107 protein-coding genes, 1 other RNA gene, 2 pseudogenes and 1 other annotated feature (1 of these 111 running past the window's edge) are annotated in these 115,343 nt (G+C 53.2%); of the genes and pseudogenes, 56 read left to right on the forward strand and 54 right to left on the reverse strand.

Annotated elements, in window-relative coordinates; genetic code table 11:
* Positions 1 to 186 precede the first annotated feature (186 nt).
* The 5 genes from ppiB to mnmH all read left to right on the forward strand — a co-directional run bounded on the left by ppiB (position 187) and on the right by mnmH (position 4,279).
* A complete protein-coding gene (gene ppiB, locus CJP72_RS00100) occupies positions 187 to 681 on the forward strand; it encodes a peptidylprolyl isomerase B (protein ID WP_162378880.1) in 495 nt (164 codons plus the stop codon).
* A 2-nt stretch (positions 682 to 683) separates the two neighbouring features.
* Positions 684 to 1,406, forward strand: a complete 723-nt coding sequence (gene lpxH, locus CJP72_RS00105; RefSeq protein WP_162378881.1) for a UDP-2,3-diacylglucosamine diphosphatase — start codon at positions 684 to 686, stop codon at positions 1,404 to 1,406.
* A gap of 118 nt (positions 1,407 to 1,524) precedes the next feature.
* The gene (purE, locus tag CJP72_RS00110; protein WP_162378882.1) at positions 1,525 to 2,034 is read left to right on the forward strand and encodes a 5-(carboxyamino)imidazole ribonucleotide mutase; all 510 of its coding nucleotides are present in this window, start codon (positions 1,525 to 1,527) and stop codon (positions 2,032 to 2,034) included.
* Positions 2,031 to 3,098 (forward strand): 5-(carboxyamino)imidazole ribonucleotide synthase, encoded by a 1,068-nt coding sequence (gene purK, locus CJP72_RS00115; RefSeq protein ID WP_162378883.1) that lies wholly within the window; start codon positions 2,031 to 2,033, stop codon positions 3,096 to 3,098. Before purE ends, purK begins: the two co-directional genes overlap by 4 nt.
* A 98-nt stretch (positions 3,099 to 3,196) precedes the next feature.
* Entirely contained in the window at positions 3,197 to 4,279 is a 1,083-nt protein-coding gene (mnmH, locus tag CJP72_RS00120) for a tRNA 2-selenouridine(34) synthase MnmH (protein WP_162378884.1), read from the forward strand.
* A gap of 96 nt (positions 4,280 to 4,375) precedes the next feature.
* Here mnmH and CJP72_RS00125 read toward each other — a convergent pair whose 3' ends face one another.
* The 3 genes from CJP72_RS00125 to ybbA all read right to left on the reverse strand — a co-directional run bounded on the left by CJP72_RS00125 (position 4,376) and on the right by ybbA (position 8,859).
* Positions 4,376 to 5,509, reverse strand: a complete 1,134-nt coding sequence (locus CJP72_RS00125; protein WP_162378885.1) for a porin — start codon at positions 5,507 to 5,509, stop codon at positions 4,376 to 4,378.
* 252 nt (positions 5,510 to 5,761) lie between these two features.
* Positions 5,762 to 8,176 carry a putative ABC transporter permease subunit YbbP gene (gene ybbP, locus CJP72_RS00130; RefSeq protein WP_162378886.1) on the reverse strand — a complete coding sequence of 805 codons (2,415 nt, stop codon included), beginning with the start codon at positions 8,174 to 8,176 and terminating at the stop codon, positions 5,762 to 5,764.
* A complete protein-coding gene (ybbA, locus tag CJP72_RS00135) occupies positions 8,173 to 8,859 on the reverse strand; it encodes a putative ABC transporter ATP-binding protein YbbA (RefSeq protein WP_162378887.1) in 687 nt (228 codons plus the stop codon). The genes ybbP and ybbA overlap by 4 nt, the downstream gene beginning before the upstream one ends.
* Here ybbA and tesA point away from each other — a divergent pair.
* Genes tesA through CJP72_RS00150 form a run of 3 tightly spaced genes read left to right on the forward strand, consistent with a single transcriptional unit; the run spans position 8,827 to position 11,167 of the window.
* Complete coding sequence (gene tesA / locus CJP72_RS00140) at positions 8,827 to 9,423, forward strand: multifunctional acyl-CoA thioesterase I/protease I/lysophospholipase L1 (protein ID WP_202882565.1); 597 nt, start codon at positions 8,827 to 8,829, stop codon at positions 9,421 to 9,423. The two genes, ybbA and tesA, sit on opposite strands and share 33 nt — an antisense overlap.
* A 58-nt stretch (positions 9,424 to 9,481) precedes the next feature.
* Positions 9,482 to 10,252 (forward strand): SDR family oxidoreductase, encoded by a 771-nt coding sequence (locus CJP72_RS00145; RefSeq protein ID WP_162378888.1) that lies wholly within the window; start codon positions 9,482 to 9,484, stop codon positions 10,250 to 10,252.
* A 60-nt stretch (positions 10,253 to 10,312) separates the two neighbouring features.
* Positions 10,313 to 11,167 (forward strand): co-chaperone YbbN, encoded by an 855-nt coding sequence (locus CJP72_RS00150; RefSeq protein ID WP_162378889.1) that lies wholly within the window; start codon positions 10,313 to 10,315, stop codon positions 11,165 to 11,167.
* Between the two features lie 75 nt (positions 11,168 to 11,242).
* On the opposite strand, the gene fetB is transcribed toward CJP72_RS00150, so the two are convergent.
* Together fetB and fetA are read right to left on the reverse strand one after the other, a co-directional pair.
* Positions 11,243 to 12,022 (reverse strand): iron efflux ABC transporter permease subunit FetB, encoded by a 780-nt coding sequence (fetB, locus tag CJP72_RS00155; RefSeq protein ID WP_162378890.1) that lies wholly within the window; start codon positions 12,020 to 12,022, stop codon positions 11,243 to 11,245.
* Positions 12,009 to 12,686, reverse strand: coding sequence for an iron efflux ABC transporter ATP-binding subunit FetA (gene fetA, locus CJP72_RS00160; protein ID WP_162378891.1), 678 nt, complete (start codon positions 12,684 to 12,686; stop codon positions 12,009 to 12,011). Before fetA ends, fetB begins: the two co-directional genes overlap by 14 nt.
* A 149-nt stretch (positions 12,687 to 12,835) precedes the next feature.
* Here fetA and CJP72_RS00165 point away from each other — a divergent pair, with 149 nt between their 5' ends.
* The 4 genes from CJP72_RS00165 to CJP72_RS00180 are packed head-to-tail and all read left to right on the forward strand — an operon-like array spanning position 12,836 to position 17,072.
* Positions 12,836 to 13,753 carry an SPFH domain-containing protein gene (locus CJP72_RS00165; protein ID WP_162378892.1) on the forward strand — a complete coding sequence of 306 codons (918 nt, stop codon included), beginning with the start codon at positions 12,836 to 12,838 and terminating at the stop codon, positions 13,751 to 13,753.
* A complete protein-coding gene (locus CJP72_RS00170; protein WP_162378893.1) occupies positions 13,750 to 14,214 on the forward strand; it encodes an NfeD family protein in 465 nt (154 codons plus the stop codon). The genes CJP72_RS00165 and CJP72_RS00170 overlap by 4 nt, the downstream gene beginning before the upstream one ends.
* A gap of 18 nt (positions 14,215 to 14,232) precedes the next feature.
* Positions 14,233 to 16,386: a hypothetical protein gene (locus CJP72_RS00175; RefSeq protein ID WP_162378894.1), complete on the forward strand. Its 2,154-nt coding sequence runs from the start codon at positions 14,233 to 14,235 to the stop codon at positions 16,384 to 16,386.
* The gene (locus CJP72_RS00180; RefSeq protein WP_162378895.1) at positions 16,356 to 17,072 is read left to right on the forward strand and encodes a DUF3142 domain-containing protein; all 717 of its coding nucleotides are present in this window, start codon (positions 16,356 to 16,358) and stop codon (positions 17,070 to 17,072) included. The genes CJP72_RS00175 and CJP72_RS00180 overlap by 31 nt, the downstream gene beginning before the upstream one ends.
* Before the next feature lie 409 nt (positions 17,073 to 17,481).
* Here the strand turns inward: CJP72_RS00180 and cueR are convergent, their stop codons facing one another.
* The gene (cueR, locus tag CJP72_RS00185; protein WP_162378896.1) at positions 17,482 to 17,892 is read right to left on the reverse strand and encodes a Cu(I)-responsive transcriptional regulator; all 411 of its coding nucleotides are present in this window, start codon (positions 17,890 to 17,892) and stop codon (positions 17,482 to 17,484) included.
* A gap of 107 nt (positions 17,893 to 17,999) precedes the next feature.
* Here cueR and copA point away from each other — a divergent pair, with 107 nt between their 5' ends.
* The 3 genes from copA (at position 18,000) to ybaK (ending at position 22,100) form a co-directional block, all read left to right on the forward strand.
* Entirely contained in the window at positions 18,000 to 20,501 is a 2,502-nt protein-coding gene (gene copA, locus CJP72_RS00190; RefSeq protein WP_162378897.1) for a copper-exporting P-type ATPase CopA, read from the forward strand.
* A 125-nt stretch (positions 20,502 to 20,626) separates the two neighbouring features.
* Positions 20,627 to 21,421 (forward strand): TraB/GumN family protein, encoded by a 795-nt coding sequence (locus CJP72_RS00195; protein WP_162378898.1) that lies wholly within the window; start codon positions 20,627 to 20,629, stop codon positions 21,419 to 21,421.
* Between the two features lie 199 nt (positions 21,422 to 21,620).
* Positions 21,621 to 22,100, forward strand: coding sequence for a Cys-tRNA(Pro)/Cys-tRNA(Cys) deacylase YbaK (ybaK, locus tag CJP72_RS00200; protein WP_162378899.1), 480 nt, complete (start codon positions 21,621 to 21,623; stop codon positions 22,098 to 22,100).
* A 263-nt stretch (positions 22,101 to 22,363) separates the two neighbouring features.
* Here ybaK and CJP72_RS00205 read toward each other — a convergent pair whose 3' ends face one another.
* Together CJP72_RS00205 and ushA are read right to left on the reverse strand one after the other, a co-directional pair.
* Positions 22,364 to 22,531, reverse strand: a complete 168-nt coding sequence (locus CJP72_RS00205) for a hypothetical protein (protein ID WP_162378900.1) — start codon at positions 22,529 to 22,531, stop codon at positions 22,364 to 22,366.
* A gap of 220 nt (positions 22,532 to 22,751) precedes the next feature.
* Positions 22,752 to 24,404: a bifunctional UDP-sugar hydrolase/5'-nucleotidase UshA gene (gene ushA / locus CJP72_RS00210; RefSeq protein WP_162378901.1), complete on the reverse strand. Its 1,653-nt coding sequence runs from the start codon at positions 24,402 to 24,404 to the stop codon at positions 22,752 to 22,754.
* 177 nt (positions 24,405 to 24,581) lie between these two features.
* Between ushA and CJP72_RS00215 the strand changes: the two genes are divergently transcribed.
* Positions 24,582 to 25,802 (forward strand): MFS transporter, encoded by a 1,221-nt coding sequence (locus tag CJP72_RS00215; RefSeq protein WP_162378902.1) that lies wholly within the window; start codon positions 24,582 to 24,584, stop codon positions 25,800 to 25,802.
* 235 nt (positions 25,803 to 26,037) lie between these two features.
* Positions 26,038 to 27,714 carry a YbaL family putative K(+) efflux transporter gene (gene ybaL / locus CJP72_RS00220; protein WP_162378903.1) on the forward strand — a complete coding sequence of 559 codons (1,677 nt, stop codon included), beginning with the start codon at positions 26,038 to 26,040 and terminating at the stop codon, positions 27,712 to 27,714.
* A gap of 137 nt (positions 27,715 to 27,851) precedes the next feature.
* Here the strand turns inward: ybaL and CJP72_RS25310 are convergent.
* Positions 27,852 to 27,980: pseudogene (locus CJP72_RS25310) on the reverse strand (inosine/guanosine kinase); the annotation flags it as partial.
* Here CJP72_RS25310 and CJP72_RS26235 point away from each other — a divergent pair.
* Positions 27,978 to 28,124: pseudogene (locus tag CJP72_RS26235) on the forward strand (hypothetical protein); the annotation flags it as partial. The pseudogenes CJP72_RS25310 and CJP72_RS26235 sit on opposite strands and share 3 nt — an antisense overlap.
* A 130-nt stretch (positions 28,125 to 28,254) precedes the next feature.
* Here CJP72_RS26235 and CJP72_RS00230 read toward each other — a convergent pair.
* Positions 28,255 to 29,559, reverse strand: a complete 1,305-nt coding sequence (locus CJP72_RS00230; protein WP_162378984.1) for an inosine/guanosine kinase — start codon at positions 29,557 to 29,559, stop codon at positions 28,255 to 28,257.
* A gap of 152 nt (positions 29,560 to 29,711) precedes the next feature.
* Between CJP72_RS00230 and aes the strand changes: the two genes are divergently transcribed.
* The gene (gene aes / locus CJP72_RS00235) at positions 29,712 to 30,686 is read left to right on the forward strand and encodes an acetyl esterase (protein ID WP_162378904.1); all 975 of its coding nucleotides are present in this window, start codon (positions 29,712 to 29,714) and stop codon (positions 30,684 to 30,686) included.
* On the opposite strand, the gene hemH is transcribed toward aes, so the two are convergent.
* From hemH to CJP72_RS00255, 4 genes are all read right to left on the reverse strand, one after another.
* Positions 30,677 to 31,639, reverse strand: coding sequence for a ferrochelatase (gene hemH / locus CJP72_RS00240; protein WP_162378905.1), 963 nt, complete (start codon positions 31,637 to 31,639; stop codon positions 30,677 to 30,679). The genes aes and hemH overlap by 10 nt on opposite strands.
* A 179-nt stretch (positions 31,640 to 31,818) precedes the next feature.
* Positions 31,819 to 32,463: an adenylate kinase gene (gene adk / locus CJP72_RS00245; protein ID WP_162378906.1), complete on the reverse strand. Its 645-nt coding sequence runs from the start codon at positions 32,461 to 32,463 to the stop codon at positions 31,819 to 31,821.
* A 360-nt stretch (positions 32,464 to 32,823) separates the two neighbouring features.
* Positions 32,824 to 33,729, reverse strand: a complete 906-nt coding sequence (locus CJP72_RS00250; protein ID WP_162378907.1) for a glycyl-radical enzyme activating protein — start codon at positions 33,727 to 33,729, stop codon at positions 32,824 to 32,826.
* Positions 33,730 to 33,737: 8 nt separating this feature from the next.
* On the reverse strand, positions 33,738 to 36,029 hold the full coding sequence (locus tag CJP72_RS00255; RefSeq protein WP_162378908.1) for a pyruvate formate lyase family protein: 2,292 nt from the start codon (positions 36,027 to 36,029) through the stop codon (positions 33,738 to 33,740).
* A 241-nt stretch (positions 36,030 to 36,270) separates the two neighbouring features.
* Here CJP72_RS00255 and CJP72_RS00260 point away from each other — a divergent pair, with 241 nt between their 5' ends.
* Both CJP72_RS00260 and CJP72_RS00265 read left to right on the forward strand, forming a co-directional pair.
* Positions 36,271 to 38,184 (forward strand): fructose-specific PTS transporter subunit EIIC, encoded by a 1,914-nt coding sequence (locus CJP72_RS00260; RefSeq protein ID WP_162378909.1) that lies wholly within the window; start codon positions 36,271 to 36,273, stop codon positions 38,182 to 38,184.
* A gap of 32 nt (positions 38,185 to 38,216) precedes the next feature.
* Positions 38,217 to 38,912, forward strand: a complete 696-nt coding sequence (locus tag CJP72_RS00265; protein WP_238339977.1) for a GntR family transcriptional regulator — start codon at positions 38,217 to 38,219, stop codon at positions 38,910 to 38,912.
* Positions 38,913 to 38,972: 60 nt separating this feature from the next.
* Here the strand turns inward: CJP72_RS00265 and htpG are convergent, their stop codons facing one another.
* From htpG to CJP72_RS00295, 6 genes are all read right to left on the reverse strand, one after another.
* Positions 38,973 to 40,847, reverse strand: a complete 1,875-nt coding sequence (gene htpG / locus CJP72_RS00270; RefSeq protein WP_162378910.1) for a molecular chaperone HtpG — start codon at positions 40,845 to 40,847, stop codon at positions 38,973 to 38,975.
* A 237-nt stretch (positions 40,848 to 41,084) separates the two neighbouring features.
* A complete protein-coding gene (recR, locus tag CJP72_RS00275; RefSeq protein WP_162378911.1) occupies positions 41,085 to 41,690 on the reverse strand; it encodes a recombination mediator RecR in 606 nt (201 codons plus the stop codon).
* On the reverse strand, positions 41,690 to 42,019 hold the full coding sequence (locus tag CJP72_RS00280; protein ID WP_003021764.1) for a YbaB/EbfC family nucleoid-associated protein: 330 nt from the start codon (positions 42,017 to 42,019) through the stop codon (positions 41,690 to 41,692). The genes recR and CJP72_RS00280 overlap by 1 nt, the downstream gene beginning before the upstream one ends.
* A 53-nt stretch (positions 42,020 to 42,072) precedes the next feature.
* Positions 42,073 to 44,007: a DNA polymerase III subunit gamma/tau gene (gene dnaX / locus CJP72_RS00285; protein WP_162378912.1), complete on the reverse strand. Its 1,935-nt coding sequence runs from the start codon at positions 44,005 to 44,007 to the stop codon at positions 42,073 to 42,075.
* Positions 42,676 to 42,740 (reverse strand) — a sequence feature (DnaX frameshifting element). Its footprint overlaps the gene before it by 65 nt.
* Positions 44,008 to 44,121: 114 nt before the next feature.
* Entirely contained in the window at positions 44,122 to 44,673 is a 552-nt protein-coding gene (gene apt / locus CJP72_RS00290) for an adenine phosphoribosyltransferase (protein ID WP_162378913.1), read from the reverse strand.
* 152 nt (positions 44,674 to 44,825) lie between these two features.
* Positions 44,826 to 45,203, reverse strand: coding sequence for a DUF454 family protein (locus CJP72_RS00295; protein ID WP_162378914.1), 378 nt, complete (start codon positions 45,201 to 45,203; stop codon positions 44,826 to 44,828).
* Between the two features lie 69 nt (positions 45,204 to 45,272).
* On the opposite strand from CJP72_RS00295, the gene priC reads away from it, so the two are divergent.
* Together priC and rsmS are read left to right on the forward strand one after the other, a co-directional pair.
* A complete protein-coding gene (gene priC, locus CJP72_RS00300) occupies positions 45,273 to 45,800 on the forward strand; it encodes a primosomal replication protein N'' (RefSeq protein WP_193568535.1) in 528 nt (175 codons plus the stop codon).
* A 14-nt stretch (positions 45,801 to 45,814) separates the two neighbouring features.
* On the forward strand, positions 45,815 to 45,985 hold the full coding sequence (gene rsmS, locus CJP72_RS00305; RefSeq protein ID WP_162378916.1) for a pleiotropic regulatory protein RsmS: 171 nt from the start codon (positions 45,815 to 45,817) through the stop codon (positions 45,983 to 45,985).
* 15 nt (positions 45,986 to 46,000) lie between these two features.
* Here the strand turns inward: rsmS and mscK are convergent, their stop codons facing one another.
* Both mscK and acrR read right to left on the reverse strand, forming a co-directional pair.
* Positions 46,001 to 49,363, reverse strand: coding sequence for a mechanosensitive channel MscK (mscK, locus tag CJP72_RS00310; protein ID WP_162378917.1), 3,363 nt, complete (start codon positions 49,361 to 49,363; stop codon positions 46,001 to 46,003).
* A gap of 120 nt (positions 49,364 to 49,483) precedes the next feature.
* On the reverse strand, positions 49,484 to 50,137 hold the full coding sequence (gene acrR / locus CJP72_RS00315; protein ID WP_162378918.1) for a multidrug efflux transporter transcriptional repressor AcrR: 654 nt from the start codon (positions 50,135 to 50,137) through the stop codon (positions 49,484 to 49,486).
* A 139-nt stretch (positions 50,138 to 50,276) separates the two neighbouring features.
* Between acrR and acrA the strand changes: the two genes are divergently transcribed.
* From acrA to CJP72_RS00345, 6 genes are all read left to right on the forward strand, one after another.
* Positions 50,277 to 51,470: a multidrug efflux RND transporter periplasmic adaptor subunit AcrA gene (acrA, locus tag CJP72_RS00320; protein WP_162378919.1), complete on the forward strand. Its 1,194-nt coding sequence runs from the start codon at positions 50,277 to 50,279 to the stop codon at positions 51,468 to 51,470.
* A 22-nt stretch (positions 51,471 to 51,492) separates the two neighbouring features.
* Positions 51,493 to 54,642, forward strand: a complete 3,150-nt coding sequence (gene acrB / locus CJP72_RS00325; protein ID WP_162378920.1) for a multidrug efflux RND transporter permease subunit AcrB — start codon at positions 51,493 to 51,495, stop codon at positions 54,640 to 54,642.
* Positions 54,643 to 55,144: 502 nt separating this feature from the next.
* Complete coding sequence (gene tomB, locus CJP72_RS00330; RefSeq protein WP_012133514.1) at positions 55,145 to 55,519, forward strand: Hha toxicity modulator TomB; 375 nt, start codon at positions 55,145 to 55,147, stop codon at positions 55,517 to 55,519.
* A 26-nt stretch (positions 55,520 to 55,545) separates the two neighbouring features.
* Positions 55,546 to 55,764, forward strand: a complete 219-nt coding sequence (locus CJP72_RS00335) for an HHA domain-containing protein (protein ID WP_002892050.1) — start codon at positions 55,546 to 55,548, stop codon at positions 55,762 to 55,764.
* 183 nt (positions 55,765 to 55,947) lie between these two features.
* Complete coding sequence (gene maa, locus CJP72_RS00340) at positions 55,948 to 56,511, forward strand: maltose O-acetyltransferase (RefSeq protein WP_162378986.1); 564 nt, start codon at positions 55,948 to 55,950, stop codon at positions 56,509 to 56,511.
* A 102-nt stretch (positions 56,512 to 56,613) separates the two neighbouring features.
* A complete protein-coding gene (locus CJP72_RS00345) occupies positions 56,614 to 57,084 on the forward strand; it encodes a YlaC family protein (RefSeq protein ID WP_162378921.1) in 471 nt (156 codons plus the stop codon).
* 71 nt (positions 57,085 to 57,155) lie between these two features.
* On the opposite strand, the gene ykgO is transcribed toward CJP72_RS00345, so the two are convergent.
* Both ykgO and CJP72_RS00355 read right to left on the reverse strand, forming a co-directional pair.
* On the reverse strand, positions 57,156 to 57,296 hold the full coding sequence (gene ykgO, locus CJP72_RS00350; RefSeq protein WP_162378922.1) for a type B 50S ribosomal protein L36: 141 nt from the start codon (positions 57,294 to 57,296) through the stop codon (positions 57,156 to 57,158).
* 1 nt (position 57,297) lies between these two features.
* Positions 57,298 to 57,558, reverse strand: coding sequence for a type B 50S ribosomal protein L31 (locus CJP72_RS00355; RefSeq protein WP_162378923.1), 261 nt, complete (start codon positions 57,556 to 57,558; stop codon positions 57,298 to 57,300).
* A gap of 213 nt (positions 57,559 to 57,771) precedes the next feature.
* Here CJP72_RS00355 and CJP72_RS00360 point away from each other — a divergent pair, with 213 nt between their 5' ends.
* Positions 57,772 to 59,322: an EAL domain-containing protein gene (locus CJP72_RS00360; RefSeq protein WP_162378924.1), complete on the forward strand. Its 1,551-nt coding sequence runs from the start codon at positions 57,772 to 57,774 to the stop codon at positions 59,320 to 59,322.
* A 39-nt stretch (positions 59,323 to 59,361) separates the two neighbouring features.
* On the opposite strand, the gene CJP72_RS00365 is transcribed toward CJP72_RS00360, so the two are convergent.
* Positions 59,362 to 59,715 (reverse strand): DUF1428 domain-containing protein, encoded by a 354-nt coding sequence (locus CJP72_RS00365; RefSeq protein ID WP_162378925.1) that lies wholly within the window; start codon positions 59,713 to 59,715, stop codon positions 59,362 to 59,364.
* Positions 59,716 to 59,779: 64 nt separating this feature from the next.
* Positions 59,780 to 60,409 (reverse strand): membrane protein YczE, encoded by a 630-nt coding sequence (gene yczE / locus CJP72_RS00370; protein ID WP_162378926.1) that lies wholly within the window; start codon positions 60,407 to 60,409, stop codon positions 59,780 to 59,782.
* A gap of 84 nt (positions 60,410 to 60,493) precedes the next feature.
* On the opposite strand from yczE, the gene yczR reads away from it, so the two are divergent.
* Positions 60,494 to 61,921, forward strand: coding sequence for a MocR-like transcription factor YczR (gene yczR, locus CJP72_RS00375; RefSeq protein ID WP_162378927.1), 1,428 nt, complete (start codon positions 60,494 to 60,496; stop codon positions 61,919 to 61,921).
* A 28-nt stretch (positions 61,922 to 61,949) separates the two neighbouring features.
* Here the strand turns inward: yczR and ffs are convergent.
* Positions 61,950 to 62,046, reverse strand: an RNA gene (gene ffs, locus CJP72_RS00380) — signal recognition particle sRNA small type.
* A 123-nt stretch (positions 62,047 to 62,169) separates the two neighbouring features.
* Here ffs and CJP72_RS00385 point away from each other — a divergent pair.
* Entirely contained in the window at positions 62,170 to 62,520 is a 351-nt protein-coding gene (locus CJP72_RS00385) for an MGMT family protein (protein WP_342212271.1), read from the forward strand.
* Between the two features lie 32 nt (positions 62,521 to 62,552).
* Here the strand turns inward: CJP72_RS00385 and CJP72_RS00390 are convergent, their stop codons facing one another.
* The gene (locus CJP72_RS00390) at positions 62,553 to 63,074 is read right to left on the reverse strand and encodes a YbaY family lipoprotein (RefSeq protein WP_162378929.1); all 522 of its coding nucleotides are present in this window, start codon (positions 63,072 to 63,074) and stop codon (positions 62,553 to 62,555) included.
* 211 nt (positions 63,075 to 63,285) lie between these two features.
* On the opposite strand from CJP72_RS00390, the gene tesB reads away from it, so the two are divergent.
* Positions 63,286 to 64,146 (forward strand): acyl-CoA thioesterase II, encoded by an 861-nt coding sequence (gene tesB, locus CJP72_RS00395; protein ID WP_162378930.1) that lies wholly within the window; start codon positions 63,286 to 63,288, stop codon positions 64,144 to 64,146.
* A 76-nt stretch (positions 64,147 to 64,222) separates the two neighbouring features.
* Here the strand turns inward: tesB and amtB are convergent, their stop codons facing one another.
* The 5 genes from amtB to decR all read right to left on the reverse strand — a co-directional run bounded on the left by amtB (position 64,223) and on the right by decR (position 70,172).
* Complete coding sequence (amtB, locus tag CJP72_RS00400) at positions 64,223 to 65,509, reverse strand: ammonium transporter AmtB (protein ID WP_162378931.1); 1,287 nt, start codon at positions 65,507 to 65,509, stop codon at positions 64,223 to 64,225.
* Between the two features lie 33 nt (positions 65,510 to 65,542).
* Positions 65,543 to 65,881 carry a P-II family nitrogen regulator gene (glnK, locus tag CJP72_RS00405; RefSeq protein WP_162378932.1) on the reverse strand — a complete coding sequence of 113 codons (339 nt, stop codon included), beginning with the start codon at positions 65,879 to 65,881 and terminating at the stop codon, positions 65,543 to 65,545.
* Positions 65,882 to 66,125: 244 nt separating this feature from the next.
* Positions 66,126 to 67,904 (reverse strand): SmdB family multidrug efflux ABC transporter permease/ATP-binding protein, encoded by a 1,779-nt coding sequence (locus tag CJP72_RS00410; RefSeq protein ID WP_162378933.1) that lies wholly within the window; start codon positions 67,902 to 67,904, stop codon positions 66,126 to 66,128.
* Positions 67,897 to 69,669, reverse strand: coding sequence for a SmdA family multidrug ABC transporter permease/ATP-binding protein (locus tag CJP72_RS00415; RefSeq protein ID WP_162378934.1), 1,773 nt, complete (start codon positions 69,667 to 69,669; stop codon positions 67,897 to 67,899). Before CJP72_RS00415 ends, CJP72_RS00410 begins: the two co-directional genes overlap by 8 nt.
* 44 nt (positions 69,670 to 69,713) lie before the next feature.
* Positions 69,714 to 70,172, reverse strand: a complete 459-nt coding sequence (gene decR / locus CJP72_RS00420; RefSeq protein WP_192611392.1) for a DNA-binding transcriptional regulator DecR — start codon at positions 70,170 to 70,172, stop codon at positions 69,714 to 69,716.
* A gap of 112 nt (positions 70,173 to 70,284) precedes the next feature.
* On the opposite strand from decR, the gene CJP72_RS00425 reads away from it, so the two are divergent.
* Positions 70,285 to 71,340: a PLP-dependent cysteine synthase family protein gene (locus tag CJP72_RS00425; protein ID WP_162378987.1), complete on the forward strand. Its 1,056-nt coding sequence runs from the start codon at positions 70,285 to 70,287 to the stop codon at positions 71,338 to 71,340.
* Positions 71,341 to 71,399: 59 nt separating this feature from the next.
* On the opposite strand, the gene cof is transcribed toward CJP72_RS00425, so the two are convergent.
* Complete coding sequence (gene cof / locus CJP72_RS00430; protein ID WP_162378936.1) at positions 71,400 to 72,218, reverse strand: HMP-PP phosphatase; 819 nt, start codon at positions 72,216 to 72,218, stop codon at positions 71,400 to 71,402.
* A 98-nt stretch (positions 72,219 to 72,316) separates the two neighbouring features.
* On the opposite strand from cof, the gene CJP72_RS00435 reads away from it, so the two are divergent.
* Positions 72,317 to 74,053: an SgrR family transcriptional regulator gene (locus CJP72_RS00435; RefSeq protein WP_162378937.1), complete on the forward strand. Its 1,737-nt coding sequence runs from the start codon at positions 72,317 to 72,319 to the stop codon at positions 74,051 to 74,053.
* Positions 74,054 to 74,079: 26 nt separating this feature from the next.
* Entirely contained in the window at positions 74,080 to 74,775 is a 696-nt protein-coding gene (gene queC, locus CJP72_RS00440; RefSeq protein WP_162378938.1) for a 7-cyano-7-deazaguanine synthase QueC, read from the forward strand.
* Between the two features lie 108 nt (positions 74,776 to 74,883).
* Here queC and CJP72_RS00445 read toward each other — a convergent pair whose 3' ends face one another.
* The 9 genes from CJP72_RS00445 to bolA form a co-directional block, all read right to left on the reverse strand.
* A complete protein-coding gene (locus CJP72_RS00445; RefSeq protein WP_162378939.1) occupies positions 74,884 to 75,282 on the reverse strand; it encodes a YbgC/FadM family acyl-CoA thioesterase in 399 nt (132 codons plus the stop codon).
* Between the two features lie 103 nt (positions 75,283 to 75,385).
* Positions 75,386 to 75,760, reverse strand: coding sequence for a helix-hairpin-helix domain-containing protein (locus CJP72_RS00450; RefSeq protein WP_162378940.1), 375 nt, complete (start codon positions 75,758 to 75,760; stop codon positions 75,386 to 75,388).
* A gap of 145 nt (positions 75,761 to 75,905) precedes the next feature.
* Positions 75,906 to 77,780 carry a peptidylprolyl isomerase gene (gene ppiD, locus CJP72_RS00455; protein WP_162378941.1) on the reverse strand — a complete coding sequence of 625 codons (1,875 nt, stop codon included), beginning with the start codon at positions 77,778 to 77,780 and terminating at the stop codon, positions 75,906 to 75,908.
* A 202-nt stretch (positions 77,781 to 77,982) separates the two neighbouring features.
* On the reverse strand, positions 77,983 to 78,273 hold the full coding sequence (gene hupB, locus CJP72_RS00460; protein ID WP_219352570.1) for a nucleoid-associated protein HU-beta: 291 nt from the start codon (positions 78,271 to 78,273) through the stop codon (positions 77,983 to 77,985).
* Positions 78,274 to 78,463: 190 nt separating this feature from the next.
* Entirely contained in the window at positions 78,464 to 80,818 is a 2,355-nt protein-coding gene (lon, locus tag CJP72_RS00465; protein WP_162378942.1) for an endopeptidase La, read from the reverse strand.
* A 184-nt stretch (positions 80,819 to 81,002) separates the two neighbouring features.
* Entirely contained in the window at positions 81,003 to 82,277 is a 1,275-nt protein-coding gene (gene clpX, locus CJP72_RS00470) for an ATP-dependent protease ATP-binding subunit ClpX (protein WP_162378943.1), read from the reverse strand.
* A 126-nt stretch (positions 82,278 to 82,403) separates the two neighbouring features.
* Positions 82,404 to 83,027: an ATP-dependent Clp endopeptidase proteolytic subunit ClpP gene (clpP, locus tag CJP72_RS00475; protein WP_162378944.1), complete on the reverse strand. Its 624-nt coding sequence runs from the start codon at positions 83,025 to 83,027 to the stop codon at positions 82,404 to 82,406.
* A gap of 247 nt (positions 83,028 to 83,274) precedes the next feature.
* A complete protein-coding gene (gene tig, locus CJP72_RS00480) occupies positions 83,275 to 84,573 on the reverse strand; it encodes a trigger factor (RefSeq protein WP_162378945.1) in 1,299 nt (432 codons plus the stop codon).
* 347 nt (positions 84,574 to 84,920) lie between these two features.
* Entirely contained in the window at positions 84,921 to 85,238 is a 318-nt protein-coding gene (bolA, locus tag CJP72_RS00485; RefSeq protein ID WP_162378946.1) for a transcriptional regulator BolA, read from the reverse strand.
* Positions 85,239 to 85,543: 305 nt separating this feature from the next.
* On the opposite strand from bolA, the gene CJP72_RS00490 reads away from it, so the two are divergent.
* The 8 genes from CJP72_RS00490 (at position 85,544) to CJP72_RS00525 (ending at position 94,406) form a co-directional block, all read left to right on the forward strand.
* Positions 85,544 to 86,122: a lipoprotein gene (locus CJP72_RS00490; RefSeq protein WP_162378947.1), complete on the forward strand. Its 579-nt coding sequence runs from the start codon at positions 85,544 to 85,546 to the stop codon at positions 86,120 to 86,122.
* Between the two features lie 43 nt (positions 86,123 to 86,165).
* Positions 86,166 to 87,641: a muropeptide MFS transporter AmpG gene (gene ampG / locus CJP72_RS00495; RefSeq protein ID WP_162378948.1), complete on the forward strand. Its 1,476-nt coding sequence runs from the start codon at positions 86,166 to 86,168 to the stop codon at positions 87,639 to 87,641.
* A 457-nt stretch (positions 87,642 to 88,098) separates the two neighbouring features.
* A complete protein-coding gene (gene cyoA / locus CJP72_RS00500; RefSeq protein ID WP_162378949.1) occupies positions 88,099 to 89,055 on the forward strand; it encodes a cytochrome o ubiquinol oxidase subunit II in 957 nt (318 codons plus the stop codon).
* Between the two features lie 11 nt (positions 89,056 to 89,066).
* Positions 89,067 to 91,058 (forward strand): cytochrome o ubiquinol oxidase subunit I, encoded by a 1,992-nt coding sequence (gene cyoB / locus CJP72_RS00505; protein WP_162378950.1) that lies wholly within the window; start codon positions 89,067 to 89,069, stop codon positions 91,056 to 91,058.
* Complete coding sequence (locus tag CJP72_RS00510) at positions 91,048 to 91,662, forward strand: cytochrome o ubiquinol oxidase subunit III (RefSeq protein WP_162378951.1); 615 nt, start codon at positions 91,048 to 91,050, stop codon at positions 91,660 to 91,662. Before cyoB ends, CJP72_RS00510 begins: the two co-directional genes overlap by 11 nt.
* Complete coding sequence (locus CJP72_RS00515) at positions 91,662 to 91,991, forward strand: cytochrome o ubiquinol oxidase subunit IV (protein WP_162378952.1); 330 nt, start codon at positions 91,662 to 91,664, stop codon at positions 91,989 to 91,991. Before CJP72_RS00510 ends, CJP72_RS00515 begins: the two co-directional genes overlap by 1 nt.
* A gap of 11 nt (positions 91,992 to 92,002) precedes the next feature.
* On the forward strand, positions 92,003 to 92,893 hold the full coding sequence (cyoE, locus tag CJP72_RS00520) for a heme o synthase (protein WP_162378953.1): 891 nt from the start codon (positions 92,003 to 92,005) through the stop codon (positions 92,891 to 92,893).
* A gap of 148 nt (positions 92,894 to 93,041) precedes the next feature.
* Positions 93,042 to 94,406 (forward strand): MFS transporter, encoded by a 1,365-nt coding sequence (locus CJP72_RS00525; RefSeq protein ID WP_162378954.1) that lies wholly within the window; start codon positions 93,042 to 93,044, stop codon positions 94,404 to 94,406.
* Positions 94,407 to 94,513: 107 nt separating this feature from the next.
* Here CJP72_RS00525 and CJP72_RS00530 read toward each other — a convergent pair whose 3' ends face one another.
* On the reverse strand, positions 94,514 to 95,005 hold the full coding sequence (locus CJP72_RS00530; RefSeq protein ID WP_162378955.1) for a YajQ family cyclic di-GMP-binding protein: 492 nt from the start codon (positions 95,003 to 95,005) through the stop codon (positions 94,514 to 94,516).
* Between the two features lie 113 nt (positions 95,006 to 95,118).
* Between CJP72_RS00530 and panE the strand changes: the two genes are divergently transcribed.
* Genes panE through CJP72_RS00545 form a run of 3 tightly spaced genes read left to right on the forward strand, consistent with a single transcriptional unit; the run spans position 95,119 to position 97,713 of the window.
* A complete protein-coding gene (gene panE / locus CJP72_RS00535; protein WP_162378956.1) occupies positions 95,119 to 96,030 on the forward strand; it encodes a 2-dehydropantoate 2-reductase in 912 nt (303 codons plus the stop codon).
* Complete coding sequence (gene yajL / locus CJP72_RS00540) at positions 95,993 to 96,583, forward strand: protein deglycase YajL (RefSeq protein ID WP_162378957.1); 591 nt, start codon at positions 95,993 to 95,995, stop codon at positions 96,581 to 96,583. The genes panE and yajL overlap by 38 nt, the downstream gene beginning before the upstream one ends.
* A gap of 50 nt (positions 96,584 to 96,633) precedes the next feature.
* The gene (locus CJP72_RS00545; RefSeq protein ID WP_162378958.1) at positions 96,634 to 97,713 is read left to right on the forward strand and encodes a DUF4163 domain-containing protein; all 1,080 of its coding nucleotides are present in this window, start codon (positions 96,634 to 96,636) and stop codon (positions 97,711 to 97,713) included.
* A 94-nt stretch (positions 97,714 to 97,807) separates the two neighbouring features.
* Here the strand turns inward: CJP72_RS00545 and thiI are convergent, their stop codons facing one another.
* Positions 97,808 to 99,256: a tRNA uracil 4-sulfurtransferase ThiI gene (gene thiI, locus CJP72_RS00550; RefSeq protein ID WP_162378959.1), complete on the reverse strand. Its 1,449-nt coding sequence runs from the start codon at positions 99,254 to 99,256 to the stop codon at positions 97,808 to 97,810.
* Positions 99,257 to 99,449: 193 nt separating this feature from the next.
* On the opposite strand from thiI, the gene xseB reads away from it, so the two are divergent.
* The 4 genes from xseB to yajO all read left to right on the forward strand — a co-directional run bounded on the left by xseB (position 99,450) and on the right by yajO (position 103,559).
* Positions 99,450 to 99,692 (forward strand): exodeoxyribonuclease VII small subunit, encoded by a 243-nt coding sequence (xseB, locus tag CJP72_RS00555; protein ID WP_162378960.1) that lies wholly within the window; start codon positions 99,450 to 99,452, stop codon positions 99,690 to 99,692.
* Between the two features lie 4 nt (positions 99,693 to 99,696).
* Positions 99,697 to 100,596 carry a (2E,6E)-farnesyl diphosphate synthase gene (gene ispA, locus CJP72_RS00560; RefSeq protein ID WP_162378961.1) on the forward strand — a complete coding sequence of 300 codons (900 nt, stop codon included), beginning with the start codon at positions 99,697 to 99,699 and terminating at the stop codon, positions 100,594 to 100,596.
* 68 nt (positions 100,597 to 100,664) lie between these two features.
* On the forward strand, positions 100,665 to 102,527 hold the full coding sequence (gene dxs, locus CJP72_RS00565) for a 1-deoxy-D-xylulose-5-phosphate synthase (RefSeq protein ID WP_162378962.1): 1,863 nt from the start codon (positions 100,665 to 100,667) through the stop codon (positions 102,525 to 102,527).
* 57 nt (positions 102,528 to 102,584) lie between these two features.
* Complete coding sequence (gene yajO, locus CJP72_RS00570; protein WP_162378963.1) at positions 102,585 to 103,559, forward strand: 1-deoxyxylulose-5-phosphate synthase YajO; 975 nt, start codon at positions 102,585 to 102,587, stop codon at positions 103,557 to 103,559.
* 1,006 nt (positions 103,560 to 104,565) lie between these two features.
* Here the strand turns inward: yajO and pgpA are convergent.
* The 6 genes from pgpA to nrdR form a co-directional block, all read right to left on the reverse strand.
* Positions 104,566 to 105,081, reverse strand: coding sequence for a phosphatidylglycerophosphatase A (pgpA, locus tag CJP72_RS00575; protein WP_162378964.1), 516 nt, complete (start codon positions 105,079 to 105,081; stop codon positions 104,566 to 104,568).
* Entirely contained in the window at positions 105,059 to 106,036 is a 978-nt protein-coding gene (thiL, locus tag CJP72_RS00580; protein WP_162378965.1) for a thiamine-phosphate kinase, read from the reverse strand. Before thiL ends, pgpA begins: the two co-directional genes overlap by 23 nt.
* A 76-nt stretch (positions 106,037 to 106,112) precedes the next feature.
* Positions 106,113 to 106,532 (reverse strand): transcription antitermination factor NusB, encoded by a 420-nt coding sequence (gene nusB / locus CJP72_RS00585; RefSeq protein ID WP_162378966.1) that lies wholly within the window; start codon positions 106,530 to 106,532, stop codon positions 106,113 to 106,115.
* Between the two features lie 19 nt (positions 106,533 to 106,551).
* Positions 106,552 to 107,022, reverse strand: coding sequence for a 6,7-dimethyl-8-ribityllumazine synthase (gene ribH, locus CJP72_RS00590; protein WP_046476205.1), 471 nt, complete (start codon positions 107,020 to 107,022; stop codon positions 106,552 to 106,554).
* Positions 107,023 to 107,110: 88 nt separating this feature from the next.
* A complete protein-coding gene (gene ribD, locus CJP72_RS00595) occupies positions 107,111 to 108,214 on the reverse strand; it encodes a bifunctional diaminohydroxyphosphoribosylaminopyrimidine deaminase/5-amino-6-(5-phosphoribosylamino)uracil reductase RibD (protein WP_162378967.1) in 1,104 nt (367 codons plus the stop codon).
* 3 nt (positions 108,215 to 108,217) lie between these two features.
* Positions 108,218 to 108,667 carry a transcriptional regulator NrdR gene (nrdR, locus tag CJP72_RS00600; protein WP_162378968.1) on the reverse strand — a complete coding sequence of 150 codons (450 nt, stop codon included), beginning with the start codon at positions 108,665 to 108,667 and terminating at the stop codon, positions 108,218 to 108,220.
* Positions 108,668 to 108,820: 153 nt separating this feature from the next.
* On the opposite strand from nrdR, the gene CJP72_RS00605 reads away from it, so the two are divergent.
* Positions 108,821 to 109,360, forward strand: coding sequence for a DUF3251 domain-containing protein (locus tag CJP72_RS00605; RefSeq protein ID WP_162378969.1), 540 nt, complete (start codon positions 108,821 to 108,823; stop codon positions 109,358 to 109,360).
* A 300-nt stretch (positions 109,361 to 109,660) separates the two neighbouring features.
* Complete coding sequence (tsx, locus tag CJP72_RS00610) at positions 109,661 to 110,545, forward strand: nucleoside-specific channel-forming protein Tsx (protein WP_162378970.1); 885 nt, start codon at positions 109,661 to 109,663, stop codon at positions 110,543 to 110,545.
* A gap of 119 nt (positions 110,546 to 110,664) precedes the next feature.
* Here tsx and yajD read toward each other — a convergent pair whose 3' ends face one another.
* The 3 genes from yajD to CJP72_RS00625 all read right to left on the reverse strand — a co-directional run bounded on the left by yajD (position 110,665) and on the right by CJP72_RS00625 (position 112,180).
* Complete coding sequence (gene yajD, locus CJP72_RS00615; RefSeq protein ID WP_162378971.1) at positions 110,665 to 111,012, reverse strand: HNH nuclease YajD; 348 nt, start codon at positions 111,010 to 111,012, stop codon at positions 110,665 to 110,667.
* Between the two features lie 85 nt (positions 111,013 to 111,097).
* Positions 111,098 to 111,790, reverse strand: coding sequence for a helix-turn-helix transcriptional regulator (locus tag CJP72_RS00620; protein WP_162378972.1), 693 nt, complete (start codon positions 111,788 to 111,790; stop codon positions 111,098 to 111,100).
* A 24-nt stretch (positions 111,791 to 111,814) separates the two neighbouring features.
* On the reverse strand, positions 111,815 to 112,180 hold the full coding sequence (locus CJP72_RS00625; protein WP_162378973.1) for a VOC family protein: 366 nt from the start codon (positions 112,178 to 112,180) through the stop codon (positions 111,815 to 111,817).
* Between the two features lie 314 nt (positions 112,181 to 112,494).
* On the opposite strand from CJP72_RS00625, the gene CJP72_RS00630 reads away from it, so the two are divergent.
* The 3 genes in view from CJP72_RS00630 to CJP72_RS00640 are tightly spaced (at most 10 nt apart) and all read left to right on the forward strand, a layout consistent with a single transcriptional unit that may run on beyond the window.
* On the forward strand, positions 112,495 to 113,532 hold the full coding sequence (locus tag CJP72_RS00630; RefSeq protein ID WP_162378974.1) for an extracellular solute-binding protein: 1,038 nt from the start codon (positions 112,495 to 112,497) through the stop codon (positions 113,530 to 113,532).
* Positions 113,516 to 115,204: an ABC transporter permease gene (locus tag CJP72_RS00635; protein WP_162378975.1), complete on the forward strand. Its 1,689-nt coding sequence runs from the start codon at positions 113,516 to 113,518 to the stop codon at positions 115,202 to 115,204. The genes CJP72_RS00630 and CJP72_RS00635 overlap by 17 nt, the downstream gene beginning before the upstream one ends.
* Positions 115,205 to 115,214: 10 nt before the next feature.
* On the forward strand, positions 115,215 to 115,343 hold the start of the coding sequence (locus CJP72_RS00640) for an ABC transporter ATP-binding protein (protein WP_162378976.1). Its footprint extends 555 nt past the window's final position; the window shows 129 of its 684 coding nt (coding positions 1-129); its start codon is at positions 115,215 to 115,217; its stop codon lies off the right edge, out of view.

Here is a 115,343-nt window from a genome sequence, read left to right on the forward strand (position 1 = left end):
AGCCACTGGAGCACCTCAAAAACACCATCATACACTAAATCAGTAAGTTGGCAGCATCACCCATAATTCAGACTGGAATCAGCACACATTGCAAGATGATCCCGTCTTACGGTTATGCTATAACACCCCACTATCTGTGACCCAGCGTTGGGTCGAAGCACCACTATCTCGGAACAGGATGCAAAAATGGTTACTTTCCACACTAATCACGGCGATATCGTAATCAAAACCTTTGATGACAAAGCGCCTGAAACAGTTAAAAACTTCCTGGACTACTGCCGCGAAGGTTTTTACAACAACACCATTTTCCACCGTGTCATTAACGGTTTTATGATTCAGGGCGGCGGTTTTGAACCGGGCATGAAACAAAAAGACACTAAAGAAGCTATCAAAAACGAAGCCAACAACGGTCTGAAAAACACCCGTGGTACGCTGGCAATGGCGCGTACTCAGGCTCCGCATTCCGCGACTGCCCAGTTCTTCATCAACGTTGTCGACAACGACTTCCTGAACTTCTCTGCTGAAAGCATGCAGGGCTGGGGCTACTGTGTATTCGCTGAAGTCGTTGAAGGCATGGACGTTGTAGACAAAATCAAAGCGGTCTCCACCGGTCGCAGCGGTATGCATCAGGACGTACCAAAAGAAGACGTCATCATCGAAAACGTGACCGTCAGCGAGTAATCGTGGCGACACTGTTTATTGCAGATCTTCATCTCTGCACAGAAGAACCGGCGATCACCGCCGGTTTTCTGCGTTTTTTAGCCGGTGAAGCGCGTCAGGCCGACGCTCTGTACATTTTGGGCGATCTTTTCGAAGCCTGGATAGGCGACGACGATCCCAACCCCCTTCACCGCGAGATAGCCGCGGCCATTAACGCGGTGGTTGATTCCGGCGTGCCCTGTTTTTTCATTCACGGCAACCGCGACTTTCTGCTCGGTCACCGTTTTGCCCGTGAAAGCGGCATGACCCTGCTACCGCAGGAAAAGGTCCTTGATCTGTATGGCCGACGCGTGTTGATCATGCATGGCGACACCTTGTGTACCGACGATGCCGGTTACCAGGCGTTTCGCGCCAAAGTGCATAAACCCTGGCTGCAAACACTGTTCCTTGCCCTGCCGCTGTTTGTGCGTAAACGCATTGCCGCCAAAATGCGGGCGGGCAGTAAATCCGCCAACAGCAGTAAATCGCTGGACATTATGGATGTTAACCCCCAGGCAGTGATCGCTGAAATGGAGAAACAGCCTGTGCAATGGCTGATTCACGGCCATACCCATCGTCCGGCAGTACATGAACTCACCATCAACGGACACCCCGCTTTTCGTGTTGTTTTAGGCGCCTGGCACCATGAAGGCTCAATGGTAAAAGTCACGCCGGACAACGTTGAACTGATCGCCTTCCCGTTTTAAATTCTCACCGCCATTCGCCGCAACTTTAACCGCGCAACCGTTTTCCTTGCCGGATTATCATGCTATTCTCTGTGGCCTCAAAAGCAGTGTGTCCCGCACCACAGGAGTTTTCAGACGCATGTCTTCCCGCAATAATCCGGCGCGTGTCGCCATCGTGATGGGGTCCAAAAGCGACTGGGCTACCATGCAGTTTGCCGCCGAAATTTTTGAAATCCTGAACGTTCCACACCATGTTGAAGTGATTTCCGCTCACCGCACCCCCGACAAATTGTTCAGCTTCGCCGAGTGCGCCGAAGAGAACGGTTATCAGGTGATTATTGCCGGTGCTGGCGGTGCCGCACATTTGCCGGGCATGATTGCCGCGAAGACGCTGGTGCCTGTACTGGGCGTTCCGGTACAGAGCGCGGCGCTGAGCGGCGTTGACAGCCTCTACTCTATCGTTCAGATGCCACGCGGCATTCCGGTCGGTACGCTGGCCATTGGTAAAGCGGGCGCGGCGAACGCCGCACTGCTGGCGGCACAAATTCTGGCGACCCATGACAACGCACTGCATCAGCGTCTGAGTGACTGGCGTAAAGCACAAACGGATGACGTGCTGGAGAATCCAGATCCGCGGGGTGCGGCATGAAGCAGGTCTGCGTGCTGGGCAATGGTCAATTAGGACGAATGCTGCGCCAGGCCGGTGAACCATTAGGCATCGCCGTCTGGCCAGTGGGACTGGACGCCGAACCTGCCGCCGTTCCTTTTCAGCAAAGCGTGATTACCGCAGAAATTGAGCGCTGGCCAGAAACCGCGCTGACCCGCGAACTGGCGCGCCATCCGGCCTTTGTCAACCGAGATGTGTTCCCCATCATCGCCGACCGCCTCACACAAAAGCAGCTTTTTGACAAACTCGCTCTTGCCACCGCGCCGTGGCAATTGCTGTCCGGGAGCCACGAATGGCCGCTCGTTTTTGACCGTCTGGGCGAGCTGGCGATAGTCAAACGCCGCGTCGGCGGTTATGACGGTCGCGGGCAATGGCGCTTACGCAATGGTGAAACCGACCAACTGCCGGATGACTGCTACGGCGAGTGTATTGTCGAACAGGGCATTAGCTTCTCCGGGGAAGTCTCATTAGTGGGCGCACGCGGGCACGACGGCAGCACCGTGTTTTATCCGCTGACGCACAACCTGCATCAGGACGGAATTCTGCGCACCAGCGTGGCGTTCCCGCAGGCCAACCCCCGACTGCAAGAACAAGCGGAAGCCATGCTTTGCGCCATCATGCAGGAATTGGGTTATGTCGGCGTGATGGCGATGGAGTGTTTTATCACCTCAGAAGGACTGCTGATCAACGAGCTGGCCCCACGCGTGCATAACAGCGGGCACTGGACGCAAAACGGCGCCAGCATCAGTCAGTTCGAGCTGCACCTGCGCGCGATTACGGGCCTGCCATTACCCACGCCGGTGGTAAACAGCCCATCGGTAATGGTGAATTTGATTGGCACTGCGCTGAATTATAACTGGCTGAAACTGCCATTAGTGCATCTGCACTGGTATGACAAAGAGGTGCGGCCAGGACGTAAGTTGGGGCACCTGAACCTGACCGACAGCGACACCGCGCGCCTTAACGCCACGCTGGAGGCCCTGGTACCCTTACTGCCACCAGACTACGCCAGCGGCATCATTTGGGCGCAAAGTAAGCTTAAATAACCCAGAAAAATGCCGGGAAATAGAACTTCTCCTTTCCCGGCCCCTCTCTCAGCGCGTAAAATCCTGCCCATTGCTGTTTTGTGTTATCAGGATCTCTCATGAACGATGGAACGGATTATCGCGCGATCCTCACCGCCGATACGCCTTTAATCGATGTACGCGCACCAATAGAATTCACGCAGGGCGCCATGCCCGCCGCCATTAACCTGCCTTTGATGAATGATGAAGAGCGCGCCGTCGTAGGCACCTGCTACAAACGTCAGGGACCCGAGGCCGCACTCAAACTGGGTCATCAACTGGTTTCCGGCGAGCTTCGCCAACAGCGGCTGGAAGGCTGGCGAGAAGCGTGTCAACAGCGGCCTACAGGCTATCTCTGCTGCGCGCGCGGCGGTCAACGCTCGCACATTGTCCAGCAGTGGCTGCGCGAGTCAGGCATTGACTATCCGCTGGTCAGCGGTGGCTATAAAGCGTTACGCCAGTCAGCAATCCGCTTCACTGAAGAACTGGTGCAAAAACCGATCATTTTAATTGGCGGCTGTACCGGCAGCGGTAAAACGCAACTGGTCCAACAACAGCCCAACGGTATCGATTTAGAGGGGCTGGCGCACCATCGCGGCTCCTCGTTTGGCCGCACGCTGCAACCGCAACTCAGCCAGGCCAGCTTTGAAAACCTGCTGGCTTGCGAGTTACTCAAGGTCGATGCGCGCCAGACGCCGCGTTTATGGGTGCTGGAGGATGAGGGCCGGATGATTGGCTCGAACCATTTGCCGGAATGTTTACGCGAGCGGATGGCGCAGGCCACTATTGCGGTCGTGGATGACCCGTTTGAGTTACGCCTTGAGCGCCTGCGTGAAGAGTATTTCGTTCGTATGCACCATGACTTTACTCACGCGTACGGCGAAGAGCGCGGCTGGCAGGAGTACAGCGAATACCTGCACCACGGACTGTCAGCCATTCAGCGTCGGCTGGGACTGCAACGATTTAAAGAACTGACTGCAACGCTCGATAGCGCTCTGGCTGAACAGCAGAGCAACGGCAGCACCGAGGCGCATTTCAGTTGGCTTGTTCCGCTACTGGAAGAGTATTACGACCCGATGTATCGCTATCAGCTCGAAAAGAAAGCAGAGAAAATCGTGTATCGCGGCACGTTTGATGACGTTGCCCGGTGGCTGAGCCGCTAAAAAATACCGGATGGCGGCAGTTGCCCTATCCGGCACACGGTTCACATCAGCGTTGTAGGCCCGGTAAGCGTAGCGCCACCGGGCACAATATCAGACTTAGAAGTCGTAACGCAGACGTACCAGGTTCATGTCACCCAGGTCGTCGGTGCTGGAAGTGAAGACGTGTTCGTAATCAACACGGAAACCATAATCCAGTTGAAAGCTTACCCCCACGCCGTTGTCGGTACGCAGATAATCACGCCCATTCACGTATTCAATACGATCGCCCATAAAGTAAGGCTGGATGGATTTCACCGCATACTGACCAATTGGGAATTTATACCCCGCAAAGTATTCCAGACCCCACGCATCACCAGCAAAGTAATCATTCACAGACACTTTTTTAGTGGTCATAAAGTTCTGATACCAGCCGCCGCCCATGGAAAACGTCCAGTTGTCAGGCGTCCAGCTTAATGCCGTACCGACGATGTTCTGGTCGTAGGTTTTGCTGCCATCGCCACGCATTTCCGCGCGGGTGTAGTTCCACGCCGTACCCCAGGTCAGATCGTCAGTGATGTGATAATCCGCCCCCAGAGAGCCACCGCCTTTACGTTTGTATTTCAGGCCATTGTTCGGGTTGTAGTCGTCGCTGAACAGATAAGAGGCGTAGAGATCAACATCCCCCACCGCTTTCTTATATTTCAGAGATTTACGGGTACGGTACGAACCATCGTAGTCGCCGTTAATCCCGTTACCCGGCGCCTGACCTATCATGTCGTAGTCCCAGATATCGGTTTTCGCCCCGACCACATCATAGTAAATACTGTTCTGTTGACCGAAGGTCAGCGTACCCCAGGTATCACTTTTCAGACCGGTGTACAGCATACGGCGGGTCGTGTCGTGGGCGCCCTCCGCATAGTGGTTGTCCCAGTTGAACATCGCCGGGAAGTTCACGCCCAGCTCGTAGTAGCTGACCCAGCTAATGTCATCAAACAGGTAGTAATCGGCCGCAAAACGAAAACGGGTACCGCCATCAAACCCATTACGTTTATACCCATTCGCACCGTCATCGCCAGCCATATTCTGGAACTGCGGACGAATACTCCCGCCGACGGTGAAGTTGAGACGGCTCAGAGGATTACCCGCCTGAGGATCCTGTTTCAGAACCGTGATTTCCGCCTGCGAGGCGAAAGACGTCAATGCCACTGCTGCGCCGATCGATGCCGCCAGCGCTGTTGTTTTTATAATCATTATTTTTCCTTGATAGATTTCCCCTGCAAAATTCACGCGACGGACAGACGCACACGCGTCGCCAGCCGACATGAGTTCTGACGGAGATAGCCTGCTAATTATTCAGTATGCAAATATTAACTTTTATTGATACTGCTGTGTTGGCGGGTTTTTAATGATTTGTGCTACTAAATATCAAGGGGTTATCAATTCGTGCCACATAATGAGTACGCGCCAGTATAAAACCCGGCGCGTAATCATTACTAATATGAATTAATTACTGAACTGACGGAACAGCGCTTTACCTTTTAAAAGACGCACGCCTAGCCATCCGCCGCAAACGGAGAGTAACAGTGCGCCACAAAATGGCAGCACAATCCACAGTCGCCAGTCAGGCTCCCACGGGAAGTCAAAAACGCGGGTTTGCAACACGGCCAGCGCCGTTTCCGCGCCAATGGCCGCGACCAGCCCGGAAACCAATCCCAGCATGGCAAACTCGCACCACAACGTGGTACGCAGCAGTTTTTTCCCCGCGCCCAGCGTTCGCCAGACGACCAGCTCCTGATGACGCTGGCGCATACCCACCTGCACCTGCGCCAGTAACAACAGCATGCCGCAGGCGGTCACCAGCACCACCATCACCTCCAGCGCCCGACTGACCTGATCCAGTACCTGAGCCACCTGTTTCAGGATCGCGCCAATATCCAGCAGGCTGATGGTGGGAAACTCGCGGTTCAGCTGCGTCAGCATGCCATTGCCGTTCTCCCAGCGAAAACTGGTGAGCCAGCTTTGTGGTTGCCCATCCAGCGCGCCAGAGGGGAAAATAAAGAAGAAATTGGGGCGCAGACTTTCCCAGTCCACCTGGCGAAGACTGGTGACCTTCGCGCTGAATTCCTGGGTGTCGCCCATAAAGGTTACGGAATCCCCCAGCCTGATATTCAGGCGTTTCGCCAGCCCCTCTTCGATCGACACTTCTCCAACCCTTGGCGGCCAGTTTCCGGCAACAATCGGATTATGGTTTGGCCGGATATCCTGCCAGGTCAGATTCAGTTCCCGGTTAAGCGCTTCATCCTGATTCCCCTCCGTGGGCTTTTCGTTAATGGCCGTCAGTCGCGCCCGCACGATGGGGTAGAACGCTTCAGGGATCACCTGATGCTCCGAGAGGAACGCTTTCAGCGGCGTTACCTGTTCCGTCGCAATGTTGATGAGAAAGTAATTCGGACTTTCCGGCGGCATTTGTTGCTGCCAGCGATCAAGTAAATCGCCGCGTAGCACCAGCAATAGCGCCAGTAGCATAAAGGAGAGCGAAAACGCGGAAAGCTGGCTCAGCGTAGACCAGGGCTGACGCAGCAGTCGACTCACCGCTAACCGTAACGGCAGCGAGGTTAATGTCAGGCCACGCAGGACATTCAGCAGCATCCAGCCTAATACGCCGCACAACAGCGCCAACACCACCGCGCCCGCCAGAACCGCCCACAGCAGCATACTGCCGCCCATTAACCCGGCAAGCAGAGCGACGACGACCAGGCTCACAACCGGAAGATAGACCTTCAACGGCCAGACATTCGCCACAACGTCACGGCGTAACACCCGCAGCGGCTGTGTCGCTAATAACAGTCGGTACGGACGCAGCCCGACCAGCAGAGAAATCACCGTCATCGTCCCCAGCGCCCACAGCCACGGCCAGGGGCTGGCGGGAGGCAACTGGGCAGGCAAAACCGGTTTGAGCAACACCATCAGCACACTTTCAAACAGCAGCCCCACACCGCCGCCCGTGATGGCAGAAAGCGCCAGTACCATTAACCACTGGCCGATGATCAGCTTACGTAATTGCGCGTGACCGGCCCCCAGCGTTTTGAGGATGGCAACCAGATCGTAGCGGCTACGGCAGTAATGGTTCATCGCGACGGCAACCGCGGCCACCGCCAGCAACAGCGTTAACAGCGCCGAAAGCAGGAGAAATTGTTGCGAACGCTCCAGCGATTTGCCCAGCGCCCCTTCGTCCTGCTCCAGTCCGTACCACCGATGCTCGGGTTTAAGTTGTGGCAACAGCCATTTTTCATAGCTGTTGAGCTGTTGCGCCGTGCCGCCAAATTTATAGCGCCATGTGACGCGGCTCCCCGGCTGTACCGCCGCCGTTTTTTCAACATCGGCGATATTCATCATCAGGCGCGGCGCCATCTGGAAAGGGTTAAAACCAGAGTCCGGCTCCTGAACCACCTCCCCGGCAATGCGCAGCGTTGCGTCGCCAACCTCAAGGGTATCGCCGATTTTCAGATTGAGTAGCGCCATCAGACGCGGAGCCAGCAGCACAAAACCGGGTTGTGGTTTTAGCCCTGGCGGGTCGGTTTGCAGTTCGCCGTACATCGGATAGACACTGTCTACGGCTTTGACATTCGCCAGTTGCGGCGTATCGCCAGCGAAAGTCATGGTGGCGAACGTCAGTTGTTCCCCCACCTTCAGCCCGAGTTTACGCGCGTGATCAATCCACGCCTGCGGCACCTCGCGAGCGCTGCGCAGCGCCCTGTCTCCCGCCATAAATTCGCGACTTTGCTGGCTGAGCCCCTTTTCCATGCGATCGCTGACCTTGCCAAGCGCCAGCACGCACGCCACCGCCAGGCTCAGCGCCAGCCAGACAATCAGCAATGACGGGGAGCGCCATTCGCGCCAGAACCAGCGTGCAATCATGCCTCCTCCTGTAACTGCCCATTGACCAGCCGCAGACGGCGGTCACAGCGCGCCGCCAACTGTGGGTCATGCGTCACCAGAATCAGTGTCGTGCCGTGTTCGCGGTTGAGGGAGAAGAGTAAATCGGCAATCTTATCGCCGGTATGCCTGTCGAGATTGCCTGTTGGCTCGTCGGCAAACAGCACGTCCGGACGCCCATTGAAGGCCCGCGCCAGCGCCACGCGTTGTTGTTCACCGCCGGAAAGTTGCGCCGGGAGGTGGTCCAGCCGTTTTCCCAATCCTAACTGTTCGAGTAGCGCTTTCGCCCCCGTGCGGCTTTGGCTGCTGTTCTCACCGCGCAACAACGCGGGCAGTTCAACGTTTTCCAGCGCATTCAGCGTGGGGATCAACATAAAAGACTGAAACACAAAGCCGACATGCTGGGCGCGCAGTTGCGCCCGCGCTTCTTCGTCCATCGTGTGCAACGGTTTTCCCACCAGACTCACTTCACCGCTGCTGCCGTCATCCAGACCGGCGAGGATCGCCAGTAAGGTGGATTTCCCCGACCCCGACTCACCAATCAGCGCGAGGGTATCGCCGCGTTTGACAACCAGTTCAACTCCGGTAAGGATGGAAAGCTCATGCTCACCCTGACCGACGGACTTCTTAAGATGATGAACTTCAACAATGTTTTCCGCTGGCATCTGCCCTTCCTGTTCCTGATTCTGTTAACCTTCCGCGCCGCCGCCGCAGATACGTTACTGATTCTGGGCGACAGCCTGAGCGCCGGATACCGCATGTCGGCCAATGCCGCCTGGCCGGCGCTCCTGCATGATAAATGGCAGACCAAAACAACGGTGGTCAACGCCAGTATCAGTGGTGATACCTCACAACAAGCGCTGGCGCGCCTGCCCGGGTTACTTCAACAACACCAACCCCGTTGGGTGCTGGTAGAACTGGGCGGCAATGACGGTTTACGCGGGTTTCAGCCTCAGCAAACGGAGCAAACGCTGCGTAAAATCTTGCAAGACGTTAAAGCCGCCAATGCCAAACCCCTTCTGATGCAAATACGTCTGCCCGCAAACTACGGTCGTCGGTATAATGAAACCTTTAGCGCCATCTATCCCAGACTCGCCACAGAGTTCGATATTCCACTCCTGCCCTTTTTTATGGAAGAGGTTTATCTGAAACCCCAATGGATGCAGGACGACGGTATTCATCCCAATCGCGACGCTCAACCGTTTATCGCCGACTGGATGGCGAAATAATTGACGCCATTAGTTAACCACGACTCGTAAATCATCGGAGATCCTGACAGGTAAAGTTATGCAAAAATCGGTCTTAATAACAGGATGTTCCAGCGGAATCGGCCTGGAAAGCGCCCTTGAACTCAAGCGCCAGGGGTTCCAAATTCTGGCGGGCTGCCGCAAACCCAATGACGTCGCTCGCATGAACAGTATGGGCTTCACCGGTGTTCTGCTGGATCTGGATTCCCCCGAAAGTGTGGACAGTGCCGCCAGAGAAGTGATCGCCCTGACCGATAATTGTTTGTATGGGATCTTCAATAATGCCGGGTACGGTGTTTATGGCCCGCTCTCAACCATCAGCCGCGAGCAGATGGAACAGCAGTTTTCCGCCAATTTCTTTGGCGCGCATCAGCTCACCATGCGTCTGCTACCCGCAATGTTGCCACACCGTGAAGGTCGTATTGTCATGACGTCGTCGGTGATGGGACTCATTTCCTCGCCAGGTCGCGGCGCCTACGCGGCCAGCAAATATGCGCTGGAAGCCTGGTCAGACGCGCTGCGGATGGAACTGCGCCACACCGGCATCAAAGTCAGTCTGATCGAACCCGGCCCCATCCGCACCCGATTCACAGAAAATGTGAACCAGACACAAAATGACCAACCGGTAGAAAACCCCGGTATCGCCGCACGTTTTACGCTAGGGCCAGAGGCCGTTGTCGCCAAAGTACGCCACGCGTTTGAAAGCGATAAACCGAAATTACGCTATCCCGTCACGATGGTGACGTGGGCCGTCATGCTACTTAAACGCCTGCTGCCAGGGCGCATAATGGACAAAATTTTGCAGGGGTGAGTTGAAGCATACGTCCGCGCCCCCATGTAAAAAGAAATATAGACAAAAGAGAGCGACTCCATGTCCGTACAGAATATTGTTAACATTAACGAATCCAATTTGCAGCAGACCCTTGAACAGTCGATGACCACCCCGGTCCTGTTCTATTTCTGGTCTGAGCGTAGCCAGCACTGCTTACAACTGACGCCTGTGCTGGAAAGCCTGGCCGCACAATATAACGGTCAGTTTATTCTGGCGAAACTGGACTGTGACGCGGAACAGATGATCGCCTCCCAGTTTGGTTTGCGCGCTATCCCAACCGTTTATCTGTTCCAGAACGGTCAACCGGTGGATGGTTTCCAGGGGCCGCAGCCAGAAGAGGTTATCCGCGAGCTGCTCGACAAAGTTCTGCCACGTGAAGAAGAACTGAAAGCGCAGCAGGCGATGCAACTGATGCAGGAAGGCAACTACGCCGAGGCGCTGCCACTGCTCAAAGATGCCTGGCAGCTCTCCAGCCAGAACAGCGAGATCGGCCTGCTGCTGGCGGAAACGCAAATTGCCCTTCGCCGCACCGAAGAGGCCGAAGCGGTATTGAAAACCATTCCATTGCAGGATCAGGATACCCGTTTTCAAGGGCTGGTCGCACAAATTGAACTGCTGAAACAAGCGGCAGATACCCCGGAAATTCAACAATTACAGCAGCAAGTTGCGGACAACCCGCAGGATGCCTCGCTGGCCGCGCAATTGGCGTTACAGCTGCATCAGGTGGGTCGTAATGAAGAAGCGCTGGAACTGTTGTTCAGCCATCTGAAGAAAGATCTCGGCGCGGCTGAAGGTCAGGCGCGTAAAACGTTCCAGGAAATTCTTGCGGCGCTGGGGACCGGTGACGCACTGGCCTCAAAGTATCGCCGCCAGCTGTACGCTCTGCTTTATTGATTGATGCCGGATGGCGCTATCGCTTATCCGGCCTACAGGATTATGCCTGTCTGTTGGCCGCCATCCGCTAACACATCACGACTTCTTCAACTGCGCCACCACCAATTGGTGGCGCGAATTGTAAAACTTCCGGTAGGTTAAATAGCAGGCGATAATGGTCGACAGGCTGGCGGTTGAGAGCAGCATAAAGGTCACCATTATCTGATATTTAATCGCTTTCACCGGGTCGATACCGGCAAAAATAAGTCCTGACATCATCCCCGGTAAACTGACCAGGCCCACGGTTTTTGCCGAATCAATCGTCGGAATAAGCGACGCGCGAATGCTGTCGCGAATAAGTCCGGCAGAGGCCATTTTCGGCGTTGCGCCAAGACTGAGCTTTTCCTGAATCTGCTGTTGTTCGCTATTAAATCGCTGCCCGAGGTTGTTGTAACACAAACCGACAGCCACCATCGCATTCCCTGCAATCATGCCGGAAATGGGGATCACCTGCATGGGCACAAATTCAATGGAGCCAGAAAGCACTAATACCGCCAGCGTTAACCCCGCGCCGGACGTAATCGCAATAAACGATGAGATAAAGGCTTTGTCGATATATTTACTGCGTTTTTGCGCGTTATACGCCGCATTAAAACAGATGAACAACACCATCAAAATGGTTAAAACAGCATGATTAACACCGAATATGTATTTTAAGACATAACCCACAACAATAAGCTGGATCACCGCCCGGCAGATACTCCAGATAATCTCTTTTTCCAGAGCCAGTTTCTCTTTGTGGCTAATCATGATCGCCACTACCACCAGCATCATCGCGAAGGCCAGAGATTCATTCGTAATATTATGCTCGTTCATAGCTTGCTTCCTGCATTTCTCCGGCATGAGGCTGGAGTGTGATCACTTTATCCGCATGGTTTATCTCATCTTTATCGTGAGTCACCCATAACACGCTGATATTTTTATCGCGGACATAATGATGGATAAGGTCGTTCACATTGCGTTTATTGCGTTCATCTAACGCGCTGGTAATTTCATCCAGCAGCAACACTTTAGGCAGAAACTGTAAATTGCGAATTAAGGCGATCCGCTGTTTCTCGCCCCCCGAAAGTTCGTTAATCCTCTTGGTCAGGATCGCTTGCGGTAATTCAACGCGCGCCAGATCGTCAGCAAAGGTATCAGGATCTGGGTGTTGATGACGGATCTGCCACGGGAAAATCAGATTATCGTATACCGTGTCGCCAAACAGCGCGGGCGTCTGGGCGCAATAAGAGACTTGCTGGCGATAGTGTTCGGGATTCAGCGTAGTTATCTCACTCCCGGTATAAAAGATCTCGCCACGGCTCGGACTAATCAACGATGCGACGATTTTTAGCAGTGTGCTCTTACCACATCCTGAAGAGCCGGTAATCAGTTTAAATTCCCCCGCCCTAAGAGTAAAACTGATGTTATTCAGAATGTTGGTAGCGCCAACCTGATATCCCACCCGTTTTAGCTGGAGCAAAATGCTTTCTTCTTTCATTACGCATCCGTTTTTCATGTTTCTGGCAAAAATGTAGTGTATCCCTCTAATGACCAGGAGGTAACTCACTATGATTAATCAGGTATAATTAGTTCACGGAGACAATAAAAATCGTTTTTGACATGGACAACACTACAGGAGGTTTATCGATGCTTATCTTTATCCCGATTCTTATTTTTGTCGCACTGGTGATTGTCGGTGCTGGCGTCAAAATCGTACCGCAGGGGTTCCAGTGGACCGTAGAGCGGTTTGGCCGCTATACCAAAACGCTGCAACCGGGCCTGAGTCTCGTCGTGCCATTCATGGACAGGATTGGCCGAAAAATCAATATGATGGAACAGGTTCTCGACATTCCATCGCAGGAAGTGATCTCGAAAGATAACGCCAACGTTTCGATTGATGCGGTCTGTTTTATCCAGGTGATTGATGCGCCGAAAGCCGCCTATGAAGTCAGTAATCTGGAGCTGGCGATCATCAATCTGACCATGACCAACATCCGTACCGTGCTGGGCTCCATGGAGCTTGATGAAATGCTCTCCCAGCGCGACAACATCAATACGCGCCTGTTGCACATTGTCGACGAAGCCACCAACCCGTGGGGGATCAAAATTACCCGCATTGAAATCCGCGATGTACGCCCACCGACAGAACTAATTGACGCAATGAATGTGCAGATGAAAGCGGAACGAACCAAGCGCGCCAACATTCTGGAGGCTGAAGGCATCCGTCAGGCGCAGATCGTCAAAGCCGAGGGTGAAAAACAGGCGAAGATTTTGAAAGCGGAAGGTGATCGTCAGTCGGCATTTTTACAGGCAGAAGCCCGCGAACGTTCCGCCGAGGCGGAAGCCCGCGCCACGCAAATGGTGTCTGACGCGATTGCCTCCGGGAACATTCAGGCGGTCAACTATTTCGTGGCGCAGAAATACACCGAAGCGCTGCAACAAATCGGTTCGGCTAACAACAGTAAAGTGGTGATGATGCCGCTTGATGCCAGCAGTCTGATGGGCGCCATTGGCGGGATCACCGAACTGATTAAGGACAGCGCCAGCGAACGGAAAAACCCATGATAGAGATGATTCTGCTATATCCGCATCTTTTCTGGCTCAGTCTCGGCGGTCTGTTGCTGGCCGCTGAGATGCTCGGCGGTAACGGCTATCTGCTGTGGAGCGGCGTGGCGGCAGTGATCACCGGATTAACGGTCTGGCTATTTCCTTTCAGCTGGGAGTGGCAAGGCACGTTGTTTGCCGGATTAACTCTGCTGGCGGCGTGGTTCTGGTGGAAGTGGCTGACGCGGCGCGTCAGTGAGCAAAAATCGTCAGACAGCCATCTCAATCAACGTGGACAACAACTGGTTGGCCGTCGGTTTATTCTGGACACAACGCTGGTCAACGGGCGGGGTCACATGCGGGTTGGCGACAGTTCCTGGCCCGTCAGCGCCGATCAGGATCTCACTGCCGGTACGCATGTCGAAGTGATCGCTGTTGAAGGCATTACGTTGAAACTCAAATCGATATCATCAGAACAATAATCATCAGGGAATAACATTATGGCCAGGAAGACTCCTCTTACACTCGCCCTCTGCACGCTGCTGGCGGGTGCGCCGCAGGCATTCGCCTCTTTCGATATCGAGGACTGCACCTGGAGCAGCGAAAACTGCCTGCTGAAAGGCGTCCCCGTACTCACTCCCGGAAATGATACCCGCGACAACCTGCTGCGGTTATTCAGCGAAGCAAAGTCGTTCGCCCTCCCCGTGCAGTCGATGCCGGCGGATATCACCCGTTCCCGCGATTACTATTTTGCGTACCATCCGCAATGGGATGCGGTGAGCGCCCCTTCTGCGACAACTGCGATATCCAGTGACAACCCGACGCTGACTCAGCAGGCGACGGCGCTGAAAATTGATCCGGCAGAGATAGAACGATTGAGCAAAAACGACAGCGGGCTGGAAAATCGCTACGTCTCAAATAGCAGTACTGGCGTGAGTCAGTTTTTCGCTGCGCTTATCAACGACGCGGCGCTTACGCCGGAACAACGTCACGCACTGGCGCAGGCGCGCATGGCTGTCTGGGGTGGCGCCACCACAGGGCAGGTAACTGACGCGCTTTCAACGCTTCCGGCAGATTCCACCGCCCTGCTGTACAAAACCTATCTGACCGGTGCTACCTATTTCTACACCGAGGACTACACATCCGCAGAGCAGGATTTCACTGCCCTTGTGAACAGCAAAAATCCGTGGCTGGAAGAGACGGCGCAATACATGCTGATGCGTACGGCGCTGAACAAAAGTAGCCAGCACAGTACCGGCGAATATGGCGATTTTGATATCAACAAGATAGATCCGCAGTTTGCGAGTCAGGCGCAGGAAGCGGCACAGCGCTATCTGCAACGCTGGCCGCAAGGACAGTATGCCGAATCGGCACAGGGCATGCTGCGCCGTATCAACTGGTATCAGCAAGCGTGGCCGCCACTGGCGACATTGTATGAACAGACATTCCAGCAGGCGAAAGATCCTGCCGCACTGCGTCGTCTGGTGACCGAATACGATAACGTGTACGGCATGCGCTTCTATAACGCCCCATTCAAGGAAGCCTTCCCTGATGCGCTACAGGTCAGCTACATCGAATTGTTACGCGCGCTGCGTCTGAAAAGTGACAATAAACCGACGCTGACGCAAACCGACCTCGACAGCAGCAAACCGGCATTTGAGAAAGGTGGAAAAGCGTCGCTGTGGCGCAACCTGCAACTTAATCTGTGGATGGCGACCGACAACTATGCCGCTGTCCTTCAGGCTGTCACCCCCGCTCAGCAGCTCCCGGTACAGGATATTCTCGCCTTCAGCGAGCAAGTCCTGTACGGCGAAGCGCTGATGGGACAGCAACAGTGGCAAGCGGCGCGTGATTTCTGGCAACAACTGCTGAAACTCAGCAAGGATAACGAGCAACAGCAGTATCTCCAGGCAAAACTTGCCGCGACGCTGGTTTACAGCAACCAGATTAACGCGATTTTTGCCCCGCAAAGTCCGGTGACCAACCTGCGATTCCGTTCCCGGGTGCTGAAAACGCAGGCCCCACGCGAACTGTTGCGCCAGTTGGCAAGCCAGGGAACGAATAATGAAGAACGCACTATCGCCCTGCACACTCTGCTGGTGCGTGATCTCACCGAAAATCGTTTTAGCGACTGGTTAACCGATATCAAACTTGTGCAGGCGATTACGCCGCCGGTCATCGGTGAGGACTTCGACGACGTGAATCTGAGCGTCTTTGACTGGAATGGCAGCGCGGCGGATGCCGGATACGTCTGTCGCGGCCTGAGCGAAACGGTAGGCGTCCTGAGCAAAAAAGCCAACGATGCGCATGCCCTCAACTGTCTGGGCGAGTTCTTTCGCACCACGCAAACGCATGTTGATTTATGGAAAGACAACGAAGGAAACGGTGCGCTGGAGGCTGCCATCGAGCGCAAACATCCGTATGGCCAGTTTGATCGCCAGAGCTACTACCAGCAGGTTATCGCCTCACCGAAAGCGGAACCCGAAGATAAAAGCTACGCCCTTTACCGGGCTATCATGTGCTATTCGCCGTCCGGGATAAACGAGTGTGGTGGCAAAGAGGTCGATAAAGTCCAGCGTAAAGGCTGGTTCACGCAGTTGAAAACAGAGTATCCGGGTAGCCCGTGGGCACAAAAGCTCAAATATTACTGGTAGTTGCGCTGCTGACAGGTCAGTCGCAGGCGGCAGAAACCGTCAATGCCCGCGAACACCAGGCGTTCTGGCTGTGGTCTGGCGTGAAAGCCAGCGCTGACCTGAAAAATGCGCAAACGGTCTACCTGCATCAGGGCGAGGTACTGACACGCTCGGGCGAGGTGGTCTTTCAACGTCTGGGGTTGCCCGTCAGTCGCCTGACGTTTCCGACCATCTGGCTCACCGTGCGCTTTACGACGCTTGACGTGCCGGAGGCGATCCCGGCGCGGGTTGTCCACCTGATGCAGCGCTGGCAAAAAACAGGCAACCAGGTCATCGGCTTGCAGGTCGATTTTGACGCCGCCACCCATCAACTGGCGGACTACGCCCATTTTTTGCGTCAGTTGCGTCAACAGTTACCGCCGGAGTTTGCCCTTGGCGTGACCGGATTGCTGGACTGGGCGAAAACGGGGGATATTGAAACCCTCAACGCACTCCCGGTGGATGAACTGGTGGTGCAAAGCTATCAGGGACGTCATACGGTCGATAACTACGCGCACTATTTGCCGGCGCTACAGCGACTGCGCATTCCCTTTAAGCTCGGACTGGTGCAAAACGGAGCCTGGGCCCCACAGGACGAAGCGCAACTAAAGGCCTCGCCCTGGTATCGGGGTACCGTGGTGTTTATGCTCAAACAACCTGAACGTTAAGCCGGATGCTTGTCAGTTAAGAAACCCGGGAGAACCTTTCACACCAGCGAATGTTGACGTTCACTTTATGTACATTGCTTCTCTGAAATCACCCTACCTGTGAACGTGCAAGGGAGGCTCACCGCCGCCTCCCTTGCAACCCTGGCTCCCGGCGGGAAATCGTCGCTTCGCGATACATTCGCCTTATACCGTCTGCCTTTTGGGTAGGGGTCGAGCCTGCATCCCGGCAGGCCGTCAACGTCTCATCGATTTTCAGCCGGACTCAGGGTGCGGCTTCAGATCCCTGAGTTTCAGGTATATCTGTTTAGCTGTTTAAAGACGGAATCATTCACAAAACCAGCAAGTTGTCTCTACAGCGCAAAGTCATCGATTTTTGGTTTGCCAGCGCTCAACTGCTGGCATTAGAACGTTAAGCCGGAATTTTGTGATGGCAGCAGCCAGAAAGGTTATCGATAATCGGGCACTCTGCGCTGTCGTCGCCAGGACAGGCTTCCGCCAGCGCCAGCAGTTGCCCGCGCATCGTTTGCAGTTCACTGATATGCCGCTCAATTTCAGCGACTTTCTCCAGGGTACGCTTTTTCACATCGGCGCTGTGCCGTCCCGGATCGTTAAATAACGTCACCAGTTCACCGCACTCTTCCAGGTTAAACCCCACCTGGCGCGCCTGACGTAATAACGTTAATTCGTTCAGATGTTGCTGGGTATACGTGCGATAGCCATTTTCGCTACGAAGCGGCGGCGTCACCAACCCTTTCTCTTCATAAAATCGAATCGCTTTGCTGGTTAACCCGGTTTTTTTCGCTACATCGCTAATATTCACATTTCCCCCTTGACCTTCCCCTTGATGGAAGGTTTAACCTTTATAACAGTTAGTCGATACGATTACGAAGGTCAATAAGTCTCTGACCATTTTAAAGGAGTTTTGTTATGTCTCAAACCATCGACCTGACCCTGGACGGCCTGTCCTGTGGTCACTGCGTCAAACGCGTAAAAGAAAGTCTTGAGCAACGCCCGGATGTGGAACAGGCAGACGTCACCGTGACGGAAGCGCACGTCACCGGTAGTGCCAGTGCCGAAGCCTTGATCGAAACCATCAAACAAGCCGGTTATGGTGCAGAGTTAAGCCACCCAAAGGCTAAACCGCTGGCGGAGTCATCAACCCCGTCGGAAGCGCTGGCAGCGGTCCCTCCTGAGCTTCCGGCAGCAACGGCCGATGATGACAGCCAACAACTGTTATTAAGCGGTATGAGCTGCGCCAGCTGTGTTTCCCGGGTACAAAATGCGTTGCAAAACGTACCGGGCGTCACGCAGGCACGGGTAAACCTGGCGGAACGCACTGCGCTGGTCATGGGCAGCGCGTCCGCCGCAGATTTAGTGCAGGCGGTGGAAAAAGCCGGCTACGGTGCCGAAGCCATTGAAGATGATGCAAAACGCCGTGAACGCCAGCAGGAAACCGCCGTCGCCACCATGAAACGCTTCCGCTGGCAGGCGATTGTCGCGCTGCTGGTCGGCGTACCGGTGATGGTCTGGGGGATGATCGGCGACAACATGATGGTCACCGCCGATAACCGCAGCCTGTGGCTCGCCATTGGCCTCACTACCCTGGCCGTGATGGTCTTTGCAGGCGGCCATTTTTATCGCAGCGCGTGGAAGAGCCTGATGAACGGCGCCGCCACGATGGATACGCTGGTCGCACTCGGTACCGGGGTGGCCTGGCTCTACTCAATGAGCGTCAACCTGTGGCCGCAGTGGTTCCCGATGGAAGCGCGCCATCTCTATTATGAAGCGAGCGCCATGATCATCGGTCTGATTAACCTCGGACATATGCTGGAAGCGCGCGCTCGTCAGCGTTCTTCTAAGGCGCTGGAAAAACTCCTCGATTTAACGCCGCCAACGGCGCGCGTTGTCACCGATGAGGGTGAAAAAAGCGTGCCGCTGGCCGACGTGCAGGCGGGTATGTTATTGCGACTGACCACTGGCGATCGCGTGCCGGTAGACGGTGAAATCACTCAGGGCGAAGCCTGGCTGGATGAAGCTATGCTCACCGGCGAGCCTATCCCGCAACAGAAAGGCGAAGGCGACAGCGTGCATGCCGGGACAGTCGTTCAGGACGGTAGCGTGCTGTTTCGCGCCAGCGCGGTCGGCAGCCACACTACGCTGTCGCGGATTATCCGCATGGTACGCCAGGCGCAGAGCAGCAAACCGGAAATCGGTCAACTGGCCGATAAAATTTCTGCCGTCTTTGTCCCCGTGGTGGTGGTGATTGCGCTGGTGAGCGCCGCTATCTGGTATTTCTTCGGTCCGGCGCCGCAAATTGTCTATACGCTGGTGATTGCCACGACGGTACTTATTATCGCTTGCCCTTGTGCGCTGGGGCTGGCAACGCCGATGTCGATTATTTCCGGCGTGGGTCGCGCCGCTGAATTTGGCGTGCTGGTACGCGATGCCGATGCCTTACAACACGCCAGTACGCTCGATACGGTCGTTTTTGATAAAACCGGTACGCTGACCGAAGGGAAACCGCAGGTAGTGGCGATCAAAACCTTTGGTGGAACAGACGAAGCACAGGCGCTGCGCCTGTCGGCAGCCCTTGAACAAGGTTCCAGCCACCCGCTGGCCCGTGCCATTCTGGAAAAAGCCGGTGAGGCAACATTGCCACAAGTGAATGGCTTCCGGACACTGCGCGGTTTAGGCGTGAGTGGTGAAGCGGAGGGTCATGCGCTACTGCTGGGCAACCAGGCGCTGTTGAATGAACAACAGGTAGATACTACTGAAATGGACGCGGAGATCTCAGCCCGCGCTTCACAAGGTTCCACCCCGGTGCTGCTGGCGATTGACGGCAAAGCGGCGGCATTGCTGGCTGTACGCGACCCTCTGCGCAGCGACAGCGTGGCGGCACTCCAGCGCCTGCATCGTGCGGGCTACCGTCTGGTGATGTTAACCGGCGATAACCCCACCACCGCCAACGCAATTGCGAAAGAGGCGGGGATTGATGAGGTGATTGCGGGCGTATTACCGGACGGTAAAGCCGATGCTATCAAGCGCCTGCAAAGCCAGGGGCGCCAGGTGGCGATGGTGGGCGATGGGATCAACGATGCCCCGGCGCTGGCGCAGGCTGATGTGGGTATCGCAATGGGCGGCGGCAGCGATGTGGCCATTGAAACTGCGGCTATCACGTTGATGCGCCATAGTCTGATGGGGGTGGCGGATGCGCTTGCTATCTCACGCGCCACACTGCGCAACATGAAGCAGAACCTGCTGGGGGCGTTTATCTATAACAGTATCGGCATCCCGGTTGCCGCCGGTATTCTGTGGCCGCTCACCGGAACATTGCTCAACCCGGTCGTCGCTGGCGCGGCGATGGCGCTCTCTTCGATTACCGTGGTGAGCAATGCCAACCGCCTGTTACGGTTTAAACCGAAAGAGTGATCGAGTAACAGCCCACCATTTGCACAAACGTTGTAGGCCGGATAAGCGTTAGCGCCATCCGGCAATTCACGCATTGCGCCTTCTCTCCCCACGCGCTAGCATGGCGTACTACTAAGGGAGGTCGTATGGATCTGATGTACTGGGTAAAATCGTTCTGGCGCGCATTGCGCGGCAATCATTATACCTGGCCTGCCATCGACGTTGTTCTGCCCGGTCGTCGTCATTTTCATCTGGTCGGCAGTATCCATATGGGCAGTCGCGATATGGCGCCCCTCCCGGCTAAATTACTGAAAAAACTCAGACAGGCCGATGCCTTAATCGTTGAAGCCGATGTCTCCGGCGACGACACCCCGTTTGTCAATCTCCCCACATTTGCCGCGCTGGAAGAACGTATCAGCGAAGAGCAGTTGCGTCATCTGCATAAAGTCACCGATGAGCTGGGGATCTCCGCGTCTCTCTTTTCTACTCAGCCGCTGTGGCAAATCGCCATGGTCTTGCAGGCAACCCAGGCGCAACAACTGGGACTGCGCGCTGAATATGGTATTGACTACCAATTGCTACAGGCCGCGAAGCAGGCACAAAAACCGATTATTGAGCTGGAAGGAGCATCCAGTCAGATAGCGCTCCTGTGCCAGTTACCCGATAACGGTATGGCGCTGCTGAACGATACGCTGACGCACTGGCACACCAACGCCAGGTTACTGCAACAGATGATGAGCTGGTGGCTGAAAACGCCGCCGCAAAATAACGATCTCACGCTGCCGAATACCTTTAGTCAGTCGTTATATGATGTGCTTATGCATCAGCGTAATATCGCCTGGCGGGAGCAACTCTACGCCATGCCTCCCGGTCAGTACGTCGTCGCGGTGGGTGCGCTGCATCTGTATGGAGAAGGGAATTTACCGGATCTGATGCGTTAAAAAAATGGCCAATATTTCTATTGGCCCGTCAAAGAGGAATTTCATCTTTATTATTATGCCGGACTTATGTCCGGATCTTCAGATTGTCGCTCAAAGTTGCTGTAACTGCCAAGACCTATTGCGCAAGATTGTACTATTTTTTCGTCCGCCTTCGGGCGTATGCTGATGGCATATCACATTTGTAGTAAGAAGGACCGTTATGACTCCCGCCGTTAAGTTGCTAGAAAAGAACAAGATCCCATTTAACATCCATACCTACGATCACGATCCGCAGGAAACCAATTTTGGTGACGAGGTGGTACGTAAATTAGGACTAAATGCCGATCAGGTTTACAAAACACTGTTGGTTGCCGTGAATGGCGATATGAAACAGCTCGCCGTCGCCGTCACGCCGGTGGCCGGGCAGTTGGATCTGAAAAAAGTCGCCAAAGCGCTGGGTGCCAAAAAGGTCGATATGGCTGACCCGATGGTGGCGCAACGTACGACAGGCTATCTGGTGGGCGGCATCAGTCCGCTGGGGCAAAAAAAACGGCTACCGACGCTGATTGACGCGCCAGCCCAGACGTTCACCACTATTTATGTTTCAGGCGGTAAACGCGGGCTGGATATTGAACTTGCGGCGGGCGATCTGGCGAAGATCCTCGATGCGAAATTTGCAGATATTGCGCGACGGGATTGAGGGTTTTGCCGGATGGCGGCGCAAGCGTCTTCTCCGGCCTACATCACGCAGTGCCCCGTACGCCGGATAAGCGAAGCGCCATCCGGTATACAGATTCATACCTGCTCCGTGTTTTTTTGCCGGATGGCGACGCAAACGTCCTCTCCGGCCTACATCACGCAGTGCCCCGTAGGCCGGATAAGCGAAGCGCCATCCGGCATACAGATTCATACCTGCTCCGTTTTTTTGCCGGATGGCGACGCAAGCGTCTTCTCCGGCCTACATCACGCAGTGCCCCCGTAGGCCGGATAAGCGAAGCGCCATCCGGTATCCAGATTCATACCTGCTCCGTGTTTTTTTGCCGGATGGCGACGCAAGCGTCTTCTCCGGCCTACATCACGCAGTGCCCCGCAGGCCGGATAAGCGAAGCGCCATCCGGTATACAGATTCATACCTGCGCCGTGTTTTTTTTGCCGGATGGCGGCGCAAGCGTCTTCTCCGGCCTACATCACGCAGTGCCCCGTAGGCCGGATAAGCGAAGCGCCATCCGGCATACAGATTCACACCTGCCCCGTGTTTTTTGCCGGATGGCGACGCAAGCGTCTTCTCCGGCCTACAACACGCAGTGCCCCGTAGGCCGGATAAGCGCAAGCGCCATCCGGCAAGTCGGAATTACTGCCAGGAGACCTCATTCTGAGGTTCGTAAGTACTCGCATCCAGCGGCGAGTTCTGCTCAATGTACTGTTTGAGCACTTCCGCATCGATAAATCCGGTATTCACATAACCCGGTTTATTATCGATTCGCGGATAACCGTCGCCGCCCGTGGCGTTAAAGCTCAACGTTGCCATCCGGTAGGTTTTCGCCGGGTCAACAGGTTCTCCTTTGATTTTTAAATCATTGAGCTTGCCGTCCTTCGCCACAAAACTGACGTTGGCGAACTGCGGATAAGCGCCTGAATCCGGCTTCATTTGCGCCACGGCGGTCAGATAATCAATCACCTCTTTCCCGCTCATGTCGGCATACACCACGATGTTGCCGAACGGTTGTACCTTCAGCACGCTTTTATAGGTTATATTGCCGCCTTCAATGGAATCACGAATACCACCGCCACTCATCACGCCAAAGTCAGCGCTGGTGCGCGCCATCTGCGCGGCAAGCAGAAGGTGCCCCATGTTAGTTTGCACAAAACGGACTTTACTGCGATCGCCTTCAAGACGGCTGTTCACACTGCCAATTTTCACATCCAGCTGCGCTTTACCTTTATTCTGGAACGGCGTCAGCAAAGAGAGCATTTGTGGGTTCTCAGCGATTTCCGGGGTGTAAAGTACGTGCTCACTTTTCCCGTTAGCCCAGGTCACTTTCTTCTTCAGATTCACGGGAATGAGCTGGTAGTTCACCATTTTCATCTCGCCATTACGGAACTCAAAATCGGCCCGTCCGACGTATTTCCCCCACTCATGCGCCTGCACAATCCAGATGCCATTTTGTTTGTCCGGCGCGCATGGCGTACCCGGCACATAATTAACCTGCTTTTTATTTTCCGCCGCCATACACACCGGATCTTGTGAGTGACCACCCACAATCATCGCCAACGCTCCTGCCGGCAGGCTTCGCGCCATTTCGACATCGCCCGGCGCGTTCGACCCGTGATTGCCATTGTCATAGTGCCCCATGTGTGTGGTGGCGATAATGACATCCGGCTTTTCGTTAATCTGCAATTCCTGGATAACCAGATTGGCTTCGTCAGCCGGTTTGCGGAACTCAATGTCGGTGAAATACTCCGGGTTGCCAATTTTTGCCGTATCATCCGTGGTTAAACCGATAACGGCGATTTTCAGATCCTGTCGCTTAAAAATAGCCCAGGGTTTGAACAGACGTTCGCCGGTACTTTTCTGATAGATATTGGCAGAGAGAAAAGGAAACTTTGCCCACTTTTCCTGCTGGCGAAGTACGGTAAGCGGGTTATCAAATTCGTGGTTCCCGACGGCCATCGCATCATAGCCAATCAGATTCATGCCCCGAAAATCAGGCTCTGCATCTTGCAGGTCTGACTCTGGAACCCCCGTGTTAATATCACCGCCAGAGAGCAGCAACACGCTACCGCCTTCCTGCGCAACCTCTTTACGAATGCCGTCAACCAGCGTTTTTTGTGCTGAAAGACCGTATTCGCCGTATTCGCTACGCCAGAAGTGACCATGATGATCGTTTGTATGCAGAACCGTTATTTTATAGGTTTTATCTTTCTCATAAGCCTGCGCAGACTGGCTCACCAGTGCGAACGCAGCGAACACGGCCAGCGCCACGCCTCGCTTCAAAAATTTCATGTTTCTCTCCCTGACCCAATATCAACCGCTGAAAAGACAATGATATGAAATAATAGCCGAAAATGTTTTCAGAATTGAGACTTCCTTCAAACACCATCCACAGGTATGTTAGTCAGGTAATAATTACAACGCAGACTATCTCCAACATCGCAAACAAAACAACAGAAGTGACGTTCTATGGCAATGAGTGAACCAACCCAGCCGTTAGCGAGCGCGTCTGCGCCCGTTACGCACGCACGCACGTCGTTTCGCATTTTAGGCGCCATCAGCCTTTCCCACTTGCTAAACGATATGATCCAGTCGCTGATTCTGGCGATTTACCCACTGTTACAATCCGAGTTCTCGCTCACGTTTATGCAGATAGGGATGATCACCCTCACCTATCAGTTAGCGTCCTCCCTGCTCCAGCCTGTGGTCGGCTACTGGACAGACAAATACCCCATGCCGTGGTCGCTGCCGATTGGGATGTGTTTCACATTGAGCGGTCTGGTATTACTGGCGATGGCTGGCAGTTATGGCGTGGTACTGTTAGCCGCGGCGCTGGTCGGCACCGGCTCGTCGGTGTTTCATCCGGAATCCTCCCGCGTGGCGCGAATGGCTTCAGGCGGGCGCCACGGCCTCGCGCAGTCAATCTTCCAGGTGGGCGGTAACTTTGGCAGTTCGCTTGGCCCTTTGCTGGCCGCGGTGATCATCGCGCCCTACGGCAAAGGTAATGTGGCCTGGTTTGTGCTGGCGGCGCTGCTGGCGATTGTCGTGCTGGCGCAGATTAGCCGCTGGTATGCCGCGCAGCATCGGATGAGCAAAGGAAAACCTAAAGCGGTGATAACCAATCCGCTCCCACGTAACAAAGTGGTACTCGCCGTTTGTATCCTATTAATCCTGATATTCTCCAAATACTTCTATATGGCGAGCATCAGCAGCTATTACACCTTTTATCTGATGCAAAAATTCGGATTATCGGTACAAAACGCGCAAATACATCTGTTTGCCTTCCTATTTGCCGTTGCCGCAGGAACGTTGATTGGCGGGCCTTTGGGTGACAAGATCGGCAGAAAATATGTTATTTGGGGCTCTATTCTTGGCGTTGCGCCTTTTACCCTCGTTTTACCCTATGCAACCCTCTACTGGACGGGCGTTTTAACCGTGATCATCGGTTTTATCCTCGCCTCTGCGTTTTCTGCCATCCTGGTCTATGCCCAGGAGCTGCTTCCGGGTCGTATCGGCATGGTTTCTGGTCTGTTTTTCGGTTTCGCCTTCGGCATGGGCGGCCTTGGCGCAGCCGTGTTAGGACTGATTGCCGACCATACCAGTATCGATTTGGTCTACAAAATCTGTGCTTTCCTGCCTCTTCTGGGGATACTGACCATATTCTTGCCTGATAACCGGCATAAAGTCTGATTTTCCTGTGGCCAAAGGTAAACTTTGGCCACGCTCACTTCCAGTCGCCATAAGCCTTTGCTGTTCACAGACTCTCTTCGTTTTCCGATCCGTGCGTTTTACAGTCTAAATTCCATTTTTCATCAAAATTCAATAATTATTCATAAACATAAACACCGAAATTGTCATAAACTATTACCTGGAATTTTGGTTTCCAGGCCAAAAATGGATCAACACACCCCAGAAAGGAGACGGAATGCATCACGCCACCCCGCTTATCACCACCATTGTAGGCGGCCTTGTGCTCGCTTTTATATTCGGCATGCTTGCCAATAAACTGCGTATTTCTCCTCTGGTGGGATATCTGTTAGCGGGCGTTCTGGCCGGTCCTTTTACGCCTGGTTTTGTGGCTGATACTAAACTTGCGCCTGAACTGGCGGAACTTGGCGTTATCCTGCTGATGTTCGGCGTCGGGTTGCACTTCTCTCTCAAGGATTTGATGGCGGTAAAGGCCATCGCCATTCCCGGTGCGATCGCCCAGATAGCCGTGGCGACGTTACTGGGCATGGCGCTTTCTGCAGTTCTGGGCTGGTCACCGATGACCGGTATCGTTTTTGGGTTATGTCTTTCCACCGCCAGTACCGTGGTACTGTTGCGGGCACTTGAAGAACGACAGCTTATTGATAGCCAGCGTGGGCAAATCGCCATTGGCTGGCTGATTGTTGAAGATCTGGTGATGGTGCTGACGCTGGTTCTACTGCCTGCCGTTGCCAGCATGATGGAAAAGGACAACGTCGGTTTTACGTCCCTGGCTGTCGACATGGGCATTACCATCGGTAAAGTGGTCGCGTTTATCGCCATTATGATGCTGGTCGGGCGTCGTCTGGTGCCGTGGATTATGGCGCGTAGCGCAGCGACAGGCTCACGGGAACTGTTCACTCTCTCGGTGCTCGCTCTGGCGCTGGGGATCGCCTTTGGCGCGGTCGAACTGTTTGACGTCTCCTTTGCGCTGGGTGCCTTCTTCGCCGGGATGGTGCTAAACGAGTCAGAACTGAGCCACCGTGCGGCACATGACACGCTGCCGCTGCGCGATGCGTTTGCGGTACTGTTCTTTGTCTCCGTCGGTATGCTGTTTGATCCACTGATTCTGATCCAACAACCGCTGGCCGTTCTGGCAACGCTGGTCATTATTATTTTCGGTAAATCTGTCGCTGCCTTTTTCCTCGTGCGCCTGTTTGGCCACTCGCAACGTACTGCGTTAACCATTGCCACCAGCCTGGCGCAAATTGGTGAATTTGCGTTTATTCTGGCAGGACTGGGTATGGCGCTGAATCTGCTGCCGCAAGCGGGGCAGAATCTTGTTCTGGCGGGGGCGATCCTCTCCATTATGCTCAATCCAGTGCTGTTTGCCGTACTGGAAAAATATCTCGCGAAAACCGAAACCCTCGAAGAACAAACCCTGGAAGAAGCCATCGAAGAAGAGAAGCAGATCCCGGTGGATATTTGCAATCACGCGCTGCTGGTCGGCTTTGGTCGCGTCGGCAGTCTGCTGGGCGAGAAATTAATGGCGGCGGGTATTCCGCTGGTGGTCATCGAAACCTCACGTACCCGTGTTGATGAGCTGCGTGAACGCGGGATCCGCGCCGTATTAGGCAACGCCGCCAATGAAGAGATCATGAATCTGGCGCATCTGGACTGCGCCCGCTGGCTGCTTCTGACCATTCCAAATGGTTATGAAGCGGGTGAGATTGTCGCGTCTGCACGCGAAAAATGCCCGGATATCGAAATTATCGCCCGCGCGCATTATGACGATGAAGTGGAATACATTACCGAACGGGGTGCGAATCAGGTGGTGATGGGCGAGCGTGAAATCGCACGTACCATGCTGGAACTGCTGGAAACGCCGCCGGCGGGCGAAGTGGTGACGGGTTAACGTTGTTATTTGCCTGATGGCGACGCAAATGCGTCTTATCAGGCCTACATGATTGCCCGGTAAGCGTGAGCGTCACCGGGCACTGGCCTGGCGTTGTTCGTAGGCCCGATAAGCGAAGCGCCATCGGGCAAACAACATCAACGATCCCAGTACGACTCTTCGAGACTATCCTCACGCTCCGGCAGACCGCGCGTTAAGCGTGGCGAGTGCTGGTTAAGCACCTGATAACTCACGCGGTTAACGTATTTACACACCTGCGCTAACTTATCGCCCGCGCGCATTTTGACGATGAAGTGGAATACATTACCGAACGGGGTGCGAATCAGGTGGTGATGGGCGAGCGTGAAATCGCACGTACCATGCTTGAACTGCTGGAAACGCCGCCGGCGGGCGAAGTGGTGACGGGTTAACGTTGTTATTTGCCTGATGGCGACGCAGATGCGTCTTATCAGGCCTACATGATTGCCCGGTAAGCGTGAGCGTCACCGGCCTGGCGTTGTTCGTAGGCCCGATAAGCGAAGCGCCATCGGGCAAACAACATCAACGAGCCCAGTACGACTCTTCGAGACTATCCTCACGCTCCGGCAGACCGCGCGTTAAGCGTGGCGAGTGCTGGTTAAGCACCTGATAACTCACACGGTTAGCGTATTTACACACCTGCGCTAACGACGAATAAGTCAGCCAGTTGAATTGGTGCTTACTGGAGTTCGGTACGCTGGCACGGTGATAGCTGTTGGCGGTGATATCGTGCAACAGCGCCGCCAGCGCGCCATCGCCCGCCCCATTCGTGTTCATGATTTTTTCCGGCCCCCCCATGTATGGCGCGATATGCGAATAAATACGCAGCGGGGTGATGCAATCTTTGTGGCGCATTGCGCGGCTAAACTCGTACTGGTTAAACTCCGCAATCGCGCCCGGCAGCAGCGGATGCTGTGTTTTGCGTTTGACGGAATCTTCCGTAAAACCGGCCATATACAGACCGACCGGACCGGCGGTGCAGAGCACCAGATCGACCCAATCTAACGCTTTATCCGCCGCCAAAAGTGGATCGTTTTCCCCGGTCAGCGCCTGCGCTTCTTCTTCGTTCATCGCCAGGATAGAGACATTCTCTTTCAGAAACGCCTGCCACCACTGTGGATTGTCGGCGATGACGAACTTCGTCCCGAGAGTCAGCACCACTGGAACGTTGTACTTTTTGGCGTATTCAATCGCCTTCATGGTGGCTTCCGGCATCGGCTCACCCGGTTTACAGCGCACCAGATAGGAGGTCAGAACCAGCGCTGAGGCTCCGGCAATCACGGACTCCGGAATACTGTCCGCATGCAGTTGGTTCATGTGCCCGGGGCTTATCGCAAAAGTGCGTTCGCCGGACTCGCCAATCAACGTAAAGCAACGACCAATCGGCCCATCAACACCCTGCAGATAGTTCAGGTCGGTACGGCTGGAGGTGTTACACAAATAGCGATAGGCATAGCCGCCAATTTCGATATTGCTGCACATCACGCCGAGTAGAACGGAACGATCATCGGCCAGCACAGAGTAGTTGTGCATGGTATTGCCGATAGTGCCACCCGCAAATTGATGGGTGATCAGATTCTCGCGCACCAGTTCCTGGTACAGTGCATCTGCAACATCATCTTCAATGACCAGGGAGTGTCCGGCACTCAATCCATAACGTTGTACAAAGTCGTCATCAACTTTGGCTTCAATGTCCACCAGGGTCTGATCGATACCCACGACCCACGACGCGCTGGTCTCGTTTTCAGGTTGAATTTGTTGCAGCAGAGGATCGCGCGCATTGACGGGAAAATAGTGTTTGGATTTACGTTTACCGGGAAATTTCATGGTCGTTTTTACGGGTGGATAACGGAGCGAAGAATGGTAGCACATTCCTTCCTTATCGCGCGACGTGAGGCGGAGTTTCAATATCAGACGACGGGATCGCAGTTTATCCGGCGGCAGTTTCTACAATGGGTTCCTTTCACAAGGAGCGTTTTATGAAACCGGAAAACAAAATCCCCGTCCTCGACAGCATCTCCGCCGAGATGAAAGCCGTGGCGAACTTTCAACAAGACGGTCTACCCCCCTGGCCCGTGGAGGGTGATATCAACGCTCAACGCCAGCACTACACCCGCGAACGGCAGTTCTGGAACGCCGATGCGCCAGAAATGGACACCCGGGAGTACGCCGTTCCAACAACGTTTGGTGCGATCGCCACGCGCCTTTATTTTCCACAGCCCGAGAGCAACGCCACTCTGTTTTACCTGCACGGCGGTGGATTTATTCTCGGCAACCTGGACACCCATGACCGGATTATGCGGCTACTGGCACGTTACACCCAGTGTACGGTCATTGGCATTGATTACACCTTGTCGCCGGAAGCCCGTTACCCGCAGGCGATTGAAGAAACCGCCGCCGTATGTCAGTTCTTCCATCAACACGCAGACGCATTCTCGCTCAACATGCAGAATATCGGTTTTGCCGGAGATTCCGCAGGGGCCATGCTGTCGCTCGCCAGCGCGCTGTGGTTGCGCGACAAGCAAATTGTCTGCACTAATGTGGTCGGGGTTCTGCTCTGGTATGGGCTGTACGGCTTGCAGGATTCCGTCAGCCGCCGTTTGTTTGGCGGCGACTGGGATGGGTTAACCCGTCAGGATCTACAGAACTATGAACAGGCGTATCTGGGTGACGCAAACGACCGTGAATCGCCATACTACTGCTTGTTTAACAACGACCTGACCCGTGATGTGCCGCCCTGCTTTATTGCCGGCGCGGAGTTTGATCCCTTAATTGATGACAGCCGACTGCTGCACCAGACGTTACAGGCGCATCAGCAGCCTTGCGAATACAAAATGTACCCCGGCACGCTCCACGCCTTTCTGCACTACTCGCGGATGATGAAAACCGCCGATGACGCTCTGCGCGATGGCGCACATTACTTCACGCAGCAACTGGATGGCGCTCAGCAATAAGACGCCGTCAGTTTCACCATCATTTCGATATGTTCTGGCGCATCATTAAGCGCCGGAATATATTCATATTTTTTACCGCCTGCCTCGAGGAAGATCTCTTTATTCTGCACCGCAATTTCTTCCAGCGTCTCCAGACAGTCGGCCGAAAATCCCGGACACATGACCTGAATATGCCCTACGCCTTTTTCAGCCAGCATTTTCAGCGTCTCGTCGGTATACGGCGTCAACCACGGTTCGCGGCCAAAGCGGGACTGGAAGGTCATCATCACTTTTTCAGGTGCAACGCCAAGCGCAGAAACCAGTTCGCGCGTGGTATCACGACAACGCTGCGGGTAGTCATCACCTTCATCGGCGTAACGCTGAGGGATACCGTGATAAGAGAGCAGCAGTAAATCCGGCTCGCCATGCTGGGCAAAGGCGGCGCGCGCGCTGTTTGCCAACGCCTCAATATACGCACGGTCATCGGCATAATCACGAATAAAAGCAATCGCCGGAATTCGCCGTTTCCCTGCCAGAATGCGCGCCAGTTCATCCCAAACTGCGGCGGCCGTCGAGCAGGAGTATTGCGGGTAAAGCGGCAAGACCACGATGTTGTCCACATTATTGGTCAGCAGTTCCTCCACCGCGCTTTCCAGCGAAGGCGAACCGTAGCTCATCCCCAACGCAACAGGGATGTCCGGAAGTCGTGCGGCCAGCGCCTGCTGTTGCCTGCGACTGTAGACCATCAACGGAGAGCCGCCTTCCTGCCAGACAGACTGGTAGAGTTTCGCCACGCGCGGCGCGCGTAGCGGCAAAATCACACCGCGCAACAGCGGCCACCATAACAGCCGGGGGGTATCGACCACACGAGTGTCGCTTAAAAATTGCTTTAGATAGCGTTTGACCGCTTCAGGCGTTGGGGCATCGGGGGTGCCAAGGTTAGCCAGCAGAATACCGGTTTTCGTCTGACGCATTACCGCCTCTTGTCCATTCACATTGCGGAGAATTGTAGCGGAAAAGTGAGGAAGAAGAACTAATTGCTGCGAGAGGTAATTAGATAATGCCTGATGGCGCTACGCTTATCAGGCCTACGCGAAGACGGTAGGCCGGATAAGGTGTTCACACCGCCATCCGGCATTGAATGCGATAAAACTTAACCGAGGATTTTTTCCAGGTCGGCACGCACAGAAGCTACGGCCTGAGTACCGTCAACTTTGGCGTATTGGGTGTTACCCGCTTCAGCTTCTTTCTGGTAGTAGCCGATCAGCGGCGCCGTCATCTGATGATATTCAACCAGACGCTTACGTACGGTTTCTTCCTGGTCGTCTTTACGCGTGGTCAGCTCGTCGCCGGTCACATCGTCTTTACCTTCCACTTTCGGCGGATTGAATTTGACGTGGTATACACGGCCAGATGCCGCATGAACGCGACGACCTACGATGCGATCAACAATCAGCTCGTCCGGTACGTCAAACTCGAGAACATAATCGACCACGATACCCGCGTCTTTCATGGCGTCAGCCTGCGGAATGGTGCGAGGGAAACCGTCGAGCAGAAAACCGTTGCGGCAGTCTTCCTGGGTGATGCGTTCTTTCACCAGTGCAATAACCAGCTCATCGGTCACCAGTTTACCGGCGTCCATGATGTCTTTTGCTTGTTTGCCCAGCTCGGAACCCGACTTCACTGCCGCACGCAGCATATCACCGGTGGAGATTTGCGGAATACCATATTTCTCCATGATGAACTGAGCCTGAGTGCCTTTACCCGCGCCCGGAGCGCCAAGCAGAATGATACGCATTACGAAAATCCCCTTAAAGGTTGTCGATATTTTTTAAAAAGCGCTAAACGATACCACCATCACGCAATTGGCTCAAGAAAGGCGCTTTACGCTGAAACGGTTAACAGTAGGATATCGTGAATTATTTTTATATCGCACCCTTATATACTCTAAATCATTCGAGTTGCAGGAAGTTGGCATGTGAACGAAAAATTCGTCAGGAACGAATTTGAACAGCTGGAGGCTGCTCTCAGTGAGGGACATGAATGTCCCTCATTTATCCCCAGAAACTGACCAACGTCAGTGACTGGGGTGAATCAACATAGCCCACGTACATACCGCTTGAAATATGAGAGTCATATCGGTTTTCGGAATCCGCCCCTATCCCCGGCGTACTGTTTTTCCTCCTTCCTGATTGAGAACGTCCAGTGCTTTCGCCACGGTCGCATCGTCCGGTACGGTAATCGTGCATACCGGGATCTGTCCCAACTCACGATGTTTCGCCATTCCTAAATTATGGTATGGCAATATTTCGGCATGCAGGATCGCGTCGTAGCGGGCTGTGATAGCGCGGATCGCAGCCAGATGTTCGTCATTGAAGTTATACCCCGGAATGAGCGGGCAGCGCAGGACAACCTTTGCGCCAATCTCATTGAGCGTCTCCAGCGTCATCTCCACCACGCGTTTGGCGACACCGGTGTGCGATTTATGCGCCCGTGCATCGGTCACTTTGTAATCGAGCAGAAAAAGATCCACCCAGGGGGCAATCTCGCGATACCGCTCAGGGCGCGACGCGCCGTTGGTTTCAATACAGACGTGCAAACCTGCGGCTTTCGCCGCTTTTGCAAGCGCTAACGCAAAGGGAAACTGGAACATCGCCTCCCCTCCCGATAGCGTTATCCCGCCCCCCGTTTTCTCAAAGTAGGGCTTGTCTTTTAGGACTTCTGCAATGATCCCGTCAACATCCCTGGTCTGGCCGTAGATTTTAAGCGCTTGCGACGGGCACACCTCAACGCAGCGTCCGCACGTCTGACAGGCAGAATAGTCAATCTCATGCCGCCCTTGTGCAAATTGGTGGCAACCGTGCGGGCAAACCTCAGCACATCGCTGACATTGCAGGCACTTATGCTCCATAAACGCCAGTTGCTTTTCCGCTCTCAGCGATTCAGGGTTGTGGCACCAGACGCAACGCATCTGGCAACCTTTCAGAAATACGGTGGTACGTATCCCTGGCCCGTCGTGGAGAGAAAATTTCTGAATATCAAAAATCGTGCCCGTCTCGCTCATCACACACCTCAGTCATTCAGCGTACGGTTGAGGATTTCCTGCTGAACATCTCTGTCCAGATTCACAAAACGCGCGCTGAATCCACCGACCCGCACAATCAGATTGGGGTATTTTTCCGGGTGCTGGTACGCCGCCTCCAGTTCGCCTTTTCCAACCACGCTAACCATGAGCTGCGGCCCGCCACGCTCAAAATAGGAGTGCATTAATGCCTCAACCAGCGGGCGACGGGTGTTGAACAGGCCTTTGCTGAATTTGATGTTTTGTACCGAACCGGCGTGATACTTAGCCTCCAGTTTCAACAACGAGTTGAGCATTGCCGTCGGGCCATTTTTATCCGCGCCGCTTTGCGGGTTGTTGGCATTGCTCATATAAAGGCCTTTGTGCCGTCCGTCTGCGGAGGCGCTGGTTGCGCGTCCCCATTCGGTATTCACCTGGTTGTTGATGATCACCACCAGATAGCTGTCCAGCCCAACCCGCTTCGCCGCGTCACGCACGCCATTGCAGACATACTGATGCTGCATTACCGAAAGACAATCGGCTGCATCGTCGTCATTACCGAACTTCGTCGCGGCAATCAGCGCACGCTTCAGGTCATCGTACCCCTCGAAATCCGCTTTCAGCGCCGCAATCAGCGTCATGTAGCTGTAGCGTTGCTCGGTAAAAATGACCTGTTTGATCGCGGTCAGGGAATCCGCCGCATTGGTATTGCCGTAGGTTTCGTTAGTCCCGCCCAGATAACGCACGCCGCCATCCAGAAGGGCTTTGCCACGCGCCACGCAGTCTGCCGTCAGCAGCGAAGTGAATAAAAATCCGACCTGCTCATTCATCACCTGATAAGACAACGCCTGGGCGCGCGCCGAGGTGTCAATGTAGTAATCCAGTAACCGCTGATAGTTACCAAGTACATCATCAAAGCGGGTTATCTGTTCTGGCTGTATTAATGCCACGCCACCGCTTTTCTCTTTGCCATCCCAAAAATCAATGCCGCCACTGAGTGAAATATTGAGAATTTTAAGTAAGTTCATGCAGGTATTTGGCGTGCCGACGCTCCTTCCGGCCAACACGAACTCACCGCAGCCAAAGGGAACATACTGCTCAGCTTCCGCTTCCGCGACCTGCATGGCGTTCATGACCGCCGGAATATTCACGTCATCGTTATACAGAATGGGATAGGTCAACCCCGTGCCAATCACCGCCAACGCCTGTTGCCAGATAGCGGTATCCATTCCTTCATAAATACGCAATGTAAATTGCGGTTCTGTATCGCCATTTTCCTCGACGGCCTGAATCGCCAGGCGGCAATACACATCGGCATTTTTCGGGTTACGACGCCCTTTCCCACCGACGACAACACGGCCGTTCACCGTGGTTTTACGCGCTTCAATCAGGCGATAGTGGGAACGAATACAGTCAATGGCTTGCCGTTCAGTGAGTCGTCCGACCTGTAGATCCGCCACCAGCAGATCCCCAAGATAGTCATCCATGCGCCCGTAGTTCACCACGCCCGCGCACAGGCTATACAGCCAGCTCAATTCAATCCCCTGAATAAAGGTGGCCGGTTTATCATTGCGGATAGCCGCCAGTTCACTCATTAACAGCACCAGGTGCTGGCAGCGGTCGGTATCCGTGCAATTGACCATTTCGTCTGCGGCCAACTGAATGTGTCGGTCAATCACCTGCTGCAAAATGTCCAGCACACCGCGGAAGGCGTGATACAACTGAACCGCCGTCTCATCCTTCACGCTCTCAGCCAACTTCTGCTGTTGCTCAATGCGCTGCAGCAGTCCGCCAATCCCCAGCTCCATCAGTTGCGGATAATCCAGATACATCCCGCTTAAACGCGCAGTGGCAATCGCCGGGAAGTTAACATCGACAAACTTACCCAGCGTGTCATCGGTTAGCGCCTGACGGAAATAGACCGTACGGGTGTCATGCTCGCGCCAGAAGTGCTCAAGCACATCAATCCGTTCCCGCTGCGCGTCTGTTTCCAGTGTTTCACGCAGTTGGCTTAACTTTGCAAAATTGCAGTAGTGGCCAACGCCCCCCACAGAGGTGACGCAACCAAAGCCAATCGGCAACGCATCGACACGCCCCAGAATAAGATCGTCGGCAAAGGGACGACGGAACAGCGTGGGATAGAGTTCCTGCAAGCAGCGAACTTCACGCGCAAAGCGTTCCGGCGTTGACTGAAATGCCCTGGTGTAGGCTTCCATGATCGCGAGTTGCTCTTCCGGGCTTTTTTCGCAGGGGATCTTTTTATTCACGTCGACTTGTTCGGCGATAATCGGTTGTTTGCTCACTGTTCTGCCTCCATAAAAATCGTCCCTCTATTAACTTGTAATTACAAATATCCTTCTTTGACCTAAATCAAAAATCCTGAAATGAGCAAATCATCGCCAATCTGAATGTGTGAAATCGCCAGCAAATCCCAACAAACGGCGTAAAACGCACATCAACTCATGATCAATATCAAGATCCCTTACAGGGTAAACTTTTAGCCTCTGCGAAAGTTGTAAATACAAATAATCGTGAGAGTCTACTGTGAAGATAAACGACCTTATTCATCCGGCGTTGATTTGTCTGGATCTCAAATCAAGCCAAAAAGAGGCTGCGCTGACTGAACTCGCAGACCTGTTATTCCGCGAGAATAAAATTCGCCACACCGGGGAATTCCTCCAGGAGGTCTGGGCCAGAGAAGAGACGGGAAATACCGGATTTGAAGGCGGCGTCGCGCTTCCGCACGCCCGTAGCAGCTGTGTTGTATCACCTGCCGTCGCCATCGGCATCAGCCGTCAGGGCATTGATTATGGCGCTGAAGATGGACAGCCCACTCACCTGATCCTGATGATCGCCTCGGCAGAACAGGCCAGTGAAGCCCACATTGAGGTGCTGGCGCAGATCTCTTCCCGACTGGTGGAAGATGACAGCGTCAGCCAAATCCTCGCCTGTCAGGATGTTCAGGCCGTCGTCGATTATTTCTGCCAGCCCAGTGAAGCGTGTTCCGGTACGACACACGTCACCGCCTCACGCGGGTTGATCATCGGTGTGACGGGCTGTCCGGTGGGGATTGCACACACTTATCTGGCCGCAGAAATGCTGGAAAAAGCAGCCGCAGAGATGGGCTATGAAGCCATTGTCGAAACCAACGGCTCTATTGGCGTAAAAAATGCGCCTGGCGCGGACGATATCGCCCGGGCTGACGCCATAGTTGTCGCCTGCGATAAGCAGGTCGACCTGGATCGCTTTAACGGTAAGAAAGTGGTCATTACGGGCGTCAAAGCCGCCATCAAAGATGCGCAGGGATTAATTCACCAGGCGCTGGCGGCACAGCCTTATCAGGCGAAAGGCACGGTCAAAACGCAGGCATCGACCACCACGGTACGAAGCCAGTTATACAAATCGCTGATGAACGGGGTTTCGTACATGATCCCGTTTGTTGTGACCGGCGGGTTAATGATCGCCCTGGCGCTGGCGCTGGGTGGTGTTCCGACGCCATCAGGTCTGGCTATCCCGGAAGGCAGTTTATGGAACCAGGTGCTGAATGTCGGCGTTGTTGGGTTCACCCTGATGATCCCAGTTCTGGCCGGGTATATTGCTTACGCGATTGGTGAACGACCTGCGCTGGCGCCCGGACTTATTGGCGGTTGGATCGCCAATACCGGTTCGTTTTACGGTGCCAGCGCGGGGTGCGGCTTTATCGGCGCGATCATCGCCGGGCTGCTGGTGGGATATTTCATCCGCTGGTTGACTCAGCTTTCATGGCACAAAATGTTGCTACCGCTGGTGCCGATCATGATTGCCCCCATCGCGGGCACCGCGTTCATTGCTGCGTTATTTATCTTTGTCATCGGCGCGCCGGTAGCCGATCTGATGGCCTTCCTTAACCATATGCTGACCAACCTTTCCACGGGCAATATCATTCTGATTGGCCTGGTGATGGGACTGATGCAGGGCTTTGACATGGGCGGTCCCTTTGGCAAAGTGGTCTTCATGTTCAGCGTGGGTCTTATCGCTCAGGGGCAAACGCAGTTTATGGGCGCGCAGGCGGCAGCTATCCCGGTTGCTCCACTGGGCATGGCGCTGGCGGCCTTTATCGGCAGGCGTTTCAATTTGTTTGACGATGAAGAGTTCGAAAACGGTAAAGCCGCAGCAGCAATGGGACTGGTCGGTATTTCAGAAGGCGCAATTCCCTTTGCCGCGCGTGATCCACTGTCTGTGATCCCGGCGAACATGATTGGCTCTGCGGTTGCCTGCATACTGGGCTTTGTTTTCAGCCTGCACTGCAATGTCGCGCATGGCGGTCCGATTATTGTTCTGCTGGGCGGTTTTGATAAGCCGTTAATGGCGCTCGTTGCGATGGGCTGCGGTATTATCACCACTGCCGTCATTGCTATTGCGCTCAAACGACTTAGAATGACGAAAAAGCAGCAATTACTCGTTCAACCGCAAGCCTAACATACATAGGGCGCGTCGTAAGACGCGCCACAATGGACGCCATGAAGTATCTTGATATCTATCTGTTGTTAAGAGAGAAAATCCTTAAAGGTGAATACGCTGCCGGTGAACCGGTAGAAGGTGAACATGCCCTTGCAGAGCGCTATGGCGTCAGCCGCCCCACCATTCAGAAAGCCGTGGCGCGCCTGAAAAGGGAATCGTTCGTTCATACCCGACAAGGCTCAGGGATCTTCGTTAATCCACCCGAGTTTTACCAGGACAACACTGTCATTACGCTGTCGGAACGTATTCACCGGGATCAAACGCTGGATAACGTGGTGCTCAGTTATGACATTCAATCCACTAACGCTGAGGTAGCGGCGCTGTTCGACTTACCGCCAGAAACCGCGTTGATTCACTATCGCCGAATGCGAATCATCAACCAACAGCCCACCATCATTGAAGAAACCTGGATGCCGCAGGCGTTATTCCCTGAGTTTACACAGGAAAACTGCCGCCAGTCAGTGCTTCACTATATTGAGCAAACCTGTGGTTACGCCATCAGCCACGACGTCAAAATATGGTCGGGAAAAATACTTAATGCCGATGAGGCCTGGCTTTTACGGTTACCGGAAGGGCAAGTCAGTCTCTGCATCACCCACAAGGTCTATTTGCAAAGCGGCGAACTGGCACAGTACACGCAGGAAACCCTGGCGACAAATAGCGTGACGACGGTGTCGATGCGCTGAAACGAAAAAAGGGCAACTTACGTTGCCCTTTTCATTGCGATGCTCAGTGGCTGGTAAATCTTACGACACCAGCAACTGGTTCATACGACGGATGAACTGGTTAGGATCTTCCAGCGTGCCGCGCTCAGCGAACAGCGCCTGATCCAGCAACAATTCAACCCACTCTTTGAACTGCGCTTCATCCTGGGTATCCGCCGTGCGTTTCACCAGCACGTGATCCGGGTTAAGTTCAAAGATGTATTTCACCTCGGGTACCGCCTGGCCCGCCGCAGCGAACAGTTTCGCCATCTGGGTGCTCATTTCATCCGCATCGGTCGTCACGATAGCCGGCGTATCCGTCAGACGGTGCGTCAGACGCACTTCTTTCACGCGGTCGCCCAGCAGGGTTTTCACGCGCTCAACGAACGGGGTCAGCGCTTTTTCGGCTTCTTTCGCGCTTTCGTCCACTTCATCCGCCAGCTTATCGATGGACTCATCCGCTTTAGCAACGGACTGGAACGGCTTGCCGTCGAACTCGGTCAGGTAGTTCATCATCCACTCATCGATGCGGTCAGAAAGCAGCAGCACTTCGATGCCTTTCTTACGCAGCAGTTCCAGATGCGGGCTGCTCTTCGCAGCCGCATAGCTGTCTGCGGTAATGTAGTAGATCTTCTCCTGCCCTTCTTTCATCCGGGAGATGTACTCTTCCAGTGATACAGTCTGCGCGGAAGAGTCCGTGTGCGTAGACGCGAAGCGCATCAGTTTGGCAATCGCTTCCTGGTTGGCGTGATCTTCCGCCGGGCCTTCTTTCAGCACCAGACCGAATTGCTTCCAGAACGTCTGGTATTTTTCCGCGTCGTCTTTCGCCAGTTTTTCCAGCATCTGCAATACGCGTTTGGTCAGCGCACTGCGCAGATTGCGAGTTACCGTGCTGTCCTGCAGAATTTCACGGGAGACGTTCAGCGGCAGATCGTTGGAGTCGATCAGGCCGCGGACGAAGCGCAGGTAGTTCGGCATGAACTGCTCTGCGTCATCCATAATAAACACGCGCTGAACGTACAGTTTCAGACCGTGCTTGTGATCGCGGTTCCACATATCCCACGGCGCCTGAGACGGGATGTACAGCAGGCTGGTGTACTCCTGCTTCCCTTCCACGCGGTTGTGGCTCCAGGTCAACGGGTCAGTGAAGTCGTGAGCGATGTGCTTATAGAATTCGTTGTATTCGTCGTCTTTGATTTCAGACTTGTTACGCGTCCACAACGCCTGCGCTTTGTTGATTTTCTCCCAGGAAACCACGGTTTCACCGTCTTTCTCTTCCTGTTTTTCAATCTCTACCGGCAGTGCGATATGGTCGGAATATTTGCTGATGATGGAGCGTACGCGCCAGTCATCAAGGAACTCGTCTTCACCTTCACGCAGGTGCAGGGTGATTTCGGTGCCGCGATCCTCTTTCGTGATATCGGCAACCGTATATTCGCCTTCACCGGCAGATTCCCAGAACACGCCGTTTTCCGGCTTGTCGCCCGCCGCACGAGTACGTACGGTGACTTTATCGGCGACGATAAACGCGGAATAGAAACCGACCCCGAACTGACCGATAAGCTGGCTGTCTTTTGCCTGATCGGAGCCCATGGATTCGAGGAAGGACTTGGTGCCGGACTTCGCGATGGTTCCCAGATGATCAACCACATCGTCACGGTTCATCCCCACGCCGTTGTCGGCAATGGTCAACGTACGCTTTTCTTTATCGAAGGAGACGCGCACACGCAGCTCACCGTCGCCTTCATACAGGTCCGGGTTAGACAGCGCGCGAAAACGCAGTTTGTCTGCCGCATCCGAGGCGTTAGAGATAAGCTCACGCAGGAAGATTTCTTTATTGGAATACAGAGAATGGATCATCAGATGCAGAAGTTGTTTTACTTCTGACTGAAAACCACGGGTTTCTTGTCCTTTCATGTAGATCTACCTCAACAATGCCATTTTTAATGGTAAAAAACACGTTGAGGGGGAAATGGGGACGCGCGTGAAGGATTTCAAGCGGAAGCGGTGAAAACCGCTTATATACGCTAAATAATTCGAGCGGCAGGAAGGCGGCGACGCAGCGCATTCCCAGTCACTTACTTGAAGTAAATGACTGGGGTGAGCGAGGAAAGCCAACGCACCTGCAGCTCAAAGTATGACGAGTATCGTTAATTAAAAACGAATCTTATGACGCCCGGCAAGAGAGTGCGACAGCGTGGTGCCATCGACCATCTCCAGCTCGCCGCCGACCGGCACGCCGTGGGCGATACGGCTGGCTTCAACGTCATATTGCGCGCAAAGCTCGGCAATATAGTTTGCCGTGGCTTCCCCTTCGACCGTTGGGTTGGTCGCGAGGATCACTTCACTGAGTTGTTCACTGGCCAGTCGCTGCTCCAGACGGTCAAGACCGATATCATCCGGCCCAATACCGTCCAGCGGCGACAAATGCCCCATCAGCACAAAGTAACGCCCGGAAAACTGCCCGGTTTGCTCAATGGCGTAGATGTCCGCAGGACTCTCTACGACACAAATTTGACCGTTCTCCTGACGACGCGGATTCGCACAGATGTTACAAACGTCCTGCTCGGTGAAGGTGCGGCAATCGGCACAGTGGCCGATTTCCGACATTGCCTTCGTCAGCGCCTGCGCCAGGCGCATCCCGCCGCTGCGATCGCGTTGCAGTAACGTGAACGCCATACGCTGCGCTGACTTGGGGCCAACGCCTGGCAGACAACGCAGCGCTTCCATCAGCTGTGTTAACAGCGGGCTGGTTTGCATCAGAACGGCATCTTAAAGCCTGGCGGCAGTTGCATGCCGGAGGAGACGGATGCCATTTTCTCTTTCTGGGTCTCTTCAATGCGACGAGCCGCATCGTTGAATGCCGCAGCAACCAAATCTTCCAGCATCTCTTTGTCGTCTTCCAGCAGGCTTGGATCGATCTCCACGCGACGGCAGTTATGCGCACCGTTGATGGTCACTTTCACAAGGCCAGCGCCAGATTCACCGGTCACTTCCAGTTTCGCGACTTCTTCCTGCATCTGCTGCATTTTTTCTTGCATCTGCTGGGCCTGTTTCATCAGGTTACCCAGACCGCCTTTACCAAACATAGGCTTCTCTCTCAATCACGTTAAGGGATGACGACCGTAAGCACAGCTTACGATCAAATGGGGCGGATACTCTCTTCGTCCAGATCTGCGTCGAAGAAACGACGCAACGTCTGAATGTTATTATCCGCAATAATCGACTCACGCGCCTGCGCGAGTTTCTCTTCATAGATTGCCTGACGCCACTCCAGCGGCGTTCGCACCGCTGGATTATCGTCTTCAACGATGGTCAGTTCAACCGGCGAACCCGTTAAGATGCTTAACGCTTCCGCTAACTTTTGCTGCGCGCCGTTGGAATTGAGGTGCCGCTGCGTAGAACGCAGGTGTAAACACACGACATTGCCGTTCTCCTCTTTCCACGCATTTAACGCGACCTGCTCCACCAGTTTTGGCAGTGAAAGCTGGCTCACCTGCGCCGCCCACGGGTCGCGCTCAATCGCTTCTGCCGCAAGCTTTGCCGCCAGCTCTGGCGTTTTTTCATGCTCCAGCGCTTTTTTCAGCGCTTTCGGCGTGGCGACAACCTCTTTCACTTCCGCGACAGGATTGGTTGCCTTCCAGCGATAGGCTTCTTTCTTCGCGGGTGTCTTTTCCTGCGCAGAGGACGCCGGACGCGCCTGAACACGTTCAGACACGGAGGCCAGTCTTTCCAGCGCAGCATTATTCACCGGCCGCGCGCGGGAAGCGGCTGCCGGTTCACTCTTTTTTGCTTTGGTTGCTCCCTGAGCACGCTGCAGTTGATTACGCGCCGCCAGTACCTGACTGGTGGATTCCGGTAACGGGGCCGCAGATACCTGGTGCGCTGGCGCTGAGTACTGTTGTATGGGAGCGGGTGCTGGTGTCGCTACCGCTGTCGGAGCGGCCGGCGCGAAAGCGGGTTGTGAAACTTCAGGCTCCGGGAGCGGCATACGCGGGTGGAACGCCAGCGCACGCAGTAGCGTCATTTCAACGCCCATCCGCCTGTCCGGCGCATAGGGCAGCTCTTTTCGACCGATCAACAGCGTCTGATAGTAGAGCTGAATATCGGTTGGCGGTACGACCCGCGCCAATTCACGCATGCGCTGTTCAATGACCGCCATGTCACTACCAAGTGCCGCAGGTGAAAGCTGTACCATCGCAATGCGGTGCAGCAGACCTAACATCTCAACCAACAGCGCTTCCCATTCAATCCCCCGCGCCGCCGCCTCGTTTACCAGCGACATCACACGCTCGCCGTTGGCTTCCACCACCGCTTCAACAAGAGAAAGCGCCTGGTCATCGTCCAGGGTACCGAGCATCGCGCTCACCGCCTGAGTGGAAACCAGACCGTCGCCGCTGGCGATGGCCTGATCTGTCAGACTCAGTGCATCGCGCAAACTGCCGTCCGCCGCGCGGGACAACAATTGCAGTGCACGCGGTTCATGGCTGATGTGTTCTTCGTTGAGGATATGCTCAAGCTGGTGGCGAATTTGATCGACATCCAGCGCTTTGAGATGAAATTGCAGACAACGTGACAGGATAGTCACTGGCAGTTTCTGCGGATCGGTCGTCGCCAGCAGAAACTTCACATGGGCTGGCGGTTCTTCAAGAGTTTTGAGCAGCGCATTGAAGCTGTGACGCGACAGCATGTGCACTTCATCGATCAGATAGACCTTGAAACGACCACGCGCAGGCGCGTACTGGACGTTATCCAGCAGGTCGCGTGTGTCTTCAACTTTGGTGCGCGACGCGGCATCGATCTCAATCAGATCGACAAAACGCCCCTGCTCGATTTCACGACAGTTATCACACACGCCGCAGGGGGTGGCGGTAATGCCGGTTTCACAATTCAGCCCTTTCGCCAGCAAACGGGCGATAGAGGTTTTACCGACGCCACGGGTGCCGGAAAAAAGATAAGCATGATGAATACGCCCTAACGACAAGCCGTTCGCCAGTGCGGTCAGCACATGTTCCTGGCCGACGACGTCAGCAAAGGTTTGTGGGCGCCATTTTCGGGCTAAGACCTGATAACTCATTGGCAGGCTCTGAAACGCTGGAAGGTGGATTCACGAAGGGGTAATGCTAACACAACCTCGCAGATACAGCGAGGTTGTGTCTCTTGCTAATGCATCAGGCGCAGATAGCCTGAATCAGTGCCCCGGGAAAGGCACCAGGCTATAGCAGGTCAGTCCCTGTTTTTCCAGGCGCTGCTCGCCGCCGAGATCGAACAGATTGATGATAAAGGCTGCATCTGTCACTTCACCACCCAGACGGCGGATCAGTTTTACGGTCGCTTCAATGGTTCCGCCGGTGGCCAGCAGATCATCGACAACCAGAACTTTGTCACCCGGTTTGATAGCATCGACATGAATTTCCAGCTGATCGGTGCCGTACTCCAGCTCATAGCTCTCAGCGATCGTTTCACGTGGCAATTTACGCGGTTTACGCACGGGAACAAAGCCAACGTTCAGGCCCAGTGCTACCGGCGCGCCAAACAGGAAGCCACGCGCTTCAGTGCCGACGACCTTGGTGATGCCCGCATCTTTGTACCGCTCAACCAGCAATTCAATGCTAAGCGCGTACGCTTTCGGGTCTTCCAGTAAGCTGGTGACATCACGGAAAAGAATGCCCGGTTTTGGGTAGTCGTGGATGCTTTTGATGCTATTTTTAAGAAACTCAAGCTGCTGTGCAGTCGCGGTCATGGATGTATGCCTGCTAAGAACGGTGTTACTCACGGCGCAATCATATCAGGTCAAAAGTAATGATTGTATAACCTTTGACCGCCTGCGCCTGTGCTCGAAAACGGTCGAATTTACTGGCTGTTGGCAACAATTGCAACAGCGATTATGGTGCTTCAGTGCTTTTGTTGCTTTTCATCAATCACTGGGATCCGCCACAGAAAAATGAGCAGGCAGCTTAAAATCACCAGTAACAGTATCCGGACCCACATCATATTGACCAGCCACAGAGAAACGCCGAAGGTCATCAAAATAAGAATGATCGCCCGTGGTTTAGCGCCAGGAGGCATTGCGTGATGCTGTTGCCAGTAGCGTAAGTATCCGCCAAACCACGAGCGATAGAGTAACCAGTCGTGAAAACGTGGCGATGAGCGGGCAAAGCACCAGGCCGCCAGCAAGATAAAAGGGGTGGTGGGCAACAGCGGCAACACAACACCTAATGTTCCCAGCACTACCGCCAGCCAGCCAATAATGATTAAAATAATACGTTGCATAATAAGAGTATCTGGAACACCTGAATGCTACTTTAGCATAACGGTTATCATTTTCATCGGAGTGTTAAATTGAAAACCGCCATGCTGTTACAGAAACTGGAAGAGCAACTTATTAACCTGCGCCAGCGTTGCGCGCCGCAGGCATTGCATGCAACGCTCAGCCCTCGCTTTGACCGCCATCTTTTTCATACGCGCAGCACGTTGCTACAGGCCTATCTGGAAGAAGTCGGGGAAAACCTGACCGCCCTGCGCCATGCTGTTGATCAACAGCAGTTGCCCCAAATCGCCTGGCTTGCTGAGCATCTTGCCTCCCAGATGGAGGCTATTTCGCGTGAAACCGCCTCGTGGTCACTCAGGGAATGGGACAGTGGCTCTCCGACACTCGCCCGCTGGCAACGCAAGCGTGTTCAGCACCAACAATTTGAGCGCCGTTTGCTGGAAATGACTCAGGAGCGTAAAGCCCTGCTCGCCAGGGCAACCCGTCTGGATGAACAACAGAGATTGCATCGTGAAGTGGAAGCCTATGAGGCCCGTCTGGCGCGCTGTCGCCACGCGCTGGAAAAAATCGAAAACGTTCTGGCACGTTTAACCCGTTAATCCCCGGAGAATCTATGTCGCTTGAAAACGCCCCTGATGAGGTCAAACTGGCCGTTGATTTAATTATGTTATTAGAAGAGCACAACGTCGCTCCCGACACGGTGCTGAAAGCGCTGGAGATTATAAAGCGGGATTATGAAAGGAAAACTCAGCAGCTCGCCTCCTCTCAGGAAGGGAGCTGCTGATAACAAAGAACGCGTTTAGCCCATCGCTGGCGCAGGCTCGTTGTCTTTGATCTCGCGTTTCACTTCTGTCACCTCATCTCCCTTCTCGTTGCGCAGATGCACTTCAAGCTGGTTAAAGGCGATGTCGATGTTGTTTTCACGGCACAGACGGTCGATCGCGCGGTTCAGTTCATCTACCGTATGGCTACGATCGCGCAGTTCGCGCACATATAAGCGCAGTTCGTGATCCAACGTGCTGGCGCCAAAAGTGGTGAAGAATACGTCAGGTTCTGGATCGTGCATCACTTTCGGGTGTTCCATCGCCGCCTGCAACAGCACTTTTTTCACTTTGTCCAGATCCGAGCCATAGGCCACACCAAGGCGGATCACCAGACGTGTCGTGGTATCCGAGAGCGACCAGTTGATGAGACGCTCAGTCACAAACGCTTTGTTCGGGATAATCACTTCTTTACGATCAAAGTCGGTAATAGTGGTGGCGCGAATGCGGATCTTGCTTACCGTTCCAGAGAAAGTCCCAATCGTGACCGTATCCCCAATACGTACCGGGCGTTCGAACAGAATAATCAGACCCGAAACAAAGTTACCGAAGATCTCCTGCAAACCAAAACCCAGACCAACGGACAGTGCCGCTGCCAGCCACTGCAGTTTGTCCCACGATACACCGAGCGATCCAAACACCGTCATTGCGCCAATGGCAATGATTGCGTAATTGAGGATCGTGGTGATGGTGTAAGACGCCCCCTGGTGCAATTTTAGCCGCGAGAGGATCAAGACTTCCAGTAATCCCGGTAAGTTGCGGATCAGCGCCCAGGCTACCATTGAGGCGATAATGGCAAACAGCAGACTGCCCATGGTGACGTTTTTCACCACGGCCGCGCCCGCTTCCGTGCCGTTGTAATGCCAGAGCGTGATGCTATCGAGATAGCTGAACACGGTGATCAAGTCAGACCAAATAGCCCAGAACAGCACGCCGAACAGCGCGATCATCAGCAACATGGTGATACGCAGCGTTTGCTGGTTGACCTGTTCGAGCGCAATGGTCGGCTCTTCCTGCGGCTCAGCCCCCTCAGCGCCCTCTTTGACCAGATTCTGACGACGCGCCAGCGCGCGGCGCCAGGCAATACGGCGCGCGGCAACGCTCAATCCACGCAGTACCGTCTGGTACAGCAGGTTCCAGATAATCACCAGATAGACCGTTTCAATCCAGCGGCCTGACAGACGCAGCGTCGTATAGAAATAACCGGTCGCTGTTAAGACCATCAGTGCGATAGGAACGATGGATAACACCGTGATGGTGATCAGTCGCAGACCATGTGATTCCTTGTCGCGCCAGCTTTCACGGCACATCGGCCACACCAGGAAAGCAATCAGCAGCAGGTTCAGGAAAATCACCACCTGACCCAGCACATCATCCATCAAATGCAGAGGCGAGAGTTCTGCCACCACTGACCAAAAATTCAGGGGCAGTAGCGCGAGGCTGATACGCACTATCTGGCGGCGCCAGTGGCTGGTCAGCTGCGCTGGCATACCAAAGTGACGTACTGCGACGCCCTCTTTCTCCAGCACTTTCCAGCACAAGCCAAACACCAGCCAGAAAAGCGCCATTTTTTTACTGAACGCCCACAGGAGATCGCTGATGTTTAGCTGCATGGTGAGCAGGATAAGACCCGCAGCGAGGATGACCAGACACACCGGTAAGGCGCGAATCAGATCAATGAGAATCGCTTTTGGCGTGTTGAGCTGGCTGTCATTACGTAAAGACCCCACCGCGGCGGCTAATTTTTGCTGGTAAGCTTTGAGCCATCCCAGGCGCCAGCGTATCAGTCCGGCGATCAGTAATAAGGGTAATCCCGCCAGAAAAGCAATAAACACCGCAGGCCAGGCCTTTTCCCAGTTTACGGTGATTTTCATCGACTTAAACTGATCTTTCAGCGTCTGCGGGAACGCTTTAATCCAGTCCCAATCCATCGGACGGTTACTGTTAACCCAGAAAATTTGCTGGGTGAGGATCTCTTTCAGGTTTTTGGAGACGCTCATTAATTGCTGCTGGTTGATCTGCAGATTAATGGCCATCATCAATTGATTGCCCAGCTGTTTGTTCAGTTGATCAAGCAGTTCGCGACGCATTTCAACCACCTGTACCAGCGCGTCGTGAACCTCTTCATTAATTTCTTTGGTGTGCCCTTCTTCCAGTTTGGCGACAAAGGTATCGCTCTGAAACAGCGCGTCACGCTGCTGGTTGACTTCAAATTGCTCAAGACGCAAATCCGCAATGCGGTTGGTCATGTCTTTCAATTCGTCCGCTGACGGTAGGGTTTGCTGTTGCTGATAAAGGATGCGGGACAACAGCAGGCTGCCTTTGAGGACCGCGATTTGTTCCTTAATATTGCGTTCCGATTGCAGCGCGCGATCCAGCCAGTTTTTGACCTTAATATTTTGCTGCATCAGCGAGTTGCCGTTTTCCGTGGCCGAAATCAGCCGCTGGCTCAGTTGATGGTTGATCTCCAGCTCCTGATTCACCAGCGGGTTCGTCTGGATACGCGCGGTCTCATCCGGATTGACCGCTTCCTGCGCCGTTTTCTCCGTCAACGTAAGGCGTTTGCTGTTTACTGCTTCCTGTAAAAGCTGAAGCTGGTGTTCCAGTCGGTTGCTATTTGCCGTCACATAATCGCGCTGCTTTTGCAGGGTATCCTGCAAAACCGTATTGCCTTCCAGACTCTTACGCTGTTGATCTATCTGTGCATTGAGCAATGCCTGCTGTACCTGAAGCAGCACTTGCTGGCTTGAGCGCAGCGCCGCTTCGCCCACATTGGTGCCATCCAGTCGATTGCGAATTTGTTGCAGTTGCTGGGAGGCGGTGTACATGGCGTTTTGTACCCGCTCCGGTTGCGTCTGGAGGGAGACGAGTTGGCTGTTATAGGCCGCCAAATCGTTTTGCGCACTTTGCAAGTCATCCAGCAATTGCGCAACACGCAATTCAAGCTGACGCAATGAGAGTGTGCTCAGTATTTTTCGCGTTTCATCATCATTATCGACGTCACTCAGCGCATTGAGCGCATCGGATGCCTGGCGCATTTTTTCCGGAGCCTGCGCCACTTTCTGACGCAACTGAACGGTCTCATCTTTCACCCGCTCAATTTTATCGAGCGTCTCCAGTGTCTCAAGAAGATCCTGCTGCACCAGCTTATCCTGCGCAGTGAGGTCTTTTTGTTTGCTGAGCGCATCCAACTGGCTTTGCACATCGGCTTTCGTCGGCAGGTCACCGTTCGATTGCGCGCGCGCAAAGGCTGATGACTGGCAGGACAGCAACAGGATGAAGAAAAAAATAGTAATAAAAACAAGATGCTGTAAACGTTTATTAATCTGCAACATAGTCATGAGAATGAAGGTTTCTGAACCGAAAGAACGACCGAAAATAGCCTGGCCGCAAGAATATCACGGCTCTGACAGACAAAATAGCAGGATAGAAAGCGTCCAGGAAAAATCCTGGAAATGGTCTCAGTGAGTTTCGCCAGATAACGGTACCCGCAGCGTTGGACAGAATTGATACATCTCCAACAGAATAGCGACATAATCACGCGCCTCCTTTTTAAGGTCAAAGGACTGCGGCGCGAATAACCAGTTTTCCATTATGCCAGAGATATAACTGCGCATTAATATCGCCGCCCGGCGGGTGTTAAGATTTTCGGGTAACATTTTCGATTTAATACAATGCATTAGCGTTTGTTCAATGCGATCATAACTTTCCAGACAGAGGCTCCGCTGCGCCTGTTGAACGACAACCATTTCCCCAACGAATTCGCATTTATGGAATATAATCTCCATCAGCAACCGTCGGCGCTCTTCTGTCACAGTGGCTTCAAGAAGATAGACTAGAATCTCTCTTAATACTGATAGTGGATCACCGGGGAATTTTGCCTGATACTCAATCTCAAGCTCACCAATATTGGATTCTGATAATTCCCAGATTTCGCTAAATAATTCCGACTTGTTTTTGAAATGCCAATAGATTGCACCGCGTGTGACGCCAGCAGCTTTTGCAATCTCCACGAGCGAGGTGGATGATACACCTTGTTGCGAGAACAAACGCAGAGCTACATCCAGTATGTGTTGTCGTGTTACCAGCGCTTGTTGTTTGGTTTTTCGTGCCATATGTTGGTGAATTTACAGGCGTTAGATTTACATACATTTGTGAATGTATGTACCATAGCACGATGATAATATAAACGCAGTATTGGGTTTATGGGCCAGGCCATTGATCAATTTGAAATCGGACACTCGAGGTTTACATATGAACAAAAACAGAGGGTTAACGCCTCTGGCGGTCGTTCTGATGCTCTCAGGCAGCTTAGCGCTAACAGGATGTGACGACAAAGAGGCTCAAAAAGGGGGCCAGCAGAAGCCAGAAGTTGGAGTTGTAACGCTCAAAACTGAACCTCTGCAGATAACGACTGAACTCCCGGGTCGCACCAGCGCTTTCCGTATTGCGGAAGTTCGCCCTCAGGTAAGCGGTATTATCCTGAAGCGCAATTTCACTGAAGGCGGTGATGTCGAAGCAGGTGTGTCTCTCTATCAGATTGATCCTGCGACTTATCAGGCAGCTTACGAAAGTGCAAAAGGTGATTTAGCCAAAGCGCAGGCGGCAGCGAACATCGCACAGCTGACCGTTAAGCGTTACCAGAAACTGTTGGGTACTAAGTACATCAGTCAACAGGATTACGATACTGCGCTTGCTGATGCGCAACAGGCGAATGCCGCTGTCGTGGCCGCAAAAGCCGCTGTCGAATCCGCACGTATTAATCTGGCATACACCAAAGTGACCTCGCCGATCAGCGGTCGCATTGGTAAATCGTCTGTCACAGAAGGTGCATTGGTACAAAATGGTCAAGCCACGGCGCTGGCCACCGTTCAACAACTCGATCCTATCTATGTTGATGTAACGCAATCGAGCAATGACTTCCTGCGTCTGAAGCAAGAGTTGGCGAATGGCACGCTGAAGCAAGAGAACGGAAAAGCCAAAGTCGATCTGGTCACCAACGACGGCATTAAATTCCCGCAGTCCGGGACGCTGGAGTTCTCTGACGTGACCGTTGACCAAACCACAGGGTCGATTACGTTACGCGCCATCTTCCCGAACCCGGATCACACCTTGCTGCCAGGCATGTTTGTTCGTGCTCGTCTGGAAGAAGGGACGAATCCAAGTGCAATTCTGGTTCCGCAGCAGGGCGTTACTCGTACCCCGCGTGGTGAAGCCAGTGCATTGGTTGTTGGTGCGGATGACAAAGTGGAAACGCGTCAAATCGTCGCTACTCAGGCGATAGGCGATAAGTGGTTGGTGACAGAAGGTCTTAAGTCAGGCGACCGCGTGATTGTCAGTGGGCTGCAAAAAGTGCGTCCTGGCGCGCAGGTAAAAGCACAAGAAGTGACTGCTGATAACGAGCAGCAAGCCGCGAGCGGAAGCCAGCCTGAACAGTCTAAGTCTTAACTTAAACAGGAGCCGTTAAGACATGCCTAATTTCTTTATCGATCGCCCTATATTTGCGTGGGTGATCGCCATCATCATCATGTTGGCCGGGGGACTCGCGATCCTCAAGCTGCCGGTAGCGCAATATCCTACGATTGCGCCACCCGCAGTATCGATCTCCGCGACCTACCCTGGCGCAGATGCCAAAACAGTGCAGGACACTGTGACACAGGTTATCGAACAGAATATGAACGGTATCGATAACCTGATGTATATGTCCTCAAACAGTGACTCCACGGGTACCGTGCAGATCATCTTAACCTTCCAGTCTGGTACCGATGCGGATATCGCACAGGTTCAGGTGCAGAACAAACTGCAACTGGCAATGCCGTTACTTCCTCAGGAAGTTCAGCAACAAGGTGTTAGCGTTGAGAAGTCATCCAGTAGCTTCCTGATGGTGGTGGGCGTCATTAACACTGACGGCACCATGACTCAGGAAGATATCTCGGACTATGTTGGCGCCAACATGAAAGACGCCATCAGCCGTACGTCCGGCGTGGGTGACGTTCAGTTGTTCGGTTCTCAGTACGCCATGCGTATCTGGATGGACCCGAATAAACTGAACGACTTCCAGCTGACGCCTGTTGATGTGATTAACGCGATCAAAGCACAGAACGCCCAGGTTGCTGCCGGTCAGTTAGGGGGTACGCCGCCGGTAAAAGGTCAGCAACTTAACGCATCAATTATCGCGCAAACGCGTCTGACTTCCGCCGATGAGTTCAGCAAAATTCTGCTGAAAGTGAATCAGGACGGTTCTCAGGTTCGCCTGCGTGACGTCGCGAAAGTGGAACTGGGCGGCGAGAACTACGACATTGTTGCGAAGTTCAACGGTAAACCGGCCTCCGGTCTTGGGATCAAACTGGCAACTGGCGCAAACGCACTGGATACCGCTGCGGCGATCCGCGCCGAGCTGAAAAAGATGGAGCCGTTCTTCCCGTCCGGTCTGAAGATTGTTTACCCGTATGACACCACCCCATTCGTGAAGATTTCTATTCACGAAGTGGTGAAAACGCTGGCGGAAGCGATCATCCTCGTGTTCCTGGTCATGTATCTGTTCTTGCAGAACTTCCGCGCGACGTTGATTCCGACCATTGCGGTTCCGGTGGTCCTGCTGGGTACCTTCGCCATCCTCGCGATATTTGGCTTCTCGATAAACACCCTGACGATGTTCGGGATGGTGCTCGCCATCGGCCTGTTGGTGGATGACGCCATCGTGGTGGTTGAGAACGTTGAACGTGTTATGGCGGAAGAAGGCCTGCCGCCAAAAGAAGCCACGCGTAAATCCATGGGCCAGATTCAGGGCGCACTGGTCGGTATCGCGATGGTACTCTCTGCGGTATTTATTCCGATGGCCTTCTTTGGCGGCTCCACCGGGGCAATTTACCGTCAGTTCTCTATCACCATCGTTTCGGCAATGGCCTTGTCGGTGCTGGTGGCATTGATCCTGACGCCAGCCCTGTGCGCCACGATGCTCAAACCTATTGCTAAGGGCGATCACGGCGAAGGTAAGAAAGGTTTCTTCGGCTGGTTTAACCGCATGTTCGATAAGAGCACGCACCATTACACCGACAGCGTAGGCAACATCCTGCGCAGTACCGGTCGTTATCTGCTGCTCTATCTGGTCATCGTGGTCGGTATGGCGTATCTGTTTGTTCGCCTGCCAAGCTCCTTCTTACCTGATGAAGATCAGGGGGTCTTCATGACGATGGCCCAGTTGCCGGCTGGTGCAACGCAGGAGCGTACGCAGAAGGTGCTGGACGAAGTATCGGACTACTATCTGACCAAAGAAAAAGACAACGTTGAATCGGTTTTTGCCGTTAACGGCTTCGGTTTTGCGGGTCGTGGTCAGAACACCGGTATCGCGTTCGTCTCTCTGAAAGACTGGAGTCAACGTCCAGGCAAAGAGAACAAGGTAGAGGCGATCACGGGTCGTGCCATGGGAGCGTTTTCGAAAATTAAAGACGCTATGGTATTTGCCTTTAACCTGCCCGCGATTGTTGAACTGGGTACGGCGACCGGCTTCGACTTCCAGTTGATTGACCAGGCGGGCCTCGGCCACGAAAAACTGACGCAAGCACGTAACCAGTTGTTTGGTGAAGTAGCTAAGCATCCGGAGCTGTTAGTCGGCGTACGTCCTAACGGTCTGGAAGATACCCCGCAATTCAAGATCGACATCGATCAGGAAAAAGCGCAGGCGCTTGGCGTATCTATCAGTGACATTAATACAACGCTTGGTGCCGCATGGGGCGGAAGCTACGTAAACGACTTTATCGACCGTGGTCGTGTGAAGAAAGTTTACGTCATGTCTGAAGCCAAATACCGTATGTTGCCGGAAGATATTAATAACTGGTATGTACGTGGTAGCAATGGACAGATGGTGCCGTTTGCCGCCTTCTCCACCTCTCGCTGGGAATACGGTTCACCGCGTCTGGAACGCTATAACGGCCTGCCTTCAATGGAAATTCTCGGCCAGGCAGCACCAGGTAAGAGTACCGGTGAAGCCATGACGATGATGGAACAGCTGGCCAGCAAACTGCCCTCCGGTATTGGTTATGACTGGACAGGTATGTCTTATCAGGAACGCTTATCAGGCAACCAGGCCCCTGCCCTGTATGCGATTTCACTGATCGTCGTGTTCTTGTGTCTGGCAGCGCTGTACGAGAGCTGGTCAATTCCGTTCTCTGTTATGCTGGTGGTTCCGCTGGGTGTTATCGGTGCATTGCTTGCCGCCACCTTCCGCGGCCTGACTAACGACGTTTACTTCCAGGTTGGTCTGCTGACAACCATTGGGTTATCGGCGAAGAACGCGATACTGATCGTCGAATTCGCCAAAGATCTAATGGATAAAGAAGGCAAAGGTCTGATTGAGGCAACGCTGGACGCCGTACGTATGCGTTTACGCCCAATTCTGATGACGTCTCTGGCGTTTATCCTGGGGGTTATGCCGCTGGTTATCAGTTCCGGCGCAGGTTCCGGCGCGCAGAACGCCGTCGGTACAGGCGTAATGGGCGGGATGGTCACCGCAACCGTTCTGGCAATCTTCTTCGTGCCGGTCTTCTTTGTGGTGGTTCGCCGCCGCTTTAGCCGCAAGAACGAAGACATTGAACATAGTCATTCGGTAGAGAATCACTAATTCATCTTCTTAACAAAGGCCGCTTGCGCGGCCTTTTTATTGGATAAAATTCATAAAAAACGCTTATTGTCAGTTCATTTATTTTCTGTAGTATAAATAAGACATATAATCCATAGAATGCCGAAGGCTATTCCTGATCTGTTGGGTAATTTCTTATATTTTCATTAATTAAGAAATATTAAGAGTATTCCTGGTACTTTCTACTTTGCAGCAGGCAGTGACCGCAGATTGTGATGACCGAAGGGGATAACGTTATGAAATGCAAACGTAATAAAAATTTTCCTTCATTCCGCGCCTGTGCATATCTCTGCTAAAATGAGTAAAATTGTCTTCAGTGACCTAATTCGCCCTAATTGTAATTTTTCGTAATATGACGATGAAATCTTTTTTAGAGTGGATTATAGTTAAATCATCAGGAGATGAGGGTAAGTTCCAGGTCAGTCAGTTGTATCCATCCCGAAAGGTGTTCGGTTAGTTCAAGCCACTAAGAAGGGGATGCGTTATGGATGAATACTCACCCAAAAGACATGATATCGCACAGCTTAAGTTTCTCTGTGAAACCCTGTATCATGACTGCCTTGCAAACCTTGAGGAAAGTAACCATGGCTGGGTTAACGACCCGACATCGGCGATCAATCTTCAGCTTAATGAACTGATAGAGCATATTGCAACCTTCGCACTTAATTATAAAATTAAGTACAATGAGGACAATAAGCTGATTGCGCAGATAGATGAATATCTGGACGACACGTTTATGTTGTTCAGTAGTTATGGCATTAATGCGCAAGATCTTCAGAAATGGCGAAAGTCGGGAAACCGCCTGTTTCGCTGTTTTGTCAACGCCACCAGGGCTAACCCTGTTAGTTTGTCTTGTTAAAAATATTACAATCATAGGTAAGATTTATGTCCGATAAACCATTAACTAAAACTGATTATTTGATGCGCTTACGACGCTGTCAGACTATTGACACGCTTGAACGTGTTATTGAGAAAAATAAATATGAATTATCTGACAATGAATTGGCTGTATTTTACTCAGCAGCAGACCATCGTCTTGCAGAATTGACGATGAATAAGCTTTACGACAAGATCCCCACCTCAGTCTGGAAATTTATTCGTTAATTGGATATGCATTTTTCAGGGAAAACATGCGTGCAGCCGGACAGGCTGATTTTCCGTATTTACTGTTATTTCTTACGTTTATTCACGTGAGCTGGATCACGCCAGCCTTATGGGAACGTTCCCTTTCATCATACTGCGTTTTACTGTATTGCGAGATTCAGGCAACCCACAGGAGAGCGCATGATGAGTGAAGAAAAACAAAAGATGATTGCCGGCGAGATGTATCGCCCGGCAGACGAGACGTTACGCAGGGACAGCCTTCGGGCGCGTCAGTTAACCCATCGTTACAATCACACCGCACCCGATGAAAAGCATGAACGTCAGGCAATCCTGAATGAATTACTGGGGCGCGCAAATGACACCTGGATCGAGCCCTCGTTTCGCTGCGACTACGGCTATAACATTTATCTCGGAAAAGCATTTTACGCAAACTTCGACTGCGTGATGCTTGATGTCTGCCCAATTCATATCGGCGACAACTGCATGCTTGCACCCGGCGTGCATATCTACACAGCGACACATCCGCTCGACGCGACTGAACGCAACAGCGGCAGGGAATTTGGGAAACCTGTCAGCATCGGAAACAACGTCTGGATAGGCGGACGCGCCGTGATTAATCCTGGCGTGACCATCGGTGATAATGTGGTTGTTGCGTCAGGCGCGGTGGTGACGAAAGACGTTCCGGCAAATGTGGTGGTTGGCGGGAATCCGGCCCGTATTATCAAAACACTGGAAAGTGAAATGTAACTGTTATGCTAAATTGAGGTTAATCTGTTACTTTTTTCATCCGGAACACCCTTTTAAAATGGGCTGTTCCCCTGAATGTCGCTGATATCACGAAGGCAAAAGATGACAGAAATACAACGCCTGCTTACCGAAACCATTGACGATCTCAACACGCGTGAAAAACGCGATAACAGACCGCGTTTTAGCATTAGCTTCATTCGCAAACATCCTGGATTGTTTGTCGGTATGTATATCGCCTGGTTTGCCACACTGGCAGTGATGCTCCAGTCCGAAACGCTGGTGGATTCCGTCTGGTTGCTGGTAGTGTTGTTTGTATTGCTAAATGGCTTTTTCTTTTTTGACGTCGCGCCACGCTATCGTTATGAAGATATTGACGTGCTGGATTTTAGAGTTTGCTATAACGGTGAGTGGTATAACACTCGCTTTGTCCCCTCCACGCTAATCACCGCCATTCTTCATTCACCGCATGTAGACAACGACGATAAAGCGCAATTGCAAAAAATGATATCGCGTAAAGGTGAACTCTCCTTCTACGATATTTTTACGCTTGCACGCGTGCAGACAACCCCGTAGACCCTATGCGCGAGAAAAAGTGCGCACCTTCCCTGGCGCGCACCGGGTTCCCTGAAATGTTGGCAAAACCGTTAACGTCTTTTTTTACGCCCCTGCACCGCGTTGAAACGCGGATTCGTTTTACAAATCACATACACACGTCCTTTGCGTCTGACAACCTGGCAATCCGGATGCCGTTGCTTTGCACTGCGAAGTGAACTCACTACTTTCATCTTACCCCCGCGTCGTTCCAATAAAATGCCCAAAACGTTTCTGGAAACGCGCTGCGCTCCCCTCATTGTCGAATGTTTTCTGTTTTCCGGTGTAGTACGGATGTGATTTGGAGGAAACATCAAGAGTGACGTACGGATATATCACGCCCTCCAGTTCGATTTCACGGTCGGTTTGGATGGTCGAACCGACGTGAAAATATGCATTCACACTGGTGTCATGGAACACCACCGTACGATAAACAGGATGAATATCAGGTTTCATTGCCGCCCCTTAAATAATGTTATAACATAACACTACCTTATCAACAGCGACAATTCAACCTTGCTTATACAGTGGGAATTAAACCAGAATGACGCTTTTTCTGACGATGGAAGACATGTTATCCAAAAAAATCATAGAATAACGACATCCACAAAAGGAGATCTTTCACGATCAGATATACTTTGCCTACGCTTCGTAAATAGAGGTATCAACGTGACGACACGACATCTGGCCGGCCTGGTGACGGGTGTACTTATTTTATCTGTCCTTGTTCCTGTTGGATTAAGCCTTTGGTTGGCGCATCGTCAGGTTGAACAGAAATTTATCGAAGAGCTGAACACCTATTCATCACGTGTCGCTTTACGTGCTGATAAAGTCGCCGCTCAGGGAAAGCTCGCACTACTGGAGATGGAGCGTTTCGAGGGCATACCTTGCAGTAATGAACATTTACTGGCGATGCGCCGGGTCTCCTATAGCAACCGCTACGTCCAGGAAGTTTTATATCTGGAGAATAACGTTCCCGCCTGTTCATCGCTGGAGCAAAAAAGCCACGCCGCCACACTGCCTGAACCCGGCAAAATATCCCGGGACGGCTATCGTGTATGGATAACGTCACAAAATGATTTAGGGATAAAACGTTATATGGTGGCGGTGGGCACACACCGCTATATCGTGATGATTGACCCCGCGTCATTTATTGACGTGATCCCTTTTAGTTCTTCGCGAATTGATGCGGCGATTATTGGGGAAGCGCACAACATCGTGATCACCAGCAACGATCACCTCAAACCGGAGATCATTGAGCAATTGCAGCAAGCCGCAGACCAGCATATGGAGAATGACGGAACCCTCTATAATATTCAGCCTGTCCCGGAAATGCGTATTTCTATTGTGGCCTGGTCTTCCGCGCTTTCACTGCAAAAAAACTGGTATCGTCAGGCCTTTATTTGGCTCCCGGCCGGTCTTGCGATTGGTCTATTGAGCGCCGCGTTTATTCTGCGCATTCTGCGTCGTATACAGTCCCCCCACCATCGCCTGCAGGATGCCATTCAAAATCGTGATATCAAAGTTCACTACCAGCCTATTGTTTCATTAAGTACCGGCAAAGTTGTCGGCGCCGAAGCGCTGGCTCGTTGGCCGCAAAGCGATGGCAGCTACCTGTCACCAGACATTTTTATTGCGCTGGCAGAAGAGACAGGATTGTCAGAATCGCTCAGCCATCTGATTATCGACACAGTCTTTGAGGAGATGGGTAAATGGTTGCGACTACATCCCGGGCTGCATATTTCTATCAACCTTGAGCCCAGCGATCTGGCCTCGCAAACGTTGCCCTCGCATTTAAGCCAGTTGCTAAATCGGCATCACGTTTCCCCATCGCAAATCGCGCTGGAACTGACAGAACGCGAATTTGCCGACCCGAAAACCTGCGCGCCCATCATTACCCAATACCGTAAAGCGGGACACGCAATCTATATCGACGATTTTGGTACTGGCTATTCCAGCCTCAGCTATTTGCAGAATCTGGAAGTGGATATCCTGAAAATCGACAAGTCGTTTGTCGATGCGTTGGAATATAAAAATGTCACGACGCACATTATTGAGATGGCAAAAACCCTCAAACTGAAAATGGTCGCCGAAGGTATTGAGACTCCCCGCCAGGAGAAGTGGTTACGTGAACACGGCGTGCAGTACGGTCAGGGTTGGCTATACAGTAAAGCCCTGGGCAAACCCGAGTTTATTCTGTGGGCCGAACAACATCTATAATGTCGGGATGGCTGGCGGCACGCCGCACAGCCAGTCACATCAGTCATCCAGAATGGGAGAGAATCCGCCATAAATCATGCGCTTGCCGTCAAACGGCATCGACTCGCCAAACTCTTTCATTCGTGGATCCGACATCATCTTTTGATTCGCCGCGTCGCGGACCTCTTTCGAGGGGTATTCAATCCAGCTAAAGACCACTTCCTCATGATCCTCCGCTTTCACCGCCATGCGAAAATCGGTCAGCTTGCCGTCCGGAACATCATCGGCCCAGCATTCAACCACGCGTAATGCCCCAAATTCCTTAAAGAGCGGGACAGCTTTTGCCGCCATTGCCACGTAGGCCTCCTTGTTTTCGGCAGGCACGGCAACCACAAAACCATCAACATACTTCATGAGATAAACCTCCGAAGTGTTACTGCACGGCAAGACAATCTGGCCGCGTCAGTCGCAGTTAAGTTTAGTCGCCATTGCGGCACTGTGCCGTAGATGCATTGTGTGCCGGAACGCGCGCCGTCGGGGAATAACGAAACCAGGGCAGGCAAATCTGGATTAACGGCCCGATCGCCAGCGCATACAGCACGGTGCCGACGCCCAATGCCCCCCCAAGGAACCAACCGCTCAACAAGACGGAAACCTCAATCGCAGTACGAATAGAGCGCACGGGCCAACCGGTACGTGCATGAATCCCGGTCATCAGGCCGTCACGTGGACCGGCGCCAAAACCGGCGCCAATATACATACTGGTGGCCAGCGCATTGACGATCACCGCAGAAACCAGCAAAACAGTGCGCACGAGCAGGGATTCAAATCCAGGCATGATAGCCAGCGTCGCATCTGCCGCCAGGCCGATAACAATAACGTTGCTCAGTGTTCCAAGCCCTGGGCGTTGTCGCAAGGGTATCCATAACAGCAAAACCAGAACACCAACGCCAATCATCACAATACCGATGTTCATCGACAGCAGATTCGCCACACCGAGATGAAAAACATTCCAGGGGTCAGCGCCTAAATCCGCACGCACAAACATAGCGGTTGAGACACCGTAAAGCGCCAGCCCCAAATACAATTGAACCAATCGACGCAGCATAATTCCCCCTCCTCGCCAGATAACGTTCATCTTCTCCACAATTGGCACTATGATTAATGTCCAGTTTTCAAAAAGTGGACTGTTATGTCATCTCGTCGTCATGGAAGCCAGTCTCTGCAGCGCTTGCTCGGACACTGGCAGGAAACCGCTTCACGCATCCCTCTCTGGCGTCAGCTTGCCAGAGCGCTGCGTCTGCTCATTCTGGATGGTCGTCTGGCACTGGATAGCCGTCTTCCCGGCGAGCGCGAACTGGCCGCCGTGCTGGACGTGAGCCGAACCACCATTGCCAGCGCGCTGGCGCAACTGCGTGAGGAAGGCTACCTGGAAAGCCGACAGGGGAGTGGCTCGCGGGTCATTCTGCCAGAACATATCCACCGGGTACCCACCCGAACCGGCACCAGCATGGCGCTGGATCTGTCCACCGCCGCCCTGAGCGCCGGTCCCGAAATTCATCAGGCCTACCACCAGGCTCTGTGTGCAATGCCCCAGCATTTACTGAGTTCGGGCTATTTGCCACAGGGATTACTGTCGCTACGTGAAACCATTGCCAGCCACTACTGTGAACGAGGGTTGCCCACCCACCCGGATGAGGTCATGGTCGTCAACGGCGCGGTCAGTGGACTGGCATTGATCCTGCGTCTGCTGACCGGTCCAGGTGACCGTGTTGTCGTGGATCACCCCACCTACCCGCTCGCCATCGCGGCCATTCAGGGCGCGTCGTGTCGTCCGGTGGGCGTCTCTTTACCTGAGCATGGCTGGGACACCGCCGGTCTGCTCGCCACCATCGCGCAAACGTCGCCAAGAATGGCTTATCTGATGCCTGATTTTCATAATCCCACCGGGCGTTGTATGGACGACGCGACGCGCCAGAGCGTGGCGGATATTGCCGCCAGAACACGGACCACCATAGTGGTGGATGAAACGATGGTGAATCTGTGGTTTGATGCCCCACCGCCGCCGCCGCTCGCCTGCTACAACGCCGACGCGCCCATTATTATGCTGGGGTCGGCAGGAAAAAGTTTCTGGGGAGGACTGCGTCTGGGCTGGGTTCGCGCATCGTCACGCACCATTGCCGCGCTCGTGCAAACCCGTGATACGTTCGACCTGGGTTCACCGGTTCTGGAACAACTGGCAACCGGTTGGTTAATTGAACATTCCGGAACCTTCCTTCCTGAACGCAGGCAACAACTGGCCAGGCGACGCGCGCTATGCGGTGAACTGATGCGAGCGCATTTTCCGGAGTGGACGTTTTCCCCGCCTGCGGGAGGACTATCTTTTTGGGTAGAATTGCCTGATACCTTAGCCACCCAGTTCGCGACACATGCCGAAAGCGCAGGGATTCAGCTCGGCACTGGCACCCGTTTTGGTCTGAATGGTGCTTTCGATCGCTTCTTGCGAATGCCATTCACCCACCCGGACGACACATTACGCGCGGCATTCAGCACGTTACAGCCCTTGTGGGACGGATTGCGTTTTCAAAGCGGTGTGGGGAAAATGCGTAAGATTATTTGACGTGCCGGACGGCAGAATTGGGTGGGGGCCCTGCCAGCTACATCCCGGCACACACGTCGTCTGCTCTGGCTGCTTCCTTCCGGATCTGACCTGGTAAACAGAGTAGCGTTGCGGGAGAACCAACAGAGCCCCCATTGAGAGCGTTGTTAACCAACGCGCAGGCGCATTATCACTGCTGTCCCCGGTAATTGCAACCAATCCTTCACCGGATGCTGTTTTCTTGCGCAATGTGACTTCACTCTGCCTCTATTGCGGATTATGCTGAAGGATTAGCGCAGGAATACACCATGAATATGCAAGACTCTTTCCCCCAACGCGTCTGGCACATTGTCGCCTCCATACCTGAAGGGTTTGTGACCACCTATGGTGATGTCGCGCGACTCGCAGGTTCACCCCGTGCCGCGCGTCAGGTCGGCGGCGTATTAAAACGGTTACCGGAAGGCAGCACCCTCCCCTGGCACAGAGTTGTCAATCGCCACGGCGCGATCTCGCTGACTGGTCCTGATCTTCAGCGTCAACGACAGGCTTTATTATCGGAAGGGGTAATAGTGTCCGGGAGTGGGCAGATCGATTTGCAACGATACCGCTGGGTGTATTAACCCTCTCCGAATCGAAGAGGGTTAAGTCCAGATCAGTACTGCGTAGGAGGCGTTGCGGTCGTCCCACTGTCAGCCTGAACTGGCACTGCCGTTTGCTGGACCGGAACCAGCGTCAGATCGGCTTTTGTCCCACCCCGATTAATCACTTCCTGAACGGTATCGGTAATGAATACCAGTTTGTCATTAACGGTGATCGCGGCACTCAGCAGGATCCGGGCGTTTGGCTGTACATCTGCCGGATTGAACGGGAGAACGAAGCTAAACGGCGCCTGTTTGCCTTCGGTACGTACCGCCTGCTGCGACAACACTTTTGACGGCGCATCAGCCAGTGAGGCATCCGACAGTGTCACGGTTAAGACAGCATCCGGTGGCAAGGCCACTTTTTGACGGATCCAGACGGTGCCCGAAACCGTGGGTTGCTGAATTGCAGGCTGTGTAGCCACACCGGAAGTGCCTGGGTTTGGCGCGGGTGTCTGAACATCTGCGCTTCTATCTGCGCAGGCTGCCAGAGCAACCGCCATTGCTAAACCACTTACCATGTGCACAAGTTTCATTAAATTCTCCTTCTCACCAGAGCCCCAGCAAGTTATTTACTCGCCGGAGAATGGTTAACAAACACATAACGTTATTAAGTTTGGCACAAATTACCTATTTTTTCCTGAAATTGGCCAGTTATTCAGACTATTGCACCCATCGGACCACTTTTAAAATTGCGTTATACTGTGGCTATCTCGCTGCGGCGCCGTCATTACCTGGAGAGTAAGTATGAGTCTGGCACTGAAAAATTTGCTGACATTGTTAAATCTTGAAAAAATTGAAGAAGGACTCTTTCGGGGACAAAGTGAAGACCTGGGATTACGTCAGGTGTTTGGCGGACAAGTGGTCGGCCAGGCGCTGTGTGCCGCCAAAGAAACCGTCGCCGAAGATCGCCATGTACACTCTTTCCACAGCTATTTTTTACGCCCTGGTGATAGTCAAAAACCGATTATTTACGATGTAGAAGTGCTGCGAGATGGCAACAGTTTTAGCGCCCGGCGGGTGGCCGCTATTCAGAATGGGAAGCCTATCTTTTACATGACCGCCTCTTTCCAGGGTCAGGAAGAGGGATTTGAACACCAGAAAAAAATGCCCACAGTGCCGGGGCCTGAATCCCTGAAATCGGAAACCGAAATTGCCCGCTCAGTGGCGCATTTACTGCCGCCGATGTTAAAAGAGAAATTTCTCTGCGATCGCCCATTAGAGATTCGCCCAGTTGAATTTCATAATCCGCTAAAAGGCCATGTCTCAGATCCAACGCGTCAGGTCTGGATCCGCGCAAACGGCACGATGCCGGACAGCCTCCGCGCTCATCAATATTTGCTGGGCTATGCCTCCGATCTTAATTTCCTGCCTGTGGCGTTGCAGCCTTACGGTATTGGTTTTCTCGAAAAAGGGATCCAGATTGCCACTATCGATCATTCGATGTGGTTCCATCGTCCTTTCAATATGAATGATTGGCTGCTGTACAGCGTAGAGAGTACTTCTGCTTCCAGCGCCCGCGGTTTTGTGCGCGGTGAGTTTTACACGCAGGACGGCGTGCTGGTTGCGTCTACCGTGCAGGAAGGGGTCATGCGGAATCACAACTGAAAAAAGCCGGATGGCGCTGACGCTTATCCGGCTTTTTGTTGGCCCGGTAAGCGACAGCGCCACCGGGCAATCTACGTCACGCGTTATACGCATTCTCGCCGTGACTGTTGACATCCAGCCCTTCGCGCTCTTGTTCTTCCGGTACGCGCAGCCCCACGGTTAAATCCGCCAGTTTGTAACCGATAAACGCGACCACGCCGGACCAGAGGATCGTAATGCCGATACTTTCTAACTGCACCAGCACCTGATGCCCCATCGTGACGCCTTCAGCAAACCCCACGCCGCCAAGCGAGCGAGAGGCGAAAACCCCAGTCAGGATACAACCGACGATCCCACAGACGCCGTGAACGCCAAACACATCACAAGGATCGTCAACACGCAGCAGGCGTTTAAGCATGGTCACGCCCCATAATCCTGCCAGACCCGCCACCACGCCAATAATTAGCGCGCCGCCGACACCGATGTAACCGCAGGCTGGCGTGACCCCAACCAGACCGGCAATCGCGCCAGAACAGGCCCCCAGCAGAGACGGTTTACCGCGCAACGCCCATTCGCCAAATATCCATCCAAGGATAGCCGCCGCCGTTGCCACCACGGTATTGACGAAAGCCAGCGCCGCAATCTCATTCGCCGCACTGGCGGAACCAGCGTTAAAGCCAAACCAGCCAACATACAGAATTGCCGTACCGGTAAAGACCATCGGCAGGTTATGCGGTTTAAACGCCTCTTTGCCAAAACCGACGCGTTTGCCAATCAGATAAGCCCCAACCAGACCGGCAATCGCGGCGTTAATATGCACCACGGTGCCGCCCGCAAAATCCAGCGCGCCATGAGATGCCAGCAAACCGCCGCCCCACACCATGTGCGCAATAGGAATGTAGGAAAGCGTCAGCCAGACCACGACGAAAATCAGCACCGCCGAAAAACGAATGCGCTCAGCCAGTGCCCCCACGATCAGCCCAACAGTGATGCAGGCGAACGATCCCTGGAACGCAACGTGAATATATTGATAGAAACTGCCCATCACCGCCGTGAGTTCAATATTCTTCAGCATCGTCCAGTGGAAGTTACCGAAGAAATTGTTGCCTTCACCGAAGGCCAGCGAATAGCCGTAAACCACCCATAAAATACAGACCAGCGCGAACGTCACGGTGACCTGCGTGAGCATTGACAGCACGTTCTTTCCACGAATCAAACCACCGTAGAACAGGGCAATGCCGGGGATCGTCATGAACAGCACCAGCGCGGTACAAATCATCATAAAGGCGTTATCGGCTTTGTCGGCAACGGCGGGAGCCGCCATCGCCAGACCTGGCAGCAGCGCCAGTGAAACCAGGCCCGTTTTCATCGTTGCTATCTTCATTTTTTTCGTTCCTATCACTGTGTAGCCTGAAAGTTACAGTGCCGCTTCGTCGGTTTCACCGGTACGAATACGAATGACGCGTTGCAGTTCAGCAACGAAAATTTTGCCGTCGCCAATTTTTCCGGTCCATGCAGACTTGCTGATGATATCGATCACCTCCTCAAGCTGATCGTCAGCGATGGCCACATCAATTTTTACCTTTGGTAGAAAGTTGACGCTGTATTCCGCGCCGCGGTACAGCTCGGCATGCCCTTTCTGACGCCCAAAACCTTTCACTTCAGTGACCGTCAACCCCTGAATGCCTATAGAAGACAGCGCTTCACGAACGTCTTCCAGTTTGAACGGTTTGATTACCACGGTAACCAGCTTCATAGATCCCCTCCTGTCAGAAATGGGTAATAACTGCAGCGACACGAGAGATCTGTTGCAAGGGGTGTGCCACATTGCGAAATGAGCCAATCCGGCAGGTGATTGCACAAAAAACAGGCAACAAAGCAAGGGGGGAGAAATGTGATGTGCGTCGAAAGCGAAGCGGGGAACAAAAAACGCACCATGCCAGTGCATGATGCGTTTCATTTTTGCACCACCCGCGAGAGTAGCGGGCAACGCTGGTGCATCAGGCGTTAAGCGATTCCTCGCGCGCGCTGGCGGCCAGCTCTTCCCCGGCCAGTTGTAATTGGTACATTTGCCAGTAACGTCCCTGCGCTGCGAGCAATTGTTGATGAGTGCCTCGCTCAACCGCCTGTCCGCGATGCAGCACCAGAATGGTGTCGGCCTCGACGATTGTCGATAACCGGTGTGCAATCACCACCAGCGTCGTGTGTTCACGCACGGCCGCCAGCGCCTGCTGAATCGCTTGTTCGGTCCCCGAGTCGATGCTGGCCGTTGCTTCATCCAGGATAAGCACCTGCGGCGTCTCAACCAACACGCGCGCCAGCGCCAGGAGTTGCTTTTGCCCTACGGACAAGGTGTTTCCCTGCTCGCCCAGACGCGTATGGATACCGTCGCTCAGGCCGCGTGCCAGTTCCGCCAGTTGGACCGTTTCCAGTGCCTGCCAGACGCGCGCTTCGGAGATATCGCGACCCAGCGTGACGTTTGCCAGGAAAGTGTCCGCCATCACGACCGGGTCCTGCTGCACCATCGCCACCCCCTGACGCAGAACGCTGTGACCCAGCGTAGAGAGTGGCCGCCCGTCAAGACGGATCTCACCCTGAGTCAGCGGATAATAGCCCATCAACAGGCTGGCGAGCGTACTCTTACCGCTCCCGGTATGCCCGACCAATGCCACAAAACTGCGGGACGGCACTGACAGACTGACATCCTGTAGTACCAGATTATTGTCGCGGTAGGAGAAAGAGACATGGTCAACATCAATGCTCCCGGTCTGTAGCGGCCTGTTATCGTCACCGTAACGCTGACGGGGGCCATCCATCAGTTCAAAAACGCGCTCCCCCGCCACCACCGCCTGCTGCAACATGGATTGTTGCGTCGTCAATTCAATCAACGGCTCGTTCAGCCGCCCGAGGTAGCTAATAAACGCATATAGCACCCCAACTTCAATGGTGCCTGCCGAGGTAAAGCTGAACAACATCAGCAGCCCACACAGAATCAACGCCGAGAAAAGACTCAGCAACGGGCGCAGTAAAAAGCCATCCAGCCTCAGGGTTTGCATCCGCGCCATATAGTGAGAACGGCTGGCCTCCCCCATGCGCTCGCCAAAGCGCGCCTGTTGGCGAAACTGCTGAATGACGCTCATGCCGTTAATGACTTCATTGAAACCGTCATTGATATCCGCCAGATACGCTCGCACACGGCGGACGATCGGCGTGCTGTAGCGCTGGTAAATCACCATCACCACCAGCACGGCAGGAAAAATCGCCATCGCCACCAACGCCATGCGCCAGTCCAGGCTGAACATCGCCACCAACATTGCGCCAATCAGCGCGGCGCTACGCAACACCGTCGCCACAACCGTGACGTATAGGTCGCGGATCACTTCGGTGTCATTGGTCACCCGGGAGATCAACTGCCCGACGGGTTGAGTGTCAAACTCACTCAGCGGCTGGCGGAGCGCAGCATCCATCACGTCGGTACGCAGTTGTTGCACGACGCCAACAGCGGCCTGATTAAATAACAGCGACTGCGCATAATGCAGGCCGGCCGCCAGCAACTGTAAGCCAATGTAGGCCGCGACCAACCCCGCCACCATTGCCAACGGCAGATTGTTTTTCGCCACCAGGTGGTCAATGAAATAGCTGATCAACAGCGGCCCGCTGACCTCTGCCGCCGCGGCGACCCAGAGCATAACCACTGCAATGGCCAGCGGTTTTCGCCACGGAGAACCGTACGCCAACAACCTTTTTAGCGTTGGCCATAACTGTCCAAAACTACGCATTCGCCGCCTCCTCTGGCATTTCAGGGGCGTCCGTCAGCGCGGCCTCTAACTGCTGATAGCGGTACATGTCGCGATACCAACCGGATTGCAGAACCAAATCGTCATGCTCGCCTCGCTGAGCAATGTGCCCATGCTGCATCACGATAATTTCGCTGGCTTCCGTCAGAGCGGACAAGCGGTGCGCGCTAATGATCACCGTACGCCCTTCTCCCCACTGGCGCAGATTATGCAAAATCTGATGTTCAGTACGACCATCCACTGCCGACAGGGCATCATCCAGAATCAGGATCTCCGCATTAAGCAGCAACGCACGGGCAATGGAAATACGTTGTTTTTGCCCCCCGGAAAGCATGACCCCACGTTCGCCGACTTCGGTGTCATAACCTTGCGGCAGACGTAAAATGTCCTCATGAACGCTGGCTAAACGTGCCACATGTTCAATTTCATCCTGCGTCGCGTTTGGGCACCCCAGCGCAATGTTGTTGGCGACCGTATCTGAAAACAGGAACGGTGTCTGACTGACCACGGCCAGTCGGCTACGCCAGCTATCCAGTTGCAACTGCGTCAGCGGAATACCGTGAAAACGGATATCGCCTTGGGTGATGTCAAAATGACGCTGGATCAACGAAAGTACCGTACTTTTCCCGGCGCCGGTCGGTCCACAAATCCCCAGCATTTGACCCGGTTTGAGGTGGAAATGGACCTCTTCCAGCGCGGGATGCGCCGCCTGTGGATAACGAAACTCGCCAATCGCCGCCGTCAGTTCACCTCGCCCTTCCGGTACGGGTTCTGTGCCGTCATGTACCACCGGTGCTTCTGCCAGCATGGCGCGAATTCGGCTATAGGCGGCGCTGCCTCGCTCGACGATATTAAACATCCACGCCAGCGCCAGCATCGGCCAAATCATCAGGCCGAGGTACATCATGAAACTGGTCAGTTGTCCGAGCGTTAACGCGCCGTGGACCACCATCCAGCTCCCACCGCCAATCGCCAGCAGGTTTGCCATACCAATGGCGATATAAATCGTCGGATCAAATCGGGCGTCGATACGCGCGACCCGCAGATTTTTCTTACCAGTATCCGCCGCATCGGCGGCAAAAAGCGCTGATTGTCTGTCCTCCAGACCAAACGCTTTGATCATCCGAATGCTGGTCAGGCTCTCCTGAGTCCGATCGTTAAGGCTGGAAAATGCCGCCTGCGCCAGTTTGAAACGATCGTGTAGCCGGTCACCGTAGCGCTTAATCATGAGCGCCATAATCGGCATCGGTAACAAGGCAAACAGCGTCAGTTGCCAGCTGATTTGCGTGGACATCACAATCAATACGGCGCACCCCATAACCAAGGAGTCCACCAGCGTTAGCACCCCTTCCCCGGCGGCAAACACCACACGATCCACGTCATTGGTGGCACGCGCCATTAAATCCCCGGTGCGATGTCGTAGATAAAATTCAGGATGCTGACGACTGAGTTGACGGTAATAATCTTCACGCAACTCAACGGCAAGTTGGTAGGACGCCCCAAACAGCAGAACGCGCCAGACGTAGCGTAATAGATAGACCACGACGGCAATCAGCGCGATGGTTCCCACCCACATCAACACCTGCTGAGAGGTAAAGCGTTGTGCGCTTACGCCATCCACAACGATGCCGACCACCTTAGGCGGGATCAGTTGCAGGATAGCAATGATGATAAGCAAGGCAACTGCACCGAGATAGCGACGCCACTCCCGGCGAAAGTACCAGCTTAATTGAACAAATAATCGCACGTATTCTGTCCTGACATGATTTCCGGCAATCAGTGCCGGGAGAATTATTCAATAGGTAGAGCGGTAGTATATTTAATCTGTTCCATCGCAAAGCTTGATGTGACATCTGACAGTCCGGGAACACTGTTCACCAGACGTTTGTAGAAATCGTCATAGCGTTTCATGTCCGCCACCTGGACCCGCATCAGATAGTCGTATTCACCCGCCATGCGCCAGAAGCCCAGAACTTCCGGCATCTCAGTAACCACGGTCACGAATCGGCAGTACCATTCGCTGCTGTGGTGCTGCGTTTTTATCAACACAAAGGCGGTTAAGCCCAGTCCCAATTTTTCGGGGTCCAGTAACGCGACTTTTCCCACCAGAACGCCGTCATCTTCCAGACGTTTCAGTCGTTTCCAGCAGGGTGTGGTGGTCAGATTAACGGCATCGGCTAACGCCTGCAAAGAGAGGGTACAGTCCTGCTGCAGCAAAGCGAGCAGCTTACGGTCAATTTTATCTAACATGCCCACCTCACAGAGAAGAATTTTCTCCCTACATTCTATTTTAAAGGTTAAATGGCAACAATTTTTTCCGTGCTTTTCGCTAATCTGGGCACAAAATGACAAATGGAAAACACTGATGAATAACGCCTGGGTTAAAAACGCCATTAATGAAATTAACGCTGACTATCAGCGTTCAGCAGACACTCATCTTATCCGGCTGTCGCTGCCTGCGTTTCCGGGAATTCAGCTCTATCTGAAAGATGAAAGCACACACCCTACTGGCAGTTTGAAGCATCGACTGGCGCGTTCACTGTTCCTGTACGGACTGTGCAACGGCTGGATCAAAGAAGGCACGCCAATCATTGAATCATCATCGGGTTCAACCGCCGTTTCCGAGGCGTATTTCGCTCGCCTTCTGGGCCTGCCCTTTATTGCCGTCATGCCTTCCTGTACGGCAAAGCGCAAAGTCGAACAAATAGAGTTTTACGGTGGCCGTTGTCATTTTGTGGAAAGCGCCTGCGAGATTTACGCCGCCTCAGAACAACTGGCGCGTGAACTGAACGGTCACTATATGGATCAGTTCACCTATGCTGAACGCGCTACTGACTGGCGCGGAAATAACAACATTGCCGACAGTATTTTTCGTCAGATGCAGTGCGAACCCAATCCTGTGCCCAGACACATTGTCATGAGCGCAGGCACTGGCGGGACTTCAGCCACCATTGGCCGCTACATTCGCTGCCAGGGCTACGACACGCGTCTGATGGTCGTTGACCCGGAAAACTCGGTCTTTTTACCCTACTGGCAGGAACGTGATGCCGCATTACGCAGTCCGGTCGGCAGCAAAATCGAAGGTATCGGCCGCCCACGCGTAGAACCGTCTTTCATTCCGGATGTGGTGGATGAGATGTTGCGTGTGCCGGATGCTGCCAGCATCGCGACCGCGCACTGGCTGGAAACGCAGTTGGGTCGCAAAGTAGGCGCCTCAACCGGCACCAATATGTGGGGAACACTGCAACTCGCAGTCCGTATGCGCGATGCCGGAGAAACAGGTTCTCTCGTGACGTTGCTGTGTGATAGCGGCGAACGTTATCTCGACACCTACTACAATCCGCAGTGGGTCAGCGCGCATATTGGTGATTTAGCGCCGTGGCAGGCTGAACTTGCCCGGATGCTGAACGTCCGCTAAGTCAGTATAAAAAAAGCCAGACAATGACTGTTCATGTCTGGCTTGCTGGAAGGGATCTCTCATTCGGGGGAATAAGGTAGATGTGGATTATCCAGCCAATGCGTTAAATAGTGAGAGACAGCCTGATTACGGCAATGCCCAATCACTGATAAATGAGGTAGCTCGGCAATCAATTGCGGCATAGCGTTACCCATGATTAAACCGCGGCCAACGCTCCCCAGCATTTCACGATCGTTCATGGCATCGCCAAACGCCATACACTCCGCCAGCGTAAACCCCAGATGATTGCTCAGTACCGTCAGAGCAGCGCCTTTATTGCAACCCAACGGCAAAACTTCCAGGCAATCGACTGCGGAAAAACAGAGGTTTGCCCGCTCGCCCAGCGCGTCGTTCAATTGAATACGAAGCCGGATCAGATCTTCGTGATCGCCACAGAAACAGATCTTCGTCACCTGGTGGGCCGGGATCCGTTTGACATCCACTACGTGATAACGAAATCCGCTATAGACGTGCACATGCAATATCGCCGGGATTTCCTGTCCGGTGAACCAGCCGTTGTCATTGAAAATGTGCATACTGGCCTGCGTGTCCCACGCCTGATGCAGCACAATATCTGCGATATCTGGGTCAAGATCCTGGCGATGCAACACCTCTCCCTCCAGCGAATGAACTCGCGTACCGTTGCCGGTTATCAGGAACGCATCCAGTGAAAAGGTCCCCAAAATATGCTGCATCTCCAGCACATGGCGACCCGTCGCAAAGGTCAGGGTAATGTCACGTTCGCGCAAGCGCGCCAGTGTTGAAAGGGTTTCATCGCCCAAATGGTGGTTTGGCATCAGTAGTGTGCCATCCATATCAAATGCTGCCAGACGAGCCATCTCTTTCCCCACTCTGTGACACGGTTAACTTGTGGTTCAGTATTACCTGAGATATACGGAAGTAATAGTGAATATATAAAAGGAATTGTTCCGGGTTTATGCGACTTCTCAATCGACTCAACCAGTACCAGCGCCTTTGGCAGCCTTCTGCCGGTGAAGCTCAGTTTGTTACTGTGAGCGAACTGGCAGAACGCTGTTTTTGTAGCGAACGTCATGTACGGACACTGCTTCGCCAGTCGCAGGAAGCAGGATGGTTGACGTGGGCGTCGCAGTCCGGGCGCGGAAAACGAGGGCAACTCCGTTTTTTGGTCACACCCGAATCATTGCGCAATACCATGATGGAGCAGGCGCTGGAGAAAGGGCAGCAACTCAATGTGCTGGAGCTGGCGCAACTGGCACCGGGCGAACTACGCGCCATGTTGCAACCGTTTATGGGGGGGCAATGGCAAAACGATACGCCAACTCTGCGTATTCCCTATTATCGTCCTCTTGATCCGCTCCACCCAGGATTCCTCCCCGGGCGCGCTGAACAACATCTTGCCGGGCAGATTTTCTCCGGATTAACCCGCTTTGACAGTCATACTCAGCGTCCTTGCGGAGACCTGGCGCATCACTGGGATGTCTCCCACGAGGGGTTACGCTGGGATTTTTACATTCGCTCGACACTTTACTGGCACAATGGCGATCCAGTGGCAACCTCGCAGCTCCATGAACGGTTACTCATGCTGCTCAATCTCCCGGCGCTCAATAAGTTGTTTATTAGCGTGAAGCGTATTGAGGTAAGCCACCCGCAATGTCTGACGTTCATTTTGCATCGTCCTGATTACTGGCTGGCGCACCGCCTGGCGAGCTACTGCAGCCTTCTGGCGCATCCGCAGCAACCGCTGGTCGGTACCGGCCCTTTCCGGCTGGCGTTATTTACACCAGAGCTCGTCCGCCTTGAGAGTCACGATCATTTTCACCGGAGTCACCCGCTGTTAAAGGCGGTTGAATACTGGATAACACCGCAGCTTTTCGCACAAGACCTGGGGACCAGTTGCCGCCACCCAGTGCAGATAGCGATCGGAAAGCGGGAAGAACTGACCACGCTCAGCCAGGTGAGCAGCGGCATCAGCCTCGGATTTTGCTATTTAACACTCAAGAAAGGGCCGAGGCTGAGTGTGCAACAGGCGAGAAGATTGGTGGATATCATCCATCACACATCGCTACTGCAAACATTGCCTGTTGATGAAAACCTGATTACACCGAGCCAGGCGTTGCTGCCCAACTGGACCATGCCCCAGTGGGAAGGTCTGGAGGAGGTAGAACTGCCGGAAAAACTCACGCTGGTCTACCATCTGCCCGTTGAACTGCATACCATGGCAGAACAGCTCAAGCACTATCTGGCCACGCTCGGTTGTGAATTAACGCTTATTTTTCATAATGCCAAAAACTGGGATAACAGCGCTATTCTGGCGGATGCCGATTTGATGATGGGCGACAGACTCATTGGCGAAGCGCCAGAGTACACGCTTGAGCAATGGCTACGCTGCGATCCGCTCTGGCCGCATGTCTTAGACGCTCCGGCTTATTCCCATCTACAGGCAACGCTGGATGCGCTACAGATTCAGCCCGACGAAGGCGATCGTTATGCCGCACTTGCGCAGGTGTTCGCAAATCTGATGAATGATGCCACGCTCACACCGCTCTTCAATTATCACTATCGTATTAGCGCGCCACCGGGCGTCAATGGGGTCCGACTGAACGCACGAGGCTGGTTTGACTTCACCGAAGCCTGGTTGCCTCCCCCGCGTCATGAAGAAGCTGGTCGGCATCCCCCTCAGACGCTACCATAGCGTTTTATCATTTGTCAGGATAATCCATGAAACGTGCCGTCGTAGTATTCAGTGGGGGTCAGGACTCCACAACCTGCCTGGCGCAAGCACTACATCAATATGATGAAGTCCATTGCGTCACCTTTGATTATGGTCAGCGGCATCGCGCTGAGATTGATGTGGCACGTGACCTGGCCTTAAAACTCGGTGCCCGTTCGCACAAAGTGCTCGATGTAACGCTACTGAACGAACTGGCAATCAGCAGCCTGACGCGCGACAACATTCCAGTACCGGATTACGAACCGGACGCGGAGGGTATTCCCAACACCTTCGTGCCCGGGCGCAATATTCTGTTTTTGACGCTGGCGGCCATCTACGCCTACCAGGTAAAAGCCGGGGCCGTGATCACCGGTGTTTGTGAAACGGATTTCTCCGGTTACCCGGATTGCCGCGATGAGTTTGTCAAAGCACTCAATCACGCTGTTAGCCTGGGGATGGCAAAGGATATCCGCTTTGAAACACCATTAATGTGGCTTGATAAAGCCGAAACCTGGGCGCTGGCCGATTACTGGGGCAAACTGGATCTTGTCCGTCAGGAGACGTTGACGTGCTATAACGGGATCAAAGGCGACGGTTGTGGACACTGTGCCGCCTGTACCCTGCGAGCTAACGGACTGACCCATTATCTGGCGGATAAACCCGCAGTCATGGCGGCGATGAAGCAGAAAACCGGGCTGAAGTAATATCCGTCGGTTTTGCCAAATGACAACGTAAATACCTTATCCGGCCTACTCGTTACGCAAGATGAACATGTAGGCCTGATAAGCGCAGCGCCATCAGGCAATAAGACGTTACTTCACCATCTTCTCCAGCTTTTCGCGTAACTCCCCCTCCAGAGGTAGCGCTTTCTGCGTTTTCAAATCAATACACACAAAGGTAATCTGCGCATCCACCACAACTTGCCCCTCTGGCTCCAGTGTAATGACCTGGCTTAACACACCACTCTTACCGTTGATTTGCTGCACCTGACTGGTAACGGTAAGCAGATCACTCAGCACCGCCGGGCGACGGTAGTTAATATTGATGTTTACCACCACAAAAGCGATGTTATGCGCCGTCATCCACTGAAAGCTGTCGCTGTTTTCCAGGCCATCCCAGCGCGCCTCTTCCAGAAACTCAAGATAGCGGGCATTGTTGACATGCTGATAGACATCAAGATGATAACCACGGACTTTAATCTGTGTTTGCATAGCGCAGGAACCTTAGTTTATTTTTTTCGAAAAGATGACTGTATAGAGGCCACAACTGGTATGACCTCTATAGCATGGCAAATTTTTGCCACTACGCAAGTGATTAAAGTGTTAAAACCGCCAGGTTACGTTCCACCAGCGAACTCCCCATCCCAGGCACCTGTTTTAAATCATCAACCGTTTTAAACGGCCCGTATTCTTCCCGATAACTGACGATGGCCTGTGCCTTTTTCAACCCAACGCCATTCATTGCCCTCGCTAACTCCTCTGCTGACGCGGTATTAATACTCACCCGGGTGCCCTCGTCATCACTGGCTTTCGCAGGGAGTGACGCTTTAGTTTGCGCCGTAGCAGGTGCGTCAGCCTTCGTTTGTACTGCCGGATTTTTTGCCGCTGACTCGGCGGCCAGTGCGCTGCCTGTCACTCCAGTACAGGTCAGAGACAGCGCTACCAGCAAAGTTTTGATTCCACGTTTCATACTGTTTCTCCTTGTTTATTAACAGCAAAGCCACGATAACGGGTCGAAGAAACAGGGACAAATGGCAAATATCAGAAATGGAAAAGGCCGCGAAAGCGGCCTTTGAGGATTACAACTTTTTGCAAATTTCTGCGAAGCGTCTCGATTACTGCTGCTGTTCCAGCGCATCACCGACTTTAATTTTCGCCGCTTTACGCAGGTTACTCATCAGCGCTTCAAAGACAATTTGAGCGTTGTTCTGGGTGATCCCCTGAACCATCGCTTTTTTCTGTTCTTCCGGCATTGAACCCGCTTTCACGGCATCCAGCGCCAGCAGAACCACATTACCTTGCATATCATTGGCAACACCGTAGACCGGCTTATCTTTCGCAGGCAGGCTCAGACCAAACGCGGCCTGACTCACCGGATCCTGACCCGTACGGCTCAGCGTTTTAGACTCACCGAAGCTCAGACCTGCCGCTTTCATCGCCTCATTGCCTTTACCGGCTTTCAGCTCAACCAGCAGTTTGTCCGCATCTAGCTTCGCCTGTTGCACCGCTTTGTTGTGCTTAACAAGCGCAGTCACCTGTTCCTTCACCTCAGCCAACGGTTTAACCGCTTCTGGTTTGTGCTCAGCAACACGCAGTACAAAAGCACGATCGCCATCGACGGTGATGATGTCGGAGTTGTTACCCGGCGTACCGTTCTGTCCCACCAGGCCGCCATTAAAGATAGCATCAGAAACCGGTTTGAAATTCAGTTCTTCCGGCAAGCTATCGCGGTTGAACCAGCCAGTTTCAACGGCTTTCATTCCTGCGGCTTGTTCTGCACCCGCCAGGGATTCGTTGTCATTGCTTGCAGCATCGCTCACTTTCTGCTGCAACGCATAGTACGCATCCAGTGCTTTTTCTTGCTTCACTTTCGCGGCAATGTCGTCGCGCGCTTCGCTCAGCGGTTTAACGTTCGCAGGCTGGATATCATCCAGACGAACGACCAGATAACCGACAGACGATTTGATGACACCGGACAACTGGCCTTTTTCTTTCAGACCGGCATTTTTCAGCTCATCCGGCGTCGTGGCGTCTTCCAGCCACCCCATATCGCCGCCGTTACGGGCAGAAATGATGTCAGCGGATTTTTCTTTCGCCAGGGTAGCAAAGTCACCGCCTTTATTTAGCGCATCCAGTACCGCTTTAGCGTCATCTTCCGTTTTGGTCTGAATGATGCTGTAACGGTTACGCTGCGGTTGAGTGAACTGTTCCTGATGCTGGTCATAATAAGCCTGGATATCGGCATCGCTGGCCGTCTCCTGCATCGCAGCGGCATCCAGCTTGATGTAGCTCACGCGGAACTGCTCCGGCGTCATAAAGTTATTTTTATTCTGCTCGTAGTAGCTGGAAACTTCCTGATCAGTAACCTGCTGCTTCGCCGCAAGGGCATTCACATCGATAGTCGCTTCACGAACGACACGCTGCTGGGCAACCAATTCCGCCAGTTCGTCAGTTTCGCCCTTCAGCATAAACTCGGTGCCGGCAACGCCGTTGATCACCTGTTGCGTCGTCAGTTGGTTACGCAGCGCCTGTGCATACTGATCCGCCGTCATTCCCATCTTGTTAACAATCGCATTGTAGCGATCGTTATCAAATTTACCGTCGACCTGGAAGGCTGGCGTTGCGAAAATGGCCTGCTTGACCTGCTCATCACTGATGTTCAGTTTGAGTTCGCGGGAATACTGATCCAGCAGGGCTTCGTCGATAAGACGATTCAGCGTCTGCTGACGCAGCGTTTTCATGTAGCTTTCGTTCGCCGCCAGTTCAGAGAACTGATCGCCTAACTGTTGCTGCATGCGGTTGCGTTCGTTGTTAAACGCATTCTCAAACTGCCCGCGGCTGATTTCCTGGCCATTCACTTTTGCGGCGTAGTTATTGCCTCCGCCAATCAGGTAACCACTCACGCCGGTCAAAATGAACGACACGATAATGATACCGAAAATAATCTTGAGCACGAGACTGTTAGCAGCCGTGCGTAAGCTGTCCATCATGGTGTAACCACACTCCGCTGTAGGTGATGTATAACCTCACGCAGCATAGCGTTTCCAGAACGCTGCGCGGAAAGGCCTATTGTGACAAGAAACGGGGGCAATTGTCAGCCCACAACGTGTAGAAAGTCCCGGATCACAAATAAAAAAGGCACATCAGCTGATGCGCCCTTGTACTTTGCCACATCCCCTGAGGGGATCACTCTTAGTTTACCGCGTCTTTCAGCGCTTTACCTGCACGGAAACCCGGCACTTTAGCAGCAGCGATGGTGATCTCTTTACCTGTTTGCGGGTTGCGACCAGTACGGGCAGCACGCTCTTTAACAGCAAAAGTACCAAAACCTACCAGTGCAACATCATCCCCTTCTTTCAGAGATTCAGTAACAGAAGCAATAATTGCATCTAACGCACGTCCAGCCGCAGCCTTAGAGATATCAGCCCCTGCAGCAATTTTGTCGATCAGTTGAGATTTATTCACTCTTCTCTTCCTCTTTATAATTTATATCGCACCTGAGTCCTTCAAAGTGCGACCGCGCAGCAGTTATATCAGGCCTGCCATGCCCTTACAACACCCGTTAATGATGGCAGGCCTAATTCAGCATCTAAGTTAGCGATACAAAAAAAGGCTGGCAAGTCCGAAATGGCCTGCCAGCCCTGTTTTTATTAGCGCTCTTTGCGCGAGGTCACTATTTTGCGGTTACAACTTGTATTCCAGAGGGTTCATTTTGCAACGCAAGCGTCAGAACTTCCTCAATACGTTTCACCGGATGAATATCAAGATCGGCAATAACGTTATCCGGAATCTCTTCCAGGTCACGTTTATTTTCGTCAGGAATTAACACCGTCTTGATCCCACCACGGTGTGCAGCCAGCAGTTTTTCTTTCAAACCACCGATAGGCAGTACCTGACCACGCAGGGTGATCTCACCCGTCATCGCCACGTCGGCGCGAACCGGGTTACCGGTCAGGCAGGAAACCAGGGCTGTACACATCGCAATACCGGCACTCGGACCGTCTTTCGGCGTCGCACCTTCGGGTACGTGAACGTGGATATCGCGTTTCTCGTAAAAGTCCGGATTAATACCCAGTTTTTCCGCCCGCGCGCGCACCACAGTCAACGCAGCCTGAATGGATTCCTGCATGACTTCGCCCAGAGAACCCGTATAGGTGAGTTTCCCTTTCCCCGGTACACAGGCCGTTTCGATGGTCAGCAGATCGCCGCCCACTTCAGTCCATGCCAGACCCGTCACCTGCCCCACGCGATTTTCACTGTCCGCGCGACCATAGTCGAAGCGTTGTACGCCGAGGTAGTCGTGCAGATTGTCGCCATTGATCACAATGTGTTTCAGTGACTTATCCAGCAGCAACTGTTTAACGGCTTTACGGCACAATTTGGAGATTTCACGCTCCAGGCTACGCACGCCCGCTTCACGGGTGTAGTAGCGAATAATGCCAATAATGGCGCTATCATCGACCGTCAGTTCGCCTTTTTTCAGTGCGTTACGCTCAATTTGCTTCGGCAGCAGGTGACGTTTCGCAATGTTCAGTTTCTCGTCTTCGGTATAACCGGACAGACGAATCACTTCCATACGATCCAGCAGCGGCGCCGGAATGTTCATGGAGTTAGAGGTTGCGACAAACATCACGTCACTGAGATCGTAGTCCACTTCCAGGTAGTGATCGCTGAACGCCACGTTCTGCTCAGGATCCAACACCTCAAGCAGTGCAGACGCCGGATCGCCGCGCATGTCGGATGACATTTTGTCGATCTCATCAAGCAGGAACAGCGGGTTTTTCACCCCCACTTTCGCCATCTTTTGGATCAGTTTGCCCGGCATAGAACCGATATACGTACGACGGTGGCCGCGAATTTCGGCTTCGTCACGTACACCACCCAACGCCATACGAATGTATTTGCGCCCGGTTGCTTTCGCAATGGACTGACCCAGAGAGGTTTTACCTACCCCCGGCGGTCCAACCAGACACAGGATTGGCCCCTTGATTTTGTTCACACGGCTTTGGACCGCGAGGTACTCAAGGATGCGGTCTTTCACGCGCTCCAGACCGTAATGGTCGGTGTCGAGGATTTCTTGCGCCTGACGTAGATCTTTTTTGACCTTGCTACGCGCATTCCACGGTACCTGAACCATCCAGTCAATGTAGCCGCGCACCACGGTCGCTTCCGCCGACATCGGAGACATCATTTTCAGCTTCTGCAGTTCTGCTTCCGCTTTCTCTTTTGCCTCTTTCGGCATTTTCGCCGCGTCGATTTTACGCTTCAGCGCTTCGTTTTCATCCGGCGCGTCGTCCATCTCGCCGAGCTCTTTCTGAATGGCTTTCATTTGCTCGTTCAGATAGTACTCGCGCTGAGATTTCTCCATCTGCTTTTTCACGCGGTTGCGAATACGCTTCTCAACCTGCAGCAGATCGATTTCGGATTCCATCATCGCCATCAGATATTCCAGACGTTCGTTGACGTCGGACATTTCCAGCACAGATTGCTTGTCTGCCAGTTTCAGCGGCATGTGGGCAGCGATGGTGTCAGCCAGACGGGCAGGATCGTCAATACTATTGAGCGATGTCAGCACTTCTGGCGGAATTTTTTTGTTCAGTTTGATATAGCCTTCAAACTGGCTAATTGCGGTACGTACCAGCACTTCTTGCTCGCGCTCGTCAATGGCTGGCGACTCAAGGTACTCCGCCTTTGCGGAGAAATGCTCGCCATTGTCAGACAGTGCAGAAATACGCGCGCGCTGTAACCCCTCGACCAGCACTTTTACGGTACCGTCAGGGAGTTTCAGCATTTGCAAAATAGAGGCCACGGTCCCGACGGTGAAAAGATCGTTTACACCCGGCTCATCCGTTGATGCTTCTTTCTGGGCGACCAGCATGATTTTTTTATCATGGTCCATAGCCGCTTCCAGACAACGGATAGATTTTTCCCGCCCTACAAATAAGGGTATGACCATGTGCGGATAAACCACCACATCGCGCAACGGCAATACGGGGATTTCAATGCGTTCAGAACGCTCAGGATTCATAGAGCTCTCTCTTAGTTTAGTGTCCGCCAGGTAATCTGGTTATGTGACTGTGTTTCACACGACCATTAACATGTAAGCAGTATATGGGGATGTTTCCCACACATTCAACGGCGTGTTTACAGGAAAAATAAAAGGGGGGATAAAATCCCCCCTTTTTGATTAACTGATTGTATGAAATGGCTAATTATTCACCAGAGGCTTGCTGCGCTTCTGGCTTACCATAAATCAGCAACGGCTTAGTCTGGCCGTCGATGACGGACTCATCGATCACCACTTTTTCAACATCTTCCATTGAAGGCAGATCATACATCGTGTCGAGCAGAGCAGCTTCTACGATAGAACGCAGGCCACGCGCCCCCGTTTTACGCGCCATCGCTTTACGGGCAATAGCATCCAGCGCTTCATCACGGAACTCTAAATCCACACCTTCGAGATTAAACAGCGCCTGATACTGCTTGGTCAGCGCGTTTTTCGGCTCTTTCAGAATTTGGATCAGCGCTTCTTCGCTCAGTTCGTTCAGCGTTGCGACCACCGGCAAACGACCAATGAACTCAGGGATTAGACCGAATTTGATCAGATCTTCTGGCTCAACCTGCGACAGCAGTTCACCTTCGCTGGCCTTATCGGATTTCGCTTTCACGGTCGCGCCAAAACCAATGCCCGAGCCTGTTTCAACGCGATGGGAGATAACCTTATCCAGCCCGGCAAACGCACCACCACAGATAAACAGAATCTTAGAGGTATCAACCTGCAAGAATTCCTGCTGCGGATGTTTACGACCACCCTGCGGCGGAACGGCGGCGACCGTCCCTTCGATCAGTTTCAGCAGTGCCTGCTGTACGCCTTCACCGGAAACATCACGGGTAATAGACGGGTTGTCTGATTTACGGGAAATTTTGTCGATTTCATCGATATAGACAATACCGCGCTGTGCTTTCTGTACGTCGTAATCGCATTTCTGCAACAACTTCTGAATGATGTTCTCAACATCCTCACCCACATAACCCGCTTCGGTCAGGGTGGTGGCGTCTGCCATGGTGAACGGTACGTCCAGCAGACGCGCCAGCGTTTCGGCCAGCAACGTTTTCCCGGAACCCGTAGGACCAATCAGCAGAATGTTACTTTTGCCCAACTCGACGCCATTGCTGGTGTCGCCGTTACGCAGACGTTTGTAATGGTTGTATACCGCGACCGCCAGCACTTTTTTCGCCTGCTCCTGGCCGATAACATAATCGTCCAGGTGATTGCGAATTTCATGCGGCGTCGGCAGCGCACTACGCTCACGGTGCGGTGCCACTTCCTTAATCTCTTCGCGAATGATGTCGTTACATAAATCGACACATTCGTCGCAGATATACACGGATGGACCGGCGATCAGCTTACGCACTTCATGCTGGCTTTTGCCGCAAAAAGAGCAGTACAACAATTTGCCCGAGCCATCTTTGCGTTTATCTGTCATGAGTCAAAACCTCTTCTTTGTTCTTTGTGCCGCACACGACGACGCAAATGCCATTCTCAGGCGCAAGTCGCTTGTCAGCGTTGTGCCGCCCTTAGATATTATAGCGGCACACTTGCGCCCTGGGCATCAATTACGATGGGTCAAAATCGAGTCGACTAATCCATACTCCACCGCTTCAGAAGCGGAGAGGAAGCGATCGCGCTCAGTATCACGTTCAATCTGCTCAAGAGATTGACCTGTATGGTGCGCCATAAGTTCATTCATGCGCCCTTTCACTTTCAGAATTTCACGGGCATGAATTTCAATATCCGTCGCCTGGCCCTGGTAACCGCCCAGAGGCTGGTGGATCATGACGCGAGAATTCGGCAGGCAGAAACGTTTACCTTTTGCGCCTGCAGTCAGCAAAAACGCCCCCATTGAGCACGCCTGACCCATACAAATGGTGCTAACGTCCGGCTTAATGAACTGCATGGTGTCATAAATAGACATCCCTGCGGTAATCACCCCGCCAGGGGAGTTGATGTACAGATAGATATCTTTTTCCGGGTTTTCCGCTTCCAGGAACAGCATCTGCGCCACAATCAGGTTAGCCATGTGATCTTCAACCTGGCCGGTCAGAAAAATGACACGTTCCTTAAGTAGACGAGAATAGATATCAAAAGAGCGCTCACCACGTGAAGTCTGTTCAATGACCATCGGCACCAGCGCCATATGGGGTGCAAAGTTATCTCGTTCGCCGCTGTATGACATTTCCGTCTCCTGGATAAAAAATGAAAAAACCTGCTGTACCGATTGTAACCTTATGGACGGATTATCAGCTAGTCCCTCTGTTATGGGTACGGCATCGCCATAATTCAAGCATAACAATCTTTTGCTGTAACGCTAACACTGAAACGCTGTTTTCGCACTCTTCCCATGCAAAATGCGTGACAAAAAAAAACCCGCCACCGGACGGTGACGGGCTTTTGTGCGATTTTCGTGCTACTTAAGCAACGAATTACGCCTGCTGGTTCATCAGCTCGTTGAAGGAAGTGGCTTTTTCAGTCACGTTCGCTTTAGCCAGAACGGCTTCAACAGCTTGCTCTTCCAGAGCGACGTTACGCATGTTGTCCATCAGTTCTTTGTTTTTGCTGTAGAACTCAACAACTTCTTTCGGATCTTCGTAAGCGGAAGCCATCTCTTCGATCAGGCCTTTAACACGCTCTTCGTCAGCTTTCAGCTCGTTGGTACGAATCACTTCGCCCAGCAGCAGGCCAACAACAACGCGGCGCTTAGCCTGTTCTTCGAACAGTTCACGCGGCAGTTCCAGAGCTTGTTTCTCGTTGCCGCCGAAACGCTGAGCAGCCTGACGACGCAGAACGTCGATTTCGCTGTCGATCAGTGCAGCAGGAACGTCGATGTCATTCGCTTTTACCAGACCTTCGATAGCCTGAGATTTAACACGGTTACGAACAGCGCCTTTCAGCTCGCGCTCCATGTTTTTACGTACTTCAGCACGCAGACCTTCTACGGAACCATCTTCAACGCCGAAACGTTTGATGAATTCTGCAGTCAGTTCCGGCAGCTCACGCTCTTCAACTTTTTTCAGGTTGATAACGAATTTAGCCGCTTTACCTTTCAGGTTTTCAGCGTGGTATTCTTCCGGGAAGGTCACGTCGATGGTGAATTCTTCGCCCGCTTTGTGACCTTTGATACCGTCTTCAAAGCCCGGGATCATACGACCCTGACCCATCGCCAGTACGAAGTCAGTCGCTTTGCCGCCTTCGAACTCTTCACCGTCTACAGAACCGGTGAAATCGACAGTGACACGGTCTTCTGCATCAACAGCGCCGTCTTTATCTTTCCAGGTCGCCTGCTGCTTACGCAGAGTATCCAGCATCACGTCAACGTCAGCGTCAGTCACTTCAACAACCGGTTTTTCAACTTCGATTGCATCCAGACCCGTCAACTCAACTTCCGGATAAACTTCAAATTCTACCGCGTAGGTGAAGTCTTCACCCAGCTTGTATTCGCCCGGAACATAGTTCGGAGCACCCGCCGGGTTGATTTTTTCTTTGATGATCGCGTCAACGAAGTGACGGCTCATCAGGTCACCCAGAACGTCCTGGCGAACAGAAGCGCCATAACGCTGAGCAACAACATTCATCGGTACTTTGCCCTTACGGAAGCCGTCAATACGTACTTTCTTCGCTACGTTGACCAGCTCGCTTTTCACAGCGGTCTCGATGCTGTCAGCAGCGATTGTAATCGTTACACGGCGGCCAAGGCCTTGAGTGGTTTCAACTGAAACTTGCATCTTGTTACCTCAAAAAATCACAGTGCTCGGTCAACTCTACTCCGCAAGCACAGGTTGTTGGCTTCGCGGAACTGGGATGTTCTCTTAATCAATCACATTCCCTGTCGTCAGAATCATCCCGAAGACATTCCGAAAAATAAGACGCCGCATTATAGCGGCATCACTTTTATGAGTCGAGAACGGTTATCGCGCGTTGCTGCGGCTTTTTTCACAATTCCCGGCTAATTTTTGTCTGAATACTGCACTACCCGTTCAAAATTCAGATAAAACAAAACGGCCCGCAGGCCGTTTTCACATAATCTGTAGCAACATACTGGAAAAGCGTCAGTTGTTGCAAATGCGTTTTTCTACGCGATGCTTCCTGCTCCACGACAAGGAGGCGATGCGAAGATCGTATCCTGCAACCCTTCCCACTCCTTAATGGTGTAGGTATGCAGCGCCAGCGCATGTACGGTTGTGGAGAGTTCCGCCGTTAACGTACTGTAAATCATCCGATGACGATTAAGAAAACGTTCGCCAGTGAAGCGATCGCTGACCAGCACAACTTTAAAATGGCTTTCAGAGCCTGCCGGAACATTGTGACGATAGCTTTCATCCACAACTTCAAGGAACACGGGTTGGAACGTTGTCCTTAATTTTTCTTCTATTTGCTCACGTATCATCATGAAATATCTCCTCCGACAACGCTGAGATGTCACCCATCCCTTTAAATACTAGCCGCTTTTACCGCTTCCATTACACTCTTACAACAAAAATTTAGCGTTCGTCTGATTTTCTCATTCAAACGTATGAAGTGTACTGACTTATCCGCCCATTTGGTGGCCAAAAACCGGGGTTTTGTGCCTTGAGGGTCAGAAAAGCGACAACACAATGAATTTACATGCGTTGAACACTTCCCCTCGCCGTTGGCAATGTTATGATGGCGAGAATTTTTTCTATCACACTTATAAGAGTCACTGAGAGTTCGAACATGTTAAAAAAAATCCTCTTTCCGTTAGTTGCTCTGGTTATGCTGGCAGGATGCGCAACACCGCCAACAACGATTGATGTCTCTCCCAAAATTTCCCTGCCGCAGCAGGACCCAAGTCTGATGGGGGTGACTGTCAGCATTAACGGCGCCGATCAGCGTCCGGATCAGGCGCTGGCGAAAGTGACCCGCGACAACCAGATGGTGACGCTGACCGCGTCTCGCGATCTGCGTTTCTTGCTGCAAGAAGTGCTGGAAAAACAGATGACCGCGCGCGGTTACATGGTAGGACCGAACGGCCCGGTGAACCTGCAAATTATTGTTAGCCAGCTGTATGCCGATGTGTCTCAGGGCAGCGTCCGCTATAACATCGCGACCAAAGCTGACATCGCTATCATCGCGACCGCGGCAAACGGCAACAAGATGACCAAGAATTACCGCGCAAGCTATTCTGTTGAAGGCGCGCTGCAGGCCTCTAACAAAAATATTGCTGATGCCGTTAACAGCGTCCTGACCGACACCATCGCTGATATGTCTCAGGACACCAGCGTTCACGATTTCATTAAGCAGAACGCACGTTAATTTCTGCCCTCAGGCCCGGCGTACGTCGGGCCCGTAGAAGCCCATGCCCAGTCACTATTTACGTATATTTCAGCAACCGCGCTCCGCTATCCTGTTGATTCTGGGGTTCGCTTCCGGTTTACCTCTCGCACTGACGTCAGGCACACTTCAGGCCTGGATGACCGTTGAGAACATAGACCTTAAAACCATTGGTTTCTTTTCCTTAGTGGGACAGGCCTACGTTTTTAAGTTTCTCTGGTCGCCCATCATGGACCGCTACACGCCACCTTTTTTAGGTCGTCGTCGCGGCTGGCTGCTCACCACACAGTTATTGTTGCTGATTTCAATTGCGGCAATGGGTTTCCTGGAACCTGGAACACAATTGCGCTGGATGGCTGCACTGGCGGTGGTTATCGCCTTCTGCTCGGCGTCGCAGGATATTGTTTTTGATGCCTGGAAGACCGATGTGTTGCCCGCCGAGGAGCGTGGGACGGGTGCGGCGATCAGCGTGTTAGGCTATCGCCTTGGCATGTTGGTTTCCGGTGGGCTGGCCCTCTGGATGGCAGACCGCTGGCTCGGCTGGCAAGGAATGTACTGGCTGATGGCGGTCTTACTGATCCCCTGCATTATTGCCACATTGCTCGCCCCCGAACCCACCGATAGCATCCCGGTGCCCAAAACACTGGAACAGGCGGTCGCTGCACCCTTGCGTGATTTTTTTGGGCGTAATAACGCCTGGCTGATTTTGCTGCTTATCGTGCTCTATAAGCTGGGCGACGCCTTCGCCATGAGCCTGACCACCACCTTTTTGATTCGCGGCGTCGGATTTGACGCCGGTGAAGTTGGCGTGGTGAATAAAACGCTGGGATTGCTGGCCACCATTGTGGGTGCGCTGTACGGCGGAGTTTTGATGCAGCGTCTGTCGCTGTTTCGCGCGTTATTGATCTTCGGCATGCTGCAGGGTGCTTCAAACGCCGGATATTGGTTACTGTCTGTCACCGACAAGCACATGTTCAGCATGGGCGCGGCGGTGTTTTTCGAAAACCTGTGCGGCGGTATGGGAACAGCGGCATTTGTCGCGCTGCTCATGACCTTATGCAACAAATCATTTTCCGCTACCCAATTTGCACTGCTCTCAGCGCTCTCTGCGGTAGGGCGCGTTTATGTTGGTCCCGTCGCGGGCTGGTTTGTCGAGGCCCACGGCTGGCCAACGTTCTATCTTTTTTCCGTCGCTGCCGCCGTTCCAGGGCTGCTGCTGCTGCTGGTTTGTCGTCAAACGCTGGAGCACAGTTGGGAAAGCGAAAGCTTTATTCCGCGAACGGAATATCGCAGAGCCTACAGTCTGGCCTTGCTCACTCTGACAACAGGCTGTTGCCTGGTGGCTGTGTGGCTGCTGTTGCTGACAATGAATGCCGTAAATTACACCAACTTCTCGTTCCTGCCTGCGATGCTGGAAACGGGCGTTGTGGTCGCCGTGTGCGGCATTGTGTTCGGCGGATTGCTCGATTATCTGGCGCTTCGGAAAACACGCTTGCTGTAAAGAAACTATTATTTGCCGTTGTAATAACATGCCGTAATTATAACGGTCAAATAAACACCACTTGATAAAAATTATATTTGTTTTTTTGTGCTCAATAGAAATTGGAAATTATTGACAATTTCACCGCTCCCTATTTTCCTTACACGATTCAGCCAGTGAGTATTTAATTTCCCGTTTTTTAATTGTCCGTTTATTGATAATGGATTGTTAATTAATTGTTTTATTTTCACATTGGTTATACCAATTGCCCTCCCTGGCTCAGTGGAACGCCCACTTTCGTTATAACGTCATGTCGCAACAGGTTCTTAAAGTCAATTCAACACACCTTGCAACATATGTGACATGTACGGCAGAACCCAGTAACACAGATCCAATCATGTTTACAGTAATGTAACCTTCCCGTAAAATGCCCACACACTTTAAACGCCACCAGGTCCCGTGGAATTGAGGTCGTTAAATGAGACTCAGGAAATACAATAAAAGTTTGGGATGGTTGTCATTAATTGCAGGCGCTACATTACTTAGTGGCTGTAATTCTGCGCTGCTTGACCCCAAAGGACAGATAGGACTGGAACAACGTTCACTGATACTGACGGCATTTGGCCTGATGTTGATTGTCGTTATTCCCGCTATCTTGATGGCTGTTGGTTTCGCCTGGAAGTATCGTGCGAGCAATAAAGATGCGAAGTACAGCCCGAACTGGTCACACTCCAATAAAGTGGAAGCTGTGGTCTGGACGGTGCCTATCTTAATCATCATCTTCCTTGCCGTACTTACCTGGAAAACCACTCACGCACTTGAGCCAAGCAAACCGCTGGCGCATGACGAGAAGCCCATTACCATCGAAGTGGTTTCCATGGACTGGAAATGGTTCTTCATCTATCCGGAACAGGGCATTGCAACCGTAAATGAGATCGCCTTCCCGGCGAACACACCGGTTGAGTTCAAAGTGACCTCCAATTCCGTGATGAACTCCTTCTTTATCCCGCGTCTGGGTAGCCAGATCTATGCCATGGCCGGTATGCAAACGCGTTTGCATCTGATCGCCAACGAAGTCGGTACCTATGATGGTATTTCCGCAAGTTACAGCGGACCCGGTTTCTCCGGCATGAAGTTCAAAGCTATTGCCACACCGGATCGCGCCGCATTCGACCAGTGGGTTGCTAAAGCGAAACAGTCTTCGAACACCATGAATGATATGGCGGCGTTCGAAAAAGTGGCTGCACCAAGCGAATACAACCAGGTGGAATATTTCTCCGCCGTGAAACCGGATTTGTTTAAAGACGTTATTAACAAATTCATGGCTCACGGTAAGAGCATGGACATGGCCCACCCTTCAGCCGAGCATAGCTCACATGAAGGAATGGAAGGCATGGACATGAGCCACGCGGAAGCCGCCCATTCAGGGGGTTGAGGAAGAAAACGATGTTAGGAAAATTAACACTGGATGCAGTCCCGTTCCATGAACCTATCGTCATGGTTACGATCGCTGCCATTATCATCGGTGGTGCGGCCTTACTGGGCCTAATCACTTACTTCGGTAAGTGGACCTACCTGTGGAAAGAGTGGCTCACCTCGGTTGACCACAAACGCCTTGGCATCATGTATGTCATCGTCGCTATCGTCATGCTGCTGCGTGGCTTTGCGGATGCCGTCATGATGCGTAGTCAGCAGGCGCTGGCCTCGGCCGGGGAAGCAGGCTTCCTGCCGCCTCACCACTATGACCAGATCTTCACGGCCCACGGCGTGATCATGATCTTCTTCGTGGCAATGCCATTTGTTATCGGTCTGATGAACCTGGTGGTTCCTCTGCAGATCGGCGCACGTGACGTTGCCTTCCCGTTCCTGAACAACCTGAGCTTCTGGTTCACCGTTGTCGGTGTGATTCTGGTCAACATTTCTCTTGGCGTTGGTGAGTTTGCACAGACCGGTTGGCTGGCGTATCCGCCGCTTTCGGGAATAGAGTACAGTCCAAGTGTCGGGGTAGATTACTGGATCTGGAGTCTCCAGCTCTCCGGTATCGGTACGACGCTGACCGGTATCAACTTCTTCGTGACGATTCTGAAGATGCGTGCGCCGGGCATGACCATGTTCAAGATGCCGGTATTTACCTGGGCATCGCTGTGTGCGAACGTGCTGATCATCGCCTCGTTCCCGATTCTGACGGTAACCATCGCGCTGCTGACCCTCGATCGCTATCTGGGCACCCATTTCTTTACCAACGATATGGGCGGCAACATGATGATGTACATCAACCTGATTTGGGCCTGGGGCCATCCGGAAGTGTACATTCTGATTCTGCCGGTATTTGGGGTGTTCTCCGAAGTCGCAGCAACCTTCTCGCGTAAACGCCTGTTTGGTTACACCTCACTGGTGTGGGCAACCGTGTGTATTACCGTGCTGTCGTTCATCGTCTGGCTGCACCACTTCTTCACCATGGGTGCGGGTGCAAACGTAAACGCCTTCTTCGGTATCACCACGATGATTATCGCCATCCCGACCGGGGTGAAGATTTTCAACTGGCTGTTCACCATGTACCAGGGACGTATCGTGTTCCACTCCGCAATGCTGTGGACCATCGGTTTTATCGTCACCTTCTCTGTGGGTGGTATGACGGGTGTTCTGCTGGCGGTTCCGGGTGCGGACTTCGTTCTACATAACAGCCTGTTCCTGATTGCCCACTTCCACAACGTTATCATCGGTGGCGTGGTCTTCGGTTGCTTCGCGGGTATGACTTACTGGTGGCCAAAAGCGTTTGGCTACACGCTGAACGAAACCTGGGGTAAACGCGCCTTCTGGTGCTGGATCATCGGCTTCTTCGTGGCATTTATGCCGCTGTACGTGCTGGGCTTTATGGGGATGACCCGTCGCCTCAGCCAACAGATTGATCCGCAGTTCCACGCCATGCTGATGATTGCCGCTTGTGGTGCCGCGCTGATTGCGCTGGGTATCCTGTGTCTGGTGATTCAGATCTACGTGTCTATTCGCGACCGCGACCAGAACCGTGACCTGACAGGCGATCCGTGGGGCGGCCGTACGCTGGAGTGGGCAACCTCTTCCCCGCCTCCGTTCTATAACTTTGCCGTTGTGCCGCACGTACACGAACGTGATGCCTTCTGGGAAATGAAAGAAAAAGGCGAAGCGTACAAACAGCCTGCGCACTATGAAGAAATTCATATGCCGAAAAACAGCGGTGCGGGCATTGTGATTGCCGCCTTCGCAACACTCTTCGGTTTCGCCATGATCTGGCATATCTGGTGGCTGGCGATTGCAAGCTTCGCAGGCATGATCATCAGCTGGATTGTGAAAAGCTTTGATGAAGACGTGGACTACTACGTACCCGTCCCGGAAGTCGAAAAACTGGAAAATCAGCATTTCGCTGAGATTTCTAAGGCAGGGCTGAAAAATGGCAACTGATACTTTAACGCACGCGACTGCCCACGCGCACGAACACGGGCACCACGATGCAGGCCAGACCAAAATCTTCGGATTTTGGATCTACCTGATGAGCGACTGCATTCTGTTCTCGATTCTGTTTGCAACCTATGCCGTTCTGGTGAACGGCACTGCAGGTGGCCCAACAGGGAAGGACATTTTTGAACTGCCGTTCGTTCTGGTAGAAACGTTCCTGCTGTTGTTCAGCTCCATCACCTACGGCATGGCGGCGATCGCCATGTACAAGAACAACAAGAGCCAGGTCATCTCCTGGCTGATGCTGACCTGGCTGTTTGGCGCAGGCTTCATCGGGATGGAAATCTATGAATTCCATCACCTGGTTGTTGAAGGTATGGGTCCGGATCGCAGCGGCTTCCTGTCTGCGTTCTTCGCGCTGGTTGGTACGCACGGTCTGCACGTCACTTCCGGTCTTATCTGGATGGCGGTGCTGATGGTGCAAATCGCCCGTCGCGGCCTGACCAGCACTAACCGTACCCGCATCATGTGCCTGAGCCTGTTCTGGCACTTCCTGGATGTGGTGTGGATCTGTGTGTTCACTGTTGTTTATCTGATGGGGGCGATGTAATGAGTCATTCTACCGAACATAGCGGCGCGTCCCATGGCAGCGTAAAAACCTACATGACAGGGTTTATCCTGTCGATCATCCTGACGGTCATTCCGTTCTGGATGGTAATGACGGGTTCTGCCTCTCCAGCCGTAATTCTGGGGACGATTCTTGCGATGGCAGTGGTACAGATTCTGGTGCATCTGGTGTGCTTCCTGCACATGAACACCAAATCTGATGAAGGCTGGAACATGACGGCTTTCGTCTTTACCGTGTTGATCATCGCCATCCTGGTTGTGGGTTCCATCTGGATTATGTGGAACCTGAACTACAACATGATGATGCACTAAGAGCGGCGAGTATGATGTTTAAGCAATACCTGCAAGTAACGAAACCAGGCATCATCTTTGGCAACCTGATCTCGGTGATTGGGGGGTTCCTGCTGGCCTCAAAAGGCAGCATTGATTACCCCCTGTTTATCTACACGCTGATCGGTGTGTCTCTGGTTGTGGCGTCGGGTTGTGTATTTAACAACTACATCGACAGGGATATCGACAGGAAGATGGAAAGGACCAAGAATCGGGTGCTGGTAAAAGGCCTGATCTCTCCTAACGTCTCGCTGGTGTACGCCACCCTGCTGGGTATTGCTGGCTTCATGCTGTTGTGGTTTGGCGCTAACCCTCTGGCCTGCTGGCTGGGGGTAATGGGCTTCGTGGTGTATGTTGGCGTCTATAGCCTGTACATGAAACGCCACTCCGTTTACGGCACGCTGATTGGCTCTCTTTCCGGCGCTGCGCCGCCGGTGATTGGCTACTGCGCCGTAACGGGCGAGTTCGATAGCGGTGCATTGATTCTGCTGGCGATCTTTAGCCTGTGGCAAATGCCGCACTCGTATGCCATCGCGATTTTCCGCTTTAAGGATTATCAGGCGGCCAATATCCCGGTCCTGCCGGTGGTCAAAGGCATTTCGGTCGCGAAAAACCACATCACGCTGTACATCGTAGCGTTCGCTATCGCTACCCTGATGCTAACCCTCGGCGGCTACGCAGGTTACAAATACCTGATCGTCGCAGCGGCGGTCAGCGTCTGGTGGCTCGGCATGGCGCTGCGCGGTTACAAAGTGGAAGATGATAAGGTCTGGGCGCGTAAGCTGTTCGGCTTCTCCATCATCGCCATTACCGCGCTCTCCGTGATGATGTCCGTTGACTTTATGGTGCCGAATTCACAAAACCTGCTGACTTACGCCTGGTAAGTCAAACATCGCTTAAAAAGGGCGCTCCGGCGCCCTTTTTTATTCACATCACAAATTAGTTAGGTACGTAATATTTTCTCATTAACCGCGTATTTACCCCACCGACATACCGCTTTACACTAGTCGCGAATTGTATACAGAGGTGGGAATGAACGATTACAAAATGACGCCAGGCGAGTTGCGCGCCACCTGGGGTTTAGGGACCGTATTTTCATTGCGCATGCTCGGCATGTTTATGGTCCTGCCTGTTCTGACCACTTACGGTATGGCGCTACAAGGCGCCAGCGAAGCCTTGATTGGGATTGCCATCGGCATTTACGGGCTGGCGCAAGCCGTCTTTCAGATCCCCTTCGGATTGCTCTCTGACCGTATTGGTCGCAAGCCGCTTATTGTCGGCGGCCTGGCGGTGTTCGTCGCCGGTAGCGTAATCGCCGCCCTCTCCCACTCCATCTGGGGCATTATTCTTGGGCGCGCCTTGCAGGGGTCTGGTGCCATTGCAGCCGCCGTTATGGCGCTGTTATCGGATCTCACCCGCGAGCAAAATCGCACCAAAGCGATGGCATTTATCGGCGTCAGTTTTGGCATTACCTTCGCCATAGCGATGGTGCTAGGACCAATCATCACTCACGCACTGGGGCTAAATGCCCTGTTCTGGATGATCGCAATCCTGGCCACTCTGGGCATTATTCTGACTATCTGGGTGGTGCCAAACAGTACTAACCATGTGCTGAACCGCGAATCCGGGATGGTGAAAGGCAGCTTCAGCAAAGTACTGGCCGAACCCAAACTGCTCAAGCTTAACTTCGGCATTATGTGCCTGCACATCCTGTTGATGTCGACTTTCGTCGCCCTCCCCGGTCAGCTCACCGCCGCTGGTTTTCCCGCCGCCGAACACTGGAAGATTTACCTGGTCACCATGTTGATCTCTTTTGTTTCCGTGGTGCCCTTCATTATTTATGCGGAAGTAAAACGCAGGATGAAGCGGGTATTTCTGGGGTGCGTGGCGCTGATCCTGATAGCAGAAATTGTACTGTGGAGCGCAAACGTCCATTTTTGGGGACTGATTGCCGGGGTTCAGCTTTTCTTCCTCGCCTTCAACCTGATGGAAGCCCTCCTCCCCTCACTCATCAGCAAAGAGTCTCCTGCTGGTTACAAAGGGACCGCAATGGGCGTCTACTCCACCAGTCAGTTTCTCGGCGTGGCAATTGGCGGTTCGTTGGGGGGATGGGTCGATGGTATGTTTGACGGTCAGGCGGTGTTTCTGGCGGGAGCCATGCTGACAGTCGTGTGGCTGGCGGTTGCCAGCACCATGAAAGAACCGCCGTATGTCAGCAGCTTACGTGTCGAAATCCCACCAGATGTTGCCGCTGATGACGTCCTCAAACAGCGCCTGATGGCCAAAGACGGGGTGAGTGAAGTCCTGATTGTGGCGAGCGAACATTCCGCCTATGTGAAGATTGACAGCAAAATCACCAATCGCTTTGAGGTTGAGCAGGCAATCAAGCTGGGGTAAGAGAATAGTTTGCCGGATGGCGGCTACGCCTTATCCGGCCTACGAATCGACATCGCCCGTAGGCCCGGTAAGCGTCAGCGCCACCGGGCACTAGGTCGGATGACAACTTAATCGCGGAAGTTTTTAAACTGGAACGGTTGACCCAGATCACCGCCGCGTACCAGCGCCATCACGGACTGTAGATCGTCGCGGGCTTTCCCGGTCACACGAATCTCTTCACCCTGAATTTGCGCCTGCACTTTCAGCTTGCTGTCTTTAATCAGCTTGACGATTTTCTTCTGCACGGCACTTTCAATGCCTTGTTTCAGCTTTGCTTCCACAAACCAGGTTTTACCGCTGTGCACGAAGGTTTCCGGAACGTCCAGAGACGTCCCTTCAATGCCGCGTTTCAGCAACTTGGCACGTAAAATATCCAGCAACTGATTGACCTGAAAATCAGATTCGCTCAGGACTTTGATCGTCTTATTCGCCTCGTTCAGCTCAAAAGTGGCCTCAACGCCCCGAAAATCAAAGCGTGACTCAACTTCGCGGCTTGCATTATCGACGGCGTTACGCGCTTCCTGAAGATCAACTTCAGACACAATATCGAAAGATGGCATCTTTTCCTCTCCCTCTGTTTTTGATGCGAAGCATAATACCTGCAAAGTTCCTCGACAGACAGCGCTATACTATGTGGAAGAACACCCGGTGCTGTTGCGGGTGAGGAGGAAGAATGAAAATAACCGTATTGGGATGCGGAGCCTTAGGGCAGCTTTGGCTTACAGCGCTGTGCAAACATGGACATGAAGTACAAGGCTGGCTGCGAGTACCGCAACCTTATTGCAGCGTGAACCTGATCGAAACCGATGGTTCAATTTTTAATGAATCCCTGACGGCAAACGACCCCGATTTTCTCGCGAAAAGCGATCTGTTGCTGGTGACACTCAAAGCCTGGCAAGTCTCGGACGCCGTGAAAGGGCTTGCGGCACTTCTGCCGGTGACCACGCCGATTCTGTTGATTCACAATGGAATGGGGACCATTGAAGAACTGCAGAGCATTTCTCACCCCCTGCTGATGGGCACCACCACACAGGCAGCAAGGCGCGATGGCAACATCATTATCCACGTCGCCAACGGTACTACGCGGATTGGTCCTGCGCGTGAACAGGATGGTGATTACAGTTACCTCGCCGATCGCCTGCAAAACGTGTTGCCTGATGTTGCCTGGCATAACAATATTCGTGCTGAAATGTGGCGCAAACTGGCCGTGAACTGCGTGATAAATCCGCTCACCGCCCTGTGGAACTGCCCAAATGGCGAGCTACGACAGCACCCTGAGCAAATCATGCTGATCTGCCAGGAGGTCGCCGCCGTTATCGAACGTGAAGGGCACCATACCTCGGTGGATGATTTACGCTATTATGTTGAGCAAGTGATTGACAGTACGGCACAAAACATCTCATCCATGCTGCAGGATATTCGTGCTCTGCGCCACACCGAGATCGATTACATCACCGGCTATTTGTTAAAACGCGCCCGCGCGCATGGTATTGCCGTTGCGGAAAACGCCCGTCTGTTTGAAATGATAAAGCGAAAGGAGAGTGAGTATGAGCGCTCAAGCACTGGTATGTCTCGCCCCTGGTAGTGAAGAGACCGAAGCGGTCACCACTATCGATCTATTGGTTCGTGGTGGAATTCAGGTCACGACGGCGAGTGTAGCCAGCGACGGCTGCCTGACTATCGTCTGTTCGCGTGGCGTGAAACTGCTCGCAGATGCGCCTCTGGTGGAAGTGGCTGACGGTGATTTCGACATCATTGTGTTGCCGGGCGGTATTAAAGGCACCGAATGTTTTCGCGACAGCCCGTTGCTGGTTGAAACAGTCAAACAGTTCCATCGTTCCGGACGCATCGTCGCTGCAATCTGCGCGGCGGCGGCAACGGTACTGGTTCCGCACCATATCTTCCCTCTCGGCAATATGACAGGCTTTCCCGCGCTGAAAGATAAAATCCCGGCAGAGCAGTGGCAGGACAAACGGGTGGTATGGGACCCGCGAGTTAACCTGTTGACCAGTCAGGGACCAGGGACATCTATCGACTTTGGTCTGAAAATCATTGACCTGCTGGTCGGGCGTGAAAAGGCCCATCAGGTGGCGTCACAGCTAGTTATGGCAGCAGGCATTTATAACTACTACGAGTAATTTCAAGGCCATTGCAGCGGATGGCTTAATTTTGATAAAGGAATAACAAGATGAAGGGATGTCTGACCGGAGTGGCTTTATGGTTACTTTCTGGCTGCGCGATGGCAACGCAGTTAGACATTAAGAACCTTAACTTCAGCTATCCAGAGAGCACGGAAATTCAGTATCGTCTCCCCTGGTTCACCTCAGCGGATAATCCACAAGCCGCAAAACGGATCAACGATTTTATCTTCTCCCGTTTTCTGAACCAGTTGCCGGGTAACGATCCGCAAGCCACGTTGAATAAACTGGCGAAAGCGGGCATTGATGCCACCGCCAACCTGGACTATACCGTCGTCTATCGTGACGATAAGATACTGACATTAAACCTCTTTGTGGAAGGTTGCGGCGCCTATTGTGAGTCTTACAATGTGCCACTGAGCTTTGATTTAGCGAGTGGTGCGAATATCACCCTCGATGATCTGTTAACCCCGGCCACTATTGCCCAGTTAAATACCCGCGTCAGAAAAGATATTCGCTCCCAGATAGCCGCCTTTGTTGAACAGCATAAGTCCGAGTGGGCAAAGCAAATCAACGCAGAAAATGGGGAGGATTTTAATTACGAGGAGCTCTATGCCTCTTGCGCGACGTATGAGGGCGGGCTGTTCTATGTCGATAAATTCTCACTTCAGAAAGGCGATCTCGTCTTCATTAATGGACGTTGTAGCAACCATGCTAGCCGCGCAATGGATGAACTCGGTGATTTCACGACAAAAATCGCCGCCGCGACGCTACAAGACCAACTGACCCCCTACGGGAAGTCACTGATTTCTGGTCAGAGTGAAAAGCCCCTCTCCCCCGCGCCTTCGCTTAACGACAAGTTGGTCTACGGCACGTTGGGAAAAAGTATGCGCATCGTGATGAACATCGCCTGTGATGACACGTCTGCCAGCGGCGCCTATTTTTATGAAAAATACGGCTCACCTATCGAACTGATCGGTAAATGCGGCACGGAGAATCTTCAGCATTATGAGTTGAAAACTGCCGTCTCTGCCGAAGTCGAAGAGAAAATCACGCTGGATTTAAAAGATGGCATTTATCAGGGCGTTTGGGAATCGAACGGGAAAACGCTCCCCATTCGCTTTGAGTAACGTGGTCAGATTGCCGGATGAGGGTGTCAACGCCTTATCCGGTAGACAAAAATTGTAGGCCCGGTAAGCGTAGCGCCACCGGGCAACAAACGTACTACGGGCGATAGACCTTCACGTTCTCAAAGCCTTGCTCGCGCAGATACAGGGCCTGCAAACGGCTCATCACACCGCGTTCGCACCACAACAGCCAGGTTTTACTCTGGTCGAGATCGCCAAATTTGGTGCTCAGTTTGTAGAACGGTAGAGACACCACATCCACGCCTTCAACCTTCAGCGGTTTGTCATCCTGCTCATCCACAGAGCGAATATCCAGAATCACATCGTTGGGGCCAAAACCGCTAACGGTCTCAACTTCCACCACGTCTTGCTGGGTCTGCTGCGCAATGTCGCGAATATCGACATTGTTCGCTTCCTCAACCACTTTATCGAGGATGCTAAAGTCGAAGTTCTCTTCTTCCGCTTCAATCTTCGCCTTGATCGCTTTCACGGTCGGGCTTTTCGAAATCACACCGCAGTATTCCGGCATGGTCCGTGCAAAATCCTCAGTACCAATCTGGCGCGCCAGGTTGATGATGTGCTCTTTATCGTAAGAGATCAGCGGACGCAGGATCAGGGTATCGGAGACATTATCAATCAAACGCAGGTTGGTCAGTGTCTGGCTGGACACCTGGCCCAGCGCTTCGCCGGTCACCAGCGCCTGTACGCCATAACGTTCCGCCACTTTCGACGCCGCACGCACCATCATGCGTTTAAGTACCACGCCCATCTGGCCGTCATCCACTTTTTCGAGGATCTCGCCAACCACCGGTTCAAAGTTGATCGCGACAAAACGCACGCGGTGCGAACTGCCGAAGCGGTTCCACAGATAGTGAGCAACCTGACGCACGCCGATTTCATGCGCCGCACCGCCGAGGTTAAAGAAGCAATAATGCACGCGGCAGCCGCGACGCATCAGCATGTAGCTGGAAACGCCTGAGTCGAAACCGCCTGAAATCAGCGACAGAACATCTTCCTGCGTACCGATCGGGAAGCCGCCGATACCTTCATACCGACCTTTGATCAGCAGCAGACGATCGTCTTCTACCTCCAGATGTACCGTCACATCCGGGTGAGTCAGTTTCACACGCGCGGACTCAATGTGCTGATTCAAACCACCGCCGACATAACGTTCGACTTCAATAGAGCTGAATGGGTGTTTACCACGACGCTTGACGCGGACACAGAAGGTTTTTCCTTCCAGTTGGTCGCGATACTGGACCAGCGCCTTCTCGAAGATATCGTGCATGTCGGTGAACGGCACGTCTTCCACTTCAAGAATATGGTGGATACCCGGGATACGGGTCAGCGCGTCGCGAATCGCCAGACGCTGGTTCTCATCTTTGGCGCGAACCTCAATATTGTCCCAGTGGCGGACAACGGCGAGCGTCTCGTCATAGTGCTTTAAAACGTTACGAATGTTCCCGGTCAAAATTTTTATAAAGCGCAAACGCACAGATTGGCTTTTGATGGTGATTTCCGGGAACAATTTAATGATAAACTTCATGGCGGCAATGGTTCTTTGGCAAGTCTAAAGGACTTGTTATGGGAAAAATACAGCAGCCCACACCTGCGGCTGCATCCAGGCGCGCAAGTATACCACCATCGCGCGCCTCCTGTGCACATTGCGCGTTATTTGATAATTGCCCTGAGTCCGTTACCATGGTGGGGCTGAAAATATTGAGAGTCAGACATTCATTATGCCGAAGAAAAACGAGGCGCCCGCCAGCTTTGAAACAGCGCTGAGCGAGCTGGAACAGATTGTTACCCGTCTGGAAAGTGGCGACCTGCCGCTGGAAGAGGCGCTGAACGAATTCGAACGTGGCGTGCAACTGGCACGTCAGGGGCAGGATAAGCTGCAACAGGCGGAACAGCGTGTGCGGATCCTGCTGACTGATAATGAAGACGCCTCACCCACGCCTTTTACACCGGATAATGAGTAAGTAAATGGATTTTACGCAGCAGTTACAGGCTTGCGTTGAGCAAGCAAACCAGGCGTTGAGTCGTTTTATCGCACCACTGCCCTTTCAGAACACTCCCGTGGTTGAAACCATGCAGTATGGCGCATTATTAGGCGGTAAGCGCCTGCGCCCGTTCCTGGTTTACGCCACCGGTCAGATGTTTGGCGTCAGCATCACCACGCTGGATGCCCCGGCCGCCGCTGTTGAGTGCATACATGCATATTCATTGATCCATGATGATTTACCGGCAATGGACGACGATGATCTGCGTCGCGGACTGCCGACCTGTCATGTAAAATTTGGTGAAGCCAATGCGATCCTGGCTGGCGATGCCCTGCAAACCCTGGCGTTTTCCATCATCAGCGACGCGCCGATGCCGGAAGTGGCCGATCGTGACCGTATCGCCATGATCTCAGAACTGGCGAATGCGAGCGGCATTGCGGGCATGTGCGGCGGCCAGGCATTGGATCTCGATGCCGAAGGAAAACAGGTCCCGCTGGAAGCGCTGGAACGAATCCATCGTCATAAAACCGGCGCACTGATCCGCGCCGCCGTTCGTCTCGGTGCTCTAAGTGCCGGAGAAAACGGACGAAATGCCCTGCCGATACTCGATAAATACGCAGAAAGTATCGGTTTAGCCTTCCAGGTTCAGGATGACATTCTGGATGTGGTGGGTGATACTGCAACGCTGGGTAAACGCCAGGGAGCTGATCAGCAACTTGGCAAAAGTACCTATCCTGCACTTTTGGGCCTTGAGCAAGCCCGAAATAAAGCCCAGGATCTGATTGATGATGCTCGCCAGTCTTTACGTCAACTGGCAGCATTATCTCTCGATACTTCGGCACTGGAAGCGCTAGCGGACTACATAATCCAGCGTGATAAATAATTGACTACCCTGAGCAATGAATTGCAGTAGATACACTGCAATTTGGGTAAACAAACGATGAGTCTCTGATGAGTTTTGATATAGCCAAATACCCTACCCTGGCACTGGTCGATTCCACCCAGGAGTTACGTCTGCTCCCTAAAGAGAGCCTGCCGAAACTCTGCGACGAACTGCGCCGCTATTTACTCGACAGCGTCAGCCGTTCAAGTGGACACTTCGCCTCCGGGCTGGGCACGGTGGAACTGACCGTGGCATTGCACTATGTCTACAATACCCCGTTTGACCAGTTGATCTGGGACGTAGGGCATCAGGCTTATCCGCATAAAATTCTCACGGGCCGCCGCGATAAAATTGGCACCATTCGCCAGAAAGGCGGTTTGCATCCCTTTCCCTGGCGCGAAGAGAGCGAGTACGACGTTTTAAGCGTCGGCCACTCTTCCACCTCCATCAGCGCCGGAATTGGTATTGCCGTTGCCGCTGAAAAAGAAGGCAAAGACCGCCGCACCGTCTGTGTGATTGGCGACGGTGCCATCACCGCTGGGATGGCGTTTGAAGCGATGAACCATGCGGGCGATATTAAGCCGGACATGCTGGTCATCCTGAACGACAACGAAATGTCGATCTCCGAGAATGTCGGTGCGCTGAACAATCATCTGGCGCAACTGCTTTCCGGTAAGCTCTACTCCTCTTTACGCGAAGGCGGGAAGAAAGTTTTCTCTGGCGTACCGCCGATTAAAGAGTTGCTCAAACGTACTGAAGAACATATCAAAGGCATGGTCGTCCCCGGCACACTGTTCGAGGAACTGGGCTTTAACTACATCGGGCCGGTCGATGGTCACGATGTCGTTGGACTCATCACCACGCTGAAGAACATGCGCGACCTGAAGGGACCGCAGTTCCTGCACATCATGACCAAAAAAGGCCGTGGTTACGAACCTGCAGAAAAAGACCCGATTACCTTCCACGCCGTCCCTAAATTTGATCCTTCCAGCGGCTGTCTACCAAAAAGCAGCGGCGGCCTACCGAGTTACTCGAAAATCTTCGGCGACTGGTTGTGTGAAACAGCGGCCAAAGACAACAAACTAATGGCCATCACACCGGCGATGCGTGAAGGGTCCGGGATGGTGGAGTTCTCGCGTAAATTCCCCGATCGCTATTTCGACGTGGCGATTGCTGAACAGCACGCGGTGACCTTTGCGGCCGGTCTGGCGATTGGCGGTTATAAGCCGGTGGTGGCGATTTACTCCACCTTCCTGCAACGCGCCTACGATCAGGTACTGCACGATGTCGCCATTCAAAAACTGCCGGTGCTGTTTGCTATCGACCGGGCGGGGATTGTCGGTGCTGACGGGCAGACGCATCAGGGGGCCTTCGATCTCTCCTTCCTGCGCTGCATTCCGGAAATGGTCATCATGACGCCGAGCGACGAAAACGAATGTCGCCAGATGCTCTTCACCGGCTATCACTACAACGAGGGTCCTGCCGCCGTACGTTACCCACGCGGTAATGCGGTCGGCGTTGAACTGACGCCGCTGGAAAAACTGCCAATAGGGAAAGGTATCGTCAGACGCCACGGTGAAAAACTGGCGATTCTGAATTTCGGTACGCTGATGCCAGAAGCGGCCAAAGTGGCGCAGTCGCTCAATGCGACCTTAGTCGATATGCGTTTTGTGAAACCGTTGGATGAAGCGTTGATTCTGGACATGGCGGCCCGCCACGAGGCAATGGTCACCATTGAAGAGAACGCCATCATGGGTGGCGCAGGCAGCGGTGTCAATGAAGTGCTGATGGCGCATCGTAAACCCGTGCCGGTACTTAACCTCGGTTTGCCAGACCATTTCATCCCACAAGGTACCCAGGATGAAGCCCGCGCAGAACTGGGGCTCACAGCTGAAGGTATTGAGGCCAGAATCAAGGCCTGGCTGGCGTAACTCCCCTCCTCACTCCTGCTATGCTTGAACGATGAACAGCAAAGCAGGAGTGGTATCATGCAATACAATACGTTAGGAAAAACTGACCTCCGGGTCTCTCGCCTCTGCCTGGGCTGCATGACGTTCGGTGAACCGGATCGCGGCAATCACGCCTGGACGCTTCCGGAAGAAAGCAGTCGCCCCATCATTCAACGCGCCCTCGCTGGCGGCATTAATTTCTTCGATACCGCCAACAGTTATTCCGACGGAAGTAGCGAAGAAATTGTTGGTCGCGCCCTGCGGGATTTTGCCCGCCGCGAAGACGTTGTGGTCGCAACCAAAGTCTTTTATCCCGTCGGTGACCTGCCGGAAGGATTGTCCCGGGCGCAAATTCTGCGTTCCATTGACGACAGCCTCACCCGCCTTGGTATGGAGTATGTCGATATCCTGCAAATTCACCGCTGGGACTACAACACGCCCATTGAAGAGACGCTGGAAGCCCTGAACGACGTGGTAAAGGCTGGCAAGGCACGCTACATCGGCGCCTCTTCCATGCACGCGGCACAATTTGCTCAGGCGCTGGCGCTCCAGAAACAGCATGGTTGGGCGCAGTTCATCAGCATGCAGGATCACTACAATCTTATCTATCGCGAAGAAGAGCGCGAAATGCTACCGCTGTGTTACCAGGAAGGCGTGGCGGTGATCCCCTGGAGTCCGCTGGCACGTGGACGCCTGACGCGGCCCTGGGGTGAAACCACCGCCCGTCTGGTTTCTGATGAAGTGGGGAAAAACCTGTATAGCGAAAGTGACGAAAACGATGCTCAGATTGCCGCACGTCTGGCTGGCGTCAGTGAAGAGCTTGGCGCAACGCGTGCCCAGGTCGCGCTGGCCTGGCTGCTGAGTAAACGTGGCGTCGCTGCGCCGATTATCGGTACATCACGCGAAGAACAGCTAGATGAACTGCTGAATGCCGTGGACTTAACGCTGCAACCAGAACAGATTGCCGAGCTGGAAACACCGTACAAGCCGCATCCAGTGGTGGGGTTTAAGTAATGTGATAATGCCCGGTGGCGCTACGCTTACCGGGCCTACGCTGATGCCGCGCAATCCCGCAGGCCGGATAACGCATTCATGCCGCCATCTGGCAAAAACTCGCCCGGTGGCGCACGCTTACCGGGCCTACACTGACACCCTGCAACCCCGTAGGCCGGATAACGCATTCATGCCGCCATCCCGCTAAAACTCGCCCGGTGGCGCTACGCTTACCGGGCCTACGCTGATGCCGCGCAATCCCGCAGGCCGGATAACGCATTCATACCGCCATTCGGCAAAAACTCGCCCGGTAGCGCTACGCTTACCGGGCCTACACAGGCGCCGTGCAACCCCGCAGGCCGGATAACGCATTCATGCCGCCATCCCGCTAAACTCGCCCGGTAGCGCTACGCTTACCGCGCCTACGCTGGTGCCGTGCAACCCCGCAGGCCGGATAACGCATTCATGCCGCCATCTGGCAAAAACTCGCCCAGTGGCGCTACGCTTACCGGGCCTACACTGGCGCCGTGCAACCCCGCAGGTCGGATAAGGCATTCATACCGTCATCCGGAAAAACTCGCCCGGTGGCGCTACGCTTACCGGGCCTACGCTGGCGCCGTGCAACCCCGCAGGCCGGATAACGCATTCATGCCGCCATCCGGCAAAAACTCGCCCGGTGGCGCTACGCTTACCGGGCCTACACTGGCGCCGTGCAACCCCGCAGGCCGGATAACGTATTCATGCCGCCATCCGGCAAAAACTCGCCCGGTGGCGCACGCTTACCGGGCCTACACTGGCGCCGTGCAACCCCGCAGGCCGGATAACGCATTCATGCCGCCATCCGGCAAAAACTCGCCCAGTGGCGCTACGCTTACCGGGCCTACACAGGCGCCGTGCAACCCCGCAGGTCGGATAAGGCATTTATGCCGCCATCCGGCAAAATCTCGCCCGGTGGCGGCTTCGCCTTACCGGGCCTACATTGGCGTCGTGCAAATCCGCGGGCCGGGCCATCCGGCAATATACGCGTTTAAATCAACCCAATCGGCCAGTGATGTCCGATGAAATACAGGATCCCGGCGGAAATCACGCCCGCGACAATATCATCGACCATAATCCCCATCCCGCCATGAACGTTGCGGTCAAACCAGCGGATTGGCCAGGGCTTCCACATATCAAAAATACGGAAAATCACAAACCCTGCGGCCACCCACTGCCAGGCCGTGGTGGGTAATGCCATTAGGGTTATCCACATCCCGATAAACTCGTCCCACACAATGCTACCGTGATCGTGTACGCCCATATCTTTCGCCGTCTGATGGCAAAGATAAACACCGATACAGATCCCCAGCATCACCACCAGAGAGTAAAGCTGCCAGGGTAAAAATGTCATCAGATACCAAAAAGGGATCGCCGCCAGCGATCCCATCGTACCTGGCACGACGGGGCTAAGCCCGCTACCAAATCCTGTCGCCAATAAATGCCACGGATTACATAGCGTTAACCGACTCTTCGCGACATCTTTATGGCGTGGCAAAATGGTCATATCCTTTCCAGTCAAAGGTGACAGGATTTCCGTCACGCACAAAATTCATGCCTTCCACATCTGCGCTCATTTGCCCAATGCAGGTAAACGGGACGCCGAGCTGACCAATGGCCACATCCAGCGCGCCGCGGTTAATTTCCGGGACAGTGAAACATAATTCGTAATCTTCACCGCCAGAGAGCGCCCAGCGCAGAGCCTGATCGGGAGCCACATGACGGGAAAACGCACCGGAGTATGGTAATGCGTCCACCTCAACACGAGCGCCACAACCACTGGCAGTGACAATATGCCCCAAATCCGAGATCAGTCCATCGGAGAGATCGATAGCCGCGCTCGCCAGATCGCGCAGCGCCTGGCCTATCAAAATACGCGGCGTGGGGCGTAAATGACGCATCAACAGATACTCTGCATCTTTCGCCTCTGCGACCTGTAATCGATTCTGTAAAATCGCCAGCCCCGCGGCACTGTCACCCGGCGTCCCGGTGACGTAAATCCAGTCGCCCGGTTTCGCGCCCGAGCGTTTTAAAGCGCGCCCAGTGGGAACATAGCCATGGATACCCAGCGTCATCGACAACGGTCCACGCGTGGTATCGCCGCCGATCAACTGCATATCGTAATAACTGAGTTGTTCAAACAGGCTGTCGCTGAATGCGGCGAGCCAGTCTTCATTCACATCAGGGAGCGTCAATGCCAGCGTTAACCAGGCAGGGTTGGCCCCCATCGCAGCCAGATCGCTTAAGTTTACCGCCAGCGCCTTATAGGCCAGATCGGCAGGATCAATATCAGGAAGGAAGTGGTTGCCCGCCACCAGCGTATCGGTGCTGATTGCCAGGGTCTGTTTTTCAGGGATATTCAGGAGAGCGCAATCGTCGCCAATGCCGGTTTCGACATCGAAGCGAGAACTTCGTACACGATCAAAATAACGGGCAATCAGGGAGAACTCGCCGCATGCCATACGTTATGCCTCAGCAGGAAAAAAGAAAAGGCCGTCAGGCAAGCGGAAACATCCCGCTCTTCTGACGGCCTGATGATTACTTTTTGTTGGGGCGAATCACAGGTGCTGCTTTATCCAGTACGCCGTTGACGAACTTGTGGCTATCTTCGGCACCGAAGGTTTTCGCCAGTTCGATAGCTTCGTTAATGGCCACTTTATAAGGCACATCACTACGTTTGGACAGTTCAAACAGCGCAATACGCAGCACCGCTTTTTCTACCTGACCCAGCTCATCCAGCAGACGAGACAGGTAAGGTTTCATCAATCCGTCCAGGTACGCGGTATTAGTCGCCACCCCGGACAGCAGTTCACGGAAGTACAGTACGTCTACATCTTTTACGTCCTGTTCCGCCAGGAACTGGTATTCAACATCAGCGATGTCGTTCTGGGACAACTGCCAGGAGTAGAGCGCCTGAACGGCACACTCACGGGCGCGGCGACGAGCAGCAGGTTTCACGGATTTCCCCTTACAAAAATCAGGCCTTAATGGCTTTCAATACATTAATCATTTCAAGCGCGGTCAGTGCAGCTTCAGCGCCTTTATTACCGGCTTTCGTGCCAGCACGTTCGATAGCTTGTTCAATACTTTCAGTGGTGAGAACACCAAAGGCTACCGGGATTTCGCTTTCCTGAGCGACATGCGCCAGGCCATTGCTTGCCCCGCCAGCGACATATTCGAAGTGTGCAGTACCGCCACGGATAACGGTACCCAGCGCAATCACCGCGTCATATTTACCGGTTTTTGCCAGTGCGCCAGCCGCCAGCGGCAGCTCATACGCGCCCGGAACCCAAACGACAGTAATGTTTTCATCTTTTACCTGACCAATACGTTTCAGGGCGTCAATCGCACCTTCGAGCAGGCTGTCATTGATAAAGTTGTTGAAACGCGCAATGGTGATGGCGACGCGAGCGTCCGGGGTAGCAACGTTAGCTTCAATAATGTTCATACTCTTCCTTCGGGTTCATTTGTGGCCCCGCAGGGGGGCGGATTTTATCATAATATTTTGTGCGCTGCTTCCCTTTCGAACCGGGAGATCATGCGCCCACTAAATGCAGGCAAATATCCGGACCTACATGGCGTATCTCATTGAATTTAAAATGGGGGGCCTGACTTAATTTCTCAAGCCCCGGCAGTACACATAATCCCCGGGCGTCGCTTCCTAACAGTTTAGGCGCAACATAGACGATAAGCTCATCCACTAATCCAGCCTGTAACAGCGCTCCCGCCAGCGTCGGCCCCGCTTCAACCCAGAGACTGTTAATTTGCTGTTTACCAAGCTGCATCATCAGCAAGACAAGGTCAAGATGGCCGTTGTGCTCCGGAATAATGATTGACTGCACGCCTTCCGGCCAGTCGCGATCATCACGGTGCGTACGGGCAAACCAGGTTTCACCCGGCTGCTGCACAATGCGATGTTCTGGCGTGACGCGGTTTTGACTGTCGATAACAATACGCACCGGCTGGCGCAGATTTTCCTGCGGATAAATCGCCTGCGTATCCGCGTTCAGTTCATCCCAGCGCACCGTTAATGCCGGATCGTCAGCCAGTACCGTCGCACTGCTGGTCAGAATGGCATGGCTTTGCGCACGCAGACGCTGCACGTCGCGTCGCGCCTGTGGCGAAGTCACCCACTGGCTTTCGCCGCTGGCCATTGCCGTACGACCATCGAGCGAAGCGCCAAGCTTAAGCTGTATATACGGGAATCCCGTACGCATCCGCTTGAGAAAACCTTTATTTAACGCTTCCACTTCGCCCATCATCAGCCCATGGCTCACGTCAATGCCGGCTTGTTGCAGACGATAAAGCCCACGTCCCGCTACCTGCGGGTTGGGATCCTGCATGGCCGCGACGACTCGGGTGACGCCCGCCGCCACTAATGCGTCACAGCACGGCGGCGTACGGCCATGATGGCTACACGGTTCCAGCGTGACATACGCGGTGGCGCCTTTGGCTTTCTCGCCGGCCATTCGCAACGCATGGACTTCAGCATGAGGTTCACCGGCGCGATGATGATAACCTTCACCGACAATCTCGCCCTCTTTGACGATCACGCAACCAACGTTAGGATTGGGATGGGTGGTGAACCGCCCGCGCGCAGCGAGTTTCAGCGCTCGCGCCATGTAAAACTCATCCATCATGGCTTAGTCCTGTAGGCGAGCGATCTCTTCGCCGAATTCTTTGATATCTTCAAAACTGCGGTACACGGAGGCAAAGCGGATATAGGCAACTTTATCGAGCTTTTTCAGTTGTTCCATTACCAGATTGCCGATCATCTTACTGGGAACTTCACGTTCTCCGGTGGCGCGCAGTTGCGATTTAATGTGATTTAACGCCATTTCGACGTCGTCGGCGCTGACCGGGCGTTTTTCCAGTGCTCTGAGCATACCACTACGCAGCTTCTCTTCGTTGAAAGGTTCACGCACATCGTTACTTTTTATCACGCGTGGCATCACAAGCTCTGCGACTTCAAACGTAGTGAAACGTTCATTACAAACCAGACACTGCCGACGGCGGCGTACTGAAGAGCCCTCGCCGACAAGACGAGAGTCAATAACCTTAGTGTCTACGGCGAAACAGAATGGGCAATGCATACGGCGTCCTGTACCTCAGTGGTTAACGAAATCTATTTTACCCTGAACTGACGTGACAACAAAGGCGGAGCGCTTTTGAGACAAAGGATCTATCCCTTTGCTCACCAGCAGATCTACCATTAGGTTATCCCGACAATGAAGGAAATAATCTACATGACAAGACGTTACCTAAGAATTATCCTGGTGGGAAGCTTCTTTAGTCTCAGTGCCTGTGTACAGCAGAGCGAAGTACGCCAGATGCATCAAAGCGTCAGTACGTTAAATGCAGAAATGACGCAATTAAACCAGGAAACCGTCAAGATTACGCAGCAAAACAGGTTGAATGCGAAATCGTCCAGCGGCGTTTACCTGCTACCGGGTTCCAAAACGCCAGCCCGTCTGAACAGCCAGATTGGCACTTTGCGCATGTCGCTTATCAATATTGCCCCCAATGCCGACGGTATGCGTCTGACGCTACGTATTCAGGGCGAGTCCAACGATCCATTACCCGCATTCAGCGGCACGGTGGAATATGGGCAAATCCAGGGAACGACTGAAAATTATCAGGAAGTGAATGTACGTAATCAATTGATTAACGCCCCAGCCAGCCTTCTGGCCCCCAGCGACATTGACATTCCGTTACAGTTAAATGGATTGACGCCGGATCAGCCCGGTTTTATTCGCATCCACGACATCCAGCCTGTGACGCAATAAACGCCCCAGCGGAGCGTTTTGTTCGTTCCGCAACACATCCCCCTTTAGTTTTGTTATTCCTCTTACATCATTCTCACTTTTCATGAAAATTGGCTACATTCATGAAAGCCAGTACACTCTCATCGTTTAAAATACGCAAACGTGAACGCAATCGATTACGCGAATGATAGAACTGTGAAACAAGACAGATTTTTGTGAGCAAGGGTTTTTATAATAGGCTCCGCAGAAACACGAAATATTTAGAAACGCAATTTGCGCCTTTTTCACTCCCGCAAGGGATTTTTAAACAGTGGCATACATATGAAAAAAACATTACTCGCAGCCGGTGCAGTGCTGGCGCTCTCGTCGTCTTTCACCGTTAATGCAGCTGAAAACGACAAACCGCAATATCTTTCTGACTGGTGGCACCAGAGCGTAAACGTGGTCGGCAGCTACCACACGCGTTTCGGACCGCAGATCCGTAACGACACCTATCTGGAATATGAAGCTTTCGGGAAAAAAGACTGGTTTGACTTCTATGGTTACGCGGATGCCCCGGTATTCTTCGGCGGTAACGGCGATGCGAAAGGTATCTGGAACCACGGTTCTCCGCTGTTTATGGAAATCGAACCCCGTTTCTCTATCGATAAACTGACCAATACCGACCTGAGCTTTGGTCCGTTTAAAGAGTGGTACTTCGCGAACAACTACATCTACGACATGGGTCGTAACAAAGATGGTCGCCAGAGCACCTGGTACATGGGTTTAGGTACCGACATCGACACCGGTCTGCCGATGAGCTTGTCCATGAACGTCTATGCAAAATACCAGTGGCAGAACTACGGCGCAGCGAACGAAAACGAGTGGGATGGCTACCGCTTCAAAGTGAAATACTTCGTGCCGATTACCACTCTGTGGGGCGGCAACCTGAGCTACATCGGCTTCACTAACTTTGACTGGGGTTCAGATCTGGGCGACGAAGATTTTTCCGATCTTAACGGCAACAAAGCGCGTACCAATAACTCTATCGCCTCCAGCCACATTCTGGCGCTGAACTACGATCACTGGCACTACTCCGTTGTAGCCCGTTACTGGCACAATGGGGGTCAGTGGAGCGATGACGCAGAGCTGAACTTCGGTAAAGGCGACTTTAACGTACGCTCTACCGGTTGGGGTGGATACCTGGTGGTAGGTTATAACTTCTAACTGCGCGAAGTAGCCGGATGGCGACGCAAACGTCTTATCCGGCCAGTAAAACACAGGCCCGGTCAGCAAAGTGTCACCGGGCAAAAAAGCACCAAACGAAAATATCGTCGGTGCTTTTTTTATTTCTTCTTATTCATCATCGCTTTCAGGTCAGCGAACGGATTGTACTTCGCTTCTCCGACATCTTTCTGCGCATCTTCCCCGGCAATGACCGTGGAACCATACAGATCGGCCTCCGTGTATTTTGAATGCTCATGATCGTGGCAGTAGAGGCAAAGCAGTTCCCAGTTACTGCCATCTTCCGGATTATTGGTGTGATCGTGATCCATGTGATGCACCGTCAACTCACGCAAGTTCGAGTAGACAAACTCGCGTGAGCAGCGCCCACAGACCCAGGGAAAGAGTTTCAGCGCTTTTTCACGATAGCCGCTTTCCAGCCGCGCATAATTTTTGGGGATTATTGCCATGATGATGAAATACCAGGGTTAACGATAAGGTCATGTGCAGTTTCCCGCGAAGCTGACTTTTTAGCAATCCCGGAGAGAAGACAATTTATCTCCTTTCTTCATGTTGCACTTTACGCAAAAAATCACTTAAAGAGCGGTTCGCGTCTTCACGAAAACGTCGGTCAAGCGGGGTAATCTGCAGACAACGATCAAAGCGAAAACAGCGGTAATCTTCACGCCGCTCACACCAGGCAATCAGCAGCCAGTGTTCTGCCCAGAAGAACATCCCGAGCGGTTGCACGTCCCGCCAACTGAGATGCCCGGCTTCATCGCGATAATGCAACGCCAGTACCTGCTGCGCCGAAACCGCCTGGTGAATAAGATCAAAGGCACTGCGGGAATGCGGCTGCGTACCAAAATCAGGCGCAAATATCCTCGTCTGTTCCGCCCGACGACGGCTCTCTTCCGGCAATATCGCCAGCACCTTCTCCTGCGCAGATTCCAGTTCCCGCGAAAGGGAATCCCCTCCCCATGTTTTCAGCAAGCGAATGGCCACCATCAACGCTTCTGATTCGCGGTGCGTTAACATCAGCGGCGGGAGATCAAAGCCGGCGATTAAGCGATACCCAATCCCCGCTTCGCCTTCCACGGGTACGCCGGATAATGAAAGGTCGCGGATATCGCGATAGATTGTTCGCTCAGAAACCTCAAGCCGTTCGGCCAACAGCGCCGCCGTTGTCAGCCGCCTGCCACGCAGGATTTGCACAATCTGAAACAAGCGGTCGGCGCGTCGGGTCATTTTCACTCTCTGTATTAGCGATGATTACACGGGTTGATGCAGGCCAACACGGTTGCCTTCACTGTCGGTAAACAGCGCAATAGTGCCAATATTCTGCCCCAGGTCGAGCGGCCCAAAGACACACTCTCCGCCAGCGGTAGTGACCCGTCCAAGGGTTGCCGCCAGATCCGCCGTATGTAAATAAATAATAGCGCCCTGCGTTGAGGGTGTTATCCCATCAAATTTTGCCAGTGCGCCGCCGGTTGCCGGTTCGTCATACGGAAAAACAGCCAGATCGGCGCAATCCATTTTTTCACGGCGTAGTGACATCTGCATCACCGGCTCATAAAACGCAATGGCGCGTTCCATATCTGCTACCGGAATTTCAAACCAGTTAATAATGCTTTTCATGGTTCCTCCTGCCTGTTTAGGTGAGTTCAGGAGAAATCATAAAACAGGCCTCCTGACAGCATACTGTCAGGAGTGATCGCTGTTTTACACGCTGCGGTGCCTACCCGCTACAGGTGAAAATAGTGCCCCATTTGAGATGCCAACCGACGCCGCCCCTTCTCATATCACATCGTTGATTAAAGTTTTGTAAATGTGAATCAGTTGCATTTCCACATAATTGTCACTGCTACTGATTATCATTTATTGTATGCGCGCCTGAAGAACAGGCTCCAGTTCGGATAACGATTAGTTCCAATTACTCCGGGATAAAAACGATGAATGCTCTGCCCAGCATCAGACTGCACCGAATCACTCTTGCATCAGCTCTGGCTCTCTGTTTCAGCGCCCCCGCGCTGGCCGAGGAGACGTTAACCCTCTACACCACGCGTGAACCAGGCCTGATTCAGCCATTGCTCGATAGCTGGACACAATCCAGCGGCGTCAAAGTGAACACGGTTTATATTAAAGATGGGATGCTAGAACGCGTGAAAGCGGAGGGGCAAAATTCCCCTGCTGACCTGCTGATGACCGTCGATGCTGGTAATCTCATTGATTTAGTCGAAGCGGGCGTCACGCAACCAGTACAGTCAGAGACGCTGAAGGCGGCCATTCCAGCCAATTTACGTGGTGAAGATAATCAGTGGTTTGCGCTGTCTATGCGCGCCCGTGTGCTCTATGCGGATAAATCCCTGCCCATTGATAACTGGCATTATGAACAGCTTTCCAGCCCGCAATACAAAGGTAAAGTGTGTATCCGTTCCGGACAACATCCTTATAATACGGCACTGATTGCCGCCATGATTGCCCACCACGGTGAAGCGAAAACCGAAGAGTGGCTGCGTGGCGTGAAGGCAAATCTGGCGCGTAAAGCCACCGGCGGTGACCGTGACGTCGCCCGTGATATTCTCGGCGGCATTTGTGATATCGGTCTGGCGAACTCCTATTACGTCGGCCACATGAAAAATGCGAAAGAAGGCAGTGATGCCCGCCGTTGGGGTGACGCTATTAAAGTCGTGAAACCAACCTTTGAGCAAGGCGGCACGCATGTGAATATCAGTGGTGCCGCAGTGGCCCGCTACGCGCCGAATAAAGCAGAGGCAATAAAACTGATGGAATACCTGGTGTCTGCGCCAGCCCAGCAACTCTATGCCAAAGCAAACTTTGAATATCCGGTACTGAAAGGCGTTAAGCTTGATCCTGTGATCAGCGCGACGATCGGTGAGATTGACGTCGATAAAGTCCCGTTAACTGAAATTGTGAAATACCGTAAACAAGCAAGCCTGCTGGTTGATAAAGTTGGATTCGATCAATAAGTCTCTTCATCAGACGACGTTACGCGGCCTGGTTTCCGGGCCGCAGTCGTTATTAACGCCGCTGCATCTTGGCGCGCTGTGTATTGCGCTGGGCGTACTCACCCCTATCGTGGCTCTGGTCTGGCAGGCAACGCAGGCTGACTTCTCCCACTGGGATAATCTCATCACCTTTGTGCTGCCCTCTGTATTGAAAAATACCGTGCTATTGCTGGCGGGGGTGGCTGTAATGGTGGGCGTTATTGGCGTCGGCAGCGCATGGGCTGTCACGGCATGGGATTTCCCCGGACGCAAAATCCTCAGTTGGGCGCTCCTGCTGCCGCTGGCAATGCCGACCTATATTGTGGCATTCGCCTGGCTCGACTTAATGCATCCCATCGGCCCGCTGCAAACATTCATCCGTTTTTTATTGGGATTTGACAGCCCGAGACAGTTCCGTCTGCCTGATTTGCGTTCCCTGCCAGGCGCCATTATTCTGCTCGGTTTAGTGCTGTACCCCTACGTCTACCTGACGACCCGGGCGATGTTTATTAGCCAGCCAGCGCACCTGCTGGAGGCCGCCCGTACGCTGGGCTGTGGTGCTGCCGGCACTTTCTTTCGCGTTGCTCTGCCGCTGGCACGCCCGGCGCTGGCAGTGGGAATCAGCCTGGCGCTGCTGGAAACGCTGAACGATATCGGTGCATCCGAATTTCTGGGTGTTCAAACCTTGACGGTCACCGTGTATACCACCTGGATTTCTCGCTCTGACTTGGCATCCGCTGCGCAAATCGCCTGCATGATGCTGATGTTTATTTTCTGCATACTGACGCTGGAATTTTATGGCCGCAGAAAACAAGGATTTAGCAGCCGCAGCCTGCGGGAAATTCAACCGACACGCGTACACGGCTGGCGTGGATGGCTTCTCGGCACGATCATTGCGCTACCGGTGATTCTCGGATTTCTGGCCCCGGTCCTGTTTTTGGTCTGGGAAAGCCTGAAACGGTTAGGTGAAGAAAATCCGCTTTCCGCCTCGTTACTTTCGGCATTGCAAAACACGCTGACGCTCGCGGCGGGAACCACCCTGGTCGTCGTGTGTGTCAGTTTGCTGGTGGCGTGGAGCGCGCGCCATAGCGCTGCGGACAACGCAATGCCGGGATTCCGTCGCGGCGTCATGCGCCTCGCCTCCCTGGGTTACGCGGTTCCAGGAACCATTCTGGCGATTGGTTTTCTGACGCCGGCAATGGCGGTCGATAAATGGCTGGCGGAACTCCTGGATATGCGCGGCTTGCCGTTGATGTCTGCGGGGATATTGCTGGTTATCTGCTGTGCAATGCGTTTTCAGGCGATTGCCATCGGCGCACTGGATTCCGGACTCGGTCGTATCCCCCCTTCCCTTGAACAAGCCTCGCGTTTGTTAGGTGAAAATGGCGCGGGGACATTTGCCCGGGTTCACTTCCCGTTATTACGCCCAGCGCTGGTGAGTAGCGCATTGTTAGTCTTTGCCGATGCGATGAAAGAGCTGCCAACGACGCTGCTTTTACGTCCCGTCAACTTCGAAACGCTGGCAACGTTGCTTTATGCAGAAGCCGCTCGCGGAACCTATGAAGAAGGGGCCATTGCCGCTTTAATGATTGTTCTTGCAGGCACACTGCCGGTTATTTTGCTGGTGCGTCATCAACTGACTCGCCGCCACTAAAGGAACGACAATGTCAGAAATTGCATTACGCCTGGAGGATGTGCATGTTGCCTACGGCAACAGCCAGCAATCAGTGCTAAAGGGATTTTCAATGACCTTGCGCAAAGGTGAACTTGCCTGTCTGCTGGGGGCCTCCGGC

The sequence above is a fragment of the Citrobacter sp. NCU1 genome (assembly GCF_010231475.1).
Taxonomy (GTDB): Bacteria; Pseudomonadota; Gammaproteobacteria; order Enterobacterales; family Enterobacteriaceae; genus Citrobacter_D.

What these genes read in the sequence shown, in the direction of transcription:
- copA (WP_162378897.1), top strand. Translation starts at nt 18,000, where the DNA reads ATGTCTCAAACCATCGACCTGACCCTGGACGGCCTGTCCTGTGGTCAC.
- rsmS (WP_162378916.1), top strand. Translation starts at nt 45,815, where the DNA reads ATGTCGCTTGAAAACGCCCCTGATGAGGTCAAACTGGCCGTTGATTTA.
- CJP72_RS00510 (WP_162378951.1), top strand. Translation starts at nt 91,048, where the DNA reads ATGGCAACTGATACTTTAACGCACGCGACTGCCCACGCGCACGAACAC.
- CJP72_RS00390 (WP_162378929.1), bottom strand. Translation starts at nt 63,074, where the DNA reads ATGAAACTTGTGCACATGGTAAGTGGTTTAGCAATGGCGGTTGCTCTG.
- lon (WP_162378942.1), bottom strand. Translation starts at nt 80,818, where the DNA reads ATGAATCCTGAGCGTTCTGAACGCATTGAAATCCCCGTATTGCCGTTG.
- CJP72_RS00515 (WP_162378952.1), top strand. Translation starts at nt 91,662, where the DNA reads ATGAGTCATTCTACCGAACATAGCGGCGCGTCCCATGGCAGCGTAAAA.
- CJP72_RS00335 (WP_002892050.1), top strand. Translation starts at nt 55,546, where the DNA reads ATGTCCGATAAACCATTAACTAAAACTGATTATTTGATGCGCTTACGA.
- yczR (WP_162378927.1), top strand. Translation starts at nt 60,494, where the DNA reads ATGTCATCTCGTCGTCATGGAAGCCAGTCTCTGCAGCGCTTGCTCGGA.
- acrA (WP_162378919.1), top strand. Translation starts at nt 50,277, where the DNA reads ATGAACAAAAACAGAGGGTTAACGCCTCTGGCGGTCGTTCTGATGCTC.
- fetB (WP_162378890.1), bottom strand. Translation starts at nt 12,022, where the DNA reads ATGAACGAGCATAATATTACGAATGAATCTCTGGCCTTCGCGATGATG.
- CJP72_RS00365 (WP_162378925.1), bottom strand. Translation starts at nt 59,715, where the DNA reads ATGAAGTATGTTGATGGTTTTGTGGTTGCCGTGCCTGCCGAAAACAAG.
- ykgO (WP_162378922.1), bottom strand. Translation starts at nt 57,296, where the DNA reads ATGAAAGTAGTGAGTTCACTTCGCAGTGCAAAGCAACGGCATCCGGAT.
- cyoA (WP_162378949.1), top strand. Translation starts at nt 88,099, where the DNA reads ATGAGACTCAGGAAATACAATAAAAGTTTGGGATGGTTGTCATTAATT.
- cyoE (WP_162378953.1), top strand. Translation starts at nt 92,003, where the DNA reads ATGATGTTTAAGCAATACCTGCAAGTAACGAAACCAGGCATCATCTTT.
- CJP72_RS00545 (WP_162378958.1), top strand. Translation starts at nt 96,634, where the DNA reads ATGAAGGGATGTCTGACCGGAGTGGCTTTATGGTTACTTTCTGGCTGC.
- CJP72_RS00280 (WP_003021764.1), bottom strand. Translation starts at nt 42,019, where the DNA reads ATGTTTGGTAAAGGCGGTCTGGGTAACCTGATGAAACAGGCCCAGCAG.
- CJP72_RS00265 (WP_238339977.1), top strand. Translation starts at nt 38,217, where the DNA reads ATGGACGCCATGAAGTATCTTGATATCTATCTGTTGTTAAGAGAGAAA.
- CJP72_RS00620 (WP_162378972.1), bottom strand. Translation starts at nt 111,790, where the DNA reads ATGACCCGACGCGCCGACCGCTTGTTTCAGATTGTGCAAATCCTGCGT.
- ybaL (WP_162378903.1), top strand. Translation starts at nt 26,038, where the DNA reads ATGCATCACGCCACCCCGCTTATCACCACCATTGTAGGCGGCCTTGTG.
- bolA (WP_162378946.1), bottom strand. Translation starts at nt 85,238, where the DNA reads ATGATGATACGTGAGCAAATAGAAGAAAAATTAAGGACAACGTTCCAA.
- dxs (WP_162378962.1), top strand. Translation starts at nt 100,665, where the DNA reads ATGAGTTTTGATATAGCCAAATACCCTACCCTGGCACTGGTCGATTCC.
- cyoB (WP_162378950.1), top strand. Translation starts at nt 89,067, where the DNA reads ATGTTAGGAAAATTAACACTGGATGCAGTCCCGTTCCATGAACCTATC.
- cof (WP_162378936.1), bottom strand. Translation starts at nt 72,218, where the DNA reads ATGGCTCGTCTGGCAGCATTTGATATGGATGGCACACTACTGATGCCA.
- panE (WP_162378956.1), top strand. Translation starts at nt 95,119, where the DNA reads ATGAAAATAACCGTATTGGGATGCGGAGCCTTAGGGCAGCTTTGGCTT.
- ribH (WP_046476205.1), bottom strand. Translation starts at nt 107,022, where the DNA reads ATGAACATTATTGAAGCTAACGTTGCTACCCCGGACGCTCGCGTCGCC.
- CJP72_RS00625 (WP_162378973.1), bottom strand. Translation starts at nt 112,180, where the DNA reads ATGAAAAGCATTATTAACTGGTTTGAAATTCCGGTAGCAGATATGGAA.
- ybaK (WP_162378899.1), top strand. Translation starts at nt 21,621, where the DNA reads ATGACTCCCGCCGTTAAGTTGCTAGAAAAGAACAAGATCCCATTTAAC.
- xseB (WP_162378960.1), top strand. Translation starts at nt 99,450, where the DNA reads ATGCCGAAGAAAAACGAGGCGCCCGCCAGCTTTGAAACAGCGCTGAGC.
- hemH (WP_162378905.1), bottom strand. Translation starts at nt 31,639, where the DNA reads ATGCGTCAGACGAAAACCGGTATTCTGCTGGCTAACCTTGGCACCCCC.
- thiI (WP_162378959.1), bottom strand. Translation starts at nt 99,256, where the DNA reads ATGAAGTTTATCATTAAATTGTTCCCGGAAATCACCATCAAAAGCCAA.
- purK (WP_162378883.1), top strand. Translation starts at nt 2,031, where the DNA reads ATGAAGCAGGTCTGCGTGCTGGGCAATGGTCAATTAGGACGAATGCTG.
- adk (WP_162378906.1), bottom strand. Translation starts at nt 32,463, where the DNA reads ATGCGTATCATTCTGCTTGGCGCTCCGGGCGCGGGTAAAGGCACTCAG.
- CJP72_RS00125 (WP_162378885.1), bottom strand. Translation starts at nt 5,509, where the DNA reads ATGATTATAAAAACAACAGCGCTGGCGGCATCGATCGGCGCAGCAGTG.
- CJP72_RS00410 (WP_162378933.1), bottom strand. Translation starts at nt 67,904, where the DNA reads ATGCGTAGTTTTGGACAGTTATGGCCAACGCTAAAAAGGTTGTTGGCG.
- CJP72_RS00215 (WP_162378902.1), top strand. Translation starts at nt 24,582, where the DNA reads ATGGCAATGAGTGAACCAACCCAGCCGTTAGCGAGCGCGTCTGCGCCC.
- acrR (WP_162378918.1), bottom strand. Translation starts at nt 50,137, where the DNA reads ATGGCACGAAAAACCAAACAACAAGCGCTGGTAACACGACAACACATA.
- CJP72_RS00205 (WP_162378900.1), bottom strand. Translation starts at nt 22,531, where the DNA reads ATGAATCTGTATACCGGATGGCGCTTCGCTTATCCGGCCTGCGGGGCA.
- ispA (WP_162378961.1), top strand. Translation starts at nt 99,697, where the DNA reads ATGGATTTTACGCAGCAGTTACAGGCTTGCGTTGAGCAAGCAAACCAG.
- nrdR (WP_162378968.1), bottom strand. Translation starts at nt 108,667, where the DNA reads ATGCATTGCCCATTCTGTTTCGCCGTAGACACTAAGGTTATTGACTCT.
- CJP72_RS00530 (WP_162378955.1), bottom strand. Translation starts at nt 95,005, where the DNA reads ATGCCATCTTTCGATATTGTGTCTGAAGTTGATCTTCAGGAAGCGCGT.
- CJP72_RS00490 (WP_162378947.1), top strand. Translation starts at nt 85,544, where the DNA reads ATGTTAAAAAAAATCCTCTTTCCGTTAGTTGCTCTGGTTATGCTGGCA.
- yajD (WP_162378971.1), bottom strand. Translation starts at nt 111,012, where the DNA reads ATGGCAATAATCCCCAAAAATTATGCGCGGCTGGAAAGCGGCTATCGT.
- purE (WP_162378882.1), top strand. Translation starts at nt 1,525, where the DNA reads ATGTCTTCCCGCAATAATCCGGCGCGTGTCGCCATCGTGATGGGGTCC.
- ybbP (WP_162378886.1), bottom strand. Translation starts at nt 8,176, where the DNA reads ATGATTGCACGCTGGTTCTGGCGCGAATGGCGCTCCCCGTCATTGCTG.
- CJP72_RS00435 (WP_162378937.1), top strand. Translation starts at nt 72,317, where the DNA reads ATGCGACTTCTCAATCGACTCAACCAGTACCAGCGCCTTTGGCAGCCT.
- maa (WP_162378986.1), top strand. Translation starts at nt 55,948, where the DNA reads ATGAGTGAAGAAAAACAAAAGATGATTGCCGGCGAGATGTATCGCCCG.
- acrB (WP_162378920.1), top strand. Translation starts at nt 51,493, where the DNA reads ATGCCTAATTTCTTTATCGATCGCCCTATATTTGCGTGGGTGATCGCC.
- yczE (WP_162378926.1), bottom strand. Translation starts at nt 60,409, where the DNA reads ATGCTGCGTCGATTGGTTCAATTGTATTTGGGGCTGGCGCTTTACGGT.
- CJP72_RS00175 (WP_162378894.1), top strand. Translation starts at nt 14,233, where the DNA reads ATGGCCAGGAAGACTCCTCTTACACTCGCCCTCTGCACGCTGCTGGCG.
- aes (WP_162378904.1), top strand. Translation starts at nt 29,712, where the DNA reads ATGAAACCGGAAAACAAAATCCCCGTCCTCGACAGCATCTCCGCCGAG.
- CJP72_RS00345 (WP_162378921.1), top strand. Translation starts at nt 56,614, where the DNA reads ATGACAGAAATACAACGCCTGCTTACCGAAACCATTGACGATCTCAAC.
- tomB (WP_012133514.1), top strand. Translation starts at nt 55,145, where the DNA reads ATGGATGAATACTCACCCAAAAGACATGATATCGCACAGCTTAAGTTT.
- amtB (WP_162378931.1), bottom strand. Translation starts at nt 65,509, where the DNA reads ATGAAGATAGCAACGATGAAAACGGGCCTGGTTTCACTGGCGCTGCTG.
- tesB (WP_162378930.1), top strand. Translation starts at nt 63,286, where the DNA reads ATGAGTCTGGCACTGAAAAATTTGCTGACATTGTTAAATCTTGAAAAA.
- CJP72_RS00145 (WP_162378888.1), top strand. Translation starts at nt 9,482, where the DNA reads ATGCAAAAATCGGTCTTAATAACAGGATGTTCCAGCGGAATCGGCCTG.
- decR (WP_192611392.1), bottom strand. Translation starts at nt 70,172, where the DNA reads ATGTTAGATAAAATTGACCGTAAGCTGCTCGCTTTGCTGCAGCAGGAC.
- thiL (WP_162378965.1), bottom strand. Translation starts at nt 106,036, where the DNA reads ATGGCATGCGGCGAGTTCTCCCTGATTGCCCGTTATTTTGATCGTGTA.
- CJP72_RS00355 (WP_162378923.1), bottom strand. Translation starts at nt 57,558, where the DNA reads ATGAAACCTGATATTCATCCTGTTTATCGTACGGTGGTGTTCCATGAC.
- ppiD (WP_162378941.1), bottom strand. Translation starts at nt 77,780, where the DNA reads ATGATGGACAGCTTACGCACGGCTGCTAACAGTCTCGTGCTCAAGATT.
- tesA (WP_202882565.1), top strand. Translation starts at nt 8,827, where the DNA reads ATGATGAACTTCAACAATGTTTTCCGCTGGCATCTGCCCTTCCTGTTC.
- ppiB (WP_162378880.1), top strand. Translation starts at nt 187, where the DNA reads ATGGTTACTTTCCACACTAATCACGGCGATATCGTAATCAAAACCTTT.
- CJP72_RS00150 (WP_162378889.1), top strand. Translation starts at nt 10,313, where the DNA reads ATGTCCGTACAGAATATTGTTAACATTAACGAATCCAATTTGCAGCAG.
- ampG (WP_162378948.1), top strand. Translation starts at nt 86,166, where the DNA reads ATGCCCAGTCACTATTTACGTATATTTCAGCAACCGCGCTCCGCTATC.
- CJP72_RS00165 (WP_162378892.1), top strand. Translation starts at nt 12,836, where the DNA reads ATGCTTATCTTTATCCCGATTCTTATTTTTGTCGCACTGGTGATTGTC.
- recR (WP_162378911.1), bottom strand. Translation starts at nt 41,690, where the DNA reads ATGCAAACCAGCCCGCTGTTAACACAGCTGATGGAAGCGCTGCGTTGT.
- CJP72_RS00445 (WP_162378939.1), bottom strand. Translation starts at nt 75,282, where the DNA reads ATGCAAACACAGATTAAAGTCCGTGGTTATCATCTTGATGTCTATCAG.
- CJP72_RS00250 (WP_162378907.1), bottom strand. Translation starts at nt 33,729, where the DNA reads ATGAGCGAGACGGGCACGATTTTTGATATTCAGAAATTTTCTCTCCAC.
- glnK (WP_162378932.1), bottom strand. Translation starts at nt 65,881, where the DNA reads ATGAAGCTGGTTACCGTGGTAATCAAACCGTTCAAACTGGAAGACGTT.
- CJP72_RS00195 (WP_162378898.1), top strand. Translation starts at nt 20,627, where the DNA reads ATGGATCTGATGTACTGGGTAAAATCGTTCTGGCGCGCATTGCGCGGC.
- tsx (WP_162378970.1), top strand. Translation starts at nt 109,661, where the DNA reads ATGAAAAAAACATTACTCGCAGCCGGTGCAGTGCTGGCGCTCTCGTCG.
- CJP72_RS00605 (WP_162378969.1), top strand. Translation starts at nt 108,821, where the DNA reads ATGACAAGACGTTACCTAAGAATTATCCTGGTGGGAAGCTTCTTTAGT.
- queC (WP_162378938.1), top strand. Translation starts at nt 74,080, where the DNA reads ATGAAACGTGCCGTCGTAGTATTCAGTGGGGGTCAGGACTCCACAACC.
- CJP72_RS00230 (WP_162378984.1), bottom strand. Translation starts at nt 29,559, where the DNA reads ATGAAATTTCCCGGTAAACGTAAATCCAAACACTATTTTCCCGTCAAT.
- mscK (WP_162378917.1), bottom strand. Translation starts at nt 49,363, where the DNA reads ATGACTATGTTGCAGATTAATAAACGTTTACAGCATCTTGTTTTTATT.
- CJP72_RS00630 (WP_162378974.1), top strand. Translation starts at nt 112,495, where the DNA reads ATGAATGCTCTGCCCAGCATCAGACTGCACCGAATCACTCTTGCATCA.
- apt (WP_162378913.1), bottom strand. Translation starts at nt 44,673, where the DNA reads ATGACCGCGACTGCACAGCAGCTTGAGTTTCTTAAAAATAGCATCAAA.
- yajL (WP_162378957.1), top strand. Translation starts at nt 95,993, where the DNA reads ATGAGCGCTCAAGCACTGGTATGTCTCGCCCCTGGTAGTGAAGAGACC.
- ybbA (WP_162378887.1), bottom strand. Translation starts at nt 8,859, where the DNA reads ATGCCAGCGGAAAACATTGTTGAAGTTCATCATCTTAAGAAGTCCGTC.
- ushA (WP_162378901.1), bottom strand. Translation starts at nt 24,404, where the DNA reads ATGAAATTTTTGAAGCGAGGCGTGGCGCTGGCCGTGTTCGCTGCGTTC.
- fetA (WP_162378891.1), bottom strand. Translation starts at nt 12,686, where the DNA reads ATGAAAGAAGAAAGCATTTTGCTCCAGCTAAAACGGGTGGGATATCAG.
- mnmH (WP_162378884.1), top strand. Translation starts at nt 3,197, where the DNA reads ATGAACGATGGAACGGATTATCGCGCGATCCTCACCGCCGATACGCCT.
- clpP (WP_162378944.1), bottom strand. Translation starts at nt 83,027, where the DNA reads ATGTCATACAGCGGCGAACGAGATAACTTTGCACCCCATATGGCGCTG.
- CJP72_RS00295 (WP_162378914.1), bottom strand. Translation starts at nt 45,203, where the DNA reads ATGCAACGTATTATTTTAATCATTATTGGCTGGCTGGCGGTAGTGCTG.
- htpG (WP_162378910.1), bottom strand. Translation starts at nt 40,847, where the DNA reads ATGAAAGGACAAGAAACCCGTGGTTTTCAGTCAGAAGTAAAACAACTT.
- CJP72_RS00525 (WP_162378954.1), top strand. Translation starts at nt 93,042, where the DNA reads ATGAACGATTACAAAATGACGCCAGGCGAGTTGCGCGCCACCTGGGGT.
- ribD (WP_162378967.1), bottom strand. Translation starts at nt 108,214, where the DNA reads ATGATGGATGAGTTTTACATGGCGCGAGCGCTGAAACTCGCTGCGCGC.
- CJP72_RS00450 (WP_162378940.1), bottom strand. Translation starts at nt 75,760, where the DNA reads ATGAAACGTGGAATCAAAACTTTGCTGGTAGCGCTGTCTCTGACCTGT.
- yajO (WP_162378963.1), top strand. Translation starts at nt 102,585, where the DNA reads ATGCAATACAATACGTTAGGAAAAACTGACCTCCGGGTCTCTCGCCTC.
- tig (WP_162378945.1), bottom strand. Translation starts at nt 84,573, where the DNA reads ATGCAAGTTTCAGTTGAAACCACTCAAGGCCTTGGCCGCCGTGTAACG.
- clpX (WP_162378943.1), bottom strand. Translation starts at nt 82,277, where the DNA reads ATGACAGATAAACGCAAAGATGGCTCGGGCAAATTGTTGTACTGCTCT.
- pgpA (WP_162378964.1), bottom strand. Translation starts at nt 105,081, where the DNA reads ATGACCATTTTGCCACGCCATAAAGATGTCGCGAAGAGTCGGTTAACG.
- dnaX (WP_162378912.1), bottom strand. Translation starts at nt 44,007, where the DNA reads ATGAGTTATCAGGTCTTAGCCCGAAAATGGCGCCCACAAACCTTTGCT.
- CJP72_RS00170 (WP_162378893.1), top strand. Translation starts at nt 13,750, where the DNA reads ATGATAGAGATGATTCTGCTATATCCGCATCTTTTCTGGCTCAGTCTC.